This is a genomic window from Nucisporomicrobium flavum, assembly GCF_016464385.1.
GTDB classification, from domain to species: domain Bacteria; phylum Actinomycetota; class Actinomycetes; order Mycobacteriales; family Micromonosporaceae; genus Actinoplanes; species Actinoplanes flavus_A.
Map to the genome: position 1 here is coordinate 13,804 of NZ_JADMLH010000017.1, position 115,343 is coordinate 129,146.

The 115,343-nt window shown below is 73.7% G+C and carries 97 protein-coding genes (1 of these 97 running past the window's edge); 44 read left to right on the plus strand and 53 right to left on the minus strand.

Annotated elements, in window-relative coordinates:
* Positions 1 to 69 precede the first annotated feature (69 nt).
* The 12 genes from IT780_RS31450 to IT780_RS31505 form a co-directional block, all read right to left on the minus strand.
* Complete coding sequence (locus IT780_RS31450; RefSeq protein ID WP_199515459.1) at positions 70 to 558, minus strand: inorganic diphosphatase; 489 nt, start codon at positions 556 to 558, stop codon at positions 70 to 72.
* Positions 559 to 563: 5 nt separating this feature from the next.
* On the minus strand, positions 564 to 1,400 hold the full coding sequence (locus tag IT780_RS31455; RefSeq protein WP_199515460.1) for an HlyD family secretion protein: 837 nt from the start codon (positions 1,398 to 1,400) through the stop codon (positions 564 to 566).
* A 13-nt stretch (positions 1,401 to 1,413) separates the two neighbouring features.
* Positions 1,414 to 3,081, minus strand: coding sequence for a glycosyltransferase family 2 protein (locus tag IT780_RS31460; protein ID WP_199515461.1), 1,668 nt, complete (start codon positions 3,079 to 3,081; stop codon positions 1,414 to 1,416).
* A 65-nt stretch (positions 3,082 to 3,146) separates the two neighbouring features.
* A complete protein-coding gene (locus IT780_RS31465) occupies positions 3,147 to 4,097 on the minus strand; it encodes a glycoside hydrolase family 16 protein (protein WP_307831481.1) in 951 nt (316 codons plus the stop codon).
* Entirely contained in the window at positions 4,094 to 4,915 is an 822-nt protein-coding gene (locus tag IT780_RS31470; protein WP_307831482.1) for a universal stress protein, read from the minus strand. The genes IT780_RS31465 and IT780_RS31470 overlap by 4 nt, the downstream gene beginning before the upstream one ends.
* Before the next feature lie 113 nt (positions 4,916 to 5,028).
* Positions 5,029 to 6,600: a M1 family metallopeptidase gene (locus IT780_RS31475; protein WP_199515463.1), complete on the minus strand. Its 1,572-nt coding sequence runs from the start codon at positions 6,598 to 6,600 to the stop codon at positions 5,029 to 5,031.
* A gap of 119 nt (positions 6,601 to 6,719) precedes the next feature.
* Positions 6,720 to 8,660 carry a CotH kinase family protein gene (locus tag IT780_RS31480; protein ID WP_233413825.1) on the minus strand — a complete coding sequence of 647 codons (1,941 nt, stop codon included), beginning with the start codon at positions 8,658 to 8,660 and terminating at the stop codon, positions 6,720 to 6,722.
* Positions 8,653 to 9,414 carry a polyphosphate polymerase domain-containing protein gene (locus tag IT780_RS31485; protein ID WP_199515464.1) on the minus strand — a complete coding sequence of 254 codons (762 nt, stop codon included), beginning with the start codon at positions 9,412 to 9,414 and terminating at the stop codon, positions 8,653 to 8,655. Before IT780_RS31485 ends, IT780_RS31480 begins: the two co-directional genes overlap by 8 nt.
* Complete coding sequence (locus IT780_RS31490) at positions 9,411 to 10,010, minus strand: DUF4956 domain-containing protein (RefSeq protein WP_199515465.1); 600 nt, start codon at positions 10,008 to 10,010, stop codon at positions 9,411 to 9,413. The genes IT780_RS31485 and IT780_RS31490 overlap by 4 nt, the downstream gene beginning before the upstream one ends.
* A 191-nt stretch (positions 10,011 to 10,201) precedes the next feature.
* Positions 10,202 to 12,895, minus strand: a complete 2,694-nt coding sequence (locus IT780_RS31495) for a beta propeller repeat protein (protein WP_307831484.1) — start codon at positions 12,893 to 12,895, stop codon at positions 10,202 to 10,204.
* A 60-nt stretch (positions 12,896 to 12,955) separates the two neighbouring features.
* Positions 12,956 to 13,798 (minus strand): LLM class flavin-dependent oxidoreductase, encoded by an 843-nt coding sequence (locus tag IT780_RS31500; RefSeq protein ID WP_233413826.1) that lies wholly within the window; start codon positions 13,796 to 13,798, stop codon positions 12,956 to 12,958.
* A gap of 13 nt (positions 13,799 to 13,811) precedes the next feature.
* The gene (locus IT780_RS31505) at positions 13,812 to 14,831 is read right to left on the minus strand and encodes an aldo/keto reductase (RefSeq protein WP_199515467.1); all 1,020 of its coding nucleotides are present in this window, start codon (positions 14,829 to 14,831) and stop codon (positions 13,812 to 13,814) included.
* A gap of 110 nt (positions 14,832 to 14,941) precedes the next feature.
* Between IT780_RS31505 and IT780_RS31510 the strand changes: the two genes are divergently transcribed.
* Positions 14,942 to 15,529 (plus strand): TetR/AcrR family transcriptional regulator, encoded by a 588-nt coding sequence (locus IT780_RS31510; RefSeq protein ID WP_199515468.1) that lies wholly within the window; start codon positions 14,942 to 14,944, stop codon positions 15,527 to 15,529.
* Here IT780_RS31510 and IT780_RS31515 read toward each other — a convergent pair.
* The 4 genes from IT780_RS31515 to IT780_RS31530 form a co-directional block, all read right to left on the minus strand.
* On the minus strand, positions 15,513 to 16,883 hold the full coding sequence (locus tag IT780_RS31515; RefSeq protein ID WP_199515469.1) for a S28 family serine protease: 1,371 nt from the start codon (positions 16,881 to 16,883) through the stop codon (positions 15,513 to 15,515). The two genes, IT780_RS31510 and IT780_RS31515, sit on opposite strands and share 17 nt — an antisense overlap.
* Positions 16,880 to 17,611: a peptidylprolyl isomerase gene (locus IT780_RS31520; protein WP_199515470.1), complete on the minus strand. Its 732-nt coding sequence runs from the start codon at positions 17,609 to 17,611 to the stop codon at positions 16,880 to 16,882. The genes IT780_RS31515 and IT780_RS31520 overlap by 4 nt, the downstream gene beginning before the upstream one ends.
* A 96-nt stretch (positions 17,612 to 17,707) precedes the next feature.
* On the minus strand, positions 17,708 to 19,972 hold the full coding sequence (locus tag IT780_RS31525) for a catalase (protein ID WP_199515471.1): 2,265 nt from the start codon (positions 19,970 to 19,972) through the stop codon (positions 17,708 to 17,710).
* 74 nt (positions 19,973 to 20,046) lie between these two features.
* Positions 20,047 to 21,147, minus strand: a complete 1,101-nt coding sequence (locus IT780_RS31530; RefSeq protein WP_199515472.1) for an NAD(P)/FAD-dependent oxidoreductase — start codon at positions 21,145 to 21,147, stop codon at positions 20,047 to 20,049.
* A gap of 78 nt (positions 21,148 to 21,225) precedes the next feature.
* On the opposite strand from IT780_RS31530, the gene IT780_RS31535 reads away from it, so the two are divergent.
* Together IT780_RS31535 and IT780_RS31540 are read left to right on the plus strand one after the other, a co-directional pair.
* On the plus strand, positions 21,226 to 21,720 hold the full coding sequence (locus IT780_RS31535) for a MarR family winged helix-turn-helix transcriptional regulator (RefSeq protein WP_199515473.1): 495 nt from the start codon (positions 21,226 to 21,228) through the stop codon (positions 21,718 to 21,720).
* A gap of 133 nt (positions 21,721 to 21,853) precedes the next feature.
* Positions 21,854 to 22,861, plus strand: coding sequence for a beta family protein (locus tag IT780_RS31540; protein WP_199515474.1), 1,008 nt, complete (start codon positions 21,854 to 21,856; stop codon positions 22,859 to 22,861).
* Between the two features lie 13 nt (positions 22,862 to 22,874).
* Here IT780_RS31540 and IT780_RS31545 read toward each other — a convergent pair whose 3' ends face one another.
* Together IT780_RS31545 and IT780_RS31550 are read right to left on the minus strand one after the other, a co-directional pair.
* Positions 22,875 to 23,834, minus strand: coding sequence for an EamA family transporter (locus tag IT780_RS31545; protein WP_199515475.1), 960 nt, complete (start codon positions 23,832 to 23,834; stop codon positions 22,875 to 22,877).
* Positions 23,835 to 23,893: 59 nt separating this feature from the next.
* Positions 23,894 to 25,981 carry a M14 family zinc carboxypeptidase gene (locus IT780_RS31550; RefSeq protein WP_199515476.1) on the minus strand — a complete coding sequence of 696 codons (2,088 nt, stop codon included), beginning with the start codon at positions 25,979 to 25,981 and terminating at the stop codon, positions 23,894 to 23,896.
* A gap of 184 nt (positions 25,982 to 26,165) precedes the next feature.
* On the opposite strand from IT780_RS31550, the gene fdhA reads away from it, so the two are divergent.
* Positions 26,166 to 27,413 carry a formaldehyde dehydrogenase, glutathione-independent gene (fdhA, locus tag IT780_RS31555; protein ID WP_199515477.1) on the plus strand — a complete coding sequence of 416 codons (1,248 nt, stop codon included), beginning with the start codon at positions 26,166 to 26,168 and terminating at the stop codon, positions 27,411 to 27,413.
* A 51-nt stretch (positions 27,414 to 27,464) separates the two neighbouring features.
* On the opposite strand, the gene IT780_RS31560 is transcribed toward fdhA, so the two are convergent.
* The 6 genes from IT780_RS31560 to IT780_RS31585 form a co-directional block, all read right to left on the minus strand.
* Complete coding sequence (locus tag IT780_RS31560) at positions 27,465 to 27,683, minus strand: hypothetical protein (RefSeq protein WP_199515478.1); 219 nt, start codon at positions 27,681 to 27,683, stop codon at positions 27,465 to 27,467.
* Positions 27,684 to 27,710: 27 nt separating this feature from the next.
* Positions 27,711 to 29,327, minus strand: coding sequence for a methyl-accepting chemotaxis protein (locus tag IT780_RS31565; RefSeq protein WP_199515479.1), 1,617 nt, complete (start codon positions 29,325 to 29,327; stop codon positions 27,711 to 27,713).
* 134 nt (positions 29,328 to 29,461) lie between these two features.
* On the minus strand, positions 29,462 to 31,087 hold the full coding sequence (locus IT780_RS31570) for a methyl-accepting chemotaxis protein (protein WP_199515480.1): 1,626 nt from the start codon (positions 31,085 to 31,087) through the stop codon (positions 29,462 to 29,464).
* Positions 31,088 to 31,168: 81 nt separating this feature from the next.
* Positions 31,169 to 31,816 (minus strand): response regulator, encoded by a 648-nt coding sequence (locus IT780_RS31575; protein ID WP_199515481.1) that lies wholly within the window; start codon positions 31,814 to 31,816, stop codon positions 31,169 to 31,171.
* Positions 31,813 to 32,955, minus strand: coding sequence for a sensor histidine kinase (locus tag IT780_RS31580; RefSeq protein ID WP_199515482.1), 1,143 nt, complete (start codon positions 32,953 to 32,955; stop codon positions 31,813 to 31,815). The genes IT780_RS31575 and IT780_RS31580 overlap by 4 nt, the downstream gene beginning before the upstream one ends.
* A gap of 625 nt (positions 32,956 to 33,580) precedes the next feature.
* Positions 33,581 to 36,991 carry a patatin-like protein gene (locus IT780_RS31585; protein WP_199515483.1) on the minus strand — a complete coding sequence of 1,137 codons (3,411 nt, stop codon included), beginning with the start codon at positions 36,989 to 36,991 and terminating at the stop codon, positions 33,581 to 33,583.
* A 144-nt stretch (positions 36,992 to 37,135) separates the two neighbouring features.
* Here IT780_RS31585 and IT780_RS31590 point away from each other — a divergent pair, with 144 nt between their 5' ends.
* The 3 genes from IT780_RS31590 to IT780_RS31600 all read left to right on the plus strand — a co-directional run bounded on the left by IT780_RS31590 (position 37,136) and on the right by IT780_RS31600 (position 40,195).
* Positions 37,136 to 38,566, plus strand: a complete 1,431-nt coding sequence (locus IT780_RS31590) for a GGDEF domain-containing protein (protein ID WP_199515484.1) — start codon at positions 37,136 to 37,138, stop codon at positions 38,564 to 38,566.
* Between the two features lie 30 nt (positions 38,567 to 38,596).
* Entirely contained in the window at positions 38,597 to 39,244 is a 648-nt protein-coding gene (locus IT780_RS31595; RefSeq protein WP_199515485.1) for a hypothetical protein, read from the plus strand.
* 75 nt (positions 39,245 to 39,319) lie between these two features.
* Complete coding sequence (locus tag IT780_RS31600) at positions 39,320 to 40,195, plus strand: hypothetical protein (protein ID WP_199515486.1); 876 nt, start codon at positions 39,320 to 39,322, stop codon at positions 40,193 to 40,195.
* Positions 40,196 to 40,253: 58 nt separating this feature from the next.
* On the opposite strand, the gene IT780_RS31605 is transcribed toward IT780_RS31600, so the two are convergent.
* From IT780_RS31605 to IT780_RS31615, 3 genes are all read right to left on the minus strand, one after another.
* On the minus strand, positions 40,254 to 41,288 hold the full coding sequence (locus IT780_RS31605) for a hypothetical protein (RefSeq protein WP_199515487.1): 1,035 nt from the start codon (positions 41,286 to 41,288) through the stop codon (positions 40,254 to 40,256).
* Between the two features lie 114 nt (positions 41,289 to 41,402).
* On the minus strand, positions 41,403 to 42,080 hold the full coding sequence (locus IT780_RS31610; protein ID WP_199515488.1) for a glycosyltransferase family 2 protein: 678 nt from the start codon (positions 42,078 to 42,080) through the stop codon (positions 41,403 to 41,405).
* Positions 42,081 to 42,115: 35 nt separating this feature from the next.
* Positions 42,116 to 42,799, minus strand: coding sequence for a YdcF family protein (locus IT780_RS31615; protein WP_199515489.1), 684 nt, complete (start codon positions 42,797 to 42,799; stop codon positions 42,116 to 42,118).
* 93 nt (positions 42,800 to 42,892) lie between these two features.
* Between IT780_RS31615 and IT780_RS31620 the strand changes: the two genes are divergently transcribed.
* A complete protein-coding gene (locus tag IT780_RS31620) occupies positions 42,893 to 43,735 on the plus strand; it encodes a S41 family peptidase (protein WP_199515490.1) in 843 nt (280 codons plus the stop codon).
* Between the two features lie 33 nt (positions 43,736 to 43,768).
* Positions 43,769 to 44,650 carry a helix-turn-helix domain-containing protein gene (locus IT780_RS31625; RefSeq protein ID WP_199515491.1) on the plus strand — a complete coding sequence of 294 codons (882 nt, stop codon included), beginning with the start codon at positions 43,769 to 43,771 and terminating at the stop codon, positions 44,648 to 44,650.
* On the opposite strand, the gene IT780_RS31630 is transcribed toward IT780_RS31625, so the two are convergent.
* From IT780_RS31630 to IT780_RS31640, 3 genes are all read right to left on the minus strand, one after another.
* The gene (locus IT780_RS31630; protein ID WP_199515492.1) at positions 44,637 to 45,182 is read right to left on the minus strand and encodes a HEAT repeat domain-containing protein; all 546 of its coding nucleotides are present in this window, start codon (positions 45,180 to 45,182) and stop codon (positions 44,637 to 44,639) included. The two genes, IT780_RS31625 and IT780_RS31630, sit on opposite strands and share 14 nt — an antisense overlap.
* 19 nt (positions 45,183 to 45,201) lie before the next feature.
* The gene (locus IT780_RS31635; RefSeq protein ID WP_199515493.1) at positions 45,202 to 46,182 is read right to left on the minus strand and encodes a sulfotransferase family protein; all 981 of its coding nucleotides are present in this window, start codon (positions 46,180 to 46,182) and stop codon (positions 45,202 to 45,204) included.
* 100 nt (positions 46,183 to 46,282) lie between these two features.
* Entirely contained in the window at positions 46,283 to 48,199 is a 1,917-nt protein-coding gene (locus tag IT780_RS31640) for a pectate lyase-like domain-containing protein (RefSeq protein WP_372443839.1), read from the minus strand.
* 414 nt (positions 48,200 to 48,613) lie between these two features.
* Here IT780_RS31640 and IT780_RS31645 point away from each other — a divergent pair, with 414 nt between their 5' ends.
* From IT780_RS31645 to IT780_RS42265, 10 genes are read left to right on the plus strand one after another with little or no spacing between them, the layout of a single operon-like run.
* Complete coding sequence (locus IT780_RS31645) at positions 48,614 to 50,029, plus strand: sugar transferase (RefSeq protein WP_199515494.1); 1,416 nt, start codon at positions 48,614 to 48,616, stop codon at positions 50,027 to 50,029.
* Positions 50,030 to 50,031: 2 nt separating this feature from the next.
* On the plus strand, positions 50,032 to 51,378 hold the full coding sequence (locus tag IT780_RS31650) for an O-antigen ligase family protein (RefSeq protein ID WP_199515495.1): 1,347 nt from the start codon (positions 50,032 to 50,034) through the stop codon (positions 51,376 to 51,378).
* The gene (locus IT780_RS31655) at positions 51,375 to 52,877 is read left to right on the plus strand and encodes a lipid II flippase MurJ (RefSeq protein ID WP_199515496.1); all 1,503 of its coding nucleotides are present in this window, start codon (positions 51,375 to 51,377) and stop codon (positions 52,875 to 52,877) included. The genes IT780_RS31650 and IT780_RS31655 overlap by 4 nt, the downstream gene beginning before the upstream one ends.
* Entirely contained in the window at positions 52,867 to 53,589 is a 723-nt protein-coding gene (locus IT780_RS31660; protein WP_199515497.1) for a polysaccharide deacetylase family protein, read from the plus strand. Before IT780_RS31655 ends, IT780_RS31660 begins: the two co-directional genes overlap by 11 nt.
* Positions 53,586 to 54,704, plus strand: a complete 1,119-nt coding sequence (locus tag IT780_RS31665; protein ID WP_199515498.1) for a glycosyltransferase — start codon at positions 53,586 to 53,588, stop codon at positions 54,702 to 54,704. The genes IT780_RS31660 and IT780_RS31665 overlap by 4 nt, the downstream gene beginning before the upstream one ends.
* Entirely contained in the window at positions 54,701 to 55,477 is a 777-nt protein-coding gene (locus IT780_RS31670; RefSeq protein WP_199515499.1) for a Wzz/FepE/Etk N-terminal domain-containing protein, read from the plus strand. Before IT780_RS31665 ends, IT780_RS31670 begins: the two co-directional genes overlap by 4 nt.
* Positions 55,474 to 56,619 (plus strand): GNAT family N-acetyltransferase, encoded by a 1,146-nt coding sequence (locus tag IT780_RS31675; RefSeq protein ID WP_199515500.1) that lies wholly within the window; start codon positions 55,474 to 55,476, stop codon positions 56,617 to 56,619. Before IT780_RS31670 ends, IT780_RS31675 begins: the two co-directional genes overlap by 4 nt.
* A 17-nt stretch (positions 56,620 to 56,636) precedes the next feature.
* Positions 56,637 to 57,719 (plus strand): glycosyltransferase, encoded by a 1,083-nt coding sequence (locus tag IT780_RS31680; protein ID WP_199515501.1) that lies wholly within the window; start codon positions 56,637 to 56,639, stop codon positions 57,717 to 57,719.
* 8 nt (positions 57,720 to 57,727) lie between these two features.
* The gene (locus IT780_RS31685) at positions 57,728 to 58,915 is read left to right on the plus strand and encodes a cytochrome P450 (RefSeq protein WP_199515502.1); all 1,188 of its coding nucleotides are present in this window, start codon (positions 57,728 to 57,730) and stop codon (positions 58,913 to 58,915) included.
* 11 nt (positions 58,916 to 58,926) lie between these two features.
* On the plus strand, positions 58,927 to 59,736 hold the full coding sequence (locus IT780_RS42265) for a glycoside hydrolase family 16 protein (RefSeq protein WP_199515503.1): 810 nt from the start codon (positions 58,927 to 58,929) through the stop codon (positions 59,734 to 59,736).
* On the opposite strand, the gene IT780_RS31695 is transcribed toward IT780_RS42265, so the two are convergent.
* The 3 genes from IT780_RS31695 to IT780_RS31705 all read right to left on the minus strand — a co-directional run bounded on the left by IT780_RS31695 (position 59,714) and on the right by IT780_RS31705 (position 62,322).
* Positions 59,714 to 60,175 carry a VanZ family protein gene (locus IT780_RS31695; protein WP_199515504.1) on the minus strand — a complete coding sequence of 154 codons (462 nt, stop codon included), beginning with the start codon at positions 60,173 to 60,175 and terminating at the stop codon, positions 59,714 to 59,716. The two genes, IT780_RS42265 and IT780_RS31695, sit on opposite strands and share 23 nt — an antisense overlap.
* A 28-nt stretch (positions 60,176 to 60,203) precedes the next feature.
* Entirely contained in the window at positions 60,204 to 60,809 is a 606-nt protein-coding gene (locus IT780_RS31700) for a response regulator transcription factor (RefSeq protein ID WP_199515505.1), read from the minus strand.
* A 262-nt stretch (positions 60,810 to 61,071) separates the two neighbouring features.
* Positions 61,072 to 62,322: a lamin tail domain-containing protein gene (locus IT780_RS31705; RefSeq protein ID WP_199515506.1), complete on the minus strand. Its 1,251-nt coding sequence runs from the start codon at positions 62,320 to 62,322 to the stop codon at positions 61,072 to 61,074.
* A 117-nt stretch (positions 62,323 to 62,439) separates the two neighbouring features.
* On the opposite strand from IT780_RS31705, the gene IT780_RS31710 reads away from it, so the two are divergent.
* From IT780_RS31710 to IT780_RS31760, 11 genes are all read left to right on the plus strand, one after another.
* Positions 62,440 to 63,465, plus strand: coding sequence for a tetratricopeptide repeat protein (locus IT780_RS31710; RefSeq protein WP_199515507.1), 1,026 nt, complete (start codon positions 62,440 to 62,442; stop codon positions 63,463 to 63,465).
* 114 nt (positions 63,466 to 63,579) lie between these two features.
* Positions 63,580 to 66,261: a fibronectin type III domain-containing protein gene (locus IT780_RS31715; RefSeq protein WP_372443840.1), complete on the plus strand. Its 2,682-nt coding sequence runs from the start codon at positions 63,580 to 63,582 to the stop codon at positions 66,259 to 66,261.
* A gap of 10 nt (positions 66,262 to 66,271) precedes the next feature.
* Positions 66,272 to 67,258 carry an AAA family ATPase gene (locus IT780_RS31720; protein ID WP_199515508.1) on the plus strand — a complete coding sequence of 329 codons (987 nt, stop codon included), beginning with the start codon at positions 66,272 to 66,274 and terminating at the stop codon, positions 67,256 to 67,258.
* Between the two features lie 695 nt (positions 67,259 to 67,953).
* The gene (locus IT780_RS31725; protein WP_233413828.1) at positions 67,954 to 69,096 is read left to right on the plus strand and encodes a DUF58 domain-containing protein; all 1,143 of its coding nucleotides are present in this window, start codon (positions 67,954 to 67,956) and stop codon (positions 69,094 to 69,096) included.
* A 46-nt stretch (positions 69,097 to 69,142) separates the two neighbouring features.
* Positions 69,143 to 71,386 carry a transglutaminase TgpA family protein gene (locus IT780_RS31730; RefSeq protein WP_233413829.1) on the plus strand — a complete coding sequence of 748 codons (2,244 nt, stop codon included), beginning with the start codon at positions 69,143 to 69,145 and terminating at the stop codon, positions 71,384 to 71,386.
* A gap of 42 nt (positions 71,387 to 71,428) precedes the next feature.
* Positions 71,429 to 72,127, plus strand: coding sequence for a phosphatase PAP2 family protein (locus tag IT780_RS31735; protein ID WP_199515510.1), 699 nt, complete (start codon positions 71,429 to 71,431; stop codon positions 72,125 to 72,127).
* Positions 72,128 to 72,174: 47 nt separating this feature from the next.
* On the plus strand, positions 72,175 to 72,867 hold the full coding sequence (locus IT780_RS31740; RefSeq protein WP_199515511.1) for a phosphatase PAP2 family protein: 693 nt from the start codon (positions 72,175 to 72,177) through the stop codon (positions 72,865 to 72,867).
* A gap of 46 nt (positions 72,868 to 72,913) precedes the next feature.
* Positions 72,914 to 76,000, plus strand: a complete 3,087-nt coding sequence (locus IT780_RS31745; protein ID WP_199515512.1) for an ABC transporter permease — start codon at positions 72,914 to 72,916, stop codon at positions 75,998 to 76,000.
* Positions 75,997 to 78,678 carry an ABC transporter permease gene (locus IT780_RS31750; RefSeq protein ID WP_199515513.1) on the plus strand — a complete coding sequence of 894 codons (2,682 nt, stop codon included), beginning with the start codon at positions 75,997 to 75,999 and terminating at the stop codon, positions 78,676 to 78,678. Before IT780_RS31745 ends, IT780_RS31750 begins: the two co-directional genes overlap by 4 nt.
* Positions 78,675 to 79,619, plus strand: a complete 945-nt coding sequence (locus tag IT780_RS31755) for an ABC transporter ATP-binding protein (RefSeq protein WP_199515514.1) — start codon at positions 78,675 to 78,677, stop codon at positions 79,617 to 79,619. The genes IT780_RS31750 and IT780_RS31755 overlap by 4 nt, the downstream gene beginning before the upstream one ends.
* Positions 79,619 to 80,305, plus strand: coding sequence for an ABC transporter ATP-binding protein (locus IT780_RS31760; protein WP_199515515.1), 687 nt, complete (start codon positions 79,619 to 79,621; stop codon positions 80,303 to 80,305). Before IT780_RS31755 ends, IT780_RS31760 begins: the two co-directional genes overlap by 1 nt.
* Here IT780_RS31760 and IT780_RS42270 read toward each other — a convergent pair.
* A complete protein-coding gene (locus IT780_RS42270; protein ID WP_199515516.1) occupies positions 80,299 to 81,498 on the minus strand; it encodes a DUF1996 domain-containing protein in 1,200 nt (399 codons plus the stop codon). The genes IT780_RS31760 and IT780_RS42270 overlap by 7 nt on opposite strands.
* 159 nt (positions 81,499 to 81,657) lie before the next feature.
* On the opposite strand from IT780_RS42270, the gene IT780_RS31770 reads away from it, so the two are divergent.
* Positions 81,658 to 82,686 carry a hypothetical protein gene (locus IT780_RS31770; protein WP_199515517.1) on the plus strand — a complete coding sequence of 343 codons (1,029 nt, stop codon included), beginning with the start codon at positions 81,658 to 81,660 and terminating at the stop codon, positions 82,684 to 82,686.
* Here IT780_RS31770 and IT780_RS31775 read toward each other — a convergent pair.
* Positions 82,683 to 83,318: a GntR family transcriptional regulator gene (locus tag IT780_RS31775; protein WP_199515518.1), complete on the minus strand. Its 636-nt coding sequence runs from the start codon at positions 83,316 to 83,318 to the stop codon at positions 82,683 to 82,685. The two genes, IT780_RS31770 and IT780_RS31775, sit on opposite strands and share 4 nt — an antisense overlap.
* An 86-nt stretch (positions 83,319 to 83,404) precedes the next feature.
* On the opposite strand from IT780_RS31775, the gene IT780_RS31780 reads away from it, so the two are divergent.
* Positions 83,405 to 83,941, plus strand: a complete 537-nt coding sequence (locus IT780_RS31780; protein WP_199515519.1) for a YbhB/YbcL family Raf kinase inhibitor-like protein — start codon at positions 83,405 to 83,407, stop codon at positions 83,939 to 83,941.
* Here IT780_RS31780 and IT780_RS31785 read toward each other — a convergent pair.
* Positions 83,938 to 85,104, minus strand: a complete 1,167-nt coding sequence (locus IT780_RS31785) for a PP2C family protein-serine/threonine phosphatase (protein WP_199515520.1) — start codon at positions 85,102 to 85,104, stop codon at positions 83,938 to 83,940. The two genes, IT780_RS31780 and IT780_RS31785, sit on opposite strands and share 4 nt — an antisense overlap.
* An 84-nt stretch (positions 85,105 to 85,188) precedes the next feature.
* Here IT780_RS31785 and IT780_RS31790 point away from each other — a divergent pair, with 84 nt between their 5' ends.
* Entirely contained in the window at positions 85,189 to 85,869 is a 681-nt protein-coding gene (locus tag IT780_RS31790; protein ID WP_199515521.1) for a DUF3159 domain-containing protein, read from the plus strand.
* Here IT780_RS31790 and IT780_RS31795 read toward each other — a convergent pair.
* The 3 genes from IT780_RS31795 to IT780_RS31805 are packed head-to-tail and all read right to left on the minus strand — an operon-like array spanning position 85,837 to position 88,774.
* Positions 85,837 to 87,300, minus strand: a complete 1,464-nt coding sequence (locus IT780_RS31795; RefSeq protein WP_307831488.1) for a glycosyltransferase family 2 protein — start codon at positions 87,298 to 87,300, stop codon at positions 85,837 to 85,839. The two genes, IT780_RS31790 and IT780_RS31795, sit on opposite strands and share 33 nt — an antisense overlap.
* A complete protein-coding gene (locus tag IT780_RS31800) occupies positions 87,297 to 88,400 on the minus strand; it encodes a HEAT repeat domain-containing protein (protein ID WP_199515522.1) in 1,104 nt (367 codons plus the stop codon). Before IT780_RS31800 ends, IT780_RS31795 begins: the two co-directional genes overlap by 4 nt.
* On the minus strand, positions 88,400 to 88,774 hold the full coding sequence (locus IT780_RS31805) for a response regulator transcription factor (RefSeq protein WP_199515523.1): 375 nt from the start codon (positions 88,772 to 88,774) through the stop codon (positions 88,400 to 88,402). The genes IT780_RS31800 and IT780_RS31805 overlap by 1 nt, the downstream gene beginning before the upstream one ends.
* Before the next feature lie 141 nt (positions 88,775 to 88,915).
* Between IT780_RS31805 and IT780_RS31810 the strand changes: the two genes are divergently transcribed.
* On the plus strand, positions 88,916 to 90,598 hold the full coding sequence (locus IT780_RS31810) for a sensor histidine kinase (RefSeq protein ID WP_199515524.1): 1,683 nt from the start codon (positions 88,916 to 88,918) through the stop codon (positions 90,596 to 90,598).
* A gap of 58 nt (positions 90,599 to 90,656) precedes the next feature.
* The gene (locus IT780_RS31815; RefSeq protein WP_199515525.1) at positions 90,657 to 91,865 is read left to right on the plus strand and encodes a pyridoxal phosphate-dependent aminotransferase; all 1,209 of its coding nucleotides are present in this window, start codon (positions 90,657 to 90,659) and stop codon (positions 91,863 to 91,865) included.
* A 14-nt stretch (positions 91,866 to 91,879) separates the two neighbouring features.
* Here IT780_RS31815 and IT780_RS31820 read toward each other — a convergent pair whose 3' ends face one another.
* Positions 91,880 to 92,293 carry a VOC family protein gene (locus tag IT780_RS31820; protein WP_199515604.1) on the minus strand — a complete coding sequence of 138 codons (414 nt, stop codon included), beginning with the start codon at positions 92,291 to 92,293 and terminating at the stop codon, positions 91,880 to 91,882.
* 101 nt (positions 92,294 to 92,394) lie between these two features.
* On the opposite strand from IT780_RS31820, the gene IT780_RS31825 reads away from it, so the two are divergent.
* Positions 92,395 to 93,042, plus strand: coding sequence for a hypothetical protein (locus IT780_RS31825; RefSeq protein WP_199515526.1), 648 nt, complete (start codon positions 92,395 to 92,397; stop codon positions 93,040 to 93,042).
* Between the two features lie 35 nt (positions 93,043 to 93,077).
* On the opposite strand, the gene IT780_RS31830 is transcribed toward IT780_RS31825, so the two are convergent.
* From IT780_RS31830 to IT780_RS31850, 5 genes are all read right to left on the minus strand, one after another.
* The gene (locus IT780_RS31830) at positions 93,078 to 94,364 is read right to left on the minus strand and encodes an FAD-dependent oxidoreductase (RefSeq protein WP_199515605.1); all 1,287 of its coding nucleotides are present in this window, start codon (positions 94,362 to 94,364) and stop codon (positions 93,078 to 93,080) included.
* A complete protein-coding gene (locus IT780_RS31835) occupies positions 94,357 to 94,917 on the minus strand; it encodes a TetR/AcrR family transcriptional regulator (protein WP_199515527.1) in 561 nt (186 codons plus the stop codon). The genes IT780_RS31830 and IT780_RS31835 overlap by 8 nt, the downstream gene beginning before the upstream one ends.
* A gap of 93 nt (positions 94,918 to 95,010) precedes the next feature.
* Positions 95,011 to 95,556 carry a GNAT family N-acetyltransferase gene (locus tag IT780_RS31840; RefSeq protein WP_307831489.1) on the minus strand — a complete coding sequence of 182 codons (546 nt, stop codon included), beginning with the start codon at positions 95,554 to 95,556 and terminating at the stop codon, positions 95,011 to 95,013.
* 41 nt (positions 95,557 to 95,597) lie between these two features.
* A complete protein-coding gene (locus tag IT780_RS31845) occupies positions 95,598 to 96,449 on the minus strand; it encodes an NAD-dependent epimerase/dehydratase family protein (protein WP_199515529.1) in 852 nt (283 codons plus the stop codon).
* A 12-nt stretch (positions 96,450 to 96,461) separates the two neighbouring features.
* Positions 96,462 to 96,743 carry an SCO0607 family lipoprotein gene (locus IT780_RS31850; RefSeq protein ID WP_233413830.1) on the minus strand — a complete coding sequence of 94 codons (282 nt, stop codon included), beginning with the start codon at positions 96,741 to 96,743 and terminating at the stop codon, positions 96,462 to 96,464.
* Positions 96,744 to 96,891: 148 nt separating this feature from the next.
* Between IT780_RS31850 and IT780_RS31855 the strand changes: the two genes are divergently transcribed.
* On the plus strand, positions 96,892 to 98,682 hold the full coding sequence (locus IT780_RS31855) for a M4 family metallopeptidase (RefSeq protein WP_199515531.1): 1,791 nt from the start codon (positions 96,892 to 96,894) through the stop codon (positions 98,680 to 98,682).
* Positions 98,683 to 98,685: 3 nt separating this feature from the next.
* Here the strand turns inward: IT780_RS31855 and IT780_RS31860 are convergent, their stop codons facing one another.
* Genes IT780_RS31860 through IT780_RS31875 form a run of 4 tightly spaced genes read right to left on the minus strand, consistent with a single transcriptional unit; the run spans position 98,686 to position 103,859 of the window.
* Positions 98,686 to 100,362 carry a glycoside hydrolase family 13 protein gene (locus IT780_RS31860; protein WP_199515532.1) on the minus strand — a complete coding sequence of 559 codons (1,677 nt, stop codon included), beginning with the start codon at positions 100,360 to 100,362 and terminating at the stop codon, positions 98,686 to 98,688.
* 32 nt (positions 100,363 to 100,394) lie between these two features.
* Complete coding sequence (locus IT780_RS31865; protein ID WP_199515533.1) at positions 100,395 to 101,435, minus strand: LacI family DNA-binding transcriptional regulator; 1,041 nt, start codon at positions 101,433 to 101,435, stop codon at positions 100,395 to 100,397.
* Between the two features lie 47 nt (positions 101,436 to 101,482).
* Positions 101,483 to 103,474 (minus strand): ATP-binding protein, encoded by a 1,992-nt coding sequence (locus IT780_RS31870; protein ID WP_199515534.1) that lies wholly within the window; start codon positions 103,472 to 103,474, stop codon positions 101,483 to 101,485.
* A gap of 10 nt (positions 103,475 to 103,484) precedes the next feature.
* Entirely contained in the window at positions 103,485 to 103,859 is a 375-nt protein-coding gene (locus IT780_RS31875) for a response regulator transcription factor (RefSeq protein ID WP_199515535.1), read from the minus strand.
* A 161-nt stretch (positions 103,860 to 104,020) separates the two neighbouring features.
* On the opposite strand from IT780_RS31875, the gene IT780_RS31880 reads away from it, so the two are divergent.
* From IT780_RS31880 to IT780_RS31895, 4 genes are all read left to right on the plus strand, one after another.
* The gene (locus tag IT780_RS31880) at positions 104,021 to 104,260 is read left to right on the plus strand and encodes a hypothetical protein (protein WP_199515536.1); all 240 of its coding nucleotides are present in this window, start codon (positions 104,021 to 104,023) and stop codon (positions 104,258 to 104,260) included.
* 85 nt (positions 104,261 to 104,345) lie between these two features.
* Positions 104,346 to 104,945 carry a hypothetical protein gene (locus IT780_RS31885; protein ID WP_233413831.1) on the plus strand — a complete coding sequence of 200 codons (600 nt, stop codon included), beginning with the start codon at positions 104,346 to 104,348 and terminating at the stop codon, positions 104,943 to 104,945.
* A 160-nt stretch (positions 104,946 to 105,105) separates the two neighbouring features.
* Entirely contained in the window at positions 105,106 to 106,911 is a 1,806-nt protein-coding gene (locus tag IT780_RS31890; protein ID WP_199515538.1) for an anthranilate synthase family protein, read from the plus strand.
* A 255-nt stretch (positions 106,912 to 107,166) separates the two neighbouring features.
* Positions 107,167 to 108,420, plus strand: coding sequence for a reverse transcriptase family protein (locus IT780_RS31895; protein ID WP_199515539.1), 1,254 nt, complete (start codon positions 107,167 to 107,169; stop codon positions 108,418 to 108,420).
* Here the strand turns inward: IT780_RS31895 and IT780_RS31900 are convergent.
* Positions 108,417 to 109,256, minus strand: a complete 840-nt coding sequence (locus IT780_RS31900; RefSeq protein WP_199515540.1) for a poly-gamma-glutamate hydrolase family protein — start codon at positions 109,254 to 109,256, stop codon at positions 108,417 to 108,419. The genes IT780_RS31895 and IT780_RS31900 overlap by 4 nt on opposite strands.
* 112 nt (positions 109,257 to 109,368) lie before the next feature.
* Between IT780_RS31900 and IT780_RS31905 the strand changes: the two genes are divergently transcribed.
* From IT780_RS31905 to IT780_RS31915, 3 genes are all read left to right on the plus strand, one after another.
* Complete coding sequence (locus IT780_RS31905) at positions 109,369 to 110,397, plus strand: aldo/keto reductase (protein ID WP_233413832.1); 1,029 nt, start codon at positions 109,369 to 109,371, stop codon at positions 110,395 to 110,397.
* Between the two features lie 9 nt (positions 110,398 to 110,406).
* A complete protein-coding gene (locus tag IT780_RS31910) occupies positions 110,407 to 110,985 on the plus strand; it encodes a DsbA family protein (RefSeq protein WP_199515541.1) in 579 nt (192 codons plus the stop codon).
* A gap of 71 nt (positions 110,986 to 111,056) precedes the next feature.
* Complete coding sequence (locus tag IT780_RS31915) at positions 111,057 to 111,326, plus strand: hypothetical protein (protein ID WP_199515542.1); 270 nt, start codon at positions 111,057 to 111,059, stop codon at positions 111,324 to 111,326.
* Positions 111,327 to 111,329: 3 nt separating this feature from the next.
* On the opposite strand, the gene IT780_RS31920 is transcribed toward IT780_RS31915, so the two are convergent.
* The 3 genes in view from IT780_RS31920 to IT780_RS31930 are tightly spaced (at most 57 nt apart) and all read right to left on the minus strand, a layout consistent with a single transcriptional unit that may run on beyond the window.
* On the minus strand, positions 111,330 to 114,218 hold the full coding sequence (locus IT780_RS31920) for an SCO7613 C-terminal domain-containing membrane protein (RefSeq protein ID WP_199515543.1): 2,889 nt from the start codon (positions 114,216 to 114,218) through the stop codon (positions 111,330 to 111,332).
* 57 nt (positions 114,219 to 114,275) lie between these two features.
* Complete coding sequence (locus IT780_RS31925; protein ID WP_199515544.1) at positions 114,276 to 114,803, minus strand: LytR C-terminal domain-containing protein; 528 nt, start codon at positions 114,801 to 114,803, stop codon at positions 114,276 to 114,278.
* 51 nt (positions 114,804 to 114,854) lie between these two features.
* Positions 114,855 to 115,343, minus strand: the 3' end of a protein-coding gene (locus IT780_RS31930) for a glycoside hydrolase family 13 protein (RefSeq protein WP_199515545.1). It continues 1,104 nt past the right edge of the window; the window shows 489 of its 1,593 coding nt (coding positions 1,105–1,593); its start codon lies off the right edge, out of view — the gene reads right to left on this strand; it ends in the stop codon at positions 114,855 to 114,857.

Consider the following 115,343-nt stretch of genomic DNA (forward strand, 5'->3'; position numbering starts at 1 on the left):
TGGTGGAGCCCGGGCAGAGCATCGCCCGGCACCCCTGACGGCACCGCCCCCCCGCCGGGCGCGGGCCGCTCAGGCGGCCCGCGCCCGTTCGAAGCTGCGCCCGATCTCCGCCTCCGCCTCGGCCCGGCCCACCCACGGGTCGCCGTCGATGCGGACCAGCTTGCCGGGCTCCACCGCCTTGTACACCTCGAAGAAGTGCTTGATCTCCAGCAGCAGGAAGCGGTCGAGGTCGGCCAGGTCCTGCAGGTGCGCGAGCCGGTGGTCGGCGGTGGGCACGCACAGCACCTTCGGGGTCGTGCCCTGCTCGTCCCGCATCCGGAACATCCCGATGGCCCGGCTGAGGATGACGCAGCCGGGGAACGTCGGCTCCTGCACCAGCACGAGCGCGTCCAGCGCGGTGCCGTCCTCGACGAGCGTGTCGTCGATGAAGCCGTAGTCCGCCGGGTACTGCGTCGCGGTGAACAGCGTGCGGTCCAGGTGGATCCGGTACGTGTGCATGTCGATCTCGTACTTGTTGCGGGTCCCCCGGGGGATCTCCACCGTCACATCGAAGTCCACGGCGGTCACCGCCCCATGGAGACGAGGCGGGCGGTGCCGGGGACGCCGGTGCGGGTGTCGACGTACCCGGTGAAGCGCATGCCGGGCACCAGGCCGCGGACCTCCTCGGCGGAGGTCGGCACGAGCACCAGCGTCATCTGGTCCGCCTTGTCGGTCTTGTCGGTGCTGGTGTCCCCCGAGGTCGTGTTGGCGGCGTTGGCGTTCGCGAAGTCGATGTCCTCCAGGCTGCCGACCTGGGGCACGATCCGCTGCACCTGGGCGTGCACGGTCCGGCTGATGCCCTCGGCCTTCAGGCTGGCCGTCATGCTCGGCGCGATCTCGGGCAGGTCCTTCAGCGGCACGTGCGTCTCGAACCGCAGCAGCGCCGGGTCGTACAGCTCCAGGAACGGCTGGCCGGGCGCGATCGAGCTGCCCACGGTGACGGGCAGGTCGACGACGATGCCGGGCCGGGGCGCCTTCACGTCGACCCGGGTCAGCTTCGGGTCGCCGTCGGAGTCGGTGGTCGCCACCTCGATCGTGCCGAGCTTCTGCCCCGCCGTGACGCGTTCCTGCGCGGTGACGGACACGCCGGTCACCTGACCGGTCTGGGCCACCTCCACGGGCAGGGGCTGAGCGGTGAGCGTCAGCGTGTCCAGGTCGATGCGGGCCGCGTCGGACTCCCGGGCCGTGCTGATCCGCAGGAAGAGGAAGACCGCGGCGGCGAGGAGCAGGAGCACCACGAAGCGGGCCCGCCACTTGCGCCAGCCGCCGCCACCGCGACGCTTCGCCGGCGGCTCCGGGGCGCGGGGCTCCTCGATGGGATCGGCGCTGTCCTGCGAGGTGGTTCCGGTGGGTTGGACCATGACGGGGATCCCTTCAGGCGGTCCGGGACGGCGGGGCCGGGGCGGGGGCTTCCACGGCCGCGCTGACGATGTCGTCGTTGGCGTCCGACCGGGCGGGCCACGGCAGCGCGCGGGCCAGCAGGGCGCCCGCCTTGCGGCGCTCGAGGCGCTGCCGGATGACGTGGGGCGCGATGACCGCCTCGGCGACGACCCGGCCCAGCACCACGACGTAGATGGCGGCCCAGCCGATCGACAGGCCGACGGCGGCGACGTCGGTGCCGCGCAGCGGCAGCATGCTGATGCCCACGGCCATCGCCACCGCGTTGAGCAGCAGCAGCGCGACGTGCGGCAGGACGAGCTCGACGCCGGGCAGGCCGCGCGGGCCGGCGTTGGTCACGCTCCAGCGCACCTTGCGCTTGAAGATCGCCATGACCAGCGCTTTGACGTGTACGGGCGCCGCCCCGATGCTGGTGACGATCGCGGCGGGCTTGAAGCCGCCGAGCTGCATCACCGTCACGAGCACGATGAGCAGGTAGAACGGGGCGTAGTGCACGATCCACGTGCTGATGTCCGAGCGGATCGGGCTCAGGCCGAACAGCAGGTACACCGCCGGCAGGCACATCAGGATGAGCGCCGCCAGCGAGAGCAGGTAGTTGACGCCGGCGAGCATGTACTGGAACCGCTGATCGACGGTCAGGCCCTTCTTGCGGAACAGGCCGCCGCGCAGCAGCACCTCGAAGGCGCCGTACGCCCACCGGAACTGCTGCTTGAAGTACGACAGCAGGCTGTCCGGGGCGAGCCCGCGGCACAGCACCTCGGGGATGAACCACGAGCGCCAGCCGCGGCGGTGCAGCTCGATGGAGGTCCAGATGTCCTCGGAGTTGCTGGCGACGTACATGCCGCCGATCTCCTCGAGGGCGGCCCGCCGGAAGATGACGTTGGTGCCGACGCAGAACACCGCGTTGAAGTAGTTGCGGCCCGGCAGCACCAGCTCGTAGAAGATCTTCTGTGACTCCGAGGAGCCCTCCGGGACGAGCCCGCGGGCGCTGGGGAAGGCCTGCGGGGTCTGCACGAACGCGACGCCGGTGTCCTGCATGTGCGGCAGCGCGCGGACCAGGAAGTCGGGGCTGGGCACGTGGTCGGCGTCGAGGATCACCACGAACTCGCCGTCCGTACGCCGCAGCGCCGAGTTGATGTTGCCGGCCTTGGCGTGCAGGTGTTCCTTGCGGCGCAGGTAGCCGACTCCTTCGCGGGCGGCGGCGTCACGCACCTCGTCGCTGTCACCGTCGTCGAGGATCCAGGTGCGGTGCTCCACCGTCATGTCGCGGGCCGCGCGGACGGTCACCAGCACGATCTCGAGGGGTTCGCCGTACACGGTGATGAACACGTCGATCGTCGGCTTGAGGTCGCCGCTGAGCAGCCGGCGGCGCCACGCGTACACCTCGGGCGGGTCGGGGTGCGGGGTGTACACCAGCACCGTCCACCACATCGCGAGCGCGTTGAAGATCGTGATGCCCTCGGCGAAGAGCACCAGCGCCCACACCCAGGTGTTGCCCCGGTAGGCCGGGTTCAGCAGGAAGATCATGTAGAACAACGTCACGCCCAGCGCCGCGAACACCGCGACCCGGGTGGAGCGCTGCATCGGCCGCCAGGACATGTCGTCGGCGGTACGGGAGCCCGGCCTCGTTGCGTCGGCCGTCATCGGCGCCACCTCCTCAGCGTGAGCGTCCCCCGTCGTACGAATGGATAACTGTCGATCTCGTGTCGTTATCCGCGCCGGGTGAGAACCGCGACCCGGTCGACGAGCATCGGCACGCCCGGCTTCGTGGCCGGCGTCGGGCCGCCGCCGAAGGGTGCCGGGAAGGCGCCTCCGATGGCGACGTTGAGGATGACGAAGAACCCGTGGTGGTTGGCCGCCGCCCAGATCGCCGGGTCGACCCGGTCGGCGCGGACGGTGAACGTGTTGCGGCCGTCCACGTACCAGCGCAGCTCCTCGGGCGTGACGCCGCGGTCGTGCTCGATGGCGTACGTGTGGAAGCTGCTGCGGCACCCCGGGCAGGGCAGCTCGCCGCTGCTGATGCCGGTCGGTTCGCCGCACGGCCCGCCGACCGGTACGCCGCAGTGCAGGGTGTGCCAGACCGAGTCGCGCCCGTTGACGTTCTCCATGACGTCCCACTCGCCGATGCTCGGCCAGTTCGTGGCCGCCACCGGGCGGGCCGGCGCGCCGAGCGCCCAGAACGCCGCCCAGTAGCCGGCCGCCTGGGGGCCGCTCACGTCCGGCATGCGCAGCGACGCCTCGATGCGGACCGCGCCGCCCTCGGGCGCGGCGAAGTCGGTGCGGCGGGTCTCCACCCGCGCGGACGTCCACCGGCCGGCGCCGGGCCCGCTGCGCAGCGGGATGATGGCGAGGTGACCGGCGCCGTCGAGGCGGACGTTGGCGACGTCGTCGGTCATGGTCTCGATCTCGTTGGTGCCCCACTGCCGAGCGCCGCCGGGATAGCCGGTGCCCCGGCTGTAGAGCCAGTTCCCGGCGGAGAGCCGGGAGCCGGCGGCGCCCTCGAAGTCGTCGCTCCACACCGGCTGCCAGGCCGCCGCGGATCCGGAGGCCGGCGACGCCGGCTGCTTCCCGGGGTCGTCGTCGGTGGTGCAGGCGGCGAGGATCAGGGTCAGCGCCATGAGGGCGCCGGCCGTACGCACGCGCCCGGCCCGGGCGCTCACGGGCGCGCGACCAGCACGGGACAGTCGGCGTGGTCCACGAGGCGACCCCCGATGGCGCCGAGCATGACCCCCTCGAAGCCGTGCCGGCGGGGCCCCACCGTGACCAGCCGGGCCCGCCGGCTGCGGTCCACGAGAACCTTGCCCGGGTCGCCGTCGGCCACCTCGCACTCGGCCGGCACCTCGGGGAACTTGTCCCGCCAGGTCGCCAGCGAGTCGGCGAGACCCCGGTCCTGGGTCGTCACGGCCAGCACCTCGGCGTGGCGCAGCGCGGCCTCCTCGAACGCCCGGCCGAGAACGGCACCGTCGGCGGCGCCGTCTCCCACGCCGGCGACCACCGGACCGGTGTCCGGGGCCGCCCGTCCGCGGACGACCACGACACAGCACCGGGCGTGCGTCGCGACCTGGTTGCCGACCGTGCCGTGCGGCGCACCGGGCAGGCCGCCACCGCGCCGGCAGCCCACGACCAGCATGTCGGCCACCTCGGCGGCATGCAGCAGCACGGGCACCGCGTACCCGGCCTGGGCCACGCAGCTGACCTCGACGCCGGGCGCGACCGTGCGGGCGTGGGTGACGGCGGCGTGCAGGATCGCGCTCGTCGCGGCGCCCGTCTCCGGCCGGTGGTACGCGGTCAGCACGCGAAGCTCCGCCCCGCGCATCAGGGCTTCGGCGGCCGCCCATTGCACCGCGGCCCGCGACCCGGGCGAGCCGTCGACACCGACAACGATCCGCGCACCGATCATGGCCGCCTCCTCGATCCAGCTGAACAGCTGAACGTTCCGGATGTCGCCGTCCTCGTACGCCCTTGGACACGGCGGCACACCCCCAGAGTCGTCCTCGCCGGTGCCATCCGCAAGACGGGAGCGGCGGCCGCCCCCGGGTGGGGACGGCCGCCGCGACGGATGACCTTGGCGCTGGTGGCCGGGCCGGTGGGTCAGTGACCGGCCGGCATGTGCCGCGCCCCGGCCGGCGCGGCCGCGACGCTCGCCGGCGCCCCGGAGGCGGGTACCGGGGTGACGGTCCAATCGGGATGCCCGGGCATCGCCGGGGTGGTGGTGCCGTACAGCCAGGCGTTCAGGAACGAGCTCAGATTCCGCCCCGAGACCGCCGAGGCGAGCCGGATGAAGTCCTGCGTGGAGGCGGACTTGCCGCGGTACCGGCTCACCCAGGCACGCTCCAGGAGCTGGAACTTCTTCGCGCCGATCTTCTGGCGCAGCGCGAACAGCACCAGCGCGCCGCCGTCGTACACGTTGGGGTTGAAGACGTCCCAGATGGAGTCCGCCTTGAGCGGGCGGGCGACCGGGCCGAACCGCGCCCGGAACTGGTCGCCGCGGGCGTAGACGCTCTTGAAGTACGCGTCCAGCGACTCGGCGCCGGTGTACTGCTCCAGCGTGCCGGTCTCGTCGGCGTACGTCACCTCGTACCAGGTGGCGTGCCCCTCGTTCTGCCAGACGTCGCTCCAGCTCCACGGCGAGACGCTGTCGCCGAACCACTGGTGGGCCAGCTCGTGCGTCAGGATCGGGTTCAGGATGTACGACGGATAGCTGGTGAACGAGGTGTCGTAGAGCGACAGTGTCTGGGTCTCCAGCGCGAAGCCCAGCTCCCCGTCGATGATCAGCGAACCGTAGTTCTCGAACGGGTAGCGCCCGACCTTGCCCTCCATCCAGGAGATCTCGTGGCGCTCGTCGGCGACCTTCGGCAGCAGGTCGTCGGCGAGCCGGCGGGGCACGACGTCGCGTACGGGCACGCCGTTGACCGGCGCGCGGTTCTGCACGACGAAGTCACCGACCGCCACCTGCACCAGCTCGCTGGCCATCGGCTGGGTCTCCCGGAACGTCGACGTGACGTAGCCGTTGCGGGTCTTGGTGCGTACCCGCACACCGTTGGCCGTGGCGGTCCACCCCTGCGGCGCGACCGCGGTGATCGTGTAGGTCGCCTTGTCGCGCGGGTGGTCGTTGCTCGGGAACAGCAGGTGCGAGGACGCCGGCTGCCCGGCCAGCACGGTGCCGTCGGGCGTGACGACGAAGCCGACCGGAGCGTCCGCGTCCGGCTGGATCGGGGTGGCCTTGAAGCCGGAGACGCGTACGGTGAACCGCCGGTGCGCCGGCAGCGCGCGGGGCGGGCTGATCACCAGCTCGTCGCCGTCGCGGGTGAAGCCCGCCGGTCGGCCGTTCACGGTGACCCGGCCGACCGCGTCACCACCGAAGTCCAGGTCGAAGCGGGACAGGTTCTGGGTGGCGACCGCGGTGATCGTGACGTCGCCGGTGATCTGCTGCGCCGGGTCCTTCTTCGGGTACGTCAGCACGAGGTCGTAGTTCTGCACGTCGTATCCGCCGTTGCCGAGCAGCGGATAGAGCCGGTCCCCCAGCCCGGGCGCGCCGGGCGTCGCGTGACCCGAGGCCAGCGCGGGCCCGGTGACGGCCACGGCGCCGGTGAGCCCGAGGACGACGGCCGTGCCGGCCGCCAGGAGCAGGCGGGACGGGATGGTGCCTGAGACAGCTTCCATGACCGCCGAGCGTAGAACAGATCGAGGGGCTTCGTTGCCCGTTTCGGTGGTTCCCCACCGCCCGGGGGTGCGGGCCCGGGACGACCGGCGGCCGTCCCGGACCCTCCCTGCCCCCAGGGTCAGCCGGCCGCGCAGGTCACCACGGGCGGCTGGTTCGTGCTGCCCGCCGCACCGAGCAGCCCGAACGTCGTGCTCGCCCCCGCACCGAGGGCGCCGTTGTACGTCTCGTTGCGCGCGGTGACGGTCGTGCCGGCGGTCGACAGCACCGCATTCCAGGCCTGGGTGACCCGCTGCCCGTCGGCGTACGTCATGGTCACCGTCCAGCCGCCGATGCGGGCCGGCCCGGCGGTCACCTTCACCTCGGCCTGGAAGCCGCCGGACCACTGGCCGGTCAGCGTGTACGCCGCCGTGCAGCCGGCGCCGGCCGGCGGGGTCGGCGTGGGGTCCGGGCCGGGCGTCGAGCCGCCGCCCCAGGCCGTCGTCCCGTCGAGCCAGGCCGCCCGCCGGGTCATCCAGGTCCGCATCACCTGCACCTGACCGGCCCAGGTCGGCGAGGTGTCGGTGATGAACGGGCCGATCATCCGGGTGGACAGGTTCGGCCAGCGCTGGAAGTTGCGCTGGGCGGCGGCGGTCAGCGGCGTGGCCAGGGCGTCGACGCGGGCGGTGAGCGAGGCGTCGGACAGCAGCCCGCGGCGCAGCGACTGCCACCGGGCCTTGAGGTCCTGCTGGAACGCCGGGTCGGCGACCAGGATCTGGAACCAGTCGTTGGCCTGCGGCGTACGGGTCTGCTGGTACTGCCACCCGGCGGTCTGCTCGTTGCCGAAGTACCCGCCCGTGCCGAACGTGAGGTCGTAGTCCCACAGCGGCCCAGCCACGATCGGGCCCTCGCGGTCCTTGTAGAAGTACGTGCTGCGCAGGTACGAGTCCATCTCCCGGCTGAGCTCGTTGAGGATCATCAGGTCCACCCAGGACGGCACGTCGATCCAGGAGCGGTAGCCGGTCTGCGGGTCGGTACGCCCGGAGCTGTGCAGCATGTCGTGGAACTGCTGCACGTACCGGGTGAGCCAGGCCTTCTGCTCGGCGTTGAGCGGCGACGGGTCCTCGACCTCGAGGTAGTTCCAGCAGGTCGCGGCCGCGCCCGTACACGTGAGCGTGGGTTCCTGCGCGGCCATCCACTCGAACTTGAAGATGTAGCCACCGGCGATCTTCGGCAGCGTGGTGTCCTTCTCGTCGAGCTGCTTGAGGTCGAGCCGGTTCTTGCTGTTCTTGATGGTCTCGACCAGCATGTAGACGCCCTGGTAGTCGGCGGCGGCCACGGGACCCGCGTCCACGTTGAGGTACAGCTCGACGAAGCGGTACCGCGGCACGGCCATGCCCATCTCGCGCCCGAGGTCGTAGACCAGCGCCTCGCGGATCAGGGACTTGTCGCTGAACGGCCCGCGCAGCACCCAGTCGGAGTCGGCCGGCATCCCGAGCAGCTCGTGATCGGCGTCCTTGTCCGCGTCGTCGCGCAGCTCCAGCCGGTACGGCGCCTTCTCGAAACTGGCCGAGGACTGCCCGCGCAGGTGGATGCCGGCCCGGGACGCGACGGCCGGTGCCGCCGAGAGGGCCGTACGCCCGTTCGTGGTGTCGAAGACCATGGCGGCCGCGTCCACGTAGTCACGGCCCGGCTTGCCCTTGCCGTAGTCGTCGATGAGCACCAGCGGCAGGTCGTGCTGGGCGTCGAAGGAGCGCGCCACGTACAGGGCGGTGCCGGGCGCCCCGGTGGCCGCGCCGCCGGTGAAGGCCTGCGCCCGCAGCTGCGTCGTCGCGGTCAGCGTCAGCGCCCGGCCGGGGTAAACGGTGGACGTGGCGGTCGGCGGCCGGCCGTCGGTGGTGTAGCGGATCTCCGCGCCGCCGATGGTGGTGCCCAGCGACACGGTGAGCGAGCCCTGGAAGGTGCCGCTCGGCACCGAGAACGTGATGTCGCCGGTGTCCGCCCGGGCCGGCTCGCCGGTCACCGCGGCACCGGCGAGGAGGACGAGCAGCATCGTGAGGATCCTGGCCATGCGACTAGTCATTGGTGCGCTCCTTCGCTGCGCAGGCGAAGTGCTGCCGGAGCACCCGCCGCCACGGCGCCGCCGGCAGGTCGCTGCGCAGTGCGGCCAGCCCGGTGGCGTACTTGCTGATCGCGACCGGGCGGTAGCCCCGGCGCCACAGGTGCCGGTCGGCCGCCGACGCGGCCGATCCGGTCTTGCTCTCGACGACGGCCAGGTGGGACAGGCGCAGCTCCCGGCCGGCGGCCGTCCACCGCAGCCGGGTGTCGACGGTGACGCGGCTGTCGCCGGGGATCACGAGCGTGAAACGCCGGTACGCGCTGCGCAGCACCGGTCGCAGCTCGGCGCTGGACACGGCGATCCCGTGCCGGCTGAACACCCCGTCGACGAAGTCACGGCCCGCGCCCACCCCGCTCTGCTCCGGCTCGTGCGGGACCCGGTACTTCACCGTGCTGCCGCGTGGCCCCGGCACCTTCACCTCGAGCCAGGATTCGCCGGAGTCGGCGTACGTGCGGATCCGCGTCTTGAACCGCCGCCGGTGCCGGTACGCCGTCCGCAGGTAGCTGCTCAGGCCGGCCGTGTCGAAGTACAGCGACTCGTACGCGAACCGCCGCCGCCCGTCGATCTCCAGCACCGCCGCGTCGGGAGCGAGGGTGTCGACGAGCCATCCGGCCTCGTCGAGCGGCACGAGGTACTTGCGGTCGACGCGGGTCAGCAGCGCCGCGCGCTCCTCCAGCTCGGCCAGCCCGATGGCGGGCAGCGTCTCGAGGGGCCTCATCGGTGCACCGCGTACGCGGCCGGGCTGACGGGTGCGACCGCGCGGTGCGGGGCGCAGGCGTAACGCACGTCGACCACGGTGGAGTCGTTGATGAGGTCGGTGCGGACCGGGCGGGCGGAATGCACCCGGGCGCCGAGCAGCTCCTCGAGCCGGGCGACCAGCTCGGCCTCGCCCGTGACGGCGCTGTCCAGCACGATCGTCTGGTGCCGGTACCGGCCCAGTACACGCCGGCTGTCCACCGCCGCCATCACCGCGAGGATCAGCGCCATCAGAGCGATGTTGCGCCAGACCGAGGCGGTGTCCAGCGCCCCGAGCAGGCCGAGCGCGAGCGCGCAGAAGAAGTACGCGACCTCGTGCTGGTCGAGCTCGGTGGAGCGCAGCCGGATGATGGACAGCACGCCGAACAGCGCCAGCCCGAGCCCGAGTCCCGTACCGGTGCTGCCGGTGCGCAGCGCGTCGGCGACGGCGAGCACGCCGATGTTGACGCCGAAGTAGGCCACCACCAGGTCGCGGCGCCGGTGCCGCGGGAAGTACAGCCCGAGCACGAGGATGGCGGCGGCCGCCACCTCGGCTCCGAGCAGAACGAGTTCGGACATGCGCGGGTCCTCCTGCGAACAGCGAAAATTCCGGAATTCGGCTGGAATGTGCTCCGCAGGTTAGGGCGAGACTTCGATGGAAGTCAATATTTGGTTATCGTTCATTCGGCGTTCACCGGGACGCCGAGCTGCTGGAATCCACGACAAGGGCCGGCCCGCGAGAGCGAGCCGGCCCCATCCTCAGCGATCGATCAGTACCGGTAAATCTGCGGAAGGTCGAACGACCAGACGCCCCGGCCGTGGGTGGCCGCGTACAGGCGCAGGCCGGTCGGGCCGCCCTTGAGTTGCAGGGTCGTCGTCGTCGGCAGGTTGCGGCCGAGCACCGACCAGCGGTTGCCCCGCGGGTAGCGGTAGAAGATCCCGGTGTCGGTGCCCAGCGCCAGGCCGCCGCCGGGCGTCATCCGGACCGTGTTCGCCGGGACGTCGGGCAGGTTGCCCGAGATGTCGGTCCAGTGCTCGCCCGCGTCGCGGCTCTCGAACACGTGCCCGACACCCGCGCCCGGGCCCTCGGTCCACTTGCGGGAGAAGCCGTTGATCGCGACGACCACGTGCCGCGGGTTCGCCCGGTCCACGTCGAAGCCGGAAACGTACCGGTTGGGCACCGTACCGTCCACCGGCAGGGTGAGCTGGTGCCAGCCGGTCCCGTCGGTGCGGCCGACCGCGATGCCGCGGGTGAAGCCCTGGTTGTTGCAGGGGCCGCACCAGCCGGCGTAGACCAGGCCGCCCGAGGTCGCCACCGCCGTCGCGACGTGGCCCTCGCCCAGGTCGAACAGGCTCTGCCACTCCTCGCCCGAGCGGATCGCGAAGCCGTTGCGCTGGATCCACACGTGCTGGCCGCCGGCGATCCAGGTCCGCGTGTCCCGCGGGTCCATCGTGATCGGGGCGACGAAGCGGGCGGCACCGGTCTCGTTGTCCGGCGGGGCCACCTCGTAGCTGGTGGCCAGCGCCGGGTTCTCGATCCACGACCCGTCGTTGACCGCGCAGTTGTTGGTCACCCAGACGTCGAGGTAGACGTACTCCTCGGCGATGTTGCAGCCGTTGCGCGGGTCCACGATGGTGTCGGTGCCGTCCCCGCCGAAGTTCGAGCCCATCACCCGGTCGCCCGGGCGCAGGATCGACTGGCCGTTGTCCTGCAGGCCGCCGGAGACGGCCACGCCGCCGCGGTCGCGGCCCGCGCCGACCGAGTAGTACTGCAGGACGTCGATCGTGCCGTCGTTGAGCGACCGCCAGTCGGTGGCGTGCCCGGAGGCGTCGGCCTGCCCGCGGACCGGGCGCCGGTAGATGCCACCGTCGTTGCCGATCATCACGTAGGACCTGCCCTGGTAGCGCCCGACGGCCGCGGAGTGCTGGTCCGGGTGGGTGGTCTGGTGGCAGTCGCCGGTCTGCTTCGCCGGGTCGATGCTCCAGCACTCGAACCCGAAGTTCCAGTACGGGCCCGGTGTCGTCCACGTCGACCCGCCGTCGGTGGACTCGAAGACCTCCTCGAGGCCGGCGTACACGTGGTCGGGGTTCGCGGGGTCGACCTGCAGGAACTGGTTGTACCAGGACTGGATGCCGGGCATGTACCCCGGATCCGTGAGCGCGGAGCCCGACGCCGCCAGCTCCTTGTAGTCGGCGCCCAGCGTCCACGGGCCGAACGGCGAGCCGGAGCGCGACACGTAGAAGCCCTGCAGGGCGCTGTCCGGGTTGGTGTTGTACTGCGTGGGCGACTCCTCGATCGCGTAGTACCGCGACCCGTCCGCCGACGGCATCAGCGTCACCATGCCGACGTTCGCCGCGTCGGAGGGCATCTCGCCGGCGAGCGTGGTGCGCTGCCAGGTCCCGCCGCTGCGGGTGTAGAAGCCGTTGTACGTGTCGCCGGCGCGCCACCCCGCGGCGATGATCACGCGACGCGGGTTCGCGGGGTCGGCCGCGAAGTCGTTGATGATGTTCTTGTACGCCGCGCTCGGATCGGCCTGCAGCGTCCCGCCCGGCAGGTAGTCCGGGTTCGGCGCGAACTCCCGCTTCCACGGCCCGCGGAGGTCGGCGAGCGAGTGCGAGTACGCGCCACGGTTCGTGGCCGCCCACACGGTCGTGCCGAAGAACCGCAGCTTGCGGATGATCGTGCTCTCCAGCTCGGTCCCGCCCACCCGGTCGGACGGCCGGAACGAGCCGTGCCGCGGGTCGCGGAGCACGTACACGCCCGAGCCGACGAACGAGGTGGCGCTCGTGTTGGCCTCGCCGGTCGCCCACCAGAGCCGCCCGGCCCGGTCGAGCCGCAGGTCGCCGGTGGACGGCGAGGACACCCGGTCGGCGATCGGCTGCCAGCGGCCGCCGCCCGTACGGGACCGCCAGACGCCGCCGTTGGCCGCACCGGCGTACACGTAGCCCTTGTCGTCGGCCGCCATGCCGGTGATCCGTCCGGTGACGAACCCGGCGCCGCCGGACGAGTTGCTGTTGACGTCGCGGTACCGCGGATCGTCCGAGTTGTACGGCAGGTTCGTCACGTGCCGCCAGCTGCCGGACGTACGGGGCAGCGCCTGCTGCTGCGCCCAGGCCGCCGAGTAAGCGCCCGGCGCGACGATGCCGGGCGCGCTGCGGGCCTCGGCGTACTGCTCGGCCGCCTCGGCGATCTCCTCGGGGTCCTCCCCCTCGGGCTCCTCGGCGAACGTGTGCGGCTGCTGGGCCTGCTGGGCCCGTTCGGCGGCGATCTGGACGTGACGGCGGTACGGCTCCGGCCGGTCGTCGCCGCCGGGTGCGGCGGCGACGGACACGGCCGGTGTGACGATCAGTGCGAGTGCGGCGGTCGCCGCGACGAGAACTCTGCGCGTAGACGGTTGATCGAGATGAGGCAGCATTGCCCATTCCTCCCCGAGGATGCCGTCCACGAAGGATGGTTCCGGCACCCTCTCGGGATCCTCATCGCAGCGTGAGGGGTCGGCAACCGTACGAACAGCTTCGATGTGTCAGCCGGACGGCACGATGAGTTTCCCGGCGACCCACTCCGCGACGCCCGCCGGGTAGGGGGCGGGCAGCGACAGCACGATGTGCCCGAAGCCGGCCTCCATCGCCCGGCCGATCGCGGCCCGCGTCGCGCCGGGGTCGTCGTACGCGACGGGCAGCACCAGCGAGCGGGCGATCGAGGCCGGGTCGCGGCCGATCTCGGCGCAGTACCGGTCGAGCAGGGCCCCGCGGCGTACGGCGTCCGCCACGTCTCCGCCGGGGTAGTTCCACACGTCGGCGTGCTCGGCCACCACCCGCAGCGTCGCGGCGGCGCGGCCACCGATCACGAACGGCGGGTGCGGGCGCTGCACCGGCTTGGGATTGCCGAACGCCCCGGTGAGCTGGACGTACGTGCCGTCGAAGTCGAACGGCTCCGCCTCGGTCCACAGGCGCCGGATGACCGTGCACGCCTCGGCCAGGGCGCCGACGGCGTACGCGGCGTCGTGGAACGGCAGGCCGTGGGCGTCGTACTCGCGCCGGGCCCACGGAATGTCCGTGCGCGATCCGGCGCCGATACCGAGGTCGAGCCGCCCGCCGGAGACGACGTCCACGGTCGCCGCGATCTTGGCCAGCACCGCGGGCGGCCGCAGCCGGTTGCTGGTCACGAGCAGTCCCAGGCGCAGCCGCTCGGTACGGGCGGCGAGCGCCGACAGCAGCGTCCAGCCCTCGTACGCCGGCCCGAGCGGGTCCCCGCCGATCGGCATGAGGTGGTCGAACAGCCACGCGTGCGCGATCTGCGGCACGGCGTCCGCCTCCTGCCAGACCCGCAGCACGTCGGCGTAGTCCACCTGCTGCGGCGCGGTCATGATCCCGAACATGTCAGCGCCGCCGCAGGGACGCGTCGAGCAGGGCCGGCGGGGTGTCGACCTTCTCGTCGGGGGCGAGGTCGACGCCGGGCGCGACGATCGCGTCGATCGCGTCGAGCACGTCGGCGGTGAGCACGGTGTCCGCGGCGGCGAGCTGCGAGCGGAGGTGATCCATGGTCCGCGGGCCGATGATCGCGCTGGTCACGCCGGGGTGGGCGGTGACGAAGCCGAGCGCCAGCTGGATCAGCGTCAGGCCGGCTTCGTCGGCAAGGGTCGCCAGCCGCTCGACCGCGTCGAGGCGGGCCCGGTTGGCGGGCCGCGTGAGGTCGAAGCGCTCCGGCAGGACCGCCGAGCGGTGGGTCGAGATCTCCCGGCCGGCCCGCACCGCGCCGGACAGCCAGCCCGAGGCGAGCGGGCTCCACACCAGCACACCGAGGCCGTACTGCTCGGTCGCGGGCAGCACGTGCGCCTCCACGCCGCGCTGCAGGATCGAGTAGCTGGGCTGCTCGGTCACGTACCGGCCGAGGTGGTGCTCTCGCGCCGCCCACTGCGCCTGCACGATCCGGTACGCCGGGAAGGTCGAGGAGCCGAAGTACCGGATCTTCCCCGCGCGCTGCAGGTCGGTCAGCGCGGACAGCGTCTCCTCGTCGCTCGTGGCGGGGTCCCACCGGTGGATCTGGTAGAGGTCGACGTGGTCCACGCCGAGCCGGCGCAAGCTGTCGTCGAGCGCGGTGACCAGCCAGCGGCGGGAACCGCCCCGGTGGTTGCGCTCCTGGCCCATCGGGATGCCGGCCTTCGTGGCCAGCACGATGTCGTCGCGGCGGCCGGCGATCGCCTTGCCGACCATCTCCTCCGACACGCCCTGGCCGTACATGTCGGCGGTGTCGATGAGGTTGATCCCTGCCTCGAGGGCGGTGTCGACCATGGCGGTGGCCTCGTCCTGGGTGGTGCGCCCGATGGGGCCGAAGTTCATCGCGCCGAGCACGAGCGAGCTCACCTGGACGCCGGTGCGGCCGAGGGTGCGGTACTGCATGGTGGTCCTCCTTGCGGACGGGGCATACTGGAAGCGGATCGCCGTTCCGCTAACAACATACGGAACCGCGTTCCGTTTACGCAACCCCCGGCGTACGGCAGGATGAGCGAGTGCCACCACAGAAACGGGCGGACGCCCGCCGCAACGAACAGACGCTGCTGGACGCCGCCGCGAGCGTCTTCGTGACCTCGGGCGTGGACGCGCCCGTCCGCGACATCGCGGCGCAGGCCGGCGTCGGGGTGGGCACGATCTACCGGCACTTCCCGACCCGGGCGGACCTCATCGTCGCCGTGTACCGGCACCAGGTCGACGCCTGCGCCGAGGCCGGTCCGGCGCTGCTGAAGGAGGGGCCCACCGCGCACGCGGCGCTGTCGAGGTGGATCGACCTGTTCGTCGGCTTCCTCGTCACCAAGCACGGGCTCGCGGCGGTGCTGCAGTCCGACAACGCGAGCTTCCGGAACCTGCACGGGCTCTTCCTCGAGCGGCTCCTGCCCGTGTGCGCGCAGCTGCTCGACGCCGCCGTCGCGACTGGGGAGATCCGCACGGAGATCAGCCCTTACGAGCTGCTGCGCGGCGTCGGCAACCTGTGCGCGGGGGTGGAGGGCGACGAGCGCTACGACGCCCGCCGCCTGGTCAAGCTGCTGGTCACCGGGCTGCGCGTGGCGCAGCCCGGTGACGACGTCACGCCGGTCGCCTGAGCGGCAGCATGTCGTCGAGCGGCAGGGTGGCCGACCGGCGGCTCTGCGCCGCGGTGTCGCTCACCCCTGCCCAGCGGCGCAGGGTGGCAGTCGCCGCGGCGGCGTCCGCCGGGGACAGCCGGGAGATGTTCGCGCCGTGGTTCGCGCCCGGGGCGACGTACAGGTGGGAGTCGCGGGCGCTGGGCGTGAACCGCTCGGAGCTCCACGGGTCGTTCTGGCCGTAGACGAACAGCATCCGCTCCGAGCGCGTACGCACCCAGTGGTCGACGTCGAGCATCGGCACCGGGTTGTGCCGCGTCTTGAGGTCGGCCGGGAGCACGGCGTTGGGGGCGTACAGGCCGGGATAGCGGGTCAGGCCGCGCAGGTGCCGGAACTTCAGGTCGGGCCAGCCGAGCTGAGCGGCGGCCTGCCGGTAGTACGGCAGGTACGGCGCCAGCCCCTGATCGGTGTAGAAGCTCCAGCCCGCGATGCCGTCGATCCAGGCGTACAGCTCCTCGTCCGTCGCGGTGACCGAGGGTACGGACGGGCAGTCGGCCGCCGACGAGTACTGCCAGAACGCCCACGGCGTGTCCAGCACGGTCAGCTCGAACGACCGGTCCACCGTGCCGATCGTGCCGGCGAACGTGTAGCCGTTCGCGGCCGCCTCCGCCTCGAGCAGCGCCACGAGACGATCGCGCCGGCGCAGCGCCTCCTGCTGCAGGTTCCGCAGGGCCGTACGGCAGCTCCCGTCCCCGACCGTGGCGAAGAAGTGCTCGTACGCGCCGTCGAGCGGGTTCACGACGTCGTCCGGGGCCACGTACGCCACCACGCCGTCGACGTCGCCCGGGTAGAACCGCCGGTGGTACACCGAGGTCATGCCGCCCTTGCTGGCACCCGTCTGGATCCACCGTCCGGAGTAGATGCTCTTGAGCGCCTGCACGATCCGGTGCTCGTCGGACGCCTCCTGCCAGATCGTCAGGTCCGACCAGTCCGCCGGCTGGGGCCGCGACGGCGTGAAGAAGCGGTGCTCCACCGACACCTGGTTGGCGCCGAGCAGGGCGGTCGGCTCGGTCTGCGACGGCCGGGGCTGGGCGGGCAGGCCGTAGCCGCCGGTGGCCAGCACGACGGGCGCGTCGGTGGTGCGGTGCAGCAGGGTCAGCCGCTGCGCGAACGTGCCCTGTCCGGGGTGCCGGTGGTCGGCGGGCTGGCGGTACTCCAGCACGAAGAACCGGTAACCCTGCGGCTCGCTCTGCGACACGATGGTCAGCCCGGGGATCGCGTTCAGCCGGTCCACGAGGTCGTCGGCGGCGGCCGCCGGGGCCGCGGGCGCGAGCAGGGCCAGCGCGGACACGGCCGCGACGAGAAGCCGCCTCACCGGCCGGCCCTCGCCTTGATGATCTCCGTACGCAGCGCCGGCGGGCCGTCGACGGGCGCCGGATCCTCGGGCGTCGGCGTCACTCCCCCCGCGGCGACGCGGTCCAGGGTGCGCAGCCCGGCCGGCCCGGTGCTGCCGAAGATCGTGTAGTTGGGGCGCAGCGCGGAGTCCGCGTACACCAGGAAGAACTGGCTGCCGTTGGTGTCCGGACCGGCGTTGGCCATCGCGAGCACGCCGCGGGCGTAGACCCGCCGGGCCCCCGTGGGATCGGTCGGCGCGGGCGGCAGGTCCGTCGGGAGCTCGTCCTTGTAGCGGTAGCCGGGGCCGCCCTCGCCCGTACCCGTCGGGTCGCCGCACTGCAGGACGCTCAGCGTCGGGTACGCGGTGAGCCGGTGGCAGATCGTGCGGTCGTAGAACCGCCACCGGACGAGGTGCACGAAGCTCTGCACCGTGCAGGGCGCCGCGGCGCGGTCGAGCGTGAGCGGGATCGGGCCGAGGTTGGTCCGCAGCAGCACCGAGACCGTGCCCTGGTCCGGGGTGTGCGCCGGGTCGCGCGGCAGCGGCACGGGCCGCGCGGCCGGCTCGTCGGGGGTCGGCGTGTACTGACACGGACCGTTGGTCGGTTGCTGCGGGCCCGCCCCGGCCGCTGCGGCGGCTGTGCCCCCGACTGCGACCGTGCCGGCCGCGAGCACCACCGCGAGCGCGCGGCTCAGGAATGCGTGAATCACCGGAACCCTCCGTCCCCATCGACAGACATCGACCTTGCTTAATCGATGACCATGGCCGGGGTCAACCCCGGCGGGGACGGAGGGTTCCGGTGTGGATCAAGCGACGGAGGCGGGGAACCGCTCCCAGACGCGGTGCGTGGACAGGAGGTCCTGCAGGGCAGTGAAGGCCGCGCCGCCCGACTCGGCGGTCACGACGCCCGGCGTTCCGGCGACGCCGGCCTGCTGCAGCGCGGCGACTCCCTCGCCCCAGGCGCCGATCGCCTTGGCATGCCGCCAGCACTCGTCGATCAGCAGCTCCACGCGCGGATCCACGGCGGCAAGGGCCACCCCGCCCTCGGCGCCCGCCTTGGCGTCGCGGGCCGGCAGCGCGTCGGGCGCCGGGGCCGGGGCGCCGGCGAGCAACAGCGCGTCGAACTCGACGGACCGGGCGGTGGCGAAGGTGCGCTGCACCGGGTCGCCGCCGACCATGCCGCCGTGCGGGGCGATGAGCAGGGGCACCATGCCGGCCGCGAACACCGCCCGGCGCACCTCGCTCACGTCGTCGAGGCCACCGCGCGGGTCGACCACGATGCCGATCATCCGCCCGTCACCCGGCCAGCGGCCGCCGACCTGGGACAGCGCGGGGCTCGGGGCCACCTCGGCGAGCGGCACGGTGGGCTCCGGCGCGGGCAGCCCCAGCCCGACGGCGACCTGCTCGCACAGGACCGGGTCGATGTTGGCCAGGCACTGCAGCTGGCGCTCCTTGATCGCCTGCTCGTAGCACTTGCCCAGCTCGAAGGTGTACGCCCGGATGATGTGTTCCTTCTCCACCGGCGACATGCTGGCCCAGAACAGGCGGACCTGGCTGTAGTGGTCGTCGAAGGTGACCGGGTTGGCCCGGACCTTCGGCGCCTCGGCCACGACGACCGGCAGGTCGGCGAACGCGTTCTCCTCGGTCGTGAACGGGTTGCCCCCGTCCAGCGAGTTCGGCTTGTACGGCGCCACCCCGGCGTGCACCGCGTGCTGGTGGAAACCGTCGCGCAGCATGTCGTTCACCGGCGCGTGCGGCCGGTTGATCGGGATCTGCGAGAAGTTGGGGCCGCCCAGGCGGGTGAGCTGGGTGTCGACGTACGAGAACAGCCGGCCCTGCAGCAGCGGGTCGTTGGTGACGTCGATGCCCGGCGGCAGGTGGCCCAGGTGGAACGCGACCTGCTCGGTCTCGGCGAAGAAGTTCGTGGGCGTGCGGTTCAGCGTGAGCTTGCCGATCGCCTGCACCGGGGCGAGCTCCTCCGGCACGAACTTGGTCGGGTCGAGCAGGTCGATCCCGGCGAACGTCTCCTCCGGCGTGTCCGGGAAGACCTGGATGCCGAGCTCCCACTCCGGGCAGGCGCCGGCCTCGATGGCGTCGTACAGGTCGCGGCGGTGGAAGTCCGGGTCGACGCCGGCCAGCAGCTGCGCCTCCTCCCAGTCCAGGGAGTGCGTGCCGAGCTTCGGCTTCCAGTGGAACTTCGCCAGCACCGTCTCACCGGCCTCGTTGACCAGGCGGAACGTGTGGACTCCGAAGCCCTCCATCGTCCGGTACGAGCGCGGGATGCCGCGGTCGGACATGTTCCAGATGGTGTGGTGCTGCGCCTCGGTGTGCAGCGAGACGAAGTCCCAGAACGTGTCGTGCGCGCTCTGCGCCTGCGGGATCTCCCGGTCGGGGTGCGGCTTGCCGGCGTGGATGATGTCCGGGAACTTGATCGCGTCCTGGATGAAGAAGACCGGGATGTTGTTGCCGACCATGTCGAACGTGCCCTCGTCGGTGTAGAACTTCGTCGCGAACCCGCGGGTGTCGCGGACAGTGTCGGCCGAGCCCCGCGAGCCCAGCACAGTGGAGAAGCGGACGAAGACCTGCGTCTCCTTGCCCTTGGCGAGGAACCCGGCCTTGGTGACGTCGGCCGCGGTGCCGTACCCGACGAAGACGCCGTGCGCTCCCGCGCCGCGCGCGTGCACGACGCGCTCGGGGATCCGCTCGTGGTCGAAGTGGGTGATCTTCTCGCGGAAGTGGTGGTCCTGCATGAGGATCGGGCCGCGCGGGCCGGCCTTCAGCGAGTGGTCGGTGTCGCGCAGGCGGGCACCCTGGGAGGTCGTCAGGTACGCGCCCTGCTGCGCCTTGGCCGGGGCCGGGACGCCGGTCTCCGCGCCGGTGGGCGTACGCGTGTCCGGCGTGCCCTGCTCCTTCTTCGGCGGCAGCGGCTCGGCGGGCGTGGTGGGCTCGTTCAGCGGCGCCGGGGCGCTGCCCGGCTTGCCAGGGACGTCGTTGGTGAGCGCGTCGGCCACCTTTGCCGTGGCGGCCTGCACGACGTCCTTGACCACCTTGGCGGGGTTATGCGACTCCATATGGGCGGTTCCTCCAGATCGGTGGCGGATGGCCCACAGCGGGTACCCGGCGCCGGTCCCCGCAAACAACAGCCTCAGTCCCCGGGGTCGAACCAGGCCGCGAAGCGGGCGGTGAACAGGTCGGAGCCTTTGCGCCGGCGCACTTCCCCGACGGTCGCCGCGGCCGGCCCGTCGGGCGTGGGCAGCTGGCCCACGCCCGCGTGCGGCCCCAGCGGCAGCAGGATCCGGCGGTCGGGCGCCGGGACGTGGACAGCCTGCGGCGGTTCACCGGCGACCTGTGCCCTGATGTTCTCCGCGACGATGGCGGCGTGCTCCATGGCGTACGAAGCCATCTTCGGGTCGGGAAGGTCGGCGACGTCGCCGAGGGCGTAGACGTGGTCGTAGCCCTCGACGGTGAGGCGTGCGGTCACCGGGATCGCTCCCCGATCGCTGAGCGGCGTGAGGCGTCCGTCCGTGAGGTAGCCGGTGTCGAGATGGACGCCGAAGGCGCGGAACCAGATGTCGGCGGCGATCCGCTCGCCCGCGGCGGTGGTGCCCGTGAAACCGGCCGCCACGCCGGGCGGGACCGGGGGCAGCGCGCTGAGGCGGGTGTCCAGGCGCAGGTCGATCCGCCGGTCCGCCAGCTGGCGGTGCAGGCCGTCCCGCACCTCTGGCAGGAACCCCGGGAGCAGGTGATCGCCTCGGTCGACGACGATCACGTCCTTGTCCGGCCAGACGTCCCTGATCTCGCCGGCCAGCTCCAGCCCGACCGGGCCGCCGCCGACGATCAGCACGCGACCGGCACCGGCCAGCTCCTGGTGGGTCTCGCGGAGATCGTCCAGCTGCCGGGCGACCTCCGTCGCTCCGGGCCTCGGCTTCGCCGGATACGGATATCCGGAGCCGGTCGCGAGCACCAGGTAGTCGGCTTCGACCCGCGCGCCCGAGGAGAGCGTCACGCCGGCCGGATCCACCGAGACCGCGCGATCGCGAATCACCCTGCCCCGCTCGAGCAGGTTCCGGAGCGGGAAGAACGCGTTGGGCGCCCACTCCGGCCGGACCAGCGCCCGTAACGACGCGGCCGCGTTGACGAAGGCCTCCCGCGGATCGATGAGAACCACGTCCGCGACGGCGTCGAGCTCCTTGGCGACCAGGGTGCCGCCGTACCCCCCGCCGACAACTGCGACCACCTGCTCCATGTGCGCCTCCTTAGAGTTGTCGTGACAACTATAGGCCCGGAAGTTGTCGCGTCAACTCCGGGTCGATAGCATCACGCCATGGCGGAGCCTCGTACGCTGGACCCCGAGCAGTGGGAGCTCTGGCACTCCTGGATGCAGGCGCACCGGCTCATGAGCCGCGAGCTGGACCGCGGGCTGCAGGCGGCGTACGGCATCTCCAAGGCCGAGTTCAGCGTGCTCGTGAGCCTGCACCGGGCGCCCGGCGGCCGGCTGCGCGTCGGCGAGCTCGCCGAGTCGCTCGACTGGGCGAAGAGCCGCGTCGCGCACCAGCTGACCCGGATGGAGAACCGCGAGCTGGTGCAGCGCACCGACCACGAGTCCAACGGCCGGCGCGCCGGCGTCGGCCTGACCACCAAGGGCCGCCACGCCGTCGAGCAAGCAATCCTTGGCCACGCGGACAACATCCGGCGCCACTTCTTCGACACGCTGACCCCGGAGCAGGCCACTGCCATCCGCGAGTGGAGCCACCAGACGGTCGCCCGCTTCCAGCAGACCGACGACACGCCCGACGCCAAGACCACGATGTCCGGCTAGCCACCAGGCCGGACACCGGGTGGCACTCGCCGCCACCCCGGACCCTCCCATACCGACAGTTGCTATACAGATACAGAGCGTGCACCATCGAGCGAAAGGTGTGGATGGCTGCGAGGGGTGCGCCTTGGTCTACATGCCCATCCTCAAGGGCCGCGAAGGTGAGCTCAGATCCATCGCCCGCCTGCCCGGCGCGTTCGCACCGGATATCTTGCCGATCTTCGAGGTGCCGCCGGCATCTTCGAGTCCGATCAAGGATGCGTACGCGTTCACCAAGAAGGCCCGCGACTCGATTCCACCCGGCGTGACGATCGCCGTGGACGTCGGCCATCTGAGCGATCCGGACGACAGCCGGCGCGGGCCGCTACGGGACATCGCTGAGGATTTCGCCTTCTGGGGCATCCCTGTTCGCCCGGTCCTCCACCTGCACGACTCCAGCCGCCGGCTGACCGAAGCGCGGGAGGCTACGGAGATGCATACAGGTCAGGCCGTGGTGCGACTCAGCGGCGACGCGGCCGATCCAGATGACGAAGAAGTCGAAGGGCAGTTAGCCGAGCTCTGCCGGCAGGCAGGAACGACGATCGAGCAGTCGTCCCTTGTCCTCGACTTCCTCGAGATCCGTTCGGCGCGCGAACTCGCCCGAGTTGAGCCGCTGGTCAGGAAGTGCGTCGCCTGGGCACGACGCTGTCCCTGGGAATCCATCACGGTGGCCGCAGGAGCGATGCCCAGAACGTTGGCTGAATTGCCCACGAACACGGCCACCCCGATGCCCCGACATGACCTGGCCCTCTGGAAGCGCCTTCGAGAACCCGATCTCGGATTCGGCGACTACGGCATCGCCCATCCCGCAATGAGCGTCGGGGGATGGATCCCGATTCCGAACATCAGATACACGGATGACGACGTGTGGTGGATATACCGGTGGGCCCGGGACGGCAATGGCAACAAGGCCATGTACGACCTGTGCGCCTCGCTGGTCGCAGCAGACCACTGGCCGGCCGAGGGTGCCGCCTACTCCTGGGGAGACGGCGAGATCGCACGGTGCGCCGAGGGGTTCGGCGGTCCTGGTAGTCCGATGCTGTGGCGCGCCTGGGGCACAGCGCATCATCTGACCCACGTGCTCAAGATGCTCGGTACGACTTAGGCAAAGCAGCAGCCTAGACGCCGGCGGCCGCCTCCGCCGGCTCCTCGCTCGCGGGTTGGCGCCCCGGGAGCTGGTCCAGACGGACCAGCGCGATGCCCGCGACCACGAACGCGCCGCCGATCAGCTGCATGACGCCGGGCAGCTCGTCCAGCACGAGCCAGGCGATGAGCACCGCGAACAGCACCTCGGTGAGCCCGACGAACGACGACAGGGCCGCCCCGAGGATGCGGGCGGCGCCGATGCCGGACACGTACGCGATCACCGCCGCGACCAGGACCAGCCCGGCGGTCGGCAGCAGCCAGCTCGTGCGGTGCCCGGCGAAGTCGACGGAGCCGAAGGTCGCCGCCAGCGGCAGGACGCCGATGACGCCCAGCAGCACCAGCACCACGGCGCCGAACGCCATGCCGCCGCAGGCGAGGGCGACCGACGGCAGCTCCGGATGCACCCGCGCCGACAGCACGAAGTACGTGGCCAGGCCCACAGCGGCCATCAGGCCCCACAGCACGCCGACCGGGTCGATGCGGGCGTCGCCGGTGACGTCCAGCACGAGGCTCAGGCCGATCACCGCGGCGACCGCGCCGGCGATCGTGAGCCGGCGGGGGCGCTCGCCGTGGCGCAGCCACATCCACAGCATGACCAGCAGGATGCCCGAGTACTCGAGCAGCAGCGCGACCCCGACCGGCAGGTAGCGCACGGCGTTGAAGAAGCCGAGCTGGGCGCCGCCGACCGCGAGCAGGCCGAACAGCCCGACGTCGGTCAGCGAGCGGCGGGCCACGTCCCAGCGCCCCCGCAGCGACAGCGCCGCGGGCACGGCGAGGATCAGCGACGCGACGCCGACGCGGACGGCCACGGCGGCGCCCGCCGACCAGCCCGCGTCGATCAGCGACCGGGCCAAGGTGCCCGACGTCCCGAACGTGGCCGCCGACAGCAGGGCCAGTCCCAGGCCCAGGCCGGCGGAGCGTGCTGGCCGCACGGGCACCCCCGAGGTAACGAGCGAATCAGGTTTCGCTCATGACGCTAACACCGCCTGCGTCAGCGCTGCCGCCCCTCCTGCTCGCTCGCGACGCGGACCAGCTCGACGAGGCCGCCGGCGTACTCTTGGGCCTCGGCGTGCGCCTCGTCGAACGGGGGCTGGAAACCGACGCCCTCCCACTCCTGCGTGGCCTCGTTCCAGCGGTCGTTGCCAACCTCGAAGTCCCAGGCGTCGATGCCGAGGTCGTAGTACAGCTGGTCGGCGGAGTTGCCGGCCGCGGAGTAGAGCACGTCGGCGACCGGCCCGGTGTACGCCGGCCAGGTCACCGTGCCCCGCTCGGCGGAGATGGCGCCCACGATGCGCCGCGCGCTGTCCAGGAAGAACTTCGACTCGTCGATCGACGGCCGGGGCAGCGTCACCCGCCCGTCCGCCTTGTACGCCCCCGGCGGCCACATGAAGTACCCGCCGTAGCTGTGCACGTTCATGGCGAACTTGATGTTGGGGTGCGAGCGGGCGAGCGCGACCACGTTCCGGCTCTCCGCCTCGGACAACTCGCCGGTGCCTGCGTACGTGCCGGACAGGCAGTTGGGGCTGCCGCCGACGTAGCCGTCGAAGTACGAGCCGACCGCGTAGTTGCGGTTGACGTCCACGCCCCACGAGTCCCGGTAGCGGGGATCACGGGCCGTACCCGTGCAGTGGTTGACCAGGTTCTTGCGCTGGAAGTTGAAGTCGTTGAACGAGTAGTTGGCGCCGTCCGGGTTGACCGTCGGGATCACGAACACGTCCACCGAGTCCACCAGCGCGCGGGTGGCCGGGTCGGTCGCGTAGTTGGCCAGCAGCCGCTCGGCGAACTCGAGCGTCACCAGCGGCGTCGCCCACTCCCGCGCGTGCTCCTGCGAATACGCCAGCACGCCGATCTTCGAGCCATCGCGGACCTTGCCGATGCGCAACGCCTGCACGGTCCAGGGGCGCTTCGACACCTCCGTGCCCTCGAGGCCGTCGTCGAGGCGTACCGGTCCGGCGACCGGCATCGGCAGCCCGGCCGAGCCCTCCTCCACGAACGCGCGGAACCGCTGCGGGTAGCGCGCCGAGATGAAGGCGGCCACGTCGTCGGTCGTGCTGATCACCTTGCCGCCGGAGTCGGTGGCGAGCCGGACCGTCAGAACCCGGTTCCGGTACGTGGCAGCCAGCGGCCGGTCCGGCGCGCCGGGATCGACGGTACGCACCTGCACGCCGTTCATGCCCTGGTCACCGAAGCGGACGGACTCCACGACCACCGCGGCGGCGGCCGGGTCACCGAGGTACGCGGACGCCGTACGCCGGTAGCCCTGGGTCCGGTCCGGCAGGTTGATCACGTCGACGAGCGCCGGGTACTGCCGGGCCAGCCGCCTGATCCGCGCGCTGATGTCGGCCGGCGTCAGGTACGCGTCGACGAAGTCCTTCTGGTAGCCGCCCGGCTGCGCGGGTGGGGTGGCGTTCGGCCACGGCGCCGGGGTCACGGCGCGCGACGTCCCGCCCAGGCTCGAGGTCGCGGTGACCTGCACGGGGCGCGCGGGCAGCGGCTGCGGCAGCGCGTAGTGGTACTGGTATTCGCCCGAGTCCTCGAAGCGCACCAGCGGGTACGACCCGGTGGCGCCGTCGGCCGTCCGCCACGTCACCGTGATCTCGACGTCCGGGTCGTCGGTGGCGGTCGTCGCGACCTGGGTCTGCAGGAACGTGCGCCCGTTGGTGGTCCACCAGTACGCCTGCAGGAACTGCAGCGTGTCGGCGGCCTGCGCCTCGGCGGCGCCGCGGCTGCGGGCGAGCAGGCGGGCGGCGTCGGACTGCCGCTGGATCAGCTGGACGGGCACGGCCCCGGCGGTGGTCAGCGCGGCGAACTGCCGGTCGTCCACGACGACGTCGGCCAGCACCGCCCCGGGCACGGTCCGGGGGCGCGCGGCGAGGTCGGCGCCGGACGCGACCAGGCGCTGCAGCGCGGCCTCATCGGGCAGGCGGAAGCGGACGAGGGCGTGCTCGCCCATGGCCAGCTGCACGGTTTCCGCGGCGGGCGCGGGCGGCGGGGCGGGCGCGGCGTTCGCCGCGGGTGGGACGAGGGCGGTCGCCACGGTGAGCACCACGGCGGCGGCCGGCCAGCGGAGCCGGATCATCGAACCTCCTGCGCCATCGAAGGATGTCGTTGTCACCCCATCCCACGCACCGGCGGATGTCAACGCAGCGGTATGCGGGGCATTGCGACTATCCGCGTGTCTCGTCACTATCGACGGTTCTCTTTGCCCCGGCGCGCGAGAAACATGGCCGCCAACAGCGTCAGTCGATCCCAGGAGGCGCGAGATGCCAGGCAACAGAGCGGTTGTCTACCAGGGCCCCGGCGTGGTGGAGGTCCGGGACGGCGACTACCCCACGTACGAGATGAAGGACGGCCCCGGCGTCAACAAGGCGAACGTCGGCCGGCGTACGCCGCACGGCGCGATCCTCAAGACGGTCGCCACCAACATCTGCGGCAGCGACCAGCACATGGTCCGCGGGCGCACGACCGCGCCGGAGGGGCTGGTGCTCGGCCACGAGATCACCGGCGAGGTCGTCGACACCGGGTCCGACGTGGAGTTCATCAAGGTGGGCGACGTGTGTTCGGTGCCGTTCAACATCTCCTGCGGGCGCTGCCGCAACTGCAAGGAGCGCAGGACGGGCGTGTGCCTCAACGTGAACCCGGACCGGCCGGGGTCGGCGTACGGCTACGTCGACATGGGCGGCTGGGTCGGCGGGCAGGCGGAGTACGTCATGGTGCCGTACGCCGACTGGAACCTGCTCAAGTTCCCCGACCGCGACCAGGCCATGGAGAAGATCCTCGACCTGGCCATGCTCGCCGACATCTTCCCCACCGGGTACCACGGTTGCGTCACCGCGGGGGTCACCACCGGCTCGACCGTCTACATCGCGGGCGCGGGCCCGGTCGGGCTGGCCGCCGCGACGTCGGCGTTCCTGCTCGGCGCGGCCGTGGTGATCGTCGGCGACCTCAACAAGGAACGGCTGGAGCAGGCGCACAGCTTCGGCTGCGAGACCGTCGACGTGTCCGCCGGCGACCCGGTCGAGCAGGTGCAGCAGATCCTCGGTCACGACGCGCCGGCGATCGGCCAGCCGCTGGTCGACGCCGCCGTCGACGCCGTGGGCTTCGAGGCCCGCGGGCACGGCGAGAACGCGCAGACGGAGATGCCCGCGACCGTGCTCAACTCGCTGATGGACCTGACCCGGGCGGGCGGCGCGATCGGCGTGCCCGGCCTCTACGTCACCGGCGACCCGGGCGGCGTGGACGAGGCGGCCAAGCAGGGCTCGCTGTCCATCCGGCTCGGCCTCGGGTGGGCCAAGTCGCACTCGTTCGTCACCGGCCAGTGCCCGGTGATGAAGTACAACCGCGAGCTGATGATGGCGATCCTGCACGACCGGGTGCAGATCGCGAAGAACGTCAACGCCACCGCGATCCCGCTGGACGAGGCCCCGGAGGGCTACCGCGACTTCGACCAGGGCGCGGCCCGCAAGTACGTCCTCGACCCGCACGGCATGGTGGGTCGCCGAGCCGCCTGACCACCCGGCTGCCGCGCCGGCCCTCCGGCGCGGCAGCACGCGGGGTCCGCCTCAGGCCCGGTCCGCCGGCCGGTCCCAGCCGTCGCAGGCGTCGGCCGGTTCCTCCGCGAGCAGGTCGAACAGGTCGGGCCCGACATGACCGGTGTCGACCGAGCGTGCGGTCAGCCCGAGCTGGGCGGCACAGTCGCGGCCGAACCCCTTGACCATCCGGTCGGCACGGGTCAGGTGCCCGCAGCGCGGGCACCTGCGCATCTCCACGGGTACGGCCATGCTCCCAGTATCGGACGGTCCGCCGGCTCACACCCGGAACGTGCCGACCAGCTGCTGCAGTTCGCCGGACATCCGGGCCAGGTCGCGGGCCGCGCGCTGGGACTCCCCGACGCTCTCGGTGGTCACCCGGGTCGCCGTGGCGAGCGTCTCGATCCCCCCGGCGATGTGGTTGACCCCGCCGGCCGCCTCGCTGACGCCGCGGCTCATCTCGCCGGTGGTGGCGGTCTGCTCCTCGACGGCGGTGGCGATCGTGGTCTGGTAGTCGCTGATCCGGTCGATGATCTCACCGATCCCCGCGATGGCGGTGTCGGTGTCCGCCTGGATCGCCGTCACCCGGGCGCTGATGTCCTCGGTGGCCTTGGCGGTCTCCTGGGCCAGGTCCTTGACCTCGCTGGCGACCACCGCGAAGCCCTTGCCGGCGTCACCGGCCCGTGCGGCCTCGATCGTGGCGTTCAGGGCCAGCAGGTTGGTCTGTTCCGCGATCGAAGTGATCAGCTTGACCACGTTGCCGATCTCGGCGGAGGACGTGCCGAGGCTGGCGACGGTCGTGTTCGTCGTCCGGGCCATCGTCACCGCCTCGCCGGCGACCCGGGCGGCCTGGTTGGCGTTCTCGGCGATCTCCCGGATGGACGCGCTCATCTCCTCGGACCCGGCCGAGACGGTCTCCACGTTGCGGCGGATCTGCTCCGCGGCGGCCGCGACGTTGCCCGCCTGGCTGCTCGACTGCTCCGCGCTCCCGGCGATCTGCGTGCTGGCGGTCGAGAGCTGCTCCGCAGCGGCGGCCAGCGACTGCGATGCCTGGCCCAGCGACTGGACGGTGTCGCGCATGTTTCCGGTGGCCCGGTTCAGGGCGCCGGCCATCGTGCCCACCTCGTCGCGGGAGCGCACCGGGACCGTACCGGTGAGATCGCCCTCGGCGACCCGGATCAGCGTGGCGCTGACCTGCCCCAGCGGCCCGGTGATCCGCCGGACCGTCACCCAGCCCAGCAGCGCGGCCACCGCCAGCCCGACCGTCAGACAGATGATCATGGTCGTCCGGCTGGTGCGGTAGGCGTCGGTCGTCGCGGAGGCCGCGTCCGCGGCGCTGTCGGCCTCGAATCGGGCGAGGGCGTCCAAAGCGCCGTTCACCTGGTCGATCACCGCCACGGTGCCGTCGTACGCCTTGTCGAACGCGGCCGGGTCGTCCCCCAGGACCGCGGGAACGAGCCGGGTGTCGCGGGCGGTGTTGAAGGCGGTCAGGCCCTGCTTCAGGGCGGTCATCGGCGACTGCTGCGCGGGCTCGAGGCCCAGTGCCGCATAGTCGTCCACCCCGGCCTGCACCAGCGACGCCGACTGCTTGGCCGAGCTCAGCCGTTCCTGGGTTTCGGAGGCCTCGGCGGAGATGTTGGCCATGGCCAGGTCGAACAGCTCGTCGTCGAACGAGCCTTGCGCGGCGGCGAGGGCGGCGGACGGCTTGAGGTTCTCCTCGTAGATCTCGATCGCGTTGGCGTTCGCCTTGCTCAGCGCGACGAGACCCACGGCGGCCACCACGCCGCCGGCCAGCAGGGACACGAGCAGAGCCAGGCTGATCTTCACGCCGACGCCGAGGTTGCCGAACCAGCTTCCCGTCGTGCCGTTCTCCGCTGCCGACCGCCGTCGTGCCATCTGTTTCCTCCGGGTTCCCCGCCGCACAGGCTTGATCAATGTCAGCCTGCCTATCGGCGCGAGTCTCCGCAGGGAAATGTCACTCCTCGTTCTGCTCCGGCGGTCTCACCCGCTCGGTTGCCACCCCGTTGCGGTCATACCCGGAAGGTGGTCACCAGGGCCTGAAGCTCGGCCGACATGCGCGCGAGCTCGCCGGCCGCGCGCTGCGAGTCGCCGACGCTCTCGGTCGTCAGGCGGGTCGCCCCGGCGAGTGTCCCGATGCCGTCGGCGATCTGACCGATCCCGGCGGCCGCCTCGCCGACGCCCCGGTTCATCTCGCCGGTGGTCGCCGTCTGCTCCTCGACCGCGGCGGCGATCGTGGTCTGGTAGTCGCTGATCCGGGAGATGATCTCGCCGATCTCCCCGATCGCGGTGATCGCCGTGCCGGTGTCCGCCTGGATGGCGGTCACCCGGGTGCCGATGTCCTCGGTGGCCTTGGCGGTCTCCTGCGCCAGGTCCTTGACCTCGCTGGCGACCACGGCGAAGCCCTTGCCGGCGTCGCCCGCGCGGGCCGCCTCGATCGTGGCGTTGAGCGCCAGCAGGTTGGTCTGCTCGGCGATCGCCGTGATGAGCTTGACGACGTTGCCGATCTCCGCCGACGAGGTACCCAGCTTGGCGACCGTCTCGTTCGTGGTGGCGGCCATCGTCACGGCCTCGCCGGCGACAGCGGCGGCCTGGTACGCGTTCTCGGCGATCTCGCGGACGGAGGCGCCCATCTGCTCCGAGCCGGCCGCGACGGTCTCCACGTTGGCGCGGATCTGCTCCGCGGCGGCCGCCACGCCGTCGGCCTGGGTGCTGGACCGCTCCGCGTTGCCCGCGATCTGGTCGCTGGTCGCCGACAGCTCCTCCGCCGCGGCGGCCAGCGACTGGGAGGCCAGGCCCAGCGACTGCACGGTGTCGCGCATGTTCGCGGTGGCCCGGTTCACCGCGGCCGCCATCATCCCGACCTCGTCACGCGAGCGGACGGGCACCGTACCGGTGAGGTCGCCGTCGGCCACCCGTGCCAGCGTGGCGCTGACCTGGCGCAGCGGCCCGGTGATGCGCCGGACCGTCAGCCATCCCAGCAGCGCCGCCACGGCGAAGCCGGCGACCAGGCACCCGAGCATCAGCGTGCGGCTGCTGCGGTACGCGTCGCCCGTCGCGGCGGTGGCCCGCTGGGCGTTGGCGGCCTCGAACTCGCGCAGCGCGTCGAAGTCGGCGTTCACCTGCTTCGCGAGGGGCTCGACGACGGTCTCGTACCCGTGCTCGAAGGTGTCGCCGTCGCCGGCCAGCGCGGCCGGTACGAGCTGGGCGTCGCGGGCGCTGTTGAAGGCGAGCAGGTCCTTCTCGAGGCGGGCGATCAGCTGACCCTTCGTGCCCTGCAGCCCCAGCGACTTGTAGGTGTAGACGCCCGCCGCCAGGGCCGTGGCGGCACGCCGGGCCTCGGCGACCTTCGCCTCGGACTCGGGCCGCTCGTCCGACACGGTCGCCAGGGCGAGCATGAACTGCTCGTCGTCGAAGGAGCCCTGGGCGGCGGCGAGGGCGGCGGAGGGCTTCAGGTTCTCCTCGTAGATGGCGTGGGCGTTCGCGTTGGCCGTACCGAGCGCCAGCAGGCCCACGGCCGCGACCACGCCGCCGGCCAGCAGCGACACGACGAGCGCCAGGCCGATCTTGACACCGACGCGGAGGTTCGCGATCCAGCCGCCGTGTTCGCCGTCCGCCGTACGTGCCCGTCGTGCCATCGATGCCCCTCCGGTGGGTCCCACGTGGATGTGAGCGTCCCTATCGGCGGGCGGGTGAGCCGGTTGAGGCTTGGTGATCTTTCAGGTGCCGGCCAGGCCTGTGCGGTACGCGTACACGACGGCCTGCACGCGGGTCTTCAGCCCGAGCTTCATGAGGATGCGCGACAGGTGCGTCTTGACGGTCGCCTCCCCCAGGTACATCCGCGCGGCGATCTCGGCGTTGGTCAGCCCCTCGGCGAGCAGCCGCAGGACTTCTTGTTCCCGGGGCGTGAGCTGCTCGAGCGCCGGACCGGGCGGGGCCGGCGGCTCCTGGCCGGCGAACGCGGCGATCACGCGCAGGGTGACGGCCGGATCCAGCAGGCCCTTCCCGGCCGCGACCGTGCGGACCGCCTCCACCAGCTGCTCCGGCGGCGCCACCTTGAGCAGGAAGCCGCTCACCCCGGCGCGCAGCGCGGCCGCCACGTGCTCGTCCTCGTCGAAGGTGGTGAGGATGACGACCTTGCTGTCCGGGAACTCGGCGCAGATCCGCCGGGCGGCGGTCAGGCCGTCCATCCGGGCCATCCGGACGTCCATCAGCACCACGTCCGGTCGCAGCCTCCCGACCAGGGCGGCCGCCTCGTCGCCGTCGGCGGCCTCGCCCACCACCTCGATGTCGTCCTCGCCGCTGAGCACCATCCGCAGCCCGACCCGGATCATCGCCTCGTCGTCGACGAGCGCCACCCGGATCACGACGCCACCTGGCCGAGGGGGAAGGTCGCGCGGACCGCGAAACCGCCGTCCGGTTCGGGACCGGCGCGCAGGGAGCCCCGGAACAGCGACACCCGTTCGCGCATGCCGACCAGCCCGTGACCACCGTGGCCCGGCTCCTCGGCCGGCGCGGTGCCGGGGTCGTTCACCACGGACAGCGACACCTGCCCGGTGCCGTACGCGATCCGTACCCGCGTGGGCACCGGCCCGCTGTGGCGCAGCACGTTCGTCAGCGCCTCCTGCAGCACCCGGTACGCCGAGGCGTCCAGCAGCCGCGGCACGCCGGAGCGCTCGCCGGCCACCTCCAGCTCGACCGGCAGGCCGGCCGCCCGTACCTCGCCGACCAGGTCCGCGGCCCGGCCCAGCGACGGCTCCGGGGCCGGTGTGCCCGCGGCCCGCTCGCGGAGAATGCCGACCAGCCCGCGCATCTCCTCCACCGACTGCCGGCCGAGCCGTTCCAGGTTGTGCACGATCTCGCGGTGCTCCGGGTCGTCGAGCATCCGGCGCAGTCCGCCGAGCTGCAGGGTCATCACGCTCACCGAGTGGGCTACCGCGTCGTGCACCTCACGGGCGATGCGGGTGCGCTCGGAGGCCACCGCGGCGTGCGCGTTGCGTTCCCGCTCGGCGTCCAGGGCCGCCGCGAGCCGGGTCAGTTCGGCCGCCCGCTCGCCGTTGATCCGGCTCTGCAGGCCGAGCGCCCAGCCGGGCAGCAGGATGGCCGGCTGGAAGATGGCCTCCCAGGCGGACTGGCCGGCCAGCAGCGAGGTCGCGACCCCGGCCGCCATGGCCGCGGCCAGCGCGATGCCGGACCGCCGCGGCGGCAGCCGCCAGCCGGACCAGGCGGTCACGCCGATGAGCCCGATCAGCCCGGCGCCGCCGATGTCCGGCGCGCCGACCAGCAGCCCGAGCGGGAAGCAGGCGGCGGCGATCAGCGCGCCCGCGAGCGGGAGCCGGGCGGCCAGCACGATGCCCGCGCCGAGCAGCAGCCCGGGCACCAGCACCGCGGCCCGGTGCGCGGCGAAGGCGTCGTCGAGGCCCACCTCCGCGATCGCCAGGAGGCCGACGACCGGGCCGAGGACCAGCGGCACGACGCGCGGGTCGCGCCATCTCAGAGGGGTCACGCCTGCCGATCGTACGGACGCCGCGGGGCCGCCGAGTCCGCCTAACGACGGACCCCGCCGGTAGCCGGTTCGGGGGAACGAGCAGGTCAGGGACGGTACGCCTCGGCGGACGCGGCGGCGGCGGCGGGATCGGCAGGGTGGTCCTCGTCAACCACGGCACCACGAACGGAGCACCACAGTGACCACCACCGTCCAGCCCCAGGCCGCCGCGACCGACGGTTCCCTGCAGACCCGCAGGTTCCTCCACCGGGCCGCGGGCACCCTGCTGGTGGCCGGCCCCGTCCTGACCTTCGCGGGCATGCTGACCAGCCCGCACCAGGACGGACCGGCGACCGCGGACTACATCGCCTCGCTGGCCCGCGACACCACGCAGACCCAGGTGTCCGCGCTGTTCCTGCACTACTCGAACATGCTGACCGGGGTCGGGCTGCTCGTCGTCCCGCTGCTGGTCCGGGGCGTACGGGGGCGCCTGCTCACACTGATCGGCACCCTCGCGGCGACGCTGACGATGCTGAACATCTCCGGCGCCGTGAAGGACGACTGGTGGCGCATGGTCCTCGGCCGCAACGCCGGCATGGACGTGGCGGTCCGCGTCTCGGACGCCGTCGACGCCAGCTCGCTGCTCTCACCGTGGCGCGACGTCTCGATGCTGGGCTTTCTCGGCCTGCTGCTGCTCTACGCCGGGCTGGCGCGGGCCGGCGTCGTGGGCTGGTGGGCGAGCGCTGTTTACGTAGTCGCGCTGGTCGGGATGTTCACCGTGCCGGTGAGCCTGACGCTGGTGTACGGCCTGGTCTTCACCGCCCTGTTCGCCCCGCTCGCGGTCGTGGGGATCCGAGCGGCCCGGCGCGCCCGGACGCTGTGACGGCCGGTCGCCGGGGGCCGTGGCGGCGGCCCCCGGCTTCCCGCGCCGCCGGACCGGCCGCAGCTTGCCGGCGAGGTCGGCGACGACGGTGAGCGGCGGCAGCAGCAGGAGGAAGAGCACGACGGGCCAGGCCCACGGGTGGTCCTGGACGGCGCCGACCGCCGCGTCCAGCCCCGAGAACAGCCGGGTACGCAGCCAGGGAAGCCACGGCGCGGCGCCGAGCAGCAGGGCCGCGAGCAGCGCGAGCGTCCGCAGCGCCCCGGCCGCTCCGGGTCCGAGGCTGAGCGCCAGCACCAGCGCGCCCGTGGTGCAGGCGACCACGCCGGTCATGCCCAGCAGGGTGATGTCCGTCAGCAGGGCCAGCACGCCGCAGGCGAGCAGGGCCAGGCCGGTGAGCACCATCGGGCCCCGCCGGCCGGAGCTGCGGTCCACGGCCTGGTACGCCGTCCGCGTCACCGCCCGCGCCGTGGCGAACGTCGGCCGCAGCGAGCGCGGCGGCTCCCGCATCCCGGTGCCGGCCGCCGTGGCCACCGCCGCCGCCCGCGTGGCCGTCCGCAGGAACAACGGCGTACGCCGCCGCGCCTCCTCCCGCAGGGTCTCGCCGGCGACCGGGCAGGAGTCGAGCACCCTGCCGGTCTCCTCGCGCGACGGCTGCTCCTGCGCGGCCCACGCGTCGAAGTCCCGCAGCCACTGTGCCCGGCCGCCCTCCTTGCGTACCTCGGCGGCGACCACGCGCAGCTCCTCGGTGGCGATGTCGCCCTGGAGCACCTCGGCCAACCACATCGCCAGGCCCGGCAGACTGGGCGGGACGGGCAGCGTCTCGTCGTCCAGGAACCGCAGGGCGGCGCGGTGTTCCCCCGGCACCGGCCGGCCGAACGACTCCGCCATCCGGCCGGTGAACGTCTCCGCGCGCCGGCCCACCGGAACCCCGTCGTTCTCGAGGACGGCCAGGATCCGCCGCGGATCGAGGAGCAGGTGCACGAGCCAGCCGCAGCCGTCGAGCCTGCCCCACATCCAGTCGTTGGCGCGCCACGACCGCTTGTAGAAGGCCCCGAAGTGGTGCACCTGCAGGCCGGTCAGCTTGCTCGCCGCGGTCGGGTGGCTGGGCGCGAGGCCGCTGCGGGTGTCGGCGCTGACCTGGATCAGCTCGACGAATTGCTCGACCTCCTGCAGCACGGGCAGCACGGAGCGTACGGCCACGTGCAGGTCCAGCAGCATCCGTACCGGCTCGGGGCCGCCCAGGACCGCGAGGTAGGACCGGATCTCCTCGCCGGCCGCCGCGCGCTGCTGGGACGCGGACGGGCGGGCGCCGTCGGGGGCCGGCCGGTCCGCCGCCACCGCGTCCCGGGCGAGCCGCCGCAGCCGGTCCGCGACCAGGGTGACCACCCGGGTGAGCTCCCGCCACGCGGCGCGCAGCTCGTCCTCGGACCCCTGCATCCGTGCGTACGCCGTGGCCAGCTCCGCCACGTCACCGGGCAGGGCCGCGATGGAGCCGTGGCTGGTCGCCGGGCCGAGGTGGGTCCGGACGAACGAGCCGAGCTGCGTCTGCCGGGTCTCGCTGAGCGGCCGCAGCACGAACATGGCCGCGTGGGCGAAGGCCTGCCGGTCGTCGACCGTGCCCGCCAGCGTGTAGCCCAGCCGGACGAGGCGCAGCACGGTGGCCTTCGCCGCGTCGAAGGCGGGCCGGCCGAGGGCCACCGCCGCCTCGACCGCCTCCGCCTCGGTTCCGGGCGGCCGGGCCGGCCAGCGCGCGGTGACCGCGTCGACGGCCGCCGAGCGCAGGGCCTCCATCTGGTCCGTGCCGGGCAGGAACGGCCCCTCCGCGCCCTCCGGCCACAGCGTGGGCAGCTGCCGGGCGATCTCGGCGAGAAGCGGCGCCACCAGCCAGTTCCCCTGCCGCCGCCGGTAGTCGGCCCAGGCGCCCGGGTCGGTGAGCAGGCCACCGTCGCCCAGCCGCCCGGCGAGGACCGCGAGCCGCAGGCGGGTGTCGGCCATCGCCCGTACCCGATCGTTGTGTTCCTTGATGGCGGCGAGGTCGGCCGCGATGGACTGGTTCATCGTCGCGCTCAGATCGGCCAGCAGGGCGGCGGCCAGATCCGGCGGCCGCGACCTGCGGCACTCCGGCGGTGCGGCGGCCGGGACACTGGACGGTACGACGTACAGCAGGGCGCGGCGGACGTGCCGGTCCCCCTCGCGGTCGAAGATCGTCTGCAGCACGGGCGCGATCGGGCGGTTGACGAGCAGGCCGCCGTCCGCCGCCCAGTGCGAACGGGTCGCGTCCACGTACGGCGCCATGTCCGGGTGCAGGTCGTCGAGTTCCCCGGCGGCACCGCGGCCGACCGGCACGAACGACGGCTCGAAGGCGCCGGGGAAGGAGGCGCTGCTGCGGGCGGCCAGGGCGAGCGGGGCCGCGATGTCGCCGGCGAGCGTGCGCTCGTCGAAGTGGAACAGCGCGTGGTGGTCGGTGTCGCCGATCTGCGTACCGTAATCGTCGGTGAACCGGCCGATCTCCGGCGCCAGCAGCGTGGTGGTGATGAAGACGTCGGTCCTGCGCGGCTCCGGCACCTCCTCCTGCCCGCGGAGGATCGCCCGGATGCCGGAGTTCAGCGCCGTCAGCATCTGGTCGTCGCCCCTGAGCAGCGACGGCGGCGCGGGTTCGCCGGGGTCGCGCAGCAGCCGCCCGACGTCCCCGGCCTCCAGCCAGATGTCGCGCAGCGCGCCCAGGCCGAGGCGGCGGGCGCCGGTCAGGCCGAGCAGGGCGGCGTTGATGCCGCCCGCGCTGGTGCCGGCGAGCACGTCCACGCCGGCCTGGACGTCCATCAGCTCCAGCAGCCGCTGGTAGCGGTCGCGCAGCCGCCGCGCATGGCCCCGCTCCTCGGGCTGCGGCAGCGGGTCCCGGGGCCGGCGCTGGGCACTGGCCTGCACCAGCAGGTCGAGCTCGCGCGCGACGCCGCCCATCCACACCGCAAGGCTCACGCCGCCGGTGAAGGCGAGGGCCAGCCGCAGCTCCTGGGTCGCCAGCGTGGCCGGCCGGGGACCCCCGTCCGCGGCGGCCCCGGCGCGCGTGGTCAGGTCCGGCCGCCGCGGGACCACCTCGTCCGGCACCGTGGTGATGCCGGCCTCGGCGGCCGTGGTCTTCGCGGCGGGCGGAACGGGAATGGTGGGAACACTCACAACGCGCCTCCGGCAGTCTGGAGCACTTGGGGGGCACCAAACGGATACGCGCGCCGCGCCGGTGATACCTGGCGGACCGGTTGCGGACAGGTTGATCCTCGGCCGACCGCTCACCAGCGGCGCACGGCGGCCGATGGACCCGGCATGGAACGCATGCCCGCCCGGGCCGTACCCGCGATCGCGCTGGTCGCCGGGGTGCCGACGGTGCTCGCGCCCGGGTCCGTGGTGGCCCAGGTGGCGTACACGGCCGGGTTCAGTGCCGTCGTGGTGCTGGCGTGGCTGGCGGTCCGCGCGAGCACCGGGCCGGCCCGGCTGCCGCACGCGCTGATCGCGGGCGCGCTGACCACGTGGCTCACCGGCGACCTGCTGTACCTGCTGCTCGACTGGACGCTGGGCGGCCTCGGCGACGTCTCCGCCGCCGACGGGCTGTGGGTGCTGGGCTACCCGCTGCTGGCCGCCGGCCTGCTGGTCACCGTACGGCGGCGCGCGCCCGGCCGGCTGCGCGAGGCGGCGCTGGACGGCCTCGCCATGGCGACCGTGGTGGGCACCCTCTTCTGGCAGTTCATGATCCTGCCGGCGTTCCGGGACAACGCGCTGTCGCCGGCGGTGGTCGTCACCGCCTTCTACCCCTTCGGCGACGTGCTGCTCTTCGCCACCGGCGCGATGCTGGTCTTCGCGCCCGGCGGCCGCCGCGGCCCGCTGCGTTCCATGCTCGCCGCGCTGACCGTCACCTTCCTCGCCGACGTGTTCCTCTCGGTGAGCCCGGCGTGGCTGGCCGACCTCGGCGTCGACCGCCTGGACGCGCTGCTGCTGCTGGCCAACAGCCTGTTCGCCGCGGCGCTGTGGCACCCCGGGACGCCGGACGGCACGCCCGTCGCGGCGGACACCGAACGTCTGCACCCGGCCCGGGTCGTCTTCCTGGGCGTCGCCCTCCTCGCCCTGCCGGCGCTTGCCGTCACGCGCGTCACCGACGACACGATCAGCCGCGGCGCCCTGCTGACCGCGATGGTGCTGCTCACCGTGATCATCCTGGTCCGGTTCACGCTCGTCGTCCGCGAGCAGGAACGGGCCCGCTCGACGCTCGCCCACCGGGCCACCCACGACGACCTCACCGGCCTCATCAACCGGCAGGACCTGCACGCCCGGCTCGCGGCGGCGCTGGACCGCGGCGACGACGTGCTCGTGCACTTCCTCGACCTGGACGGCTTCAAGGCGATCAACGACCGGTACGGCCACGCCGCCGGCGACTTCGTGCTCACCGAGGTGGCCCGGCGGCTGCGGCTGCAGGCCCGTACCGGCGACACCGTGGCGCGGCTCGGCGGCGACGAGTTCGTCGTGGTCACCGACTCCGCCGTCGACGCGGCGGCGATGGCCCGCCGGCTGCGGGAGGCGGTCAGCGCCCCGATGCCGTTCGACGGCCACGACCTGCACGTCGACGTCAGCGTGGGCCACGCCCGGGTCGGCCCGCAGTACACCACGTCGGACGACCTGCTGGCCGCAGCCGACACCGAGATGTACCGGGAGAAGGCCGGCCACCGCAGCCGCCGGCGCGACGCCGTCGTACCCCTCGGGTAGGGATGCCCTGATCCGCTACCGTGGGCGGCCATGAACGAAGCACCGCGGCCCCCTGCCTGGATCGACTGGCCCGTCCGGGTGCTCGCGGTGATCTTCGTGCTCCCCTTCCGCCTGCTGTGGGAGCTGCTGGGCGTCATCGGGCGGTTCCTCGCCCGGTGGGTGGGCCGGCCCCTCGCCTGGCTCGGACACCACCTGATCGTGGTCCCGGTGTCGTTCCTGTGGCACTACCTCGTCGCCGTACCGGGCCAATGGCTGTGGCGGTGGCTGGTCGTCGTGCCGGTGACCTGGCTGGGCCGGTGGCTCTGGCAGCGGCGGTGGATCGTGGTGCGGCCGCTGGCATTCCTCGTGCGGTACCTCCTGGTGATCCCGGTGGGCTGGTTGCTGGCCGTCGTCACGCCCGTCCTGGTGGTCATCGGCAACGGCATCGCCGCGGTGGCGCGCGGGTTCGCCAGGTGGGTGCTGGTGCCCGGCTGGCGGGGCGCGGGCTGGGTGCTGTGGCAGGTCTACCGGTGGCTGCTGCGGCCGGTGGGGCTCGCCGTGCGATGGGTGTGGCGGCACACGGTCGTGCCCGTGTACCGGACGGTGGCCGCCGCCGGACGGTGGGTGCAGGACGCCGTGCTGCGCCCGGCCGCGGAGATGGGCCGCGCCGTGCTCGTCTCCGTGGGCCTGCGCCGCTGACCCGGGCCACGGCCGATTCGTTCAAGGCCGATTCGTTCAAGACGGCGGGCCGGCGGCGCTCCTAGGGTTCCTCCCATGAGCGCTGAACGATTCATCATGGCCGAGGCGCGCGTGCTGGAACGCCGCCTCTACGAGACCTGCGTGCTCGGCGCGCCGCCGGACGGCGTGGTGGCGGCGCTGCGGGCGTACCGCAACGGCGACGGCGGCTTCGGGTACGGCCTCGAACCGGACAAACGCGCCCCGGACAGCCTGCCGCTCGACGTGGAGATCGCCTTCCGCACGCTCGCCGACGCGGGCGTGACCGCGGCCGACCCGGACACCGCCGGCCTCATCGGCCCGGCCTGTGACTTCCTCGCCGGAGTGGCCGACGAGCGGGGCGCCGTGTCGCTTGCCGCGCCGGTCATCGAGCGGTATCCGCGGGCCGGGCACCTGACGGAATGGACGTACGAGCCCGGGGTCAACCCCACCGCGGGGCTGGCCGGGCTGCTGTACCGGCTCGGGTTCGACCACCCGTGGCGGGACGCGGCGACGGCGTACGTCTGGGCCGAGCTGGACGCCGGCACGCTGCCCGACGACGCGCACGCGCTGTCCGAGGTGCTGGTGTTCCTCGAGCACGTGCCGGACCGCGACCGGGCCGACCGGCACGCCGACCGGGTCGGCGAGCTGCTCCGCAAGACGGCGATGTTCCACCTCGAGCCCGGCACCCCCGGGTACGGCATGACGCCGCTGCAGATCGCCCCGGAGCCCGGCTCCCGCTGGCGGACCCTGTTCACCGACGAGCAGCTCGGGGGTCATCTCGACAAGCTGGTCGCCGATCAGCAGGACGACGGCGGCTGGCCGATCAGTTGGGATCCGCCGAGCACCGCCGCGCGGCTGGAGTGGCGGGGCATGGTGACCGTGGGGGCGGTGCGCACGCTGGCCGCGTACGGTCGATCGCCCGCCCGGCCCTGACCACGCACAAAAGCGGGCCCGGCGCTGGGAGCGCCGGGCCCAGGGGTTTACGGGCCGGTCAGGCGGCCGGCGCGGGCCGGCGCAGCACCCAGCGCACCGGCGGCAGCCAGCGGACCAGCTCGGCCGTCTGCCGGTTCGAGCCGTACGCCAGCAGCGTCAGGAACACGCCGTACACGGGCAGGTGGCCGAGCAGCTCGGTGCCGCCGAAGAGCAGCAGCGTCGCGTTGAACGGGATGCCCGCGACCAGCACCGCCACCTGCGGCAGCGCGCCGGAGATCACGAGGAGGCCGAACAGCAGCTCGGTGGCGCCGGCGATCGCGACGAAGGTGTCGGCCGGCAGGTGGATGCCGACCAGCGCGAACACGTCGAGCTGCGGGAACATCTCGACCGTCTCGCGGGCCAGCGCGGGGTTGGCCAGCTTCTCGGCGAACGCGAGGGTGATCAGTGCGCCGCCGGCTCCCAGGCGCAGGGCGAGCAGGGCCTTGCGCAGTGTGACGGCGTCCGGCTCGACCCGGCCGAAGGTCGCGTCCGACGGCGGGACGAACGCGAGGAACACGGCGACGCCGAGCAGGTCCATGGCCGACAGCAGGCCGACCGGGCCGGTGACGAGCAGGGCCAGCGGGCCGGCCACGGCGAGCAGCACGGCCGCCGGGCGCAGCCGGATGCCGGTGATGAACCAGACGCCCAGCGCGCCCTCGAGGAGCAGGATCGCCGAGCCGCCCGCGAGGTGCTCGACCTCCAGGTCGTGGGTGAGGAAGTGGCCGGAGACGGCCGCCGCGAGCAGCGAGACACCCAGGTGGATGGCGAGCAGGCGGGGCACGTACGGCACCAGCCGCCCGACGAACCCGAGCTGCGGCAGCTCCGGGGTGGGCAGGAAGCGCAGGGTCGCGTACCGCCAGGCCACGGTGACCAGCACGACGGCGACGATCAGCGCGAACGTGACGGGCCGCAGCGCGAACGACCAGTCGCCCGGGTAGCCGTCCGGGTCGGGCACGAACCACTTCTCGTGCGCGGAGGCCGGCGTCGCGGCCGCCAGCAGGGTGGCGGCGGCAGCACCCAGCACGGCGCCGGCTCGCATGATCGTGGTCCGCATGTCTCACTCACTCCTTGATCGGTTCCTCGTCATTCCTACGGCCTGACGAAGCGTCGATCGAGGGTTCAGCGGCATCTCGGGACCTTGGTCCTGCCACTTCAGGACCAGTGCTGATCAGCGTCTGCCCGCGCGCGAGGCGGCGAAGCGCAGCATCGGCCAGTAGATCCGGGTCGCGTCGGCCACCACGGCGAAGTGCGAGGACGCGTTGTCGTCCAGGTACGTCGTCGCGATCGTCACCTCGTCGATCGGGATGCCCAGGCGCGCCGCGTCCAGCAGCACGTTCATCTCGTACTCGAAACGCTCCCCCGGCACCGAGGCGAGCCAGCCCAGCATCGCCCCCGGGTACCCGCGCAGCCCCGTCTGGGTGTCGCGGACGAGCCGGCCGGTGACCGCCTCGAACAGCCGGCAGGTGAGGGTGTTGCCGACCCGGCTGCGCAGCGGCATCCCGGCGAAGCTGCGGACGCCCAGCACCATCCGCCCGGTCTCGCGGACCCGTTCGGCGGCCCGGCGGACCTCGTCGGCCCGGTGCTGCCCGTCGGCGTCGGCGCACACCACGTCCTCGCCCGGGTACGCCTCCGCGATGTGCCGGAAGCCGGTCTTGAGCGCGGCGCCCTTGCCCCGGTTCACCGGGTGCCGCAGCAGGGTGCAGCCCCGCTCGGCGGCCCGCTCCAGCACGGACGCCGAAGCGGGGTCGCTGCCGTCGTCCACCACGACGATGCGGGCCGGGCCGAGCCCGTCGACGAGGGTGAGCAGGGACTCTCCCGGTTGGTAGACCGGCAGCAGAACAACCATGGGGGCCCAATCGTCGGGGAAACGGATTGCGGGTCCTATACCCGGCTACCGATCTCCGGACGCGTCACGCTCGTCACCTCATCGGGGGGTCGGCGCCGCAGCCGGTCGGTCCGGCGCAGCCACGCGACCATGTGCCGCTCCCGCCGGCGCAACGCCGCCGCGTCCCGGGCGCCGGCCAGGAAGATCCGGACGGCGGCGCGCGCGAGGCGTTCGGCTCCGGCCGGGTCGGCGGCTCCGCCGGTCACGGGTACGTCGAGCAGCGCGCTGCCCGGCAGCCCCAGGACCTTCCCGGCCAGGTACCGGATCCGGGGCAGGTGCCAGGGGTGCGACACCAGCCCCAGCGGCCGTGCGGCGTCGAACGCGTACCCGCTGAGCAGCCCGTCCTCGACCGTGTGCAGCAGGTTCTCCAGCGTGCTGCGCGACCTCGTCTCGGTGCGCAGCTCCGCCCACCGGTCGAGGCCCAGCGACCGGGCCTCGGCCAGCATGAGGTCACCCTCGCGGCTGCCCGCGGGCGGCTCCGGCGCGCCCTCGCACGCCTCGGCCCAGCCCCCGCTCAGGACCACCGGCACGGCCCGCGGCCACGCGCCGCGGTGCCGCTCGACGTATCCGGCGGCGGCCCGCACCCGTGCTGCGCCTCCGGGCGTGAGCGTCCACCCGCCGGCGGTGCGGGTGACGCCCCGCCCGAAGACGAGCAGGGCGGTGGCGGTCGGCGCGGTCATGACCTTCCTATCGTCTCGCTGAGCTCCGACCGTACCCCCGGCTTCTGCTGAGGGCAGACCCACCCGGCGCCGGACCGGCCTAGGGTTTCGACCATGTCCGTCACCGTCCACGAGCTCGCCGCCCGGCTGGCCGACCGGTTACGCCGGCAGATGCCGGCCGGCAGCCGGCTCGACCGGCTCGCCACCGACCTGGAGACCGCCTTCACCGGCGCCGTGGCACCGGTCGACGACGCCGGCTGCCGGGCCGTGCAGGCCCTCGCCCAGCGGCACGCCCGCCACCTGGAGCTGCACTTCCACGCCGGGCGCGAGGCCGCGGCGGCCGACGAGGCCGGTGGGTGGCCACCGCCGGACCCGCTCCGGGTACAGGCGCAGGCGGCGGGCGTGACCCAGGTACGCCGCGACGACGACCGCTTCGTCCTGCAGCTCGACGCCCTCGAGCCGCTCGGCCTCGCCGCGCCGTACGTCGACGCGGCGTTCACGCTGGCCCGGGGCGCGTCGAGGCTGGTCCTGGACCTGCGGCGCAACGGGGGCGGCGACCCGGCCACGGTCGCCGCGGTGGCCGGCCGGCTCCTGGGCGACGACGCCACCCACCTGTCCGACGTCACCTACCGCGACCGGGTCCGGCAGTGGTGGACCCCGGACCTGCCCGCCGGCACGGCACTCACCCAGCCGCTGGCGGTCCTGGTCAGCGGGCACACGTACTCGTCGGCCGAGGCCCTCGCCTACCACCTGCAGGCCCGCGGCCGCGCGGTCGTGGTCGGCGAGCCGACGCGCGGAGCGGCCGACCACGTGACGCCGGTGTGGCTGACGCCGGAGGTGCTGTGCCTCCTGCCGGAGGCGGAGGTCCGCGACGCCCGCACCGGCACGAACTGGGAGGGCACAGGCGTCATCCCGGACATCGCCTGCCCCGCCGCGGAGGCGCTGGAAAACGCTTGAGTGTCCACCCGGTGGAAGCCCGACACTTCCCCCATGGACGATCTCACCATCGGGCAGCTCGCGGACCGCGCCGACGTGCCCGTACGCACCATCCGCTTCTGGTCGGACGCCGGCCTCCTGCCCCCGTCCGGCCGGTCGGAGGGCGGCTACCGCCTGTACGGTCCCGAGGCCGCCGCCCGCCTCGACCTGGTCCGTACGCTCCGCGAACTCGGCCTCGGCCTGGACGACGTCGCCGCGGTCCTCGCCGACGAGACCACGGTCGCGGATGTCGCCGCCCGGCACGTGCTCGCCCTCGACGCGCAGATCAGGGCGCTGAGACTGAACCGGGCCGTCCTGTCGACGGTCGCGCGCAGGGGTTCGTCCACCGAGGAGACGGCCCTGCTCAACCGCCTCGCCCGGCTCCCGGTCGCCGACCGCGCCAGAATCATCGAGGACTTCATGCGCGAGGTGGCCGACGGCCTGGACGCCCGCCCCGGCATCGCCGAACGCCTGCGCCGCGCGCCGATCGAGCTTCCGGACGACCCGACCGCGGACCAGGTCGACGCCTGGCTCGACCTCGCGGAGCTGATCCAGGACCCGGAGTTCCGAGCCCGCATGCGCACGATGATGGAGACCGTCGTCCCGGGCCGCCCGGCCGGCGCCGGCATCTGGTTCGCGGGACATGTCGTGGAGGTCGTCGCCCAGGCCCGCGACCGCGGCGTGACCCCGGGCAGCCGGGAGGCGAGCGAGGTGCTGGATGAGCTCTTCCCGGGCGCGGACCGGGCGGAGGTGCTGCGCTGCCTGGAGGCGGGGCTCGCCGCGAACGCCGAACGATTCCGGCAGCTGCTGCGCGCGGTACGCGGCCATGAGCCGCGACCGTCGCGCATGCCGGACCTCACCTGGCTGGCCGAGGCGCTGCGGCTCAGTCCTCGATGACCGGATTGCAGGGCGACAGGAACGGGTCGGCCGTCTCCGTGAAAAGGGGGTTCGCAGCCCATCTTGCGAGTACGACTCCGTCGGGACCGGGTGGGCGTGTGGACGGCCCTGCTGGAGCGCACTCGGGCCAGAACTCGTGGAACCACCGGTGTTCCGACGTGTACAGCCTGGACCAGTGTTCCCGGATCAGGGCCGTGACGCGCTCCCGTCGTCCCGGCACGCCGAGGTGACGTCCCAGGTAGCACGTGGCCGCCAGCACTGTCGACTGCAGCGACAAGGTTCCCCACGCCATCCCGTACGGCGGGTTGGGGTTCTGCTCGCGGAGGTCTGCCACGAGGAGGTCGAGGACCCGATCCCAGGCACGGTCGTCGCCCGCCACCGCCAGACCGTGAATCGCGTACCTCCGCACGGTCGCGCATTCGTCGTCTGTGCACTGTGCCAGCGCCGGTGAGGCCTGGGCGCCGATGAGCTTGACCAGTGCTACCAGCGCGGCGCAGCGCCGGTCGGTGTTCTCTGTGGTGTTGTGTGTCATCGTCCTTCCCCTGCCACCGCTACGCCGGGACGTACGCTACCGGCGGCTCGGGGCGGAGGCTGAGGGCTGTTCGTTCGGCGAGGCGTTTGGCCGGGGCGAGGCGGTGGCGGGTGGTGCTCAGGCCGTACCTGATCATCGCGGTCCGGGGGGTGCGGCCGGTGCCGGTCAGGTCGTAGCCGCAGGCGCGGAGGCGGCTGGCCAGCGCCGTCTCGCAGAGGGCGATCTCCTCCGCCGTCAGCCGGCGGCGCCAGCTCTCAACGCGCCGCGTGGTGACCGGTTCGTGGGTGTGTTCGTGCCAGGTCTTGAAGGCCGGGACCGCCACGTCCGCGACCGCCGACGGGCGGGTCATGGCCGGGTCGTAGTCCTCGCCGAGGAAGGCGCAGATCCCCGTGAGTTCGCGGTGGGGGTCGGCGACCAGGTCCTCGTAGCGCAGCGAGTGCCATTGGTTCGCCGGGAGGCGGCGGGCCGCGCGGTGGGCCTCGTCGACCGCTCGGGCCCAGGCCGCGACCGTGCCGGGGACGTCCTCCCTGTGCCAGGTCATCTCCTTGAGGGAGGCGACGCAGGCGCGGCCGTCGCGGATCACGTTGATGATCTGCGCGTCCGGGAACAGGCGCAGGATCACGTCGAGGTTCTGCAGGTACGCCGGGCGTTTGTCGCCCCAGCGGGCTTTGCCGAAGCGGTCGGCGTACGCCTGGAAGACGGTGGCGAAGGCCGCGCCGAGCGTGCCGGGTCCCGTGGTGATCCGCCGGATCGTGTCCTCGGCGTCCAGGCCCAGGTCGGCGAAGCGGGTCTGCTCGCGGCCGACGATCCAGCGGGCGAGCCGGTCGCGGCCGGTGACGTCGGCCAGGTCGCCGAAGGCGCGGCGCCGGCGGTACGCCTCGAGCACGAAGCGGGTCTCCGGCGGGACGGCGAGGCGGCGGTGGGCGTGCAGCATGAGCTGCAGCATCGTCGTGCCGGAGCGGGGGCAGCCGACGACGAACACGGGGCGGGCCGCGGTCATGATCACCTCCGGTGGGCATCAGCTCACCGGAGGTAACTTACGGATGTCGATCGGCAAAGTGAAGAAGCGGGCCGGAGCCGAAGCTCCGGCCCGCTGGCCGTCACGGGACGGCCGGGTACTCCGCCAGGAAGACCGGCTGGCCGATCTTGCTGGTGTCCGCCGCGGGACCCACGCCGTTCACGACGTGGTTGATGGTGCCCGCGCTCAGGTTCACCGTCATGATGTGGTGCAGCTTGACGCCCGGGCGGTTCGGGACCTCGAAGCCGTTCTCGGTCTCGATGGACGGGTTGTTCTGGTTGAAGACGTACACGCCCGCGCCGTACAGGGTGTGGGTGCGCACCTTGTTGCCGACCTTGTAGCCCGCGTAGCCCTTGACCGGACCGTTCATCCAGTCGGCCTGCGTCGGCGGGTCGTACGGGAGCTCGTTCTGGTACAGGATCGTCGTGCCCTTGTCGCCGTTCCAGACGGTGTTGTACTTCTGGAAGTGCTCGACGAACAGGCCCGTCGCGGTCACGTTGTCGCCGTTGATGACGGCGCCGTAGCGACCGGTGTTGGTGCGCCAGCGCTGGGTGTCGCCGTTCACGCCCTCGGTGAAGCCCTCGACGCCGTGGTCCGCGCGCCACACCCAGGTGTGGTCGATGAGCACGTTGTCGCTGTTGACCTCGAGCGCGGTGTCGGTCTTGCCGATGTGCGGGCCGCCGACGCGGAAGTACACGTCGGACAGCGTGGTGGGGTTGCTGGGCGAGCTGATGTTCAGCCCGTGGCCGTCACCGACGCGCAGCAGCGTCTTCGATTCCTTGGTGCCGGCGTCGATCGTGACGCCCGCGACCACCACGCCGGGCACGTCGGCCACGGTCAGCGGCGTCGCGCCGTTGACCGCGGTGAGCGTGGCGTGGCCGATGCCGAGCACCACCTGGTTGGGGTGCCAGACCTTGATGCTGCTGCCGACGTTGTAGACACCCGGGGTGAGCAGCAGGTTCTTGCCCAGCGCCAGGGCGGCGTTGATCAGGCCGACCGGGGTGGACGGCTTGGCGACGAAGAAGTCGCTGATCGGCAGCGTACGGCCCGCCGTGATGTCCTCGTCCCACGAGGCGCCGCTGGTGTTGCGGTGCGCCGACGGCACGCGGACGTTGTACTTGCCCTTCGCGTCCACGAACAGGTACGGCTTCTCCCGGCTGACCGGAGTCTTCTCGACCGTCGTGTATGGCGGGTCCGGGAACGCCGAGTCGTCGGGCGCGCCCTCGACGCCGGAGAACACCTGGTTCCAGACACCGTTGGACCACTTCTGCACGGTGCTGTTACGGGTGATCCACTGCTGCTGCGAGCCGTTGACGACCTCGCCCATGGTGGAGTCGGCGATGAAGCCGCCGCTGGCGTACTGCGGACCGGCGGTGCAGTAGTCCATCAGCGAGAAGGTGCCGCCGTTGACGTTGAGCCGGCGCAGCGACACGGCCTGCGACACGGCCCAGAAGTTGGCCGTGCTGCGGCAGCCGTCCTGGCCGGCGGCGTTGACGTTGATCGTCAGGTTGGACAGGGTGCGCCAGAAGTTGACCAGCGCGAGGCAGTTGCTCGTGCCACCGTCGGCGAGGCAGCGGTTGTAGACCTCCACCTTGCCGTTGATGACCACGTCCTTCGGCGAGGCGCCGAGGCCGGAGATCTCGGTGTAGTAACCCACCTTGATCTGCAGCGGCTTCTCCGCCGTGCCGTAGGTGCCGGGCTTGAACAGGTACGCGTAGCGCTCGGTGCCCATCTCGTTGTCGACCTGCTTGGCGTGGGTCGCGTCCAGGGTGGCCTGGATCTGCTCCACCGGCATGCCGGGGTCGAAAACGGTGACGTTGGCCCCGAGGTTCGGCACGGTGCTGCCGTACCGGGCCGGCGCGGCGGTAGCGGCCGTGGGGACGCCGGTCAGGGAACCGGCGGTCGCCAGGGCCAGACCGAGGGTGAACATGCGGCCGAGACGTCGGCGTACCAGCCGGCGGTCGGCCAGACGTCCAGCGCCGGCGAGGCGAGTCGTCATGCTCTGGTGGTCCTTTCCGTAACAGGGCTGCAATGAACCAGGTCACAGAAAGCGATAGATGCGGCCGGATGTCAAGGGCGGGAAGCGCTCTCTGCCCGCCGCATTCGGGCGGCATCGGGACAAGTCGCCCCGGTTCCGGAACCGGTACCGCCCGAACGGACAATCCGCCGAGATCGTCCAGCTGTTGATCAAAGTCGGGGGCGGCCGGGGAAACGGCGGGAAATCGTCGCGGAAATGACCGTCGGAAATGGACGGGCACGATGTCATATCGCACGTGAAGCTTGCTCACGTTCCTCATGACATTTGCGACTGTAATGGCCCCCTCTCACACTGTCACGCTTTTCTGCGAACGCCCATCCGTTGCCGGCACCGGCACACACCCGGTGCAGCTGACCAGCTCTGGCAGGGAGACCCGTGTTCCAGCTCGCCACCGCCATCCGGCCCGGCCGCGCCACCGGGCGGCCGGCCGACCTCCTCGCTCGCCCCGCACCGCGCCGGCCCGTACCGGCCCGTCCGATGCGCGCCACCCGCGCCGGGTTCGGCGAGGCCGTCGTCCTGCTCGTCCTGGACGTCACCGCGGTCGCCACGGTGTCGGCCGCCGCCGGCTCCTGGTGGGCCCTGACGCTGATCCGCGCCGCCGCTGTGCCGCTGCCCCTGGCCGCCGCCGGGTTGTACCGCGCCCGCCTGCAGTTCGCCGTCCTCGACGACCTTCCGCGCCTCGTCATCGCGCTGGCGGTCACCGCGGCCGGCACCGTCTGGCTGCCCTGGCCGGTGCTGCCGCCCCCGGATGTCCTGGGCGTTGTGCTCGCCGCGCTGCTCGCCGGGCGCGTGGCCGGATACCGGCTGCTGCGCCGGCACCGCCGCCGCTCCCCCGGCCGGGCGGCGATCGTCGTGGGCAGCGGCGACCTGGCCGTCCAGCTCGCCGAGGCGCTGCGCGCGGACCGCTCGTACGGCATCGCCCCGGTCGGCTTCGTCGGCCCGCGCACCCTGACCCAGCCCACCCTGCCGATCCTCGCCGGGGCCGACGACCTGGAGAAGGCCGTCCTGCGCTACAAGCCGCTGCACCTGATCGTGGCGTTCCCCGCGACCCCCGACGCCGACCTGGTCGCCGCGCTGCGCCGCTGCCGCCGCCACGGCGTCACCGTGCATGTCGTGCCGCGGCTGTTCGAGCTGGCGGTCGGCTGCGGCGGTACGGACTCCGTCCGCGGCATCCCGCTGGCCCGGCTGCGCCCCGAGCCCGTGCAGATGCGCCGCTGGGCGCTCAAGCGGCTCCTCGACATCTGCGGCGCGGCCGTCGCCCTGGTGCTGCTCGCGCCGGTGTTCCTGCTCTGCGCCCTGGCCGTGAAGATCGAGTCCGGCCGGCACGGGGTGCTGTTCCGCCAGGAGCGCATCGGCCGCGACGGCGAGCCGTTCACCATCGTGAAGTTCCGCTCGCTGACCCCGTCGACCGACCTCGAGTCGCAGGTCACGTGGAACATCAACACCGACGCCCGGCTGGGCCCGGTCGGCAGGCTGCTGCGGTTCAGCTCGCTGGACGAGCTGCCCCAGCTGGTCAACGTGCTGCGGGGCACCATGTCGCTGGTCGGGCCGCGGCCGGAGCGGCCGTACTTCGTCGAGCAGTTCCAGCGCACGTACGCGGGCTACCTCGACCGGCACCGGGTCCCCGCCGGCATCACCGGCTGGGCGCAGATCAACGGCCTGCGCGGCGACACGTCCATCGAGGAGCGGACCCGCTTCGACAACCACTACATCGAGCACTGGTCGCTCGGCCTCGACCTGAAGATCATTCTCCGGACGGTCGGCGCCATGCTCAGCATCCACCGGGTCTGACGATGGCTGCCATCTCGCTCAGTCCGGATCATGCCGCCGAGGATCGCGCCCTCGGCCCGGTGCGGCGCCCCAGTGTGCTGGTCGCGGGCACGGTGCTGCTGATCTGCGTACCGAGCCGGATCAGCGACGTGTCCGCCTCGGGCCACATCACGGCCGCCGACCTCGGTGCCGGCCTGATCGTGGCGGTGATGGCCGTACGCCTGCTCGGCGGAGACCGCTCGGTGGCCGGACGGGCCTGGCTGCCGTTCGGCTTCGCCCTGGCCTCCTTCGCCGTCGCGACCGTGACCGCGAGCGACGTGTCGGCCAGCGTCATCGGCTTCATCCGCTACAGCGAACTGTTCGTGCTCGTACCGGTCGCGGTCGCCATGGCGGTACGCGACCGGCTGGACGTGTTCCTGGTCGCCGGCGCGATCATCGCCGTGACGGTCGTCGAGGGCGGCGTCGGGGTGTACCAGTACCTCACGAAGACCGGCGCCTCCTACGCCGGCGAGTACGTCCGCGCCGTCGGCACGTTCGGCCCGGAGCAGGTGATGGCCCTGGCCGCCCTGCTCGGGTACGGCCTGGTCGTGACGCTGGCCCTGGGCTTCGCGATGCGCGGCCGGGCACGCGCCGGTCTGCTCGCCACGGCGGCGTTCCTGCTGCTGCCGCTCGGGCTCACGCTCAGCCGCGGCGCCTGGATCGCCACCGCGTGCGCGGTGCTCGTGCTGCTCGTGGTGGCCAACTGGCGGGTGGCCGCCGGCCTGGTCGGCGTGGGAGCGCTGGGCTTCGCCGTCCTGACCCTCACCGCCGGCGGCGCGGACCCGGCATCGGGCACCTTCGACCAGCGGATCACCAGCATCGCCTCGTCGGGCAGCGCACCGGACCAGTCCGTGCTGGACCGGTACGCGCTCTGGCACGCCGCCACCGGCATCTGGGCCGACCACCCGGTGCTCGGCGTGGGGCTCAAGGACTTCGCCGACTACCGCGACAGCTACGCCTCGGTGGCCCTGTCGGCCGGCAGCGACGTCGGCGACCCCACGACCGGCGTCGGCCGGGAACCGCTGCTGTCCGCCCACAACCAGTACCTGATGGTCCTCAGCGAGCAGGGCACGGTCGGCATCCTCGCCTTCGGCACCCTGCTCGGGACGCTGGCCGCCGGTGCCGTACGCCGCCGCGAGAGCCTGCTGCCCCCGGAGGGTCAGCGGTTCCTCGACCTCGCCGCCCCGGCGCTCATGGTCTGGACGCTCGTCGACTTCCTCTACGGCGACATCGGCGGCGGCCCGAGCAGCGTCCTGCTCGCCGTGACGCTCGGGCTGGTGGCCCGCCGCGGCGTCGTCCTGCCCGGCCCGCGCCCCGGAGGTACGCCATGACCGCCACGGCCCGCCCCACGCTGGTCCGCGCGGCGCTGCTGACCATCGTCGTCACGATGGCCGGCTCGCTGCTGGGGCTGGTCCGCGACCTGCTGCTCGCCCGCTTCTTCGGCGCCGACGGCGGCACGGACGCGTTCCTGGTCGCGTGGACCGTGCCGGAGACCGCGTTCGTGCTGGTCGTCGAGGGTGCGATGTCGCTGCTGATGATCCCGGTGTTCAGCCGGGCGCTGGCGCAGCACCGGGCGGCCCGCGAGGTCGTGGCGGCCACCCTGCCCCGGGTCCTCGTCGTCCTGGTCACGCTCTCGGCCGCCACGGCGGCCGGTGCGCCCGTGGTGGTCCGCCTCGTCGCCCCCGGGCTGGCCGATCCGGCGCTGGCCGTGACGTGTACGCGGCTCACGGCGATCACCGTGCTGACCTTCGGGATCGCCGGCTACCTCAGCGCGGCCCTGCGGGCGAGCGGCGTCTTCGGGGCCCCGGCGGCGATCCACCTCGCGTACAACGTCGGGATCGTCGGGCTGATGGCGACGCTGCACGGGCGGCTGGGCATCGTCAGCGCCGCCGCCGGGGTCGCGCTGGGCAGCCTGTTCATGGTGCTCGTCCAGGTGCCGGGCTTCCTGCGCCACGTCGGGCTGCCCCGGCGCTGGCGCGGGTCCGCCCCCGCGGTGACGCTGGGCCTGGTCGCGCCGATCGTCGTCTACACGCTCGCCCGGCAGGCGCAGGTCTTCGTCGAGCGCCACCTCGGCTCGTCGCTCGCGCCGGGCACGATCTCGTACCTCAACTACGCGCAGAAGGTCGCGCAGATCCCCATGCTCATCGCGCTGCTGGTCTGCACCGTCACCTTCCCCACGCTCGCGCGCAACGTCGCCGCGGGCGAGACCGAGCAGGCGCGGCGGCGGGTCGAGACTGATCTGCGTACGGTCACCGCGCTGATCCTGGTGGCGGCCGCGTACCTGGTGGCGTACGCGCCGCGGATCGTGGCGGTGCTGCTGGAGCACGGCCGGTTCACCGCCGCGGACACCGCCGCGACCGCTGCCATCATGCGGGTGTACGCCCTCGGCGTCCTCGGCCACGCGATGGTGGGCGTGCTCTCCCGGCCGTTCTTCACCGGCGAGCGGCGGACCTGGTACCCGGCCGTGGCGATGGCCGCCGGGCTCGCGGTGACCACCGGGCTCGCCGTCGTGGCGGTGCCGTGGCTGGGGGCGTACGCGATCGCCGCCGCCAACGGGATCGGCATCACCACCACCGCCGTCCTGCTGCTCCTGGGCCTGCGGCGGCACATCGTCGCGGTCTCCGTGCCGGCCGTGGGCGCGGCGACGGCCCGGCTCGCGGCCGCGGCGGCCGGCGCCGGCACGGCCGGATGGCTGGCCGCACGGGCGACGGCGAGCTGGTCCGCGCTGCCCGCGGCCGTGGTGGGTGGCCTGTTGGTGCTCAGTGTGTTCGTGCTCCTGGCCCGGTCGGCCGGAATTGCGGAGCTACGGAGGTTTCCCCATGTCCGATGAGCTGTCCCCGATGCCGCTGGTCCTGATGTACCACTCGGTCGAGGCGTACGAGGCGGACCCGTACAAGGTGACGGTGCATCCGTCCCGCTTCGACCGGCAACTGCGCTGGCTGGGCCGCCGTGGCCTGCGGGGGGTGGCCATGTGCGAGCTGCTCGAGGCGTACCGGGCCGGGCGCGGGCGGGGCCTGGTCGGGCTGACCTTCGACGACGGCTACCGCGACTTCGTCACCGAGGTGCTGCCCGCGCTGCGCCGCTACGGCTTCACCGCCACGGTGTTCGTGGTCGCGGGCTCGCTCGGCGGCTCCAACGCGTGGGACGAGCCCGGCCCCCGCAAGGAGCTGATGACCGCGGCGGAGGTCCGGCAGGTGGCCGCGGCGGGCATGGAGGTCGGCTCGCACAGCCTCGCGCACGTGCACCTGCCCCGCGTCGGCGAGGACGAGCTCGTCGACCAGGTACGCCGCAGCCGGCTCATCCTCACCGAGATCACCGGCAGCGCGGTGACCGGCTTCTGCTACCCGTACGGCGACGCCGGCCCGCGGGAGATCCGCGCGGTCGAGGAGACCGGGTACGACTACGCCTGCGCCGTCCGCGTCGAGGGCCCGGCCGGGCTGCACGCCATTCCCCGTACGTTCATCGGCGATCGCGACACCGGGCCACGGCTCGTCGCGAAGCTCGCCCGGCACCGCCTCACCACCGGCAGGGCCGCGCGATGAGGGTGCTGCACGTGATCACCGGGCTGGCCGCGGGCGGCGCCGAGCACCAGCTGCGGCTGCTGTTGCGGCGGCTGCCGTACGACTGCGAGGTCGCCACGCTGTCGAACCCGGGCGCGGTCGCGACGGCGATCCGGGCCGACGGCACGACGGTGCACGAGTTCACGATGGCGAGCAACCGGGACGTGTCCGTGGTGGGCGGGCTGCGCCGGCTGATCCGCGACGGCGGCTTCGACCTCGTGCACACCCACCTGTACCGCGCATGCGTGCACGGCCGGGTCGCCGCCCGCCTCGCCGGGGTGCCGGTCGTGGCCACCGAGCACTCGCTCGGCGACACCCACATCGAGGGCCGGCGCGCCTCGGCGGGCGTTCGCGCGCTGTACCTCGCGACCGAGCGGATGGGCCGGATGACGATCGCCGTCTCGGACACCGTCGCGCGCCGGCTGCGGGCCTGGGGCGTGCCGGCGCACCGGATCGCCGTGATCCCCAACGGCATCGACGCCGCGGAGTTCACGTACGACCCGGTGGTGCGGGTACGGACCCGGCAGCGGCTGGGCATCCCGCGCGATGCGGTCGTCGTCGGCGGCGTCGGGCGTCTGGAGCCGGGCAAGCGGTTCGACCACCTGATCTGGGCGCTCGGCGAGGTGCCGGGCGCGGTGCTGCTGCTGGTCGGCGACGGCTCGGCCGGTCCGGCGCTGCGCGAGCAGGCCGTACGGTCCGGCGTCGGCAACCGGGTCGTGTTCACCGGCGCCGTCGGCCACGTCCGCGACCTGCTCTGCGCGATGGACGTGTTCGCCTCACCGTCCACCCAGGAGACGTTCGGGCTCGCGGTGCTGGAGGCCCTCGCCTGCGGCCTGCCCGCCCTTTACGCGGCCTGCCCGCCGCTGGACGGGGTGCCCGACAGCGGGGCGCAGCGGCTGTCCCGCGACCCGGAGTCGCTGCCCCGCGCGCTGCGCGCGGAGGTGCTGCGGCTCGCCGAACGCGACGGGGCCCGGCTGCCGGTCCCGCCGATCGCCACCCGGTACGACATCGCCCGGCTCGCCGACTCGGTCAGCCGGCTCTACGAGCGCATCGTCCCCGCACGGCAGCGGGTCGAGAGCAAAGGAACGACACGGTGAAGTCACGCGAGATCCTGCCGCGCCTGGTACGCCGCTTCGGGTTGCTGCTCCTGCTGACCGTCGTCGGCGGCGCGGCCGGGGCGGCGTACGCGGCACTGAAGACCCCGGCCTACACGGCCAAGGCGTACGTGGTGGCGGTCGGCTCACCCGGCGACTCCGTTGCCGCGCTGAACTTCGCGCAGGCGTACGGCCGGATCGCGACCAGCGGGCCGGTGCTCGTGCAGGCGCGGGCCCGGCTCGGCGCCGACGGGTCGGGCCTGGATCGGGTGACCGCCGCGACCTCGCCGGACGCCCCGGTCGTCGAGATCACCGCGACCGGACCGGACGCCCGGCACACCACGGACGTGGCGAACGCGGTGGCCGGCGCCCTCACCGAGTACGGCAGCCTGCGCAGCGCCGACACCAAGGTCGGGCTGTCGCTGCTGGCCGGCGCCACGGTCCCGGAGCGTCCGAGCTCGCCGCGGCCGCCGCTGGAGCTGGCGGTCGGCGCGGCCGGCGGCCTGCTGATCGGCGGGCTGGGCGTGCTGGCCGGCGTGGGCCGCGGCGCGACGGCTGTCACCACCGCGGAACCGGCCCGGTACGAAGCCCAGGTGGAGGAGGTGGAAGAGGACGACGAGGCGGTGGACGTGCCCGCCGAGCGCTTCACGGGGACCGCGCTGGTGCAGCCACCACCGAAGGAGATCACCGCGTACCGGGTGGACGAGCCGGTGCCGCCGATACCCGTGCAGCGCGTCGTCGGGCGCGCCACGGTGGCCGGGATGGAGGACGAATGATCGCCGTCGGCGAGGACCTGTGGACCGCGGAGACAAGGCGCGGGGACGACGCGCTGGCCGGGCTGCACGACGACTGGGAGGACCTGTACGCCCGCAGCAGCACCGCCACGCCGTTCCAGGCGTACACGTGGCTCGAGTCGTGGTGGCGGTCGTACGGCACGCCGGGCACCCTGCGCCTCACCCTCGTACGCCACCGGGGCCGCCTCGTCGCGGCCGCGCCGTTCATGCTCAGCCGCCGCCTGGGAGCCGCAGTGCTGACGCCGCTCGGCGGGGCGCTGGCCGACTTCACCGACGTGCTGGTCGCCGACGACACGGTCCGGCCCGCGACGCGAATCCTCGCCCGGGCGCTGCTGCTCGACCCCGGCTGGGATGCCGTGGACCTGCCCGAGTCCCGGCCCGGCCCGGCCGGCGCCGCGCTGTGGCGCACCTGGTCCGGGCGCACGTGGCGGATGCCCGCCTCGCTCTGCTTCGAGGTGCCGGCCATGGAGATGGAGCACCTCGTCCGGGCGCTGCCCGCCAAGACCCGCAAGACCGTCCGGCGCCGGCTCAACCAGCTGGCCCGTACGGAGATGGACGTGCGCGAGGTGACCCCCGGGCGGGCCGCGCCGGCCGTCGCCGAGCTGCTGCGCCTGCACGAGCTGCAGTGGCGCGGCCGGGGCATCAACGAGCACCACCTCAGCCCGCAGTTCGCCGCCCACCTCACCCGCTCGGTCACCGGCATGCTGGCCCGCGGCCAGGCCGCCCTGTACGAGTACCGCCTCGACGGACGGCTGATGTGCTCGTCGCTGCTGCTCATCGGACGTGACCTGGTCGGTGGCTACCTCTACGGCGCCGACCCGGAGCTGCGCGACCGCGTGGACGTCAGCACGATGCTGATGAACGACACGCTGCCGCTCGCGCACCGGCTGGGGCGGCCGACGATGAGCATGCTGCGCGGCGACGAGCCGTACAAGCTGCGCTGGCAGCCCCGGCCCGCGTGCAACGAGCGGATGGTTCTGGGCCGGCCCAGGAGCGTGCGGGCGATGGCGTACGGGCTACGCGTCCGCTCGGTGCGCGCGGTGGTGCAGGCGGCCAAGGAGCACGCGCCCTGGCTGCGTACGGTCCGCGACCGGCTCCGGCGCGGCGGGAGTGACCCGCGATGAGCCCGGCGGTGCTGCACGTGACTCAGCCGCGCGACGGTGGTGTCGCGCGCTACGTCGTTGCGGCCTGCCGTGACCAGATGGCCCGGGGCTGGCGGGTCGCGGTCGCGTGCCCGGACGGCGGGCGGCTCGCCGCCGACCTCGCCGCCGCCGGCGTCCCTCGGCTGCACTGGCCGGCCGTGCGCAGCCCCGGGCCGGAGTCGCTGGGCGAGGCGCTGCGGCTGCGGGCCCTCGCCGACCGGGTCCGGCCCGACGTCATCCACCTGCACGCCAGCAAGGCCGGACTGGCGGGCCGGCTGCGCCCGCCCCGCCGGGTGCCAATCCTGTTCCAGCCGCACGGCTGGTCCTGGCTGGCCACCGCCGGGCCGGTCCGTGTCGCGAGCCTGGCCTGGGAACGCGCCGCCGCCCGCTGGACCGACCTGCTGCTCTGCGTCGGCCACGGCGAGGCCGAGCAGGGCCGCTCGCACGGCGTCCGCGGCCGGTACGCGGTCGTGCACAACGGCGTGGACCTCGACCACTTCGCCCCCGCCGGTGCCGTCGCGCGCGCCGCCGCCCGGGAGCGGCTCGGGCTGCCCGGCCGGGGCCCGCTGGCCGTGTGCGTCGGGCGGCTGACCCGGCAGAAGGGCCAGGACGTGCTGCTCGCCGCGTGGCCGCTGGTCCGGCGGTCCTGCCCGGGCGCCCGGCTCGCGCTGGTCGGCAACGGCGACCAGGTGGCGGCCCTGCGCGCCGTCGCGGGCCCCGGCGTGACCTTCGCGGGCGCGGTGGACGACGTGCGCGACTGGCTCGCGGCCGCCGACGTGGTGGTGCTGCCGTCGCGGTGGGAGGGACTGTCGCTGACCGTGCTGGAGGCCCTCGCCACCGGCCGCAGCGTCGTGGTCAGCGACGTGCCCGGCCTCGGCGACGTCGTCACGCCCGGCGTCGGCGAACGCGTGCCGCCCGGCGACCCGTCCGCGCTCGCCGAGGCGGTCGCCCGGCGGCTCAGCTGCCCGGCCCTGGCCCGCGAGGAGGGCGAGGCCGCCGCAGGCCACGCGGCCGCCTTCGATGCGCGGCTGACCTTCGAGCGGCTGGCGACGCGTACGGCCGCGCTGGCCGACGACCGGTAGGGGGCGGCATGGTGGTGCGACAGGTGACCCCGGATCTGGCTGACCCGGCGTTCTGGCGGCTCGCGCCGGAGCAGCGGCTGGCGGCGTACCGAATCCTGCGCGGGCTCGGCGCCCCGGCCCGCAGTAGCGACGGCTCGTACGTGCTGGCGCGGCACCGCGACGTCGTGGAGGCGAGCCGCCGGCCGGACGTGTTCCTCAGCGGGCCCGGCGTCACCACGCCCCGCCCGCCGGCCTGGGTCCGTACGGTCTTCGGCGACTCGATGGTCAACATGGACGACCCGCGGCACGCCCGGCTGCGCGGCGTCGTCTCCCGGGCGTTCACGCCACGGGTGCTGGCGCGCATCTCCGCGGACGTGGACCGCATCGCGCGCGGCATCGTGGCCGACGTCGTTGCCGAGCGGCCCACCGAGTTCGTCGCGGCGGTCGCGACCCGGATGCCGTTCGAGGTCATCTGCACGATGATGGGGGTTCCGGACGCGTACCGGCGTGAGCTGCTGGCGGAGATCGGGCGGGCCACCGAGGGGACGACCGTACGGCGAGGGCTGCGCGTGCCGGGCCGGGGACTGCGCGCGCTGGCCCGCATGCACTGCGTGATCGCCCGCGTCGCCCGGGAGCGGCGCCGCGAGCCCACCGACGACCTCATCTCGGCGCTGGCCGCCGCCGACCTCACCGGCCGCGAGCTCGGCGCGTTCTTCTCGCTGCTGATGGTCGCCGGCGTGGAGACCACCCGCAACGCCGTCGCGCACGGCCTGCACCTGCTCAGCGAGAACCCGGACCAGCGGGCGCTGCTCGCCGGCGATGCGGCACGGTACGCGCCCGGCTTCGTCGACGAGGTCGTACGGCACTCGTCGCCGATCGTGCAGTTCCGGCGGACGCTCGCCCGCGATCACGAGCTGGGCGGTCGGCTGCTGCCCGCGGGCGCCGACGTGGTGCTCTGCTACGCCTCGGCCAACCGGGACGAGAGCGTGTTCGCCGACCCGGACCGCTTCGACCTGACCCGCCACCCGAACCCGCACGTCGGCTTCGGCGGGGGCGGCCCGCATTTCTGCCTCGGCACCGCGCTGGCCCGCCAGGAGATGACGGCGCTGTTCCGCGAGCTCCTCACCCGCCTGCCGGACCTCCGATCGGTCGGCGAGCCGGTGCTCGTGCCGTCCAGCTTCGACAACCGCGTGGGACGGCTGTCGTTCACGTACTGAAAGGACGCTCCGTGATCCGCCGCGCCGTCTGCCTGCTGCTCTGCCTGCTGACCGCCGCGGCCTGCACCACGCCGGGCCGCGCGGAGCCGAGGGCGAGCGCGCCGGCACCCGCGCCCGCGCTGCCCGACGGCCAGAAGGGTGGCTGGAGGCCGGCGTTCCAGGACGAGTTCGACGGCGACCGGCTGGACCCGTCGCGGTGGGCCGACCACTCCAGCGCCGAACCGGACGAGGGCCGCGGCAACCTGGGCAACCAGCAGCTCGAGTGGAACCGGGCCGCCAACTGCCGGGTCGGCGGCGGCGAGCTCGTGATGACGGCACGCCGGGAGACCGTCACGTCACCGTCGAGCGGCCAGCGCTACGACTGGACGTCGTGCCTGATCACGAGCACCCCCGCGTACGCGTTCCAGTACGGCTACCTCGAGGAACGAGCCATCCTGCCGGCGGCGCGCGGCTTCTGGCCCGCCTTCTGGACGTGGCAGGCGCGCGGCGTCGACCGGCACACCGAGACCGATGCGTACGAGTTCTACTCCGACAACCATCGGCGGCTCTACGGCACCCAGTTCTCCGGCGAGCGCGGGCGGTGCGAGTGGCGGCCGGCGTTCGATCCGACCGCGGGGTGGCACACGTACGGCGTCGCCATCGAACCCTCCGGCACCACCTGGTACGCCGACGGCAGGCAGGTCTGCCACAGCGACGCCACCTCGGACGCGCCGACCGCGATCATCTCGAACCTGGCCGTCTACTCCCGGATCCCACCCGAGCCTGCGACGACGAGCGCCGTCAAGCGGGTCGACTACATCAGGGCGTGGACCGCGTCGTGACGGCCGCCCGCCCGGCCCGATCCCGCCGCACGACCGCCCGCAGCAGCAGAACGCCGGCCACTCCCCCGGCCGTGTTGGCGATCAGGTCGTTGACGTCGACCGTACGGAAGCTGCCCAGCGTCAGCCACCACACCAGCTGCAGCGTCTCGATGGCGGCGCTGGCGGCGAACGACACCGTGGTGATGCGGCGCAGCGATCCGGCGGCCGGCCACAGCAGCGGCACAAGCAGGCCGAGCGGCACGAACATGACCACGTTGAGCAGGAAACTCCAGGCCTCGACCCGGAACGGCACCCAGTGCACGACGATCCACCAGGGCACCTCCGCGCGGGCGTCCGCCGGTCGCGTCCGGAACGGCACGACGGTCACGACCGCGACGCTCACCGCGTACAGGAGGAGGACCGAAGCGGTGACCACCCGCCGCCGCGGGCCGAATCTCATGCCTGAACTGTAGGGGGATCTTCGCGCGTCAGCGCAGCCAGCCGTCCTTGCGCACGATGCGGATCGCGTCGAGCCGGTTGCGCGCGCCGGTCTTGTAGATCACCGAGGACAGGTAGTTGCGCACCGTGCCGCCGGACAGGTAGAGCCGCTTGGCGATGTCGTCGACCGAGTCGCCTTCGGCCGCCAGCCCCAGCACTTCCAGCTCGCGGGTGCTCAGGCCCCGTTCGGTGTTGAGCGACGCCGCCTGCAGCCGCGGCTGCACGATCCGCTCGCCGGCCGCCAGCCGCCGCACCGAATCCGCCAGGTACGCCGCCGAGGCCTCCTTGAGCAGGAAACTCACCTCACCGCCGCGGCGGCGGGGCGGCAGCATCCCGGGCTTGGTCGGGTCGCAGAGGACGAGCACCGAGCACGACGGGATCCGCGCGCGCAGCTCCGCGGCGGCCGGCAGGACCTGGCTGACCATGAGCTCCGTGTCGACGACGACCACGTGCGGGGCGAACGGCACGGCCCGGGCGGCCACGTCGTGGTCCATCGGCAGCGTGCCGACCACCTCGATGTCCGGCTGGGCGCTCAGCAGGACGCGCACCTGGATGCCGAAATACCCGCCGTCACGCACCACGAGAACCCGGATCATCGTGCCTCCTCACCGGCAGCGTCCGATTCCGACGGTAGTACTCCGCGGCATCCCCCGCATATGGCAGGACGCCATTCCGACAGGCGGTTCCGACGCCGTTCCACCCCGTGCGTCGCGGGTATTCGCACTGGTCAAGGCACTCGGGGCGGGCCCCCCGGAAGATCGACAGGCATCAGCAGGATGGACGATTGTGGCCGATCGGCCGAACAGCGTCCGACATTCGTTTCATCCTTTGCGGACAGCGACCCTGCACAAAAGGTGATCAGTGGCCGAACAGGACGGTACGCCCCTCCTTGACCTGTCCGGCGGTGTACGCCACCTGGTCGATCGGCGTGCCGAGCGCGTCCACCAGCGTCAGCGTGCCGCCGGCATTGCCCAGCCGCAGCGGCTCCGCCCCCACCTGCACGACCTCGCCCGCGGCCAGCGTCCCGTCGAGCGCACGGATGCCACCGGAGCGGTCCCGCAGCGTCCAGCCGGCCAGATCGACGGCCGACGCGGTCGCGTTGAGCAGGGTCAGCCGCTCCCGGCCCGGATCCGCCCCGGCCGGGTCCGGCAGCGCGGCCACGATCACCACGTCCCCCGCCGCGGGCGCCGACGGGCGCGTGGGCGTGCCCGGCGGAGGCGGGTCCGGCGTGATCACGAAGTCCTCCGGCCACGCGGTCAGTTGCACAGTGGTGCCGCGCGCCACGACCACGTCGTGCAGGTTGCCCGTCTCCAGGCGATCGAGCAGGAACACGGCGTCGTCACGGTTGACCGGATCCGATCGCAGCCACGCGTCGAACCCGTCGAGGTTCGCCGCGCCGGTGGCCAGGTACGGCACGAGCCGGCGGAACAGCTTCGGCCAGCACACCAGCGACCGCAGGGCCGCCGCGCCGGTGACGTCGGCCGGTCCGTCCGGGTCGGCGGTCGAGCGCGGCCAGATACCCGCGGCGTCGGCCCGCGCCTTGCGCGACACCCCGGCGAGATGGGTACGCAGGGACGCCGGCAGCGTCGAGTAGAACGCCGGATACACCAGCCCGGCCGCGAGCAGGCGCGCGTTGAGCGACCGGTCGACCAGCGCGTCGTCGAGGAACACCGTGCCGCCGTCCGGTCCCGCCGGCTCGCCCGGGAAGACGAAACCGATCATCCGCCCGTTCGCGTCGATGCCGTTGGACAGCACGTGCCCGCGTACGGTGTCCCGGTCCGCGGCGCGCACCTTGTTGGGCAGATCGTCGAAGAACTGCACCCCGGTGAAGCCGAGCAGCCGCAACAGCTCGTCGCGCGCCGCGTTCGCCCCGGCGAGCTCCTGGTGCGTCTCGGCGAAGTGGGTCTCCAGCGCGTCGATGGCCTCCAGGCGTACGGAGATCCCCCGCGCGGTCAGGTCCGGCGGGGTCCCCGAGGGGCGGGCCAGCCGTTCCACCAGTCCCGGCGACTCCGGCCGGAACTTGACCGTGTCCCCGTCCGGCTCCGGCCCCTGACGCGGCAGATCCGCGTACCGGATGATGAACTCTCCCCGCAGCACCGTGTACGTCATGACGCCCTCCTGTCTGAACGCTAGGCCGACGGGCGTACGACCAGGGCTGATACGTCGGGTACCCGTCGTCCGGACCCGGGGTGGCGCCGGCCGATCGTTGCGGGCAGCATGGCCTGCGTGTCGCAGCCGTCCCCCCTCCACGCCTCCCGGCAACGCGCCCAGGCGCTCGCCGGATCCGGCGACCTCGCCCAGGCCCGCGCCGTGCTCGAGCACGCCGTCGAGCTGGGCCGGCTCAACCTGGGCGAGGACGACCCCGACGTGCTGCTCACCGCTCAGCAGCTCGCCACGGTGCACCAGCAGGCCGGCGACGCCCCGGGCGCCCGGCGCGTGCTGGAGGAGGCGTACGCGGCCGGGCAGTGGCGGCTCGGCGACACCGATCCCGTGATGCTCGGCATCTCCTTCGACCTGGGGGTGGTCGCGGAGGAGATGGAGAACCGGCACGAGGCCCGCCGCGCCTTCGGCCGCGTCGCCGCGCACGGGCCGGCGGTGCTGGGCACGGACCATTGGGCGGTCACCCGGGCGCGGGCCTATCTGGGCGACGAACCTCCGACGGTACGCATCGAGCTGCCCACTCCCACTCCGACTCCCGCACCTGTGGCCCAGCCTGCCCCTCACATCCCCGCGCAGCGTGTGACGTATGTCGAGCAGCCGCCACCGCACGTTGTTTCTGTGCCCCCGATCACCACGGCAGTTCCGGCGCCCGCGGCCGGCGGACGGTCGCCGGCTCTGTTCGCCGCGATCGCCGCGGGGTTCGGGGTGGTCATCGCCGTGGCCGCGCTGGTGGTCGTGCTGGCGAGGTCCGGTGACGACGGCGGCAAGTCCGATGTGCCAACTCTGAGCGGCCCGGCCCCCACCGACGTGCGCGTGCGCGACTACGGGGCGTCGGTGCAGCTCTTCTGGTCCGACCCCGCCAACGGCCGGACGTCGTTCCTGATCACCGGGGGCCGGCCGGGCGAGCAGCTCAAGCCCATGGGACAGGTCGGACCCACCACGACCTCGTTCAACCTCAACGGGCTCAACCCGGACCTGGACTACTGCTTCGCCGTCGTGGCGGTATACAGCACGAGCCAGTTCGCCACATCGCCGCAGTCGTGCACCAGCCGTACACGCAGTGACCCGTCCCCGGGGAAGAGCCGGAAATGATCACTCTGGGCGATCACGGTTATCCACAACCGTGACTGGCCGGGTGTCCACGTCCCCACACCGACCCCTATGATGGCCTGCGTCCTTGAGCAGGTCAGCCGGTGAACGGGAGGGATGCGGGCCGTGGCCAGTGCAGATGCGCCCAGTGAGGGCGCGATGACCGACCGGCGCCGGCGGCCGTGGCGCAGCCGTGGCGGGCTGGTCACGATCGGCACTGTCCTCACGCTCGTCACGGGCCTCGGGCTCACCGTCCTCGGGCTCGGCGCGGCCGATCAGGCCGTGGCGAGCTTCGACGCCGCGTCCTGGGTGTGGAGCCGGGCGAAGGGCGAGGTCGCCCGGGTCAACGGCGTCACCGCCCGGGTGGACACCCGCGTCGACGTGCCACGCGCCCGCGGACACCAGATGCAGGTCACGCAGAACGACCGCTTCGTGATCCTGCGCGACGTCCAGACCGGCACCGTGAGCACGATGGACCTCACGTCGCTGCAGGAGGCCGCCGGCACCTGGTCCACGGCCTCCGGCATCGGCGTGCGGGTCGCCCTCGACGACGACGCCGCGTTCGTCATCGACTCCGTGCAGGGCGAGATCCGCCAGCTGGACCCGGCGACGCTGCAGCCGGTCGGCGAGTCGCTGCGCTTCCCGCCCGGCATCACCGGCGGCACCTTCGACGGCGAGGGCCGGCTGTGGATCGCCGTGCCCAGCGAGGGCACGGTCTCCGCGATCACGCCCGCGCCGCTGCCCGGCGACGCCAGCGGCGCCGCGAAGGACACCACCGCCGCCAAGGACAAGCCCACCGGCCCGGTGCTGGTGCGCACCGAGTCCGTCGCGCCCGGCAACCACGACCTCATGATCTCCACGCTCGAGGACGGCGTGGCGGTGCTCAACCGCACCACCAACGGGCTGACCACCATCCGCGACGCGACCGGCGGCCCGGTCTCGGTGACGCTGCCGCTCGACGGCCCCGGCTCGCTGCCGGAGCACACCGAGGGCACGGTCGTGCCGGTCACCGTCGCCGACTCCCGCCGGGTGTACGGCGTGAGCGACGGCCGCACCACCACCGACTTCACGGTGCCCGGCGACGGCTCGGAGCTGCGGCCGGCCGTCGCCTGGGAGGGCTACTTCTACGTCGCCGACGAGCCGACCGGCAAGGTGCACGTGTTCGACCAGGCCGGGCGCGAGCAGAAGAACATCAGGTTCCGCAACCCGGGCGGCCCGCTGGAGCTGGAGGTCCGGGAGAACTACCTGTTCATCAACGCGCCCGGCTCCTCCACCGCGCGCGTGGTCGACGACGCCCACAAGGTCCGGGTCGTCGACAAGTACGCCGACGACGTCCTCGGTGGCGACCCGCCGCCCACCCCGCCGGACCCGCCGCCGCCCCCGCCGAAGCCGAAGAAGCCGCCGGTCACCGAGCCGGGCGCGCCCCGCAACGTCCGGGCCGCGGCCGGCAACGCCGAGGCCCGCGTGACCTGGCAGGCGGCCGCCTCCAACGGTGCCGCCATCACGCGGTACGTGGTCGAGGGCGCGGGCAAGACGTTCCAGGTGGGCGCCAACCAGCGCTCGCTCGACGTCGCCGGGCTCACCAACGGCGAGACGTACCGGTTCGCGGTGCACGCGGTGAACAAGAAGGGCGACGGCCCCACCCGCACGAGCAACGCGGTCAAGCCGACCTCCGAGGTGCCGGACGCGCCGACCGCCGTCACCGCCGAGGCGAAGCCGGACGGCACGGTGGTGGTCAGCTGGCCGGCCGCCAACGGCCAGGGCCTCGACATCAAGCGCTACACGGTCACGGCCATCAGCGAGGGCGGCAGCTCTCCCATCGGCGACGCCGAGGACACCTCGCTGACCATCAAGGACGGCGACCTGGAGTACGGCAAGCAGTACGCGTTCACGGTCGTCTCGATCAACGAGCGCGGCGCCGGCTCCAAGGCGTCCCCGGTGAGCGCCAGCGTCGTGCCGTTCACCAAACCGGGCCGCCCCGAGGGCGTGGACGCCGCGACCGTCGGCGACCAGCCCGGCGCGATCCGGGTCGCCTGGACGGCCCCGGCGGACAACGGCCGGCCGATCACGAAGTACGTGGTCGCTGCCGGCGGCAAGACCACCGAGGTCACGAACGGCACCGGCGTCACGCTCACCGGCTTCGGCGAGGGCGAGACGGTGTCGGTCGAGGTGCGCGCGGTCAACGAGGCCGGCGAGAGCGAGCCCGGCTCGGCCACGGCCCGCACGGTCGCCAAGCCCACCGTCACGGTCACCGGCTCCTCGGCCGGCTACGACAACGCCACCGTGTCGTTCACCGTCGACGCGGGCGGGGGCACCGCCACCTGCTCGATGTCCGGCGGCGGCGGGTCCGACTCGGGCAGCTGCTCCAGCCTCACGGTCAAAGGGCTGACGGCCGGCACGCCGTACTCGTTCAAGCTCACCGTGAAGAACGCCGCCGGCACCGTCACGGCGGATCGCGACGTGCAGACGGACCAGTTGCACGGCACAGCGACCTGCAACAACGGCGAGAACGGCGACACCGCGCACTACTGCGACGACGACGTACCCGGGCGCAACGGCAACGAGATCTTCAGCGTCACCCGGCAGGACAACGACAAGCAGGTCGGCTGGGCCAAACCCGGCACCGATCTGCTCGCGTACTGCAAGAAGAAGGGTGACAAGATCGACTCGTACATCTACAACCATCAGAAGGTGTCGACCTGGTGGGTCCAGGTGAAGTACAGCGGCAAGAACTACATCCCGTACGCCTGGTTCAACCTCGACGCCGGCGACAACATCGACATGCTGCCGACGTGCTGAGGACGCCACTGTGAGCACCGAACCCCTGCCGCCCCAGCACGTCCAGGGCTTCGCCGCGATCGCCGCGCAGCTCGCCGAGCGCGTCGGCACGGTCGTGCTGGGCAAGCCCGACGTGGTCCGGCTGGCGCTGACCGCGTTCTTCGCCCAGGGCCACGTGCTGCTGGAGGACGTGCCCGGCGTCGGCAAGACCACCCTCGCGCGGGCGCTGGCCGCGGCCGTACGCGGCCAGTGGCGCCGCATCCAGTTCACGCCCGACCTGCTGCCCTCCGACGTCTCCGGCGTGACGATCTTCAACCAGGCGAGCCGCGGCTTCGAGTTCCACCCCGGCCCGGTCTTCGCCAACATCGTCATCGCCGACGAGATCAACCGCGCCTCGCCCAAGACCCAGTCGGCGCTGCTCGAGGTCATGGAGGAGCGCCGGGTCACCGTCGACGGCGTACCGCACCCGGTGCCCCAGCCGTTCCTCGTGGTGGCCACGCAGAACCCGGTCGAGATGGACGGCACGTACCGGCTGCCCGAGGCCCAGCTCGACCGCTTCCTCGTGAAGCTGTCGGTCGGCTACCCCGCCGAGGACGTCGAGGTCGAGGTGCTGCGCGGGGCGGCCCTGCGCTCCCCCGACACGCTCGAACCGGTCACCGACACCGCCACGGTCGGCGAGATGGTCCGGATGGCGCTGCGTGTGCACATCGCCGACCCGCTCTACACGTACGCGGTCCGCCTCGCCGCCGCCACCCGCGACCACCCCCAGGTCCGCGTCGGCGTCAGCCCCCGCGGCGTCATCGCGCTGACCCGGGCGGCGTCGGCGTACGCGCTCATCAACGGCCGCGGCTACGTCCTCCCCGAGGACCTGAAGACGCTGGTCGGCCCGGTCTTCGCCCACCGCATCCTGCTCTCCCCGGACGCCCAGCTCCGCGGCGTGACGGCAACCGAGATCCTCGACGACGCGGTCCGCTCGGTCCCGGTCCCGCTCCCGGCCAACCAGCACACCGGAGCGTGACCACCCCACCCCCCGGCTCCGACCCGGCGGCCCGGGAGCCGGCCCCGGCACCGCCCGACCCCGGCGGCCCGAACACCGCACCCCGCCCACCCGCGGCCGCACCCCACCCACCCGCGGCCGCAGCCGGCCCACCGACCGACGCGGCGCGCCCGCCCGCCGACCTCCCGCGCCCGGCTGCCGATTCGCCGCGCCCGCCCGCCGACCTCCCGCGCCCACCCACCGGCCCGCCGCGCCCAGCCGCCGACGTGCCACGCCCACCCACCGGCCCGCCGCGCCCAGCGGCCGACGTGCCACGCCCAGCCGCCGGCCCGCCGCGCCCAGCGGCCGACGTGCCACGCCGGGCCGCCGACGTGCCACGCCCACCCACCGGCGCGGACCGCCCGGTCACCGGCACGCCGTCTTCAACCGCCGGCGCGTCACGCCCCCCGGCCGACACAGCAGGCCCACCCGCTGACGTGGCCGGCCCGCTCGCTGGCGGCACGGCTGACGGTCCCCGGCTGGCGGCGCCCGCGACCGATCCCGGGCGTGCGAGGCCCGCCCGGGCCGGACGCCGGGGCCGGGGCCGGGGCCGGGGCCGGGGCCGGGGCCGGGGCTGGGGCCGGGGCCGGGGCTGGGGCCGGGGCTGGGGCCGGGGCTGGGGCTGGAGCCGGAGCCAGGGCCGGGGCCGCGCGGCGACGGGCCGGCGCAGACCGAGGTTGACGCTGCGCGGGATCACCACGCGCGGGCTCGGGGTCGCTGCCGCCGCTGTCGTCCTCCCCCTCCTCGGGTTCCGTTACGGCTACCCGGACCTGGCGCTGCTCGGCGCCGCGGCGGCGCTCGCGCTGGCATGCGGGATCATCTTTGCCGTATGGCGGCCGCGGCTGGGCGTGGAGCGGGTCGCCGACCCGGACCGCGTCGCCCGCGGCGAGCCGGCCGCCATGACGCTGACCGTGCGCAACACGAGCCGGGTGCGTGCCGCGAACCTCGTGGCCGCCGACCGGTGCGGCGCCGCGGACGTACCCGTGCCGTTGCTGCGGTTGCGGCCCGGGCGGGACACCACGGTGGAGTATCCGGTGCCGACGACCCGGCGCGGCATCGTGGCCGTCGGGCCGTTGCGGGTGACGCGGACCGATCCGCTGGGGTTGCTCACGCTGTCGCGGGCGTACGGCGGGACCGCCACCGTCTGGGTGCACCCGCGCATCCACCTGTTGCGGGCCGTCCCGGCGGGCATGGCGCGCAGCCTCGACGGGCGCATCGACAAGGTCCCGCACGGCACGATCACCTTCGATTCGCTGCGGGAGTACGTGGTCGGCGACGAGTTGCGCCGCGTGCACTGGCGCAGCTCCGCGAAGGTCGGCGAGCTGATGGTGCGCGAGCAGCTCGACACCAGCGAGCCGACGATCGTGGTGCTGCTCGACGACCGGGCGGCCGCGCACCCGGCGCTGCGGGACGGCACGGCGGAGTCGTTCGAGGCCGCATGCGAGGCCGCCGCGTCGATCGTGGCCGCCGCCGTACGCGAGGACCTGCCCGTCGTCCTGCACCTGGTGTCGGGCCGGGTCGAGGGGCCGTTCCTCGACGTGCTGACCGAGGCGTCCCTGCGCGACGGCGACCTCACGCAGACGGTGCGTACCCTGCGGCAGAGCCGGCTGGGCGACACGCTGGTGTACCTGACCGGCCCCGGCGGGCGCGTGGATCTCGGCGAGGTGGGTGGGCTGCGCGGGCCGTACCCGGTGGTGATCGCGGGGTTGTTCGGCGACCCGGACGCCGCGCCGGTCTCCGCGGGCGGCTCGCTCATCGTGATCGAGGCCGAGGACGGCGAGCAGTTCGCCGGCGCCTGGGACGGGGTCCGCGGATGGTGAGCAGGGCCGGGGGCGGCGAGCTGTGCGCCTGGGACGGGGTGCGGGGATGGTGAGGTGGGCGCGGGCTGCGACCGTACCCGTGGTCCTCGTGGTGTTGATCTCGCTGTCCGGGGTGGTTCTCGGGCGGATCTACGCCGACGGCCTGCTCCTGCAGCTCGTGGCCGGGGCGGCCGTCCTGTCGGTCGGCGCGGGTGCCGCGACCCGGCGGCTGCCGTCGTGGACCGTCGCGCCGCTGTCCGTCGTGCTGCTCGCCGGGTACACGCTGCTCGCGCTGAAGGTGGCCGCCGGTCGCGCCGGGGTGCCGGACCCGCTGCCGGAGGTCGTCCGGGACGCGCTGGCCAACGGCATCCCGCGCCTGCTCACGGCCATGATCCCGATCGAGTCCACGCCGGACACCGTGGTCGTGCCGGTGGTCGCGGCCTGGCTGGCCGGGCTGGCGGCTCACGAGGTCGCCGCGCGGGCGGGGCGGGTGCTGCTCGGATGCGTGCCGGCCGCGGCCCTGTACGGCGGCGCGCTCTACGTCGTCGGGCCCAACGCGGGGTCGGCCGGCCGGGCGACCCTGGCGTTCGCCGCGCTGGTCGTGGTGGCGCTCGCCGTCACCGCCCGTCCCGCCGCCGGGCCGTCGCTCGCCGGCGTACCCCCGGCGGCCCGCGCGGCCGTGCGGGGCCGCGCGCTCGCCGGCGCGGCGACCGGCCTGGTGGTCCTGCTCGGCCTGGTCGCGGCGGTCGGCCCGTGGGTCGGCGGCCGGGTCTCCGCCACCCCGGTCGACCCGCGACGGTACGTGCAGCCGCCGCAGGTCGACAGCCTGGACGAGAGCCCGCTCAACCGGATCTCGGGCTGGGCGCTCGCGCCGAAGCAGAAGCTGCTCGAGGTGGGCCCGTCCGCCCCGGGCGCCGGGCGGGTGCGGCTGCGGCTCGCGGTGCTGCCCGACTACGACGGGATCACGTGGCGGGTCGGTGCCACGTACCGCAACGCGGGGCGGGTGTTGCCGTCGCCGCCTTCCGACCCCGGCGTGCCGGTCAAGCGGATCACGCAGCGGATCACCGTACGGGCGCTGACCGGTCGCCTGCTGCCGGTCGTGCCCACCCCGACCGGCGTGGACGGCACGCGGATCGCGTACGACGCGGCCAGCGGCACGGTGATCCGGCCCGAGGAACTGGCGCCGGGGCTGAGCTACACCGTCACTTCCGCGGCGCCGGAGCCCGACTACAACCTGCTGCCCACCGCCGACGCCCCGTCCGGCGATGCGGTGGCGCGGTTCCTCACCGTGGGCGCCGGGGTGCCCGACTCCGTCCAGCGTCTCGCGGACCAGCTCGCCGACGGGAACGGGGCCGCGTACGACCGCGCCGCGGCGATCGAGGAGTTCCTGTCCGAGCACTACCGCCAGGTGCCGGACGCGCCGAGCGGGCACGCGTACCCGAATCTGTCGTTCTTCCTGTTCGGCCCGCGCGGCCAGGGCGGCCAGCGCGGCACGTCGGAGCAGTTCGCGGCGTCGTTCGCGCTGCTCGCCCGGCTGACCGGCCTGCCGTCGCGGGTCGTGGTCGGGTTCGACGCGCCGAAGGCGGGCGGCCCGGTCACCGCGGGCGACGCGGTGGCCTGGCCGGAGGTGCTCTTCGACGATCTCGGGTGGGTGGCGTTCGACCCGCTGCCGAAGAGCGACGAGAAGCCGCGCCCGGTCGAGGACGACTTCACCCCGAAGCCGTCGACGCCCCCGCCGACGTCCGAGCCGCCGCCGCCCACGGACACCGCCAGCGCCTCGGCGCCGCCCGCTCTCGCCGAGCCCCCGGCGCCGGCGGCGGGCGGCATGTCCCGGGCCGTCGTGGCGTCCGGCGCGTCGGGGTCGCTTCTGCTGGCCGTGGCCGCCGCCGCGCTGGCCGTCGTCCTGCTGCGCCGCGGCCTGCGCCGGCGGCGGCTGACCGCGGGTGGGCCGGCCGAGCGGATCACGGGTGCGTGGTTCGAGTTCACGGATGCGTTGCGGCTGGCCGGGCGGCCGGTGCCGGGGCATCTGGCGGCGACGGAGGCGGCGGCCTGGGCCACGGCGTCCCCCGGCGAACCCGAGCCGCTGCGACCTGCCGTTCCCCCGGCCGGCTCGGACCTGCCCCCGCTGGACGAGCTGGTCACGGCGGTCAACACGGTCGCGTTCGCGCCCGGCGCCGCGGACGACGAGCAGGCGCTGCGGGCCGGCACCCAGGCTGTCGCGTACGCCGACGCGGTGCGCGCCCGGCTGCCGTGGTGGAAACGGGCGTGGTGGAGCGTGCACCCGGGTCCGCTGCGGTGGCACCGGAAGTGAAGGGGAAGTGAACCGGGGCGGTTCCTGGGTACAAGACCGGCCATGAAGCTCGGCCTGCGGCTGACCACGGCCGCCCTGCTCGCCGTCGCGGTGCTCGTACCGTTCGCGCTGCTGGCCGTCCTCGTCGTCGGCGGCTGGGCCCCGCTGCACGACGGCGACGCCGCGATCACCGACGCCCTGCACTCGTGGGCGCTCACGCATCCGGGCTGGCGCAACGCCGCCGTGTGGTGGACCAACATCTTCGGGCCGACGCCGCTGCGGGCCGCCGCGCTGGGGCTGGTCGTGTGGCTGCTGGTGCGCCGGGCCAAGCGGCTGGCGCTGTGGGTGGTCGTCACCATGGTCACCGGCGGTGTGCTGGGGGCCGTGCTGAAGCTGCTCGTCGGCCGGAACCGCCCGGACCTGCTGGACCCGGTGGCGCGGGCGACCGGGTATTCGTTCCCGTCCGGGCACGCGCTGAACGCCGCGCTCGCCGCCGGGGTGTTCGTGCTGGTGCTGCTGCCCGTGGTGCGGCGGCGGTGGGTGCTGTGGACCGGCGCGGCCCTCGTCGCCGGCCTGACCGGCCTGACCCGGATCTTCCTCGGGGTGCACTGGACCAGCGACGTGGTCGGCGGCTGGCTGCTGGGCGTGATGGTGGTCGCCGCGACGGCCGTGGCGTTCACCCGGCGCAGGCTGGACTCCGTCGTGGAGCAGGGCGTGGAGCCGGCCGTCGCGGACTCGCCCGAGGCCGCCGGGTCCAAGTGATGCGCGGGGATGCGTAACGGGAGCGTCGTTCGGGTAAGACCGCCGCCATGTCGGATGTCGCGGTTCAGGTGCTCAAGCGGGTGCTGCTCCCCGTCGCTCTGTTGTTCGGCGTGATGGTCGCGCTCGGTCTGCTGATCACGAAGGTCATGCTGCACGTGTGGCCGCTGACCGCCGAGGACTCGATCAACCGGGAGCTGGAACGCGACCGTACGGGCGAGGGCAACGCCGTCTCCGGGTTCTTCAGCATGGTCGGCAGCACCCCGGTGATCATCGGGGTGACCGCGCTGGCCGCGATCGTGCTGCGGCTGACGCTCAAGCGCTGGCGGGAGCCGATCTTCCTGTGCACGGCGGTCACCGCCCAGGCGCTCGTCTTCTTCCTCACCACGCTGGTGATCGACCGGCGCCGGCCGTCCGTCGGCCACCTGGACAGCTCGCCGCCGACGTCCAGCTTCCCGTCGGGGCACACCTCCGCGTCGGTCGCGCTCTACGTCGGGCTCGCGCTGGTGCTGTCGCTGCTGGTGCAGCGTACGGGCCTGAAGGCGGCCTGCTGGCTCCTGGTGCTCGTACCGGTCGCGGTGGCCGTGGCCCGGATGTACCGCGGCATGCACCACCCCACCGACGTGCTGGCGTCCTTCCTCAACGGCGCGGTCTGCGTGTGGGTGATGGCGCGCGCGTTCCTCGACCGCAGCGTGCGCTGGGCCCGGGAGCACAACCCGGCGCGCCGCCTCGCCCACGGCTGACGCCGCACGCCCCCTGCCGGCGGGTTGATCTGGCAGGATCCCGGGGATGTTGCTGCGGCGTGCGCGGGGGGCGTCGGCGCTCCTGCTGGCCGCGGCCGGTGTGGCGCTGACGGCGGCGACGCTGCTCGCCGCGCTGACCGTGTACAGCCGCGCGGTGAGTGAGGCAGGCGTACGGACCGCCGTGGCCGCCGCCGACCCGGCCGAGCTCTCGATCCTCGTCCGCGGCTCGGCGGGCTCCGACCCCGCCCGGCAGCGAGAGTGGGACGTCGAGCTGCGCCGCGCGTTCGGTGGCGGGCTGGGCGGGGTGCCCGTGGGGATCAGCGGTGCCGAGTACGGCGCGGGCTGGGCGTTCGCCGGTCCCGCCGGTGGTGCGCGGCCGGACTCGTCCGGGGTCGCGTACGCGTCGGTCCTGCGCCTAGACGATCTCCCCGCCCACGCCCGGCTGACCGCCGGCCGGTGGGCCTCCCCCGGCGCGTCGCCCGTGCAGATCACGCTCGCCGAGCCGGTCGCGCGGCTCCTGGGCCGGACGGCCGGGGACCGGATCCGGCTGGCCGACCGCCGCACCGGGCGGATCACCGAGGTCGTGGTGGCCGGGGTGTGGCGGCCGGGGAACACCGGCGATCCGTACTGGCGGCTGGCGCCCGAGGTCCTGACCGGGGTACGCCCGCAGTCCGCGACGTACGGGCCGCTCGTCGCGGAACCGGCTGACTTCGGGGCGCACTTCGCCTCCTCCGCGTCCGCCGCGTGGCTGGTGCACCCGCGGCTCGAGGCGGCCACGCTCGACGAGCTGACCCGCGTCGCCGCCGCGGCAGCAGCTGCCGGGACGGGGCTGCCGGAGCCCCGCGGGCTGGACCAGTCGAGGTCGGCCGAGACCGGCCTCCCCGCGCTCGCCGCCCGGCTGACGCGCGCCGATCTGGTCGGCCGGTCCACGCTGGTCACCCCGGCACTGCTGATCATCGTGCTGGCCGGGTACGCGCTGCTGCTGATGGCGGTCCTGCTCGGCGAGGACCGGCGCGGCGAGACGGCGCTGCTGCGGGCCCGGGGTGCCTCGCGCGGCCACCTGGCCGGGCTGGCGGTGCGGGAGGCGCTGGTCGTCGTGCTGCCCGCGGCGGTGCTCGCCCCTGTGCTCGGGGTCGGCCTGGTCGCGCTGGCGAGCCGGGTCCCGGCGCTGGCCGCCGTGCTCGAGCTGCGTCCCCGGCTCACGGCGTCGACCTGGGTGGTGGCGGCGGTGGCCGCGGCGGGGTGCGCGCTGGCCGTCGCGGGACCGGCCGCGCGGCGCGGTCGCGGGTACGCCGCCGAGCTGGCCGCCCGCTCCCGGCCGCGTACCCGGTCCGTGGTGCTGCGCGCGGGCCTCGACCTCGTGCTGCTGGCATTGGCCGTGCTGAGCTGGCTGCAGCTGCGCCAGTACGCGTCCCCGCTGTCGGCCACGGGTTCCGGGGGTGGCCTGGGCATCGACCCGCTGATCGCCGCGGCGCCGACGCTGGGCGTGGTCACGGGTGCCGTGCTCACGCTGCGGCTGTTGCCCCCGGCGGCCCGGCTCGCCGCGCGCCTCGCGGAACGTGTCTCCGACAGCGCCGCCGTGTTCGGTGCCTGGCAGGCCGGCCGCCGCTCGCATGCGGGCCCGATGGTCCTGGTGGCCCTGGCTGTCGCCGCCGGAACGGTCTCGTGGTGCCTGGCCGCCACGTCCGGGCGTTCCGCCGCCGACCAGGCTGATCTGCGTACGGGCGCCGACCTGCGGGTGGTCGAGGCCGGCGTCCCGCCCACGGACCGGCCCGCGGTGCTCGCCGCGTTGCCGGGAGTAACGGCGGCGCTGCCGGGCGTCCGCGCCGACGTTCCTCTCGCCACGGGCGGACCGGCGGCACAGCTCGTCGCGGTGGACGCGGTGACCGGGGCCCGGGTGGTGCGCCTGCGCGACGACCTCGCCGGTGGCGACCCGGACGCACTGTGGCGCAGGCTGGCCGCCGCCCGGCCCGCACCGGCGTACGCCACTGTGCCGCGCCGGGGCACGGTCATTGCGACTGCGGGCGTACGGACGACGGCTGTGATCGCCGACCCCACCGGCGTGCAGGCGCGGATACCGGTCGAGCCGGACACCGGCGGCCGGTTCACGCTGACGCCCCCACCGGGTGCCTGGTCCCTGGCGGGTTTCCTGGTCGAGGCGCCCGCCGCGGCGCCCGGGTTCACCGTGGACTGGCGGATCGAGGGGCTGGACGTGCCGCCGGCCGCACGGGACTGGCAGACGGCGGACCGGGCGTCGACGGGACCGGTGGCGCGGCCCCGCCCCGGCGCCCTGACGGCGACCTACCGGGTGCCGCGGTCGGGCCGGGTGGACTTCGCCGTCGTCCCGGCCACCTCCGCGCCGGTCCCCGTGGCGGCCACCCCCGCCGCGCTCGCCGGGCTGCGGCTGCGGACCGGGCAGTCGACCACCCTGACCGTCAGCGGCGTACGGGTCGACGTCACCGTCGTCGCCACGGTCGCCGCCGTACCCGGCACCGAGGGCGAGCCGGCGCTGCTGGCCGACCTGCCCTCGCTCAACGATCAGTTGCTGGCCCGGCGCGGCGTCGTCCCCGTGCCCCGGGAGTGGTGGCTGGCCACGCGGCCCGCGGAGCACGCCGGCGCGGCGGCCGCCGCGGCCCGGCTGGACGGCGTGGAGCTCGTCGACCGGCGGGCGCTGGCCGCCGCCGGCCGGGATCCGTTCGGGGCCGGCGCCCGCGGCGCGCTGTTCGGCGCCGCCCTGGTCGCCGTGCTGCTGGCCGCGGTCGGGGCGGCGGTCGACGTGCAGGCCACGACCCGGCGCCGGTCGGACGAGCTGGCCGTGCTGCACGCCCTCGGCGCGAGCCCCCGGCTGCTGACCCGGTCCCTGCTCGTGGAGCAGGGGTTCCTCGCCGGGATCGGCGCGCTCGCCGGGCTGCTGGCCGGGGTGCTCGTCGCGATCGCGATGGCGCCGCTGCTGGTGCTCACCCCCGCCGCTGAGCGGCCGGTGCCAGTGCCGCTGGCGGACGTCGAGTGGGTCCGGGCCGCCGGCACCGGGGCGCTGCTCGTCGTCCTCGCGCTCGCATTGACCGCCCTGGCCGGGGCGGGCCTGAACCGCCGGCTCGCAGCAGGTCCGCTCAGCGTGGGGCAGGACCGGTGACCGCCGTGCTGCACCGCGCCCGCGCGTACGCCGGGGAGCTCGCCCTGCTCGCGCTCCTCGCCCTGGTCGCCACCCTGCTGGTGAGCGGGGTGCCGAAGCTGGCCAACAGCTACACCGACGCGGGCCTGCGCGCCGACATCGCCCGGCTGCCGGACACCGTCCGCGACCTGACGTTCCGCAGCGTGCCCGCGGGCTTCGCGCAACGCCCGGACGAGGACGTCGTCCGGGACGGCGCCGACCGGCTGGACGCCTACCGGGAGCGGCTGCCCGCGCCGCTACCGGGCCTGATCGGCGAGCAGTGGTACACCGCGCGGCTCGGGCCGGCCGGGGTCAGCACCGGCGGCGACGCGGCACCGTTCTCCGACAAGTGCCCGCCGAGCCTGTCGGTGCGTACGGTGACCGGCGCCGACCGCGCGATCCGGCTGGTGGAGGGCCGCGCACCCGCCTCGTCCGGCACGATCGAGGCGACCGTGGCGCGCCCGGCGGCCGCCGCCGTCGGCCTGCGGGTCGGTTCCACGTTCACGCTGACCGGCTCGCAGGGCACCGTGCCGGTCCGCGTGGTCGGCATCGTCGAGCAGCTCGACCCCGCGGCGGCGATGTGGTCCGGCATGCCCCTCACCCGGACCGCCTGCCCGAACCCGGGCGACGGCGCGGTCGTGCAGGCCGGTCTGCTCACCGACCCGGCCGGCATCCGGTTGGCCGCCGACCGCACCGACGACGTGGTGCACGAGTGGCGGTACCGGCTGAACGAGGACCGTCTGTCGGCCCGGGACGTGCCCGCGCTCACCGCGGCCGTGGCGTCCGCCCGGCGCAACGCGCCGCCGCTGACCGTCCTCGCCGGCGACCTCGAGGCGGCGCTGGGCCGCTACTCGCGGGAGCAGAGCGCCGTGGCCGCGCTGCTGGCCGTCGTGCAGACGGGCGTCCTGGCGACCCTGCTGGGCCTGACGGCGCTCGCCGCGGGGCTGGTCGCCGACCGGCGCCGCGCCGAGTTCGCCCTGATCCGGGCGCGCGGCGGCGCCGCCGCGACCATCGGTGGACGGCTGCTGACCGAGACCCTGCTCGTCGTGCCGGCCGCCGTGCTGGCCGGCCGGCTCGCCGCGGCCCAGCTGCCCGGCCGCGCGCCCGCGCACGGATGGCTGCCGCTGCTGGCGGTGGCCGCCGTGGCGACCCTGACCGCGCCGGTGCTGGCCACGGTGACGCAACGGCACCCGGCCTTCACCGGCCGGCGGCGTGACCTCGCCCGGTCCCGCCCGTCGGCGCGGCGCCTGGTCGCGGAGGCGTTCGTGGTGCTGCTGGCGGTGCTCGGCGTGCTGCTGGTACGCCGTCGCGGCCTGGCCCCCGGCGACGCCGTCGACCCGTACCTGGTGGTGGTGCCGGTACTGCTCCCGGTGGCGGCGGCGCTGATCGTCCTGCGGCTGCTGCCCTGGCCCCTGCGGCTGGCCGGCCACCTGGCCGCGCGCTCCCGGGGCGCCGTGCCGTTCCTCGGCCTCGCGGGGGCGGGGCGCGGCTCACCGGTGCACGTCGCGCCGCTCGCGGTGCTCGTGGTGGCGGTCGCCACCGGCGTCTTCACCGGCACGGTGACCGGCTCGATCGCCGACGCCCGCGACCGCGCGACGGACCTCGAGGTGCCCGGCGACGTGCTGATCACCGGCGGCGGTTTCGGGCCGGGCACCGGGCAAGGGCTGGCCGCCGTACCCGGCGTGCGGGCGGTGGCGCCGATGTGGTCGGACACCGCGTCGCTGGACCCGGCGCGAGGCCAGGTGCGGGTGCTCGTCGTCGACGGCCCGGCCCTGGACCGGGTGCTCCGGCACAGCCGCAACGACCTCCGGCTGCCGTCCGCGCTGACCCGGCCCGTCCCCCGCGGCGGCCCCGTGCCCGCGCTGGTCTCGCCGGACCTCGCGTCGCAGATCGGCGACGACAGCACGGTGGACGTCCAGGGCACGGAGTACCGGTTCCGGATCGCCGCGGTCGCCACGGAGGTGCCGGGGCTGGGCGTGGGTGCGCAGCGGTTCGTCGTGCTGCCCGCGGGTGCGCTGCCCGTACCGGCCGGGCGGCCCCTGTGGTTCAACCGCTTCGTCGTCGCGGGCGCCGGCGCGGACCCCGCGGCGCTGCGCCGGGCCGGCGACGCCGGGCAGCTCGGGTACCTGACGGGCGGGCTCGGGCGAGCGCCGGCGGACTGGGCGCTCCCGCCGACGACCGTCACGACCTGGGACGGCCGGCGGGCGGAGCTGGAGGACAACGGCGTCAACCGGGTGCTCAGCTTCACCTTCGCCGCGGGTACGGCCGGCGCGGTCCTGCTGGCGCTGCTGGCCGTCGCGTTCGCGGTGCTCGCCGGCGCGCCGGGCCGGGGCGTCACGCTGTCCCGGCTGCGCACCCTGGGGCTCTCCGCGGCGCACGGGCGCCGGCTGCTGCTGTACGAGCTCCTGCCGCTGCTCGCGGTCGCGCTGCTCGCGGGTGGCCTGATCGGCGTCGCGCTGCCGCGGCTCCTCGGGCCCGCGCTCGGACTGTCCGGATTCACCGCGGGGGTGGCGACCCGCGAACGCATCGATCCCGCGCTCGCCGGCGGCGTGCTCGCCACGGTGCTGCTCGCCGTCGGAGCGGCGCTGCTGGTGGAGAGCCTCGCGAACCGCCGGATGCGGCTGGGCGAGACGCTGCGGCTCGGAGAGGAGTACCGATGACCGAGGACCTCGCCGGCCTGGAACGCCGGGCGGCGCAACGGGCGGCCGCCCGGGCGGGCGGCGCGGACCGGCTGGCCGGGCACATCGTCTGCGACGGCCTGGTACGGATCTACCGCACCGACGGTGTCGAGGTGGTCGCCCTGCAGGGCCTCGACCTCGTCGTGGACCGCGGGGAGCTGGTGGCGATCGTCGGGGCGTCCGGCTCCGGCAAGTCCACGGTGCTCAACATCCTGTCCGGGCTCGACGTACCCACCGCCGGGGTGGCGCGCGTCGCCGGGTACGACCTGCTGACCATGTCGGCGAAGAGCAGGCTCGCGTACCGGCGGCACACCGTGGGCTTCGTGTGGCAGCAGACCGCACGCAACCTGCTGCCGTACCTGGACGCGCGGGAGAACGTGGAGCTGCCCGTACGGATGGCCCGGGGCAGTCGCCGCGCGGCCCGCGCCCGTGCCGGGGAGCTGCTCGAGCTGGTTGGGCTGGCCGACCGCGCCGACCGGCGGCCCGGGCGCCTCAGCGGCGGCGAGCAGCAGCGCTGCGCGGTCGCCGTGGCGCTGGCCAACGACCCGGAGGTGCTGTTCGCCGACGAGCCCACCGGCGAGCTGGACGAGGCGACCGCGGCGGAGGTCTTCGGCGCGCTGCGGACCGTGAACGCCGAGCTGGGCGTCACCGTGGTGGTCGTGACCCACGACCGCGCCGTCGCGGGTGAGGTGCGCCGTGCCGTCGCGATCCGGGACGGCCGGACCGCCGCGGAGGTACGCCGCTCCGCGCGCCGCGCCACCGACGGCACGGAGGAGCTGGTCAGCGAGGAGTACGCGGTGCTGGACCGCGCCGGCCGCCTGCAGTTGCCGGCCGCGTTCGTCGAGGCGCTGACGCTGCGCGACCGGGTACGGCTGACCCTGGAACCCGATCACGTGGCCGTACGGCCCGGCGAGGAGCGCTGATGCCGGACACAATCATCCGGGTCACCGGCGTGGGGCGCGACTTCCCGGCCGGCGACGGCGTCGTGCACGCGGTCCGCGGCGTGTCGTTCACCGTGGCGCGTGGCGAGCTCGTAGCCGTCCGCGGCCGGTCCGGCGCGGGCAAGTCCACCCTGCTGAACCTGATCGGCGGGCTGGACCGGCCGACCGCGGGCCGGGTAGAGGTGGCCGGGCACGACGTGGGCGCGGCCGCCGAACGGGACCTGCTGGAGCTGCGCCGCTCCACCATCGGCTTCATCTTCCAGTCGTTCGGGCTGATCCCCATCCTGTCCGCGGCCGAGAACGTCGGCGTGCCGCTGCGGCTCGCGCGCCGCTCTCCCGCCGAGCGCGAGCAGCGGGTCGCGGTGCTGCTGGAGCTGGTCGGGCTGGGCGCGCACGCGGCGCAGCGGCCGTACGAGATGTCCGGTGGCCAGCAGCAGCGCGTCGCGGTGGCGCGGGCGCTCGCGAACGATCCGCAGGTGCTCATCGCCGACGAGCCGACCGGTCAGCTGGACTCCGACACCGGCCGCTCCATCATGGACCTGCTCCGCGCGGTGGTCGACGCGCGCGGGATGACGGCGCTGGTCGCCACCCACGACCCAGGGCTGATGGACCGCGCCGACCGGGTTCTCACCCTGCGCGACGGCACGCTCGTGGAGGAGGGTCAGTAGGAGAACGGGTCGTAGCCGTCGTTGTTGCACGTACGGCGCTGAGCGATGCAGTTCCGGACGCGCTGGTTCATCGCCTGGACGTTCCACATCACGAACGCGTCGCCGTGCATCGAGGAGGCGCTGCGCCCCGCCGGGTCGGACGAGAGGTAGTAGCCGGTCTTCGTGCCCGTCGCCCCGTACGCGATGTCGAAGGTCAGCGCCGGGATCCGTGCGGGGTGACCGGCCGGGCAGCCCTGGTCGGTCCCGAACGCCATGTGGTCCTTGTGGTTGGGGCTGTCCAGGTTCTTCCCGTCCCAGCAGTCGGGGAACTGCAGCATGAAGTGGAGTTTGGCCGGCTTGCCGCAGATGGGCCAGTTCCCGTTGTCGCTGCGGGCGTACCCGTCGATGTCCCCCGGCCCGTAGAAGGCGCAGTAGAACTGGCCCTGCGCGCCGCGCGGGGTGGGTTGCTTCTTCTTGGCGTCACCGGCGATCAGGCGCAGGCCGTTCGGCATCGGCATGATGCCGTCCGAGTTCCTCCTGATCGACCGGTAGTAGACCCGGAAGCCGGTGGTCTCGACCGGCTTCTTCGTGGCCGCCTCGTAGAGGGTGGGCACCCAGTAGGCGGAGTGGTCCACGACCGGCTTGCAGGTCGTGGCGGTGAACTTCATCAGATCACCGGCCTTCGTGTACGCATCCACGCGCTCGTTGCCGACGAACGAGTGCATGTGCGAGGCGCCCGGCAGCCCCGGGAAGACGATCGGGTCGTCCGCCTTCCGATGGCTGTACCGGCAGTCGGCGCGAAACTCCGGCAGGTTGCCCGCATTGCCGGCGGGCTGGGCCTTCGTGGCCTTGTAGCGGGCCACCTGCGCGTTCCACGCGGCCCGGTCGACGGGAATCCAGCCGTTTCCGGAGGCCTGCCGGGAGACGGGCGACGACGCTGAGGCCGGGGTCGACGCCTTCGCCAGGACGGACGGCGATGGCGACGGTGCCGCGGAGCGCGGGGCCGGCGGGGTGGCTTGCGCGGCCACGGCCGGCCCGGATGTGGCCGGCCCGGACACGGGCCGCTGGGCCGGCTGATGAAACGACACGGCGGCCGTCGCGATGAGCAGGACCGCCCCGCCTGCGGCGGCGACGACCACGCCGCGCCCGCGCCGGGCGTGACGGCCGGTACGCTGCGGCGACGGGTTCTCGACGGGCTTGCGGAAAGTCGGCACGGCGGAATGGTAGGTGGCTCCTGGCCTGCGCCGGGAGGCGCTTAAACCGCAGCAAAGAATGACTGTCCTTCAGGTCAGAATCCGCGAGAAAGCGTTAGCGGCGGCCGCCTCGACGCACGCACTCCGAGAGGCTGGCGCGGGCCGGATACGTTTCCCTGCGTGGAGGACCTGAGACGCCGGCGGACGAGGACGATCGGTATCGCGGCCGTCGGCGCCGTGGTGCTCGCGGCACTCGGTGGCCTCGCCGTGCATCGGATGGAACCGGCCGGGGACTGCACGGTCGAGCAGCTCGCGCTGCCGCCGGGCGACCCGTACAGCATTGTCTTCGCGATGGATCCGGCCGCGCGCTTCGTCGTCGGCCGGACCCTGCGGGAGGCCGGCACGTCCCGCCTCGATCTGGTGATCTGGGACGGCGGCGAGCCGCGCCGGGTCGAGCTGCCGGGCGAGGGCCAGGTGCCGCGCGGCGTCAACGGGAAGGGCGTCGTGGTCGGCACCACGGAGATCCACTCGGCCGCCGGTCCGATCGCCCTCCGGGCCTGGGTGTACCGGGACGGCGGCGTGGCGCTGCTGCCCGGCACCGAGGTGACCGAGGCACTGGCCGTCTCCGACGACGGCATCGTGGCGGGCACCGACGGCAAGCGCCCGGTGCTCTGGCGTCCCTCGGCCGCTGCACCGTCGCCGCTTCCGCTGCCCGCCGGCGGCCCGTCCGAGGGGAAGGCGTACGGCATCAGCGCCGACGGGCGGACGATCGTGGGCGTGCTCGGCGCCGGGCTGACCCACCCGTACGTGTGGCCGGCCGGCGGCGAACCGCGGGAGCTGCCCCTGCCGGTGATCGACGGCGAGCCGGCGATGGGGGCGATCGCCCAGTCGGTCACCGGTGACTGGGTCGCGGGCATGGCCACCACGCGCAGCGACGACGGCGGCGTGCCGGTGCGCTGGAACCTCCGCACGGGCGAGGCGCAGGCGTTCCCGAAGTACGGCCTCGCGGGCGGCACGGTCAGCGCCGACGGCCGCCTGACCGCCGCGGGTGGCGGTGGCCGCGCCGTGCTGCTCGGCGCCCGGAAGACCACGACGCTGCGGCGGCTCGGCGACGCCACCGGTTCCCGGGACATGGCCGAGGCGATCAGCCAGGACGGCCGCAGCATCGCCGGTAACGCGGCGTCGGCGCCCGTCGTCTGGCGCTGCTAGGACAGGTTTTCGACGGTCAGGGACACGTGCCGTTCGAGCAGGGTCGCGGCCAGGTCGGCATCACGGGCCAGGGCCGCCTCCTCCAGCTGCCGGTGCTCGGTCAGGTGGTCGCGGTCCGGGGCGCGCCGGGTCGACCACTGGCGGGCGAGCTCGCCGGCCAGCCAGAGGCGGTCGAACATCTCCAGGAACACCGCGTTGCCGCTGCCCTCCAGCAGGGCCCGGTGGAAGTCGTGGTGTGCCCGTGACCACTCCGGACTGACCTGGTCGTCGCCGGGCCGGTACGCCGGGGTGCGGCTCAGCTGGTGATGGGCGGCCCGGACGCGCGTCTCCCATTCCAGGTCCCCGCGGGCGATCGCCAGGCGCAGGGCGGCCGGCTCGAGGGCGCGGCGCGCCTCGGCGATGTCCTGCCAGCGCCGGTCCGACAGCGCCGGTACGGCGAACCCGCGGTTCGTGAGCCGGTCGGCGAGCCCGTCACCGACGAGGCGCACCAGGGCCTCCCGCACCACCGCGAGGCTCACGCCGTGCGCCGCGGCAAGTTCCTGCGGCTTGAGCGCCTCCCCCGGGGCGAAGTCGCCGCGCAGCACCGCCTCCCGCAGCGTCGCGTACACCCGGCCGGAGAGCATCTCCTTCATGCCCGAACTATAGACCATCTCGCAGATAATCGATTATCAGTGCTACTGTCGATCGCGCTGAGACCCCACCGGAAGGGACCACCCTGATGAACGACCCGTTCGCCCGCCTCCCCGAGGCGGCAACCTTCACCGTCACCAGCACCACCGTCACCGACGGGGCGCCGCTCGGCCGCCCGCAGTACTCGGGGATGTTCGGCATCCCCGGCGGCAAGGACATCTCGCCCCAGCTGTCGTGGTCGGGCGCCCCGGAGGGCACCAGGAGCTACGCCGTCACCGTGTACGACCCGGACGCGCCGACCGGCTCCGGCTTCTGGCACTGGGCGGTCGCGAACATCCCGGCGACCGTCTCGGCACTGCCGGAGGGAGCGGGCGACGACACCGGCACCGACCTGCCCCACGGCGCGTTCCAGCTGCCCAACGACGCGCGGCTGGCCCGGTTCATCGGCGCCGCGCCGCCCGCCGGGCACGGCCCGCACCGGTACGTCATCACGGTGCACGCCCTGGACACCGAGGACATCGGCGTCCCCGCCGACGCGACCCCGGCGAACCTCGGCTTCACCATGGCCGGCCACATCCTCGGCCGCGCCACCCTGACGGCCACCGGCGAGACCCCGGCGCCCTAGGGAACGCCCGGCCGCCACTGCACGAGCGCGGCCGTCGCGTCGTCGCGCAGCTCGCCGTTCTCGTACGAGACGATCGTGTGGATCAGGTGGCGCATCAGCTCCGGCGCCGGGACGTCGCGGCGCATCTCGGCGCGGACGAACGCGGCCAGCCGGTCCTGTCCGAACAGCTCCCCGTCGGCCGAGCGCGCCTCCGTGATGCCGTCGGTGTAGAGCACCAGCGCGTCGCCCGGCTCCAGCATCACCTCGGTGACGCCGGGCGGCCGGGGCAGCATGTGGCCCAGGCCGAGCGGCAACGCGGTCGGGGTGGGCAGCGCCGGCATCGGCCGGTCGCCGCGCAAGTGCAGCTCGGCGGGGTGACCGGCCGCGATCCGGCGGTACGCGCCGGTCGTCGTGTCCAGCTCGGCCAGCACCGCGGTGACGAACGCGCCCGGGTACTGCGCGCGGATCCACTTGTCGATCGACCGGTACGTGTCGGCGAGCCCGAGCCCGCAGCGGCGCGCGTTGCGGTACGTGTTCAGCGTCAGCGTGGTCAGCGCGCTCGCCCCGATGCCGTGGCCCACGGTGTCGAAGAGCGCCACGTGCACGAGGTCACCGTTCGCCGCGTAGTCGAAGGCGTCGCCGCCGACGTCGTAGCACGGCTCGAGGACCGCGGTGACCAGCGTGCCGTTGGCCGCGAACGTCAGCGGCGGCAGCTGGTTCCAGATGATCTCGGCGGCGAGCTGCATGGGCTGGCGCCGGCGCGTCAGCTCGACCGCGTCGCCGTAGAAGCGCCGGCTGGCGATGAGCTCCGCGACCAGGGCCGCGATCGCCTCGAGGTCGCGGCGCAGCGGCTCGCCCGGGTCGGCGTCGAGCCAGACCTCGAGCACGCCGAGACGTTCCGCCCCGTGCAGCAACGGCACCCACAGGCAGGGCTCCGCGTACGCCGTCCGTGTCGTGCTGAAGGCCTGCCCGGCCGGCGTGTCGTCGACCTTGCGCGGCGCGCTGTCCGAGGCGGTCCCGTGCAGCGGCCACAGCGAGATCTGCTCGTAGTCCACCATGAGCGCGGTGATCCGGGCGGCGCCCAGCAGCGGGGCCACCGCGTCCAGGATCGGCGGCAGATCCTCCGGCCGGCTGCGGTGGCGCAGATCGAGCAGACGTCGCACCGCTTCCATGGGGTCGGCCATGCCTTGCTCCCTTCCCCAGGCACCGGTGCGCTCAACCACCGCGCCTTCCGGTTAGGCTCACCTAACATCGACAGGGGGTGGGGTGTGGCGGAGCCGGAGTCGCTGACCGAGCTGCTCGGTGGCCGCCGGGCTGCCCTGGACGCTACCGCGCCGCCGGTGGCGTTCGTCGCGGGGTGGCTGCTCGGTGGACGGTCGCTGGGCGCCGGCGCGGCCGCCGCGGTCGTCGCCGCGCTGATCGTGGCGCTGTGGCGGCTGCGGCACGGGGACCGGCCACGGGCCGTACTGCTCGGGCTGCTGGGCGTCTGCGTCGCCGCCTTGATCGCCCTGCGGACCGGGCGCGCCGAGGACTTCTTCCTGCTGCAGATCGTCGGCAACGCCGCAAGCGCGCTGGCGTGGACGGTCAGCATCGTGATCGGGTGGCCGCTGCTGGGCGTCATCGTGGGGGCGGTGCTCGGGCAGAAGACGCGGTGGCGGCGCGATCCTGCGCTGCTGCGGGCGTACCGTCGCGGCAGTTGGGTCTGGGTTCTGCAGTATGTCGTGCGGCTGGCGGTGTTCGTGCCGCTGTGGGCGGCGCACGCCGTGGTCGCGCTGGGCGTCGCGCGCGGGCTGCTGACCTGGCCGCTGGTCGCCGCCTGCCTGGCCGTGAGCTGGTGGGTGATCCGGCGCAGCCTGCCGGCGGGCCATCCCGGGCTGCGCCATCCGCGGACGGGCGCGGCGGACGCCCAGCCCCGGTCAGCCGCGGCCGGCGCCGACCATCTCGGGTGAGTCGACGTCCCCGCCGAAACCCTGCCGCTGCATCGCGCCCCACACCGCCTGCCGGCCCCGCACCGCCCCGAGCACCCCGGCGATCTGCCACACCGCCAGAATCTGCCGGTAGCCGAAGTTCTCCAGCACCGCCGCCGCCACCCCGCGGGCCATGTCGCTCCATCGGGGATAGCGGTGGAACGACACCTCCTCGATGAACAGCGAGACCAGGCTGACGAGCAGGCCGTAGCCGTACGCGACCAGCACGAAGCGCCAGGCGAAGCCGACGTCCACGGCGCCGATCCACAGCCCGAGCGGGAGCAGGACGACCGCGGCCAGCTCCACGAACGGCGCCAGCAGCTCGAACAGCACGTAGTACGGCAGCGCGAGCAGGCCGATGCGGCCGTACCGCGGGTTGAGGATCATCCGGCGGTGCTTGCCGAGGATCTCCGCGATGCCCCGGTGCCAGCGGCGGCGCTGCCGGCCCAGCACGCGCAGCGACGCGGGCGCCTCGCTCCAGCTGACCGGCTCGGCGACGAAGATCACGCGGTAGTCGTGCCGCCGCGTCTCCCGCAGGTGGTGGTGCAGGCGGACGACCAGCTCGGCGTCCTCACCGATCGTCTCCGGGTCCAGCCCGCCGACGGCGACGACGAGGTCACGGCGGAACACGCCGAACGCGCCGGAGATCACCACCAGGCCGCCGAGGCGGGACCAGCCCGTACGGCCCATGAGGAAGGCACGCAGGTATTCGACGACCTGCACCCGTACCAGCCACTGCCGCGGCATGCGGACGTCGACCACGCGGCCGCCGACCACCCGGCAGCCGTTGGCGATCCGGACCACCCCGCCGCACGCCGCGACGCGCAACGGGTCGTCACCGAACGGCTTGGCGACCGACAGCAGCGCGTCCGGGTCGAGCACCGAGTCGGCATCGACCATGCAGACCAGCGGGTGCCGGGCCAGGTTGATGCCGACGTTGAGCGCGTCGGCCTTGCCGCCGTTGGTCTTGCGCACCACGGTCAGCGTCTGCGGGTTCGCGCGGGCCACGTGCACCGAGAGCACCTGCGACCGGTACGGCACCTCCGACGGCACCACCCGCGGCACCTCGACCAGGTCGAAATGGGCCCGCAGCTGCTCGAACGTGTCGTCGGAGGAGCCGTCGTCCACGACCACGACCTCGTAGCGCGGATATCGCAGCGCGGTCATCGCCTGCACCGCCGCCACGATGCTCGCGCCCTCGTTGTGCGCCGGCACGATCACCGACACCGGCAGGGTCAGCGGGCTGCGGAACATGTCGTCGGCGCCGGCGAACGGCACCCGCCGCAGGTGCCGGGCGAACTCCAGCCCCGCCATCACCATGAGCACCAGGTAGCTGCTGTTCAGCGCGACGAAGTACCCGAAGATCGCGAGGTCGGTCCCGCGCAGGATCTCGCGGACGATCCCCTCGCTCACGCGGCGGCCCCCACCCGCTCGCCCCGCAGCACCTCGGCCATGGCCAGCGCCTCCCGGGCGTGGGCGGCAGCGCCGGAGAACCGGGTGTGTGCCCCCGACCGCTCGGCCTCCTCGCCGTCCACGACCTCGCGCAGGGCGTCGATGCCGGCCGGGCCCAGCCGGCGCAGCGCGTGCGCCGCCTCGTGCGCGACCTGGTACGCGTCGTCGCCGAGCACCTCCACCAGCGCGGGTACGGCCGCAGCCGCCCCGAGGTCACCCAGCGCCCGGGCGGCGGCGGCGCGCAACGGGGTGGGCCGGGACCCGCGCAGCGCCTGACTCAACGGCTCCAGGGCGGAGCGGGTACCGAGCTTGCCGAGCGTGGTAGCGGCGGACACCCGGACGTCGAGGTACGTGTCGTCGCTCAGCACCCGGGCGATGCGCTTCACCGAGCCGGCGGCACCGAGCAGGCCGAGCGCGTCCAGGCAGACCGCGCGGACCCGGGCCTGCGGGTGATCCAGGGCGGCGGACAACGTCACCTCCGCCTCGGGCCCGAGCTGCACCAGCGTGTGCGTGGCCAGCAGCGACGGTACGGGGTCGGAACGGTCCAGCGCCGCGATGATCCTCCAGGCGGCCGACGGGTCGCCGATGCGGCCGAGCGCGCGGACGGCGACGACCCGTACCTCGGCGTGCCGGTCGGTGAGCAGCCGGCACAGCTCCGGCACGGCCCGGCGCAGCTCCAGGTCGCCGAGGACCTGCGCGGCCCGGGCCCGGCGGACGCGGCTGCGGCTGCGCAGCCGGCCGAGGGCGGTACGCGCGGCGCCACGGCGCAGGAACACCGAGACGAGCCCGAGGTGAGCCTCCCCGCGAAGCTTGCCCAGCAGCGCGAGCGCGTGCGGCTCGGCGGCCCGCCAGGCGTCGTCGGGGATCGCGACCAACTCGTCGCCGCCCTCCTCGCCGTTCTCGGCCACGAAGGCGAGCAGCGCGCGCCGCGGCTGGGCGGCGAGCCGGGCGAGCGTACGCTGCCGGCGCCGGCGGCTGAGCCGGACGACGACGATCGCCAGCGCGGTCACCGCCACGATCCCGGCCAGGACAGCGATGACGACCGTGAACAGCCACAGCATCAGCCGGCCACCCGGGCCAGCGCGGCCTCGACGCGTTCGAGCAGCTCGCGCGGGCTGAACGGCTTCACCACGTAGTCGGTCGCGCCGGCCGCGTACCCCTGTTCCAGGTCCTGCGGGCGGGCCCGCGCGGTGAGCAGGATGATCGGTACGTCCGCGGTCAGCGGGCCGGCGCGCAGCTCGCGGCAGACCTCGATGCCGGACATCCGCGGCATCCGCACGTCGAGCAGCACGAGGTCCGGCGGGTGCGCGCGGGCCTCCCGGAGGGCCGAGACGCCGTCCGCGACCCCGATCACGGTCAGACCGCCCTTGGCGAGCTTGTACGCCACCAGGTGCCGGATGTCCGGATCGTCCTCGACGAGCAGGATCGTGCTCACCCGTCCCCCCGGTTGCCGAGCCGATCGCTGACCTGCCCAACATATCCGTTTTGCACGCTCCGGTCGGACCGAACGGGAGCAATGCGGTAACCGGGAACCGGGTCCCTCAACCGCCTCCCCACGGCGTCCGATAGAGGCTCCGTGCACATCACCCGGTGGTTCGGCTCCCCTGGCCGGCGCGGCTTCGCCGTCGCGGGCGCCGTGCTGACCCTGGGGCTGGGTACCGGGGCCGCCGCGGCCACCGGACTGGCCGACGCCCATCGGGACGCGGCCGCCGCCACCCTCGAGCTGCGGACCGCGACCGTACGCGGCGCCCTCGACACGACGTTCCAGCACTACGCCGACACCGTCGAGGCGATCGTCGCGGCCGCCGCGACCCTGCCTCCCGCCGGCCTGGCCCCGACCGTGACCCGGCTGGTCGCCGACCCGCCCGCGGGCGCGCAGCAGATCGTGCTGATCGACGCCAAGCGGGCCGTGCTCGTCCAGCGCAGCCTCGACGGCACCACCCCGGCGCCGCGTACGCACCTGGACCCGGAGCCCGCCCTCGCCGCCGCCCTGGACCGCTCCCGGGACACCGGCCGTCCGGCCGCCGGCCCCGCGCACGTGCTGCCCGCCGACCGCGACCTCCCGCCCGCCCACCGGCAGCAGGCCTTCGACCTCGTCGCCCCGGTGCACGACGGCACGTTCCGCGGCTGGGTCGTCGTCAGCGTCCGCGCCGGCGACCTGCTCGTCGAATCCCTGCGCGCCGCCGGGGTGACCGGCGTGACCGCCTCCCTGACCTCGACCGGCGCCGAGGGCACCGCCCGCGAGCTCGCGCGCTGGCCGTCCGGCGCCCCGCTCGACGGGACCGGCGCCACGATCGACGTGGCGCTGGCCGGCCACACCTGGCAGGTGCTGGTCCAGCCGGTGCAGGAGACCGCCGTGGACGCCGCCGCGACCACCGCCATGCTCGGCGCGGTGACGCTCAGCTTCCTGCTCGCCGGCACCGTGCTCGCCGCGGAGACGCGCCGGCACAAGGTCGCGGGCCGGGTCCGCCGCTACTCCCCCGCCGGGCAGGACCGGACGCAGGCGACCGCGCTCACCGACGCCGCCCCGACCAACTTCGCCACACTGACCGACTTCGCGGCGGTGGCCGGCGAGCATCTGCTCAGTCCGCTGCACGCCATCGCCGGCTACAGCGAGCTGCTCCGCGAGGAGACCGGCCCGCACCTGGACGAGGCGTCGCGCGGGTTCCTCGACCGCATCGGCGGCAACACCCGGCGCCTGCTGGGTACGGTCGACGAGCTGGTCGCGTACGCCTCGGCCAAGGACGCCGCGCTCAAGCCGGAACCGGTCGACACCACCACGCTGGCCCTCGGCGTCGTCGCGGCCCGCCTCGACGCGATCGAGGGCCGGCGCCCCGGCATCGACGTCGGGGACCTGCCCCCGGTTCTGGCCGACGCCGAGCTCCTCGGCGAGGTCCTGGGCCGGCTCGTCGACAACGCGGCCCGCTTCGTCCGCCGGGGCGCGACGGCCGGCATCACGATCGGCGCGCGCGAGCACACCCCCGGCTGGTGGCGCATCGAGGTCGCGGACCGCGGGATCGGCGTACCGGACGACCACCGCGCCCGCATCTTCGCCCCGTTCCACCGGGCACCCTCCGCGCACGGCTACCCCGGCCCGGGCCTGGGACTCGCGGTCTGCCGCACCATCGTCGCGCGCCACGGCGGCGAGATCGGCGTCGACCCGAACCCGGGCGGCGGCAGCATCTTCTGGTTCACCGTGCCGGCCACGACGGCGACCCCGGCGCCCGGCCCCGAGCTGCTCGCCGCCGACCTGACCTGACCCGGCCCGCCGCCGTGACCGGCGCACCGAAGCCGGTGGGTGGCCTAGTCTCGACGGCATGGTGGCGCAGGCGAGCAGGCTCAGGAACGTCCGGTACGACATCCGCGGCCCGGTGCTGCGGCGGGCTCAGGAGCTGGAGAGCGCCGGCCATCGGATCCTCAAGCTGAACCTGGGCAACCCCGCGCCCTGGGGGCTCGCCACGCCGGAGCCGATCGTCGCCGACATGGTGCACAACCTGGCCGACGCCGAGGGCTACAGCGACGCGCGGGGCATCTACTCGGCCCGGGTCGCCGTTGCGCAGTACTACCAGACGCTCGGCGTGGAGAGCGTCCAGCCCGACGACGTGCTGCTGGGCAACGGCGTCTCGGAGCTCATCGTGATGTCGTTGCAGGCGCTGCTCAACACCAGCGACGAGGTGCTCGTGCCGAGCCCGGACTACCCGTTGTGGACGGGCGCGGTGACGCTGTGCGGTGGCCGGCCGGTGCACTACCGCTGCGAGGAGTCGCTGGGCTGGGAGCCGGACCTGGAGCACGTCGCGGCGCAGGTCACGCCGAACACCCGGGCCATGGTGATCATCAACCCGAACAACCCGACCGGCGCGGTCTACTCGCGGGAGACGCTGCTGGGCCTGCTCGACATCGCCCGCCGGCACGATCTGCTGGTCCTGGCCGACGAGATCTACGACAAGATCCTGTACGACGACGCCCGGCACGAGTGCGCGGCGGCGCTCGCCCCGGACCTGCTGGTGCTGACGATGAGCGGGTTGTCGAAGACGTACCGGGCAGCGGGTTTCCGCTCCGGCTGGATGGCACTCAGCGGCCCGTTGCACCGGGCCACCGAGTACGTGGAGGGGCTGCAACTGCTGGCCAACATGCGGCTGTGCCCCAACGTTCCGGCGCAGCACGCCGTGCAGACCGCACTGGGCGGCTTCCAGAGCATCAAGACGCTGATCCGCCCGGGCGGGCGCCTCTACGAGCAGCGCAACCACGCCTGGCGCAAGATCAACGAGATCCCCGGCGTGGACTGCGTGAAGCCCGAGGGCGCCCTGTACCTCTTCGCCCGCCTGGACCCCGAGGTCCACAAGATCCGCGACGACCAGCGCCTCATCATCGACCTGCTGGAGCAGCAACTGATGCTGCTCTCCCACGGTACGGGCTTCAACCTGCCCACCCCGGACCACATCAGGATGGTGTTCCTGGCACCGGTCGACGTCCTCGACGACGCCACCGACCGCCTGCGCCGCTTCCTGGAGACGTACCGTCAGTAGGGGGTAGATCGAACTCAGCGATCGTGCGGAACCGTTGCGCTGAGTCCGAGAAGATCCCACCGGTTCCCGGCGATGTCGAGGAAGACGGCGACCCGGCCGTACGGTTCGGCACGAGGACCACGGACGAACGTCACCCCCGCCTCGGTCATCCTCCGGTACGCCGCATCGAAGTCGTCTACCCGAAGAAAGAACCCGACCCGGCCGGCCACCTGATCACCGACGGCCGCGGCCTGGCGTTCCCCGTCCGCACGAGCCAGCAGAAGCCCCGTCTGCGCACCCGGAGGACGAACAACCACCCACCGCTTGGGCCGCCCGTCATTGGTGAGCGACGGCGAATCCTCGACGAGCTCGAAGCCGAGCACCCCGGTGAAGAAGGCGATGGCGGGGTCGTACTCGTCAACGATCACGGCAACCAGATCAATCCGCACCGCGACAGCGTAGGCACTTGCCGTACCGACCGCCTCCACGCCCGCCGACCAAGTCATCGGAAGGTCAGAGGCGTGTCACCGGCACCTGTAGTCTCGCCCGCGTGAGTCTGAAGGTGATCGAAGGCCGGCTGATCGAGACCCGGGTCGGAACAGGTGTGGAGCGGCGCGTTTTCGGCGAGTTCGTCGGACCGCGCGGGGAGCTCGCGTCGTATGCGTTCGGCTGGACGACCGGGTCCGATCAGGATGTCGCCCGGCTCACGGTAGGGATCGGGGCCGGGAACCCCGGCGGTGCCAGTTTCCATGCGGTTGTCTTCGAGAACGAGGGAGGCTATGCCTGCTCGCTCGTCGACGAACCGTTCGAGCGCGTACCCGAAGGTGGACCCGACCTCAGCGCGGCCGAGGCCCGCGCCCACGAAGACCTGCCGTTCATCTGGTGGGTGGTGGACCGCGTCATGGAGCGCGACCGCCGCGCACGGTGGATGAAGCACTGGCTGCTGGGCACCACAAGCATGCAGACCGGGCAGGTCTTCGACCGGTCGGAACCGATTCTGTCCGTCAGGCACAACGCCGACGACGGACTCTGGCAACTCATCGGCGCCAGCGACGCCGACCCCGCGACGGGCCGGCTCAGCCACCTTCACCACGCCGTGGAACACGATCTCACGCTGCTCGACGTGCTCGACCTGGAACCCGGTGAAAGCGCCTACCGAACCGGGCGGGATGCTCCTTGGACCAGCGAGCCGTCCTGAACCGAGCACCAGGATGACCTGCAATTCGCGGCTCCCTATGGCCTCTGGTTCGGTGTGGTGACCGCCCGCTCCCACGCGCGCGGGGCGCTGACCTCGGCCCAGCTCTGGCCGAAGGTCATTCGGCGCAGTGGCGCCGCCATGCTGCAGAAGCGGAACCACGTACGGCTGCAGAACATCTCGACCGGGTTGCTCAGCAGGCCCTGGCGGAGCGTTCTCAGCGCCAGGTCCACCGCGTGGAAGCCGTATTCGCGCATCTCGGACTCGTAGTCGCCGATCGCGTCGAGGAGGGACAGCTCGCCTCGGGCGGCCCGCGACAGCTGGCGAGTCAGCAGGGCGGCGTCGCGCAGGGCGGTGTTGGCGCCGTTGCCACCGGTCGGGGGCATCCCGTGCACGGCGTCACCGAGGACGGTGATCCGGGAAGGCTTCCAGGGGGCCGGGCGGTCGGAGGCCAGGAACGGGAACGCGCTCACGTCGCTTGCTGGGCACCGGTCGACGAGCTGCTGCAGCGCCGGGTGCCAGCCGGCGATCAAGCCGGCGAGGTGGGCCTTGAGCCGGGCACCGTCGAGGCGTTCCGGATGCGCGGGGAACAGGTCGTTGCGGGCGACGAAGGCGCACAGCAGGTAGTCGTCGCCTGCCGGTTGCCGGCGTTGGAACGCCGAGGTGAACAGGAAGCACGGCGCCGCTCCCGAGACGAGGTTCATGCCGTGACCGAGCCGGGTGGGCAGCCAGGTCCGCGTGTCGCTGGTGAGCGGGATCTTGAGTCCGACCCCGACTGCGTGAGTGTCGCTCCGGACGGCGCCGGGCAGATATTGCGCGCGCAGGCGGGAGTTGATCCCGTCGGCGCCGACGAGGACGTCGCCCGTGGCCGAGGTGCCATCGGTGAAATGGGCGGTGGGGCGGCCGGCGGTGAAGTCGTAGCGTTCGAACGTCCTGCCGTAGTGGACCGCGTCGCCGAGCCCGTCCAGGAGGATGCCACGCAGCGTGTGGCGGTCGACGGGGTACGACCGTTCGGCGGGGTCGGAAATGTCGGGGTACATGATCTCGTCCTCGACGACCACCCACTCGCGAAGGTCGGTACCGAGGAAGCCGAAGCCGCCACCGGGGCGGCCCGCGGTGTCCAGGAACGCCTGCCACTGCGGGTCCGGCAGGCATGCGCGCAACGACCGGCTCCCGGCTGGGTTGATCGCCAGCCGGTAGCGATCCAGGCGGTCGTCGCGATGTGCGTCGCGCTCGTACACGGCGACCGCGACACCATGTCTGCGCAGGCCCTGCGCGAGCGCGAGACCGCCGATGCCACCGCCGATGATGATGACGTCATTCATTCCGGGGCCCCCGGGAGTAGAGGTCGCACAGCTGCTCGACGACGGCCTCGGCCGTATCGGGACGCAGGCGGACGCCCTTGAGGGTGGCGATCACCAGCTCGACGCTCGCGTCGACGTCGAGGTCGACCGACCAGGTCCGTTGCCGGATGCCTTCTTCGAACAGTGCGACGAGCGCGGCTCGCCAACCCTGTTCGTCGTGCCTGATGGTGGCTGCCATGGACGCATGGCGGCGGGCGCGCAGATCAAGCTCGTCGAGAACGATGAAGAGGTCGGGTCGTTCTACCATCGCCGCGGCTATCGCCTCCAGGTGGTGGCGAAGCCGCGCGGCGGGTTCCAGGTCGGTCTGCATGGTCCCCTCGAGTTGGCTGGTGACGTGCTCGAGCACAGCGGCGATCAGCTCCTCCTTGGTCCGGAAGTAGTGATGCAGCGTGGAATGGTCGATGCCCACGGCCGCAGCGATCGGCCGCAATCGGAAGCCCTCGAGACCTCGCTCGGCGATCGCCGAGGACGCCGCACGGATCAGTGCCTGACGACGGTGTACCTGGTCGGTCATTCCCCGCACCCCATGCTCCACCAACTGGTTGGTTGAACCGTACCCGACAACGGGGCGGCTTATCAACCAACTGGTTGGTGGAGGTGGTTGGATTCAGAGGTTCATCGCGTAGACGCGCACCGGGCGGCCCGTGTCCGGCTGCACGGTCTCCCGCTCCAGCGCCATGCCCAGCTTGACCATCACCCGCGCGGACGCCTCGTTGCCGGCGACGTGGATGCTGACCAGCCGTCGCAGGCCGGGCGAAGCGCGGGCATGAGCGACCACGGCCCGCGCCGCCTCGGTGGCCAGACCCTGACCCCAGTACGCCCGGCCGAGCCGCCACCCGATCTCCACGGCCGGCATGATCTCGGGCAGGAACGCCGGTACCGCCAGCCCGGTGAAGCCGGCCAGCTCGCCGGTCTCCTTGACCTCCGCCGCGTACAGGCCGAAGCCGCGCTCATCCCAGTGCCGCTCATAGGCGGCCAGGCGCTCGGCGGTCGCGGCGCGGTCCAGGGTGCGCCCGTCATGGATGAAGCGCATCACCTCGGGCTGCGCCGTGATGGCGGCGAACCCGTCCAGATCGTCGTCCCGCCAACGGCGCAACAGCAGCCGGGGAGTCTCGAGCGACGTGGCGGCACCGGGGTTCGTCGAGGCAGGCACGCCCCTTCGTAGCATCCCGGCCTCGCCGCGGCGATGCATTTTCAGTGCGAGCGCAGCAGCTGGTGGATTCCGTACACCGGGCGATAGCCGAAGCTTTCCGCGGCAGCGCCGGAATCATAGACGCGGTCGAGCGTACGGGGCAGCGGCCAGTTCCTCTCCCGGAACGCGGCAGCGATCTCGGGGAGCCGTGCCGCGATCAGCCCGGCCGCATCGTCGTTCAGGGCGGGACAGTCCGCGCGGGTGAAGGGGTAGGGCCCGGCGATGGTGAAGGTGCCGGTGACGGCGGGTTGCCCGGTGAGGCGTACGACGGCTGCCACGACATCGTCCAACGCCACGGCTCGATGCAAGAAGTTCCTGGCCAGTACGGGCAGCGGCTCCGGGAAGCACCGGGCGATACGCAGGCTGACCGCCGGGATGCCGGCCGTGGCGACCAGCCGCTCGGCGGCGAGCTTCGTCTCGTCGTAGATGTCACGCGGGCGGGGTTCCAGTGCCTCGTCGACCCACACCGCCCGGCCGGCGGGTACCAAGGCGTGCCCGTAGACGCTGGTGCTGCTGATGTAGACGATGCGCCGGGCACCCCGGCGGCCGGCTTCTTCGAGCAGCGCCTCGGTGGCGCCGACGTTGACGGCCCGGAACTCCCCGTCGTCGACCCGGCCTACGTGCGGCGCGTGCAGGGCGGCGGCGTGCACCACGAGCTCGGACCGCTCGAGTGCGGCACGGCGGACCTCCGGGTCTCGGAGGTCACCGAGGAAGCTGGTCCGGGGGCCCGGCACCCGGTCGACCCCCTGAACGACCCAGCCGTCCGCCTCAAGCGCCGCCGCAATCGCCGCGCCGACGCGGCCCGAGGTGCCCGTGACCGTCGCGACGCGGAGCGCTGGTTGATGTTCGCGCACGGATCATTGTGACTACGCATCGGCGATCTCGGTGCCCTTCTCGTCCAGCATGTGCTCCGACCAGTACTTGTCCCACTTGTCGTCGACGTGCTGGGGGACCTTGCCCGCGGGATAGCGGACGTAGCCGGCCGGCGGGTCCTGCCCGTCCGGGACGCACGCGCCACCGGTGGTGCTGCGGATCGCCTTGACCGGGTATTCGCCGGAGGAGCACATCGCGTCCTCGGCGCAGCCGCCGAGCAGGAACATGGCGGCCAGGGCGGCCACGGACACCATCGACATCGTTCGGGTACGCATGCAGCAGAGTCTTGTCACCGCGACGGCGGCGGTCATCCGTACGGGTACTCATAAGGGCTCTGGTGTCCGCTGCCCGACGGGACGGTATCCGCGTGACCACCTGGGGTTTCTGCTTGGGGAGCAGGGACGACACGAGGAGTGGGTTCGCATGGCTGCTGCCCTGGAGGAGTTTCACTACCACGCCACCGATGACGCGGACGCCGACCGGCGCACGGGCGCCCGGACACCGGCGTCTTTCGGCCCGGAGGCCGCGGCCCGGGAGGCTGCCGGCCCTGACGTCGCCGGGGATCTGGACCTGACGGCGCTGGGACCGGCGTTCAGCAGCAACGAGGCCGCCGCCCGCTTCTACCTGGACGCGTTGCTGAGCCGCGACGAGCGCCCGGCCATGCGGTCGGTGGTGGCGCCCGAGCGGCCCGAGCGCGTACCGGGCCTGGTCGTGAAGAAGGACGAGGACCTGACAGCGCTGGGTACGCAGCAGGTGCGCTTCACCCAGACGCACCGCACCGTACCGATCTTCGGGGCCGGCGCGGTGGTCGAGCTGACCGGCGAGCGTGACCTGGTCAGCGTGAGCGCGCAGCTGGACGAGGTCACCGGCGTCGAGCCGGTGGAGTCGCTGAGCCGCACCGACGCGCTGGAACGGGTGGCCCGGTTCACGGGCGCCTCGATCCCGGCGGAGGCCGCACTCGGCGGCAAGCTCATGTACTACAAGGACGAGCAGAGCGGGGCATGGCACCTGGTCTGGTTCTTCAAGGCCGTTCCGGCCGAGCCACCCGCGCCGCCGGATGCCCCGGCCGGTCCGGAACGCGGGCACGGCCTCGGCCCCCGGCCGATCCGCGCCAGCGTCAACTACCTGGTCGACGCGCACGACGGCGAGATCCTGTTCTTCTACAGCAACGTCGCGCTGGCCGCGCCGCTCCCCCAGCCCACCCGGTGCACGGGTGTGGACGAGGACGACGTGAAGCAGACGTTCTTCGGCCGCCTGGAGTCCGACGGCACGGCCTGCCAGCTGGACGACCCGTTGCGCTCGGTGCGCACGTACGACATCCAGTTCGCCGACATCTTCGAGGACCCGCCGGTGCCGGAGCGCGCGGTCGTGGCCACCGGCAGCGACTACGGCACCACGAACCGGGCCGCGGTCTCGGCGCACCTCAACGCGTGCCGGGTCCAGGACTTCTACAAGTCGGTGCTACAGCGCAACGGCATCGACGGCCAGGGCATGGTCCTCGTCTCGATGGTGAACACGACGGCGAGCGGGTTCGGCACCCCACCGGTGCTGAAGAACGCCTTCTGGTCGCAGGGCCGGATGTGGTACGGCCAGATCCGCGGCGCCGACGGCCGGCTGGTGAGCCTGTCGCGCTTCCTGGACGTGATCGGCCACGAGCTCACCCACGGCGTGGTCGAGACGACCTCCGCCCTGGTGTACGCGACCCAGTCCGGCGCGCTCAACGAGTCCTTCGCGGACGTCGCGGGCGTGATCATCAACAACTGGTACACCGCGCCGGACCGCCACGACGTCGGTACGTGGTCCTGGGAGATCGGTGCGGGCCTGGGCCCGAACGGGGAGCCGCTGCGCGACTTCGCCGACCCGAAGCGGCTGGGCGACCCCGCGCACATGGACGAGTTCCGCGCGCTGCGGCCGGGCGAGGCGCCGCACCCGCGGCTCAACGACTCCGGCTGGGTGCACGTGAACAGCAACATCCACAACAAAGCGGTGCACAACCTGCTGACCCTGACCGAGAACGGGCAGCGGGTGTTCACCGTGGAGGACGTGGCCGTGCTGACGTACCTGGGGATGGCCCGGCTCGTCCCGCTCGCCACGTTCTCGCAGGCACTGCAGGCGATCGTGGACGTGGCGCTGACCTACTTCGGCGGGAGCCCGGACCGCGACGCGAAGGTGGCCGCGATCCGGGGCGCCTACGCCGCGGTCGGCATCAGCTGAGGCTCAGCGCGACCACCAGACCGCGGTGTCCGCCGGCAAGGTCACCGCGTCCGGGTCCGCGTCGATCGGGCCGCTGGCGAGCAGCACCTCGCCCACCCGGTCGACGCGGACCGCCCCGGCGCCCAGGTTGACCGTGCACCGGAAGCCGTCGCGGTCGAACTGCAGCACACCGGCGGGCCCGTCCACCCAGCGCAGGTTGTCGGGCGCGCCCAGGCCGGGGTGCGAGCGCCGGATCGCCAGCGCCGCCCGGTACAGCGACAGGGTCGAGCCGGGGACGTTCTCCTGCGCCGCCACGCTCAGCTCGGCCCAGGCCTCGGGCTGCGGCAGCCAGCTGGGGCCGCCGTCGGGGCCGAAGCCGTACGGAGCCTGGTCGCCGTGCCACGGGATGGGCACCCGGCAGCCGTCGCGGTAGCCGTCCTGCCCGGCGGCGCGGTGGAACGCCGGGTCCTGGCGTACCTCCGGGGGCAGGTCGACGACCTCGGGCAGGCCCAGCTCCTCGCCCTGGTAGAGGTACGCCGACCCGGGCAGCGCGAGCAGCAGCAGCGAGGCGGCGCGGGCCCGGCGCAGCCCGGCGACCGGGTCGACAGCGGTGGGGCGGCGACCGGCGACATCGCCGTCGTCGGCCTGCAGCAGGCGGTTGGTGTGCCGGACCACGTCGTGGTTGGACAGCGTCCACGTGGCGGGGGCGCCGACCGCGCGCATCGCCGCCAGCGAGGCGTCGATCATCCGGCGCTGGTCCGCGACGTTCCAGCCGGTGCCGAGGTAGCTGAAGTTGAACGCCTGGTGCAGCTCGTCGGGGCGCACGTACGCGGCGACGCGCTCGAGCGTCGGAGCCCAGGCCTCGGCGACGGCGATGCGCTCGCCGGGGTATTCGTCGAGGATCCGCCGCCAGCTGCGGTAGATGTCGTGCACCCCGTCGCGGTCGAAGCACGGGCTCACGCCCACGTCGAGCAGGTGCCACTGGGTCTCGACGCCGAGGTCGGGCAGGCCCTGCGCCTTGACCAGCCCGTGCGCGACGTCGATGCGGAAACCGTCGACGCCGAGGTCGAGCCAGAACCGCAGGATCGTCCGGAACTCGTCGGCGACCGCCGGGTGGTCCCAGTTGAAGTCGGGCTGCTCGGGGGCGAACAGGTGCAGGTACCACTCGCCCGGCGTGCCGTCGGGGTTCGTGGTGCGGGTCCAGGCGGGTCCGCCGAAGATGGACGGCCAGTCGTTGGGCGGCAGCTCCCCGCCGGCGCCCCGGCCGGGCCGGAAGTGGTAGCGGTCGCGGAACGGCGAGCCGGGGCCCTCGGCGACGGCGCGCCGGAACCACTCGTGCCGGTCGGAGGAGTGGTTGGGGACGAGGTCGACGATGACCCGCAGCCCGAGGTCGTGGGCGTCGGCGATGAGCCCCTGCGCGTCGGCGAGCGTGCCGAACACGGGATCGACCGTCCGGTAGTCGGCGACGTCGTAGCCGGCGTCGGCCTGCGGGGAGGCGTAGAAGGGCGAGAGCCACACGGCGTCGACGCCGAGGTCCCGCAGGTACGGCAGCCGGCTGCGGATACCCGGCAGGTCGCCCATGCCGTCGCCGTTCGAGTCGGCGAAGCTGCGCGGGTAGATCTGGTAGATGACCGCGTCCCGCCACCAGGAGACGGGCACGGCAACGGCGGAGTCCTCCCGCCGATCGATCACTGACGTCATGGCGGAGGACGCTAGCACGTTACTAACACGTGTTACATAGGTGCCGCCGTGGAATCCCGGACGATCAGCGACGTGCCCAGCACCTGGTGCGGGTGCCGGTCCTCGCCGCGGATGGCGGAGATCAGGAAGTCGGCGGCGGTCCGGCCCTTGGTCACGATCGGCTGGCGTACGGTGGTCAGCCGCGGCCGGAACCACGCGGACTCGGCGAGGTCGTCGAAACCCGTCACCGAGACCTGCCCCGGCACGTCGATGCCCAGCTCCTGGCAGGCGTCGACGGCGCCGTACGCGAGCACGTCGGACAGGGCCAGGATCGCCGTCGGCCGCTCCCGTTCCATCATCCGGCGGGTCGCGCGGTAGCCGTCCGTACGCGTCACCGGCACCTCGGCCAGCGTCACGTCCGCCATGCTCAGCCCCGCGCCCGCCAGCGCCTCGGCGATGCCGGCCATGCGCCGCGCCAGCGGTCCCCGGTAGCCACGCTCGGCCGCGTCCGGGCCGGGATCCAGGGAGAGCACGGCCAGCCGCCGGTGCCCCAGGTCGAGGAGGTGCCGGGTGACCTCGCGGGCGCCGGCGTGGTCGTCGACGTCCACGCTGGGCGCGCCCTCGTACCGGTCGCTGTCGATGAGCACGAACGGGATGCCACGCCGCTCCAGCTCGGCCACCTCGCCGCGGTCGGTCTCCAGCCCGCACACGACAAAACCGTCGACCGCCGCGTACGGGATGGCCTTGAGCACCGAGTCCTGCAGCGGCGGGCTCAGCAGCAGCGTGTAGCCCTCCTGGTCGCAGATCTGCCCGACGCCCATGAGGAACCGGGCGTAGTACGGGTTCTCCAGGATCCGCGCCAGCCGTTGCGGCAGCAGCACGCCGAGCGAGTTCGTGGTGCCCGCCTGCAGCATCCGCGCGAGCGTGTTCGGCGTGTAGCCGATCTCCTCGGCCACCGCGAGGATGCGGTCGCGGGTCGCGGTGGAGATGCGGTGCGGGTTGTTGAACGCGAAGGACACCGCGGACCGGGACACCCCGGCCGCGGCGGCGACATCGCTGGACGTCGGCTTGCCGCCGGCCCGTCTCGACGGCATGGGCTCACAAACCTCGCAGTCGTGGGTGGGCGCCTACGATATCCCAGCTACTGCACGGGCAGCCGGATCGTGACCGTGGTGCCCTCGCCCACGGCCGACGCCACCTCGATGCGCCCGCCGTGGTTCTCCACGATGGTCCGGACGATCGCCAGCCCCAGGCCCGTTCCCGGGATGGCCTGGCGGATCGCGTTGCTGGCGCGGAAGAAGCGACCGAACAGCGACTGCTGCTCGGCGGCCGGGATGCCGATCCCGGTGTCGGCCACCACGAGCACCACCTCGTCGTCGCCCCGGCGGGCCGCGAGCGTGACGGTTCCGCCGGCCGGCGTGAACTTCACGGCGTTGGAGAGCAGGTTCATCAGGACCCGGTCGAGCTGCTCGGCGTCCGCCGACAGCTCCAGCGGCCGCTCCACCTCCGTCCGCAGCTCCACCGTGGCCTTCGCCGCGGCCGGGGCGATCGCGGCCAGCACCTGTTCCGCCACGGCCACCAGGTCGACCGGCGCGCGGGTCGTCCGGAACGCGCCCGACTCGATCTTGGACAGGATGAGCATGTCCTCGATGAGCTCGCGCAGCCGGCGGGTGTTGCGCCCGATGACCTGAAGCATCCGTTGCTGCGGCGGCTCGAGCTCGCCGGCCTCGGCGTCCAGCAGCAGCTCCACGTAGCCCGCGATACTGGTCAGCGGCGTCCGCAGCTCGTGCGACACGGTCGACATGAAGTCGTTCTTGGCGGTGTCCAGTTCCTGCAGCCGGGCCACCAGGTGCTGCTCGCGCTCGTACAGCCGGGCGTGGTGCACCCCGCGGCCCAAGTCGGCGGCGATGCTCTCGACCAGCCGGACGTCGACAGCGGTCCAGCCCGGCCCGCCGTCGCGGATCAGCGTGAGCGCGCCGAGGCGTTCGTCGCCGCCGCCGACCGCGACGGTGAGCACCGGGCCGTCACCGACCGCCGCCCAGGCGTGCCGCTCGGCCTCGGGCGGCTGGACGTCCGCCTCGGCCGACGGGTCGTCGGTGGCCCACACGTCGCCGAGGCCGAGCCAGCCGACGTCGCAGTCCGCGAGCTCCTTGAGCACCCCGCCGACATGCTCGTCGTGCAGGCTGACCAGCGGCGGTACGTCGGTCTGCCCGGGCGCCATGCGGACCAGCACGTGGTCGGCGCCGATGATCTCCGCCAGGCCCCGGACGGCCTCATGGATCGCGTCCTCGACCTTGAGGTGCGCGCGGATCCGGTAGCCGAGCTGCCGCACCGCCGCGCGCAGCCGGGCCACGTCCTGCTCGGCGCGGCGGATCCGGTCACCCCGCTCGGCCATCTCGTTGACGGCCTGCGCCACGGCCTGGATCTCGATCGGGCCCTCGCCCGCGTCGGCGCGCAGATCCAGTTCACCGGAGCGGCGCCGGTCGATGACCGAGACCACCCGCGCCAGCGGCCGGGTGATGCGCCCGGCGACGTGCACGGCGGCGAGGGCGGCGGTGACGGCCGCCAGCAGGGTCAGCACCACCACCACGACGGTCGTCACCACGCTCAGCCGGGCGCTGCGCTCCTGCAGATCCGCCACCCGGCCGGCCAGGTCCGCGTCGAACGCCCGGTTCTCGGCGGCGAACTGCTGGAACAGCCGCTTGCCCTCGGTCACGTACCCGGCCGCGGCCTCGCTGCGCGGCGGGGCCTCGCGCTGCCGCTCGGCCAGCACCCACCAAGCGTCGGCCTCCTGCAGCTGACGGCTCACCCGGCCGGCCTCGCGGTCCTGCGCCAGGTCGCGCAGCTTCCGGCCGGTCACCGCGTACGAGCTGCGCGCGACGTGGTACGTGTCGAGCAGCTGCCCGTCGCCGGTGAGCAGGTACCCCCGCAGGCTGCGCTGGGCGTCGGCCAGCACGCTGTGCATCTCGGCGTTCGCCAGCTCGAGCGGCTGCACGTGCGACGACAGCTCGTCCACCACCCGGCGCTGCATGATCAGGGCGGTCGTCTCGGCCGCACCGGAGAGCACGATCAGCGCGACCAGCAGGCCGAACGCACGGGTCAGCAGGCGGCCGACGGACCGGTCGCGGCGCATCGGCGGGTCGTCAGGCCCGGGCCCGGCTGAGCAGCGCCTGGATCCGCGACACCAGCTCGCGCGGGCTGAACGGCTTGGTCACGTAGTCATCGGCGCCCGCGCTGAAGCCGCCCTCGACGTCCTGCTCCTGGACCCGGGCGGTGAGCATGATGATCAGCATTCCGGCGGTGACCGGGTCGGCCCGCAGCATCCGGCACACGTCGATGCCGGACAGGCCGGGCATCGAGACGTCCAGCACGGCCAGGGCGGGCCGGTGGGCGCGGGCCTGCTCGAGGGCGGCCTGCCCGTCCTCGACCGCGACCACCTCGAGCCCGGCCTGTTCGAGCTTGAACGCGACCAGGTCACGGATGTCGGCGTCGTCGTCGGCGACCAGGACCACCGTCACGGTTCCCCCTATGATTCGTAACTTCCACGAAGAATATCCGGTTGATCCCCTCTCCGACGGCCGCTCGGCGCAACCGCATGGCAACTGCCGCGCAGCTTTCCCTGCAGCCCCGGCCCGGTGTGCTGGTCCCAGACGAGGCGATCAGCACGACAGGAGGACCCATGACCGCCGTGGAACCGGACGACATCCGCATCGAGGCCCTGTTCGCCTCCGACGTGCAGCGCTCGGAGCAGCCGACACCCGAGCTGATCCGCGCCGTGGTGAGCGCGACCGTCCAGCGCCTGGGGCCCGGCGGGTGCGCGGCCCGGGTGGCCCAGGAGTTCGGCGAGCACCCCGACTGCGCGCTCGGGCGGATGCGCTGGGCCCGCCGGGCGGTACGGACGGCGTACGAGGCCGCCTGAACGTCTGACGCCGTACCACCGCCGGGAAATTACCGTGGGTGAGGTTTCCGACCGGTAACCCATGCCCCAGGGAGGTGCGGCCGTCGTGGTCGAGCAGGTCACCGGTCGACACAGGGCGCCCGGGACGATCCGGCTCAGCCTCGCGACTGCTACACCGCGTCACCTGCTTGCCGTCTCGAAGGGGCGGCGCTGGCCGTGGGCCGTCGTCGCGGCGGCGCTGCTGGCCCTGGCCACGACGGTCCCGCCTCTGCTGCACGACGCCGGCGGTACGCCGCAGGCCGCCGTACCGTTGCCGGGGATCTCCCTCCCCCAGCCCGGTCTCCCCACCGCCGCGCCGGAGCCGTCACCGGCGGCGACCCGGCGGCCGCTGCGAGCCGTCGCCCAGGTCCGCAAATCCTCCTCCCCCTCGGCCACGCCGGCACCCAGCACGGCTCCCGTGCTCCTCGGCCCGGCGGGCCCCGCCCAACTGCCGGGACTGCTCACCGACTACTGCCGCGCCACCGTCGGCCGGCGCACCCTCGCGGTGTCCACCTCCGGCGGCTGGGTCTGCGGGCGGTTCGCGCATGATCCGGTGCCGATCGACATGGACGCCATGTGCCGCTGGCGGTACGGCGCGGCCGCGTGGGCGGACCTGCCCGGCGGCGCGGGCCCGCAGGGGTGGCGCTGCTACCGCGACGGCCCGTAAGCTGCCTGCCATGCACGCGCGATTGAGCATGTGGTGGCCCGCCGACCCGGCGGCCACACCCTTCCGCGCGTAACCCATCCACCGCGGCCGCCTCCGACGAGGCGGCCGTTGCTGTGTGGCCCGGTCTCGGCGGCGGTCCCAGCCCGAATCGGGGACCCGAATGAAACCGTTCGCCCTGCTCCACCGCGACGGCGCCGACCACGTCGAGATCCTGCACGGCGACGTCGTCACCGTGGCGACGCTCGCCGACATCCCGCTCGCGGCCGGTGCCGGTCCGCAGACCCTGGCGCTGGTCCCGTACCGGCAGGTCGCCGAGCGCGGGTTCGCCTGCGTCGACGACGCCGCGCCGCTGGAATGCCTGCGGATCGCCTCGTGCGAGACCGTGCCGGTCGCCGAGATGATCGCCTCGCTGCCCACCACGCCGCTGCGGCTGCGCGACGCCGGCTTCGACATCTCCGACGAGGCGTACGGCGAGGTCGTCGGCGACGTGCTGCGCGACGAGATCGGCCACGGCGAGGGCGCCAACTTCGTCATCCACCGCGTCTTCGAGGCCACCGTCGACGGCGACCCGGTCGAGGCGGCGCGCGCGGCGTTCCGCAACCTGCTCACCGGCGAGCGCGGGGCGTACTGGACGTTCCTCGTGCACACCGGCACCCGTACGCTCGTCGGCGCCACCCCGGAACGGCACGTCAGCGTCGACGACGGGCTCACCATGATGAACCCGATCAGCGGCACGTTCCGCCACGACGGCACCCGCGACCTCGCCGCCTTCCTCGCCGACCGCAAGGAGACCGAGGAGCTGTACATGGTGCTCGACGAGGAGCTCAAGATGATGGCCGCGGTGGCCGAGCAGGGCGGGCAGGTCGTCGGGCCGTACCTCAAGCAGATGGCCCACCTCACCCACACCGAGTACCTGCTCGCCGGGCGCGGCTCGCTCGACGTACGCGACGTGCTGCGCGAGACGATGTTCGCGCCCACCGTCACCGGCAGCCCGATCGAGAACGCCTGCCGGGTCATCGCCCGCCACGAGCGCCGCGGCCGCGGCTACTACGCCGGGGTGCTGGCCCTGCTCGGGCACGACGACGAGGGACGGCAGACGCTGGACGCGCCGATCCTCATCCGGACCGCCGAGCTCTCCCCCGCCGGCGCGCTGCGGGTGCCGGTCGGCGCGACGCTGGTGCGGCACTCGACCGCCGCGGGCGAGGTCGCGGAGACCCACACCAAGGCGGCGGGCGTCCTGGCCGCGCTGGGCGCCTCCCCTGCCCGGCCCGCACCCGTACGCCCGGAGCACACCGGCCCGGAGATCGAGGCGGCCCTCGCCGCCCGCAACGACGGCCTCGCCCGGTTCTGGCTCGACCAGCGCCGCCCCGGCGCCCTGACCGTGCCGGAGCTCGACGGGCGCACCGCGGTGATCGTGGACGCGGAGGACACCTTCACCGCCATGCTGGCCCACCAGCTGCGCGCCCTCGGCCTGCGGGTGAGCGTGGTGCCGTGGACGGTGACCGCCGTGCCGGACGCCGACCTCGTGATCGCGGGGCCCGGCCCGGGCGACCCCGCGTCCGCCGACCCGAAGATGGTGCTGCTGCGCGGGCTGGTCGCCGACCGCCTCGCGGCGCGCAGGCCGGTGCTGGGCGTGTGCCTCGGCCACCAGCTCCTGTGCGCGACGCTCGGGCTGCGCCTGCACCGGCGGGACGCGCCGTACCAGGGCGTGGCCCGCGACATCGACCTGTTCGGCACGACCCGGCGGGTGGGCTTCTACTCCAGCTTCACCGCGCTGGCCGCGCCGGTCGAGGGCGTCCAGATCGCCGCGGACCCGGACGGCACCGTCCACGCCGTACGCGGGCCGGGCTTCGCGGGGGTGCAGTTCCACCCGGAATCCGTGCTCAGCGCGGACGGCGTCAGCGTCCTCGCCGAACTTCTCCCGCCTCTTCTCGATCCGGTGATTAGTCCGGCAATGAGGGGGTAGCGAAAGGGGCGTCGGTGGTTCAAGCGGATCGAGAGCCTCCGCTTGGACCACCGGCCCTTCCCCCTCCCCGTAGACTCGGCGGCCGGTGGCAGCGTGTCCCGAGCAGGCCGCCGGATCGCCGACGGTCTCTCCGGGGCACCCCCGGGGGCGAGCACATTGAGCCACGCAGCGCTTCGCCGGCGCGCCACCGCGCTCCGCGCGAGACAGCGCAGGCACGACCGGGCATCGTCGGGGCACGCTGTTCCACCGGTACGGGTGGCCGCCGCGCTGGCCGACGCCTTCCTCGCCGGCCGCTGGCACCCTGCCTTCCTCGAGCGCACGGGACGCCGGGTGCTCGGCTCCCGGCCGCCGTGGCTGCCGGTCGCAGTGGCCGCCGTGCTGCGGGCGTACCGGAATCCGCCGGCCGACCGGCCCCGCGAGCTTGCGGCCTTCCTCGCTGCCTTGCCCGGCGCGGGTGGATGGCCCCTCGTCTCCCGGCACCGCATCCGGGTACGCCTCGCGGTCCCGGTCCGCGTCGTGCGCATGCGCTGGGACACCCCCCGCATCGACGACCTCGCCGCGCTCGCCGGCTTCCTCGGGTTCGACGCCGACGAGCTCGACTGGTACGCCGACCGCAAGGAGCTCAACCGGCACGCCCGCGACGAGCGGCTGCGCCACTACCGGTACACCTGGCTGGGCCGGCGGCTCATCGAGGCGCCGAAGCCCCGGCTACGGGCGGTGCAGCGACGCCTGCTCGACGACGTGCTCGGCCGGCTGCCGGTGCATCCCGCCGCGCACGGGTTCGTCCCCGGCCGCGGCCCGCACACCTTCGCCGCCGCGCACGCCGGGCAGCCGGTCGTCGTGCGCCTCGACCTCGCCGCGTTCTTCAGCACGATCACCGCCGGCCGCGTGTACGGGCTGCTGCGCACCGCGGGCTACCCCGAACCGGTCGCGCACACGCTGACGGCGCTGGTGACCACGCGTACGCCCGCCGCGGTCCTGCGGAACGCCCCCGACTGGCGGACCGCCGCCCTGCTCCGCCACCCGCACCTGCCGCAGGGCGCACCCACCTCGCCGGCGCTGGCGAACCTGCTCGCGTACCGGCTGGACCGCAGGCTGAGCGGCCTGGCCGCACGCTTCGACGCCACCTACACCCGGTACGCCGACGATCTGGCGTTCTCCGGGCCGCTGACGGGTGGCGTGGCCGGGCGGCTCGTGGCGGCGGCGACCACTGTGGTCGCCGCGGAGGGGTTCCGGGTCCATCCGGGCAAGACCCGCATCCGGGGCCGCGCCGACCGCCAGCTGCTCACCGGCCTGGTCGTCAACGACCGCCCGGCCGTGCCCCGCGCCGAGTACGACCACCTGCGCGCCGTCCTGCACGACGCCGCCCGCAACGGGCTGGCCGCCGCCGACCGGGACGGGCGTGCCGATTTCGCCGCGTACCTGCGGGGCCGCGTCGCCTGGGTCGCGCACGCCCACCCGTCGCGGGCCGCGAAGCTGCACCGCCTGCTGGCCGCCGCGCTTTCCTAGACCGCCGCGCTTTCCTGGACCAAGGCCTGCCGGACCGCCGTCACGAACTTCCAGAACAGCGGCGTGGTGGTGTTCTTGCGCTGGGCCGCGGTGTTGGTGCCGAACATCGCTGCGCGCAGCGGCGTGGTCAGCTCCAGCTGGGCGCCGCCCCCGCCGTACGTGCGGTTCACGATGTTCGCGGGGTCGTCGCCGCCGAGCGCGGGCCGGGTGACCCCGTCGACGATCGCGACCGGCACCTCGCGCCCGCCGGCGGTCACGGTCAGCCCGGCCGCCGCGAGCGTGTCCATCAGCCGGCCCTTCAGCGCGGTGTCCCGGCCCCCGACCACCACGCCCGGGTCGTCGTCGGAGGGCAGACCGGCCTGCGCGGGCGTACACCCGTGCAGGGAGACCGCCCGCCGCGAGCCCGCCGCGAGCAGCTCGGCCACCGGGTCGTCACAGTGGACCGAGGTGACGTGCAGCTCGGCGTTGCCCTGCGACCGCAGACCCTCGAACATCCAGTAGTCGTACAGCGGCGCCGCGCCGGCCATCGTCGCCGGGTGGTAGCCCGCGACGGCCAGGCACAGCTCCGAGGTCCCCGGCTCGACGCCGCCGCCGTGCAACGCCATGATCAGCGTCTCGGGCAGCGCGACGGCGGCGGCCGGGCTGTCGTCGAACGCGGCATGCCGCCGGAAGCGCCGGCCGAAGTCGACACCCTCGGTCTCCGCCGCGTAGAGCTCGGTGTTCGACCCGTACGTGTCCGCCGCAGCGGCCGGCCGCGGCCGCACCTCGAGCAGCCCGAGCACCGCCGCCGAGCCCCCCAGCGCCACCAGCGCCTGCCGTCGTGAGATCGCACCCATGGTCCCCATCCTCGTCGATGCGACCGGTTCCCGTGGTCCCTCGGGATCGACCGGACCATCCGGGCCGTAGCTCCGGGCGGCGGGCCGCGCCGTCCCGCAGTACGTTTCGGGGATGGAATACCGCAACCTCGGGCGCAGCGGCTGCGCCGTCTCGAGTCTCTGTCTGGGCACCATGACCTTCGGCGCCGAGTCCGACGAGAAGGTCTCGCACGCGCAGCTCGACCGCTTCGTCGAGGCGGGCGGCACCTTCGTCGACACCGCTGACGTGTACTCCAAGGGCGAATCCGAGCGCATCATCGGCCGGTGGTTCGCCTCGCGCGGCGCCGAGGTCACCGACCGGGTGGTGCTCGCGACGAAGGGGCGCTTCCCGATGGCCGGCGACCCGAACGGGGTGGGCCTGTCCGCCCGGCACCTGACCCGCGCGCTGGACGACTCGCTGGGCCGGCTCGGCGTCGGCAGCATCGACCTGTACCAGGCGCACTCGTGGGATCCGGTGACGCCGCTGGAGGAGACGCTGCTGACCCTCGACGGGTTCGTGAAGGCCGGGAAGATCCGCTACTACGGATTCTCCAACTTCACCGGCTGGCAGCTCACCAAGGCCGTGCACCTCGCTCGCGAGCTGCGGATCGCCGCGCCGGTCACGCTGCAGCCGCAGTACAGCCTGCTGGTGCGGGAGATCGAGTGGGAGATCGTGCCGGCCGCGCGGGACGCCGGGATGGGGCTGCTGCCGTGGAGCCCGCTCGGCGGCGGCTGGCTGTCCGGCAAGTACAAGCGGGACCAGCGCCCGACCGGCGCGACCCGGCTGGGCGAGGACCCGGGGCGCGGCATGGAGGCGTGGGAGCGGCGCGGCACCGAGCGCACATGGGAGATCATCGACGCGGTCCAGCGGATCGCCGAGGCGCGCGGGGTGTCCATGGCGGAGGTGGCGCTCGCCTGGGTCACCGACCGGCCCGCCGTGACGTCGACGATCCTCGGCGCCCGTACGGTCGAGCAGCTCGAGACCAACCTGAAGGCCGCCGGCCTGCACCTCGACGACGCGGAGACGGCCGCCCTCGACGCCGCGAGCGACCTGCACGCCACCGACTACCCGTACGGGCCGCTCGGTGTGGACCAGCGCAGCCGCACCCTCGACCCGGCATAGGATCGCGGCATGGAGGCCACCTACTTCTTCGATCCGGCCTGCCCGTTCACCTGGCGCACCTCGCGCTGGCTGGTGAGCGTGGCCCCGGAGCGCGGCGTGACCCTGCGCTGGCGCGCGTTCAGCCTGTCGATCCTCAACGGCGACGGCGTCCCCGACCAGTACAAGCCGATGATGGCCGCGTCCAGCCGGGCGCTGCGGCTGGTGGAGGCGCTGCGGGCGGACCACCGCGACGGCGACATCGCCACGTTCTACACCGAGCTGGGCACCCGGACGCACGACGCGGGCGTGCCGCTGAGCGACGACATCGCGGTGCAGGCCGCGAAGGCCGCCGGCGTGACCGACCCCAAGACCGTCCTCGACGACGCCTCCTGGGACGAGGCGGTACGCGAGTCGCACGAGCTGGCGTTCGGCTCGGCCGGCCCGGACATCGGCTCGCCCGTGCTGATGCTCGAGGGTGCGGAGCGCGGCGTGCACGGCCCGATCATCGGTGAGGTGCCGGAGCGCGACGAGGCACTGGCCATCTGGGACGCGGTGGTTCCGCTGGCCCGCAGCGGCACTTTCTTCGAGCTCAAGCGAGGCCGTTCCTGATTTCCGGTTTGCGATGGCGGCGCGACGGGGTAAAGGCGTCGCGCCGTCAGCCGTCCTAGGGGGAGCCCACCATGATGGAACCGCACGTCACTCTGGACCCGGACAGTCTCACCCCGGCGACGGAGAAGCTCCGCGGGCCGCTCGAGCAGCAGCTGAGCTCCGCGTTGCAGGCGGCGGCCGAGCGGGTCGCGCACGACTACTCCGGTGAGCCCGTCGACGAGGTCGCGCACGAGCTCCTCGACGAGACGAAGGCCGGCCTGCACCAGGACATCGCCGACGGTTTCGCGCCGGACCAGCGCGAGCTGCACCGCGTGGCCGAGGCCATCGTCCAGGAGAACTGACGGTCAGCTCATCCGGTGGATCGCCGACCGCACGCGGGCCAGGTCCCGGCGGCGGCGTTCCAGGGTGGTCGCCAGGCCGAGCAGCAGCAGGCCGGCGGCCGCGAGCGGGATCCAGCGCGGCAGCAGGTCCCAGACCAGGGCCGCCTCGTGCAGGGCCACCAGGGTGAGCACCGAGCCGCCCGCGACGACGGGCGCCTGCAGCCGGGCGTGCGCCCCGGCCAGGACGACGCCGAGCGCCGCGACGCCCAGCAGCAGCCGGCGCAGCGGCTCGCCCTCGCCGGTCAGCACCGAGGCGAGCGTCGGCAGCAGGGCCGCGGCCAGCGCCGGGCCGTAGGCGGTCCAGCTCGACAGCCCGGCCCGGTTCCGGCGGCCCAGCCATCCGGCCAGCAGCGCGACGGCGGCCGCCGGGATCGTGTACGCCTCCACCACCGCGACCTGCTCCGCGGCGAGCAGCAGCCACCAGCCGCCCACCTCGGCCGCCGCGGCCGCCACCACGTGACTCCGGCGCCCGGCCGCGTCTCGGATCAGGGCCCGCAGCCCCAGCACGATGCCCCACAGGGTGCAGACGGCTGCGGCGTACCGGGGGGAGCCGGCGGTGAGCAGCAGGGCGACGACCGCGCCCCCGTGGGCGGCGGCCTGCAGCGTCCAGCTCTCGGCCGTGCGCCGCCGCAGGAGCATCCCGGCGGCCAGGACGGCGGCCGCCGCGCCGAGCACCACGAACGCCGTACGGTTCAGCGGCAGGCCGGCCGTGTTCCCGGCGGTGACGGCGACCACGTACGCGCCGGCCGCCGCGCCGAGCCAGCCGGCGGCCCGGACCGCGACCGTACGACCGCCGGCGCCGATCACCGCCCCCGCGACCACCGTCGCACCGAAGGCCGCCAGCGTGGTCACGTCCGTGGCGATCGCCGCCGCGAGAGCCGCGCCCAGCAGCGCGGCCGAGACGGCGGTCAGCGCGACGGACCGGAGGACGGCACCGCGCAGCGCGGCCACGATCAGGCCCGCCAGCCCGGTGACCAGGCTCGCCGTCCCGGTCGACGGCCACGGCGCACCGGCCGCCGCGGTGGCGAGCACGGCGGTGACGGCGACGACGGGCGCGACCTCCCAGACGGCGTTCCGGCGCCCGTGGATCGCGGCGGCGACCGCCAGCAGCCCCGTTGCGACCACGTCCGCGATCGGCACGTCACCGGTCCATCGAGTCCCGGCGTGCAGCCACGGCCCGGCGAGAACGGTCAGCAGGCTGTTGGCTGTGGCAGCGAGCAGGGCGAACCCGAGAACCGCGGCGGTGACGACGGTCCATGCGCGGTACACCGGCGCGGCGAGCGCGATGAGCAGCAGCCCGGCCGCCGCGTAGATCGCCGGGGAGTCGCCGGAGACCAGCGCCCACACCGGCGTGGTCGCGAGCAGGGCCGGCGCCACGCCCGCCGCGAAGCCCCGGTGCCGCCCGATCCGGTACGCCGCCACGACCAGCACCGCCGCCACACCGAGGATCACGCGGCTCTGCAGCACCGGCGACCAGGGCAGCGCCGCCGGGACCGCCAGCGTCAGCACCGCCCCGCCGACCAGCGCCACGGGGATCGGGGGCAGCAGGGCCGCGGCGCCCGCCGCCAGGATCACGATCATGGTGGGGAGCCGCCAGTCGGCCTCCCCGCCCACCCGCGCCACCACCGTGGCGAGCACGGCCGACACACCGGGCACGCCGAGGCACGCCAGCGCGGCGATCTGCGGGCCCCGCCGTACCGTCGAGGGCAGCAGCCGGACGGCGACGGCCAGAACTGTCACGACCAGCGCGATCAGCACCGGCGAGAGGTGCTCGCCGCCGACGACCCCGGCGAGGCGACCCGCGGCGATCGCCACCGCCACCACGACCATCCCGGCGGCCGGCCCGATGCCGGTGCGGGCGAGCACCGCCGCGGCCAGCGGCACTCCCGCCGCGGCGACGAGCGACGCCCCCGCCAGCGCCACCGGCGCCGGGTCCGTGACGAGCACGAGGCCGACCAGCGCGCAGACGCCGGACACGGCCACGGCCAGGCCGCCGAGCACGTACGCGGCGATGGCCAGCGGCGTCAGCGCCCCGCGGCGCAGGTGGATGACCGCCAGGTTGACGACCGCGACGGCCGCCCACGTGTACGCCCACCCCGCGGCGTCCGGGTGGAACGGCGCGACGAGCAGTGGCAGGACGGGCTGGGCCACGAGCAGCGCGGCGAACTTGGGCGTGCTGAGGCCGGTGACGTGCTCGTACCCGGCGGCGACGGCGGCGGTCACCGCGCACACCGCCCCGGCGTATCCGAGCGCGGAGTAGCCGGCGAGGCCGAACAGGTTGACGTACCAGGCCGCGTACCCGTCGAGCAGGATCAGCAGCAGCCCCACCGCGGCGACCGTCTCGGCGGTGGCGGTGAGCCGGCGCCGCAGGGCCGCCAGCGGCGCGGCGAGCGCCACCACGGTGACCGCCGCGAGCAGGCCGGCCCGGCCGCGCACCCCGAACTGCGACCACGCCACCGCGGTGAACACGATCGCGGCGACCGCCAGCAGCAGGCCGCCGAGCACGAACAGCGAGTTCTGCACGAGCCGGGTCGACGCCTCGGCGGTCGCGGTGGTCATCGGGGCGGTCATCGCCGGCGCGTGCGCGGGCCGGGGCGCGACCCGGGCGGCGGCGGCCACGGCGGCCCGTACCCGGCCGGCGGCCGCCTCCCGCTGCGCCCACGCGCGGCGCAGCGCCCCGTCCGCCGCGGTCACCGCGTCGCGGGCGGCGGCGAGGCGGGCCGTCAGCACCGGGATCTCGGCGTCGAGGCGGACCACCTCGGCGGCGTCGGGATCCGGGCCACGGCCGCAGCCGGGGCAGCCGGTGGTCAGGTTCGCGGCGGTACGGCAGAACGGGCACGGGTACGAGGTCACGCCGTTGATCCTTGTCGCGCCGGCGGCTCCGATCCTGAGTCGGCGTACTCAGCCTGCCTAGGCGCAGGCGCCCGGGGGCACCTCGGGTTCGCCGAGCGCGACCAGCGCCTGGCTGACCTCGGTGAACGTGGCGAGCTGCAGGAAGCCCGCACCGACGACCACGTCGACGACCGGACCCTTGCGGCGGGGGTCGTACCGGACGTCGGCCTGGTTCAGGAAGTACGCCCGGACCAGCCACGCCCGGCCGACTGCTTCGGGGCCGTACCGCAGGACCGCGACGCCGTCGACCTTCTTCCTGCTCTCGGCGGGCTTCTCGGTGGTGAACCGCCGGTTCCGGAAGTCCGCACTGACCGTCTTGGCGAGTCCGGGGGTTCCGCTGCCGTTGTAGACCCGCACGGTGACCTGCTGATTGTCGGCGGGCAGCCGTACGTCCGCCCGGACCGCGCCGGCGGGGCAGCGGTCGGCGACGGCACCTGCCTGCGAGTCGCGGACCACCGCGACGGTCACCAGGACCGCCGCCGCCACGGCGAGCAGGCCGGCGAGCACGAGGGCGCGGGCGCGGGCGCGGGCGCGGGAAGAACTCATCACGACTGGGAACACACCGCTCCCGGCCGTCCGGTTGCATCGGCCGGGGATCTAGGTGGTGTACCAGGCCGCGGTGTCTCCCGGGAGGATCCCGTCCTCGCCGACCGGCCCGCTGGCCAGCAGCAGCCGGGCGTCGCCCACGCCGGGTGGCGCCGGGGCCGGCCGTTCGCCGGCGTTGACCACGCAGACGAAGCCGGGGTCGCGGCGGAACGCGAGCACGTCCCCCTCGGTGCTCAGCCAGGTCAGCGTGCCGGAGCCGAGGGCCGGCAGGGCGGCGCGGTGGCGCAGCGCGCCGCGGTAGAGCGACAGCATCGACGACGGGTCGCCGGCCTGCCGTTCCGCGGTCAGCTCCGCCCAGCCGGCCGGCTGCGGCAGCCAGGAGGCGGGGCCCGGGCCGAAGCCGTACGAGGGCTCGGCGCCGGACCAGGGCAGCGGCACCCGGCAGCCGTCGCGGCCGAGCTCACTGCCGCCCGTACGGTGGAACGTCGGGTCCTGCCGCACCTCGCCCGGCAGGTCCTCGACCTCGGGCAGCCCGAGCTC

Bases quoted from the DNA above. Each gene is read 5' to 3' on its own strand.
- IT780_RS31455 (WP_199515460.1), bottom strand. From the start codon at position 1,400: ATGGTCCAACCCACCGGAACCACCTCGCAGGACAGCGCCGATCCCATC.
- IT780_RS31460 (WP_199515461.1), bottom strand. From the start codon at position 3,081: ATGACGGCCGACGCAACGAGGCCGGGCTCCCGTACCGCCGACGACATG.
- IT780_RS31475 (WP_199515463.1), bottom strand. From the start codon at position 6,600: ATGGAAGCTGTCTCAGGCACCATCCCGTCCCGCCTGCTCCTGGCGGCC.
- IT780_RS31480 (WP_233413825.1), bottom strand. From the start codon at position 8,660: ATGACTAGTCGCATGGCCAGGATCCTCACGATGCTGCTCGTCCTCCTC.
- IT780_RS31485 (WP_199515464.1), bottom strand. From the start codon at position 9,414: ATGAGGCCCCTCGAGACGCTGCCCGCCATCGGGCTGGCCGAGCTGGAG.
- IT780_RS31490 (WP_199515465.1), bottom strand. From the start codon at position 10,010: ATGTCCGAACTCGTTCTGCTCGGAGCCGAGGTGGCGGCCGCCGCCATC.
- IT780_RS31500 (WP_233413826.1), bottom strand. From the start codon at position 13,798: ATGACCGCGCCGCAGCAGGTGGACTACGCCGACGTGCTGCGGGTCTGG.
- IT780_RS31505 (WP_199515467.1), bottom strand. From the start codon at position 14,831: ATGCAGTACCGCACCCTCGGCCGCACCGGCGTCCAGGTGAGCTCGCTC.
- IT780_RS31525 (WP_199515471.1), bottom strand. From the start codon at position 19,972: ATGGAGTCGCATAACCCCGCCAAGGTGGTCAAGGACGTCGTGCAGGCC.
- IT780_RS31530 (WP_199515472.1), bottom strand. From the start codon at position 21,147: ATGGAGCAGGTGGTCGCAGTTGTCGGCGGGGGGTACGGCGGCACCCTG.
- IT780_RS31535 (WP_199515473.1), top strand. From the start codon at position 21,226: ATGGCGGAGCCTCGTACGCTGGACCCCGAGCAGTGGGAGCTCTGGCAC.
- IT780_RS31540 (WP_199515474.1), top strand. From the start codon at position 21,854: ATGCCCATCCTCAAGGGCCGCGAAGGTGAGCTCAGATCCATCGCCCGC.
- IT780_RS31550 (WP_199515476.1), bottom strand. From the start codon at position 25,981: ATGATCCGGCTCCGCTGGCCGGCCGCCGCCGTGGTGCTCACCGTGGCG.
- fdhA (WP_199515477.1), top strand. From the start codon at position 26,166: ATGCCAGGCAACAGAGCGGTTGTCTACCAGGGCCCCGGCGTGGTGGAG.
- IT780_RS31560 (WP_199515478.1), bottom strand. From the start codon at position 27,683: ATGGCCGTACCCGTGGAGATGCGCAGGTGCCCGCGCTGCGGGCACCTG.
- IT780_RS31565 (WP_199515479.1), bottom strand. From the start codon at position 29,327: ATGGCACGACGGCGGTCGGCAGCGGAGAACGGCACGACGGGAAGCTGG.
- IT780_RS31570 (WP_199515480.1), bottom strand. From the start codon at position 31,087: ATGGCACGACGGGCACGTACGGCGGACGGCGAACACGGCGGCTGGATC.
- IT780_RS31590 (WP_199515484.1), top strand. From the start codon at position 37,136: ATGGAACGCATGCCCGCCCGGGCCGTACCCGCGATCGCGCTGGTCGCC.
- IT780_RS31595 (WP_199515485.1), top strand. From the start codon at position 38,597: ATGAACGAAGCACCGCGGCCCCCTGCCTGGATCGACTGGCCCGTCCGG.
- IT780_RS31600 (WP_199515486.1), top strand. From the start codon at position 39,320: ATGAGCGCTGAACGATTCATCATGGCCGAGGCGCGCGTGCTGGAACGC.
- IT780_RS31605 (WP_199515487.1), bottom strand. From the start codon at position 41,288: ATGCGGACCACGATCATGCGAGCCGGCGCCGTGCTGGGTGCTGCCGCC.
- IT780_RS31610 (WP_199515488.1), bottom strand. From the start codon at position 42,080: ATGGTTGTTCTGCTGCCGGTCTACCAACCGGGAGAGTCCCTGCTCACC.
- IT780_RS31615 (WP_199515489.1), bottom strand. From the start codon at position 42,799: ATGACCGCGCCGACCGCCACCGCCCTGCTCGTCTTCGGGCGGGGCGTC.
- IT780_RS31620 (WP_199515490.1), top strand. From the start codon at position 42,893: ATGTCCGTCACCGTCCACGAGCTCGCCGCCCGGCTGGCCGACCGGTTA.
- IT780_RS31625 (WP_199515491.1), top strand. From the start codon at position 43,769: ATGGACGATCTCACCATCGGGCAGCTCGCGGACCGCGCCGACGTGCCC.
- IT780_RS31630 (WP_199515492.1), bottom strand. From the start codon at position 45,182: ATGACACACAACACCACAGAGAACACCGACCGGCGCTGCGCCGCGCTG.
- IT780_RS31635 (WP_199515493.1), bottom strand. From the start codon at position 46,182: ATGACCGCGGCCCGCCCCGTGTTCGTCGTCGGCTGCCCCCGCTCCGGC.
- IT780_RS31640 (WP_372443839.1), bottom strand. From the start codon at position 48,199: ATGACGACTCGCCTCGCCGGCGCTGGACGTCTGGCCGACCGCCGGCTG.
- IT780_RS31650 (WP_199515495.1), top strand. From the start codon at position 50,032: ATGGCTGCCATCTCGCTCAGTCCGGATCATGCCGCCGAGGATCGCGCC.
- IT780_RS31655 (WP_199515496.1), top strand. From the start codon at position 51,375: ATGACCGCCACGGCCCGCCCCACGCTGGTCCGCGCGGCGCTGCTGACC.
- IT780_RS31660 (WP_199515497.1), top strand. From the start codon at position 52,867: ATGTCCGATGAGCTGTCCCCGATGCCGCTGGTCCTGATGTACCACTCG.
- IT780_RS31665 (WP_199515498.1), top strand. From the start codon at position 53,586: ATGAGGGTGCTGCACGTGATCACCGGGCTGGCCGCGGGCGGCGCCGAG.
- IT780_RS31675 (WP_199515500.1), top strand. From the start codon at position 55,474: ATGATCGCCGTCGGCGAGGACCTGTGGACCGCGGAGACAAGGCGCGGG.
- IT780_RS31685 (WP_199515502.1), top strand. From the start codon at position 57,728: ATGGTGGTGCGACAGGTGACCCCGGATCTGGCTGACCCGGCGTTCTGG.
- IT780_RS31695 (WP_199515504.1), bottom strand. From the start codon at position 60,175: ATGAGATTCGGCCCGCGGCGGCGGGTGGTCACCGCTTCGGTCCTCCTC.
- IT780_RS31700 (WP_199515505.1), bottom strand. From the start codon at position 60,809: ATGATCCGGGTTCTCGTGGTGCGTGACGGCGGGTATTTCGGCATCCAG.
- IT780_RS31705 (WP_199515506.1), bottom strand. From the start codon at position 62,322: ATGACGTACACGGTGCTGCGGGGAGAGTTCATCATCCGGTACGCGGAT.
- IT780_RS31715 (WP_372443840.1), top strand. From the start codon at position 63,580: ATGCGGGCCGTGGCCAGTGCAGATGCGCCCAGTGAGGGCGCGATGACC.
- IT780_RS31730 (WP_233413829.1), top strand. From the start codon at position 69,143: ATGGTGAGGTGGGCGCGGGCTGCGACCGTACCCGTGGTCCTCGTGGTG.
- IT780_RS31735 (WP_199515510.1), top strand. From the start codon at position 71,429: ATGAAGCTCGGCCTGCGGCTGACCACGGCCGCCCTGCTCGCCGTCGCG.
- IT780_RS31740 (WP_199515511.1), top strand. From the start codon at position 72,175: ATGTCGGATGTCGCGGTTCAGGTGCTCAAGCGGGTGCTGCTCCCCGTC.
- IT780_RS31745 (WP_199515512.1), top strand. From the start codon at position 72,914: ATGTTGCTGCGGCGTGCGCGGGGGGCGTCGGCGCTCCTGCTGGCCGCG.
- IT780_RS31755 (WP_199515514.1), top strand. From the start codon at position 78,675: ATGACCGAGGACCTCGCCGGCCTGGAACGCCGGGCGGCGCAACGGGCG.
- IT780_RS31760 (WP_199515515.1), top strand. From the start codon at position 79,619: ATGCCGGACACAATCATCCGGGTCACCGGCGTGGGGCGCGACTTCCCG.
- IT780_RS31775 (WP_199515518.1), bottom strand. From the start codon at position 83,318: ATGAAGGAGATGCTCTCCGGCCGGGTGTACGCGACGCTGCGGGAGGCG.
- IT780_RS31780 (WP_199515519.1), top strand. From the start codon at position 83,405: ATGAACGACCCGTTCGCCCGCCTCCCCGAGGCGGCAACCTTCACCGTC.
- IT780_RS31785 (WP_199515520.1), bottom strand. From the start codon at position 85,104: ATGGCCGACCCCATGGAAGCGGTGCGACGTCTGCTCGATCTGCGCCAC.
- IT780_RS31800 (WP_199515522.1), bottom strand. From the start codon at position 88,400: ATGCTGTGGCTGTTCACGGTCGTCATCGCTGTCCTGGCCGGGATCGTG.
- IT780_RS31815 (WP_199515525.1), top strand. From the start codon at position 90,657: ATGGTGGCGCAGGCGAGCAGGCTCAGGAACGTCCGGTACGACATCCGC.
- IT780_RS31830 (WP_199515605.1), bottom strand. From the start codon at position 94,364: ATGAATGACGTCATCATCATCGGCGGTGGCATCGGCGGTCTCGCGCTC.
- IT780_RS31835 (WP_199515527.1), bottom strand. From the start codon at position 94,917: ATGACCGACCAGGTACACCGTCGTCAGGCACTGATCCGTGCGGCGTCC.
- IT780_RS31850 (WP_233413830.1), bottom strand. From the start codon at position 96,743: ATGCGTACCCGAACGATGTCGATGGTGTCCGTGGCCGCCCTGGCCGCC.
- IT780_RS31855 (WP_199515531.1), top strand. From the start codon at position 96,892: ATGGCTGCTGCCCTGGAGGAGTTTCACTACCACGCCACCGATGACGCG.
- IT780_RS31860 (WP_199515532.1), bottom strand. From the start codon at position 100,362: ATGACGTCAGTGATCGATCGGCGGGAGGACTCCGCCGTTGCCGTGCCC.
- IT780_RS31865 (WP_199515533.1), bottom strand. From the start codon at position 101,435: ATGCCGTCGAGACGGGCCGGCGGCAAGCCGACGTCCAGCGATGTCGCC.
- IT780_RS31870 (WP_199515534.1), bottom strand. From the start codon at position 103,474: ATGCGCCGCGACCGGTCCGTCGGCCGCCTGCTGACCCGTGCGTTCGGC.
- IT780_RS31880 (WP_199515536.1), top strand. From the start codon at position 104,021: ATGACCGCCGTGGAACCGGACGACATCCGCATCGAGGCCCTGTTCGCC.
- IT780_RS31890 (WP_199515538.1), top strand. From the start codon at position 105,106: ATGAAACCGTTCGCCCTGCTCCACCGCGACGGCGCCGACCACGTCGAG.
- IT780_RS31900 (WP_199515540.1), bottom strand. From the start codon at position 109,256: ATGGGTGCGATCTCACGACGGCAGGCGCTGGTGGCGCTGGGGGGCTCG.
- IT780_RS31905 (WP_233413832.1), top strand. From the start codon at position 109,369: ATGGAATACCGCAACCTCGGGCGCAGCGGCTGCGCCGTCTCGAGTCTC.
- IT780_RS31910 (WP_199515541.1), top strand. From the start codon at position 110,407: ATGGAGGCCACCTACTTCTTCGATCCGGCCTGCCCGTTCACCTGGCGC.
- IT780_RS31915 (WP_199515542.1), top strand. From the start codon at position 111,057: ATGATGGAACCGCACGTCACTCTGGACCCGGACAGTCTCACCCCGGCG.
- IT780_RS31925 (WP_199515544.1), bottom strand. From the start codon at position 114,803: ATGAGTTCTTCCCGCGCCCGCGCCCGCGCCCGCGCCCTCGTGCTCGCC.